Below are 87,774 nucleotides of genomic sequence, written 5' to 3'. Positions count from 1 at the left end.
GATAGGCGTCCTGCAGAAGAACCGGACCCCCAGGCCCAACGGTCAGCGAGTGTTCGTCGCTCTCCACCGGAGCGCCCGAATCAGTCGTGGTGGCGCTGTGGATCTCCGTCATGACACTCCTCTTTTTTCCGGGGTCCGCACTCGGCCCTTTCAGGACCCACCAAACGCGTGACCCCGAGCAGCCGTGTCAAACCTCCTCCGGGCAACGGTTCTCCCGGATACAGCCGCCCTCGACTGTCCGACCCGAATGGGCCCCGACACCCCCGGGCCGCCTCTCGAAAATTCTCTCGACGCTTTGGAATATTCGAAGCGGAACGGGTACCCGAGAAAATATGGATGAAATCGATCCGGTCCGCACCGCGGGGAGTCCACACCCGCGTCCTTCATCCCGCAAACCGCCAGCGGCCGACACTTCGGCCGGAGAGAGGAGAAGGCCGTGATAGTCCTCGGAGTCATCCTGCTCATCCTCGGATTCGCCTTCAGCATCGCGTTCCTGTGGACGATCGGGATCATCCTGCTCGTGATCGGGCTCATCCTGTTCCTCCTCGGCTCGGCCGGCCACGCCGTCGCAGGCCGGCGCCACTACTGGTAGCCCGCAGCCGGTCAGGCCGGCCACCGGATCCCCGGCCACTACCCGCCCCATTTCATGGACACGGACGGCATCCCTTCGCCGGAGGCCGAGCCAGCGATTTACAGTCGCGACGACGGCGCACCACGGCTCACATCACCGACGACCGGTCGCACCGAAACCGTCACCCGCTCTTCTTCAAGCCCCAGGTCAGCGACCCGGGGCTTGTTTCATAGGGGTGTCGTTGCTGCGGTTTGCGAGTACTCCCGCACCCCGAGATCGGGCCCCGCGCAACGGTCGTCGCGCCCAGAGGTAGAGATGCCCGGAAGCGCTGGCCGGCTTCGAGCAGCATCCCTCCGGACGGGGACTACCTCGTCACCACCACGTGGCGTGCCCTGTCGCCCTACCTGGTTCGCGACAGCGTGCAGACCGACCAAGGAGTACGGCCCGGACGGAAGGTGATCCCTGGTCAGTGCCGCCGAGCGCCATCCCGTCCTGGCCCAGGATGAGGACCTGGGGGCTCTCCTGCGACCTGTCATTCCTCGGCATCTCCAAGCCGCCATTTCTCTCGCACGCATGCTTTCCCACACGGTGTGCCCCTGGACGAGGGCGATCCACCCTCGTCCAGGGGCACGGTCCGGCAACGGAGGCTCAGTGCGCGGCGCGGCGGGCCAGCGCCCCGCGCGAGCGGGTCACCAGCGCGGCCAGCAGGGCGGCGCCGAGGGGCACGGCCACCAGGAGGGCGGCGAGTGTCTCCCAGGGGACGACGATCGGCACGTACGGCGGGGCGTCACCGGTGCCGCCCCAGCCATTGTCGAGAGCCTCCTGGTAGAAGCGCGTCTGCTCGCGCTCCTCGGTGAGCCGCAGCCCGACCGCGGGCAGGACACCGGCAGCCGAGCCGAGGACCACACCCATCGCGGCGACCACACCGCACTGGAAGCCGCTGAGCGTGCGGCGCACCCGGGGCGGGGCGCCGACCGCCGCGAGCGTCTTGAGATCGGCCTCCGCGTCGGCCTGGGCGAGACCGGTGGCGATGCCGGCCGCACCGATGGTGACCAGGCCGGCGAAGACGGTCAGCGCGAGCAGGACGAGCCCGTTCTCGTCGACCCAGCCCTGCTCCACGGTCAGCTCGACGTTGCTGCCGAGCTTGGCGATCTCGGCGTCGAGCTTCTGCCGCTCCTCGGTGTTGGGAATCCGGTCGGTGCTGAAGTAGGCGCCGAGGGGGACGGTGGTCAGTCCGGCGGCCTTGGCGGCGGCGGGGCTGAGCACGCTCTGCACTCCGTAGGAGTCGGGCGAGCCGGGCACCTGGTAGGCGGGGAAGGACTTCAGCTCGCCCGGGACCGGCTTGTTCTGCTCGGCGGCGCGGTCGGCGGCCTTCAGGTCGGTGATCAGCTTGATGCCGACGGTGCCGTTCCTGTCGACCTGGGGCTTGTGGAAGCTGAGGAGCTTTCCGTCGGCGAGGGCCTTGGCCGCGCCCGGGTCGTCGATGCCGAGGACCTTCAGGAGCGGGGCGTCGGCGATGAGGAGACCGCCCTCGACGTAGATGCCGTTGCCGTCGCCCGAGAGGCAGCGCCAGTCCTTGGCGAGCGCGCGCCGCTGCTCCTTGGTGTACTTCTCCGCCGGGTCGGAGCCGTCGGGGGTGCTGACCCACAGCGGGCACTCGTTGGCCGGCGGGGTGACGACCTCGAAGCGGCCACAGCCCTCGCCCTCGCCATACGGGGCGCAGCCGGGCTTGCCGACGGCGATCCGGAACACGTCGGCGCGGACGTCGACGGGCAGCGTCCGCTGCACGGCGTCGCGGACCTCGGGGACGTCCCGGCCGCCCTCCTCGGTGACGAGCGCGGCGACGGCCCCGTACGGCAGGCTGGCCCGGTACTCGGCCAGACTCTGGGCGTCGCGGCTCGCGGCGTACGTCGAGACGGCGACGGTGCCCGCGACGGCGGCCAGGACGGCGGCGACAGCGGGTGCCGTACGGCCCCGGTTGCGGACGGCGTCCCGCAGGGCGAGGCGCGGCGAGAGCGGCAGCCAGCGGCCGGCCCGGCCGAACAGGCCGACCAGGGCGGGCGTCATGGCGACCACACCCAGCTCGGCGATGGCCGAGCCACCCGCGACCAGGACGAACTGGTCGGAGACGACCGAGCCGTACAGGGCGATGGCCGCGCCGAGCAGGAAGGCGCCGAGGCCGATCAGCGGCAGCACGCGGTTGCTGCGGCGCACGCCGCGACGGCCGGTGAGGGAGGCCAGGACGGTCTGCCGGGAGGCGGTGACGGCCGGGACGATCGCGGAGAGCAGGCCGGTGAGGACGGCGAGCGCGGCGATGGCGAGCAGTTCCAGCGGCTTGACGGTGAAGCCGCCGAACCGCTGCCCCATGTAGTCCTCGAGGAGCGGCCGGAGGGCGAAGGTCAGGATCAGGGCGAGGACCGTGCCGACCAGGGCCGCCGCGACGCCGATGACGAGGCCGCCGCTCAGCATGATGGCCCGGATGTGGCTGCGGGCACCGCCGTTGGCGCCGACGAGGCCCAGCTGGCGGCGGGAACGACGGGCGCCGACGGCGAAGGCGGGACCGGCGAGCAGGCAGATCTCCAGCATCGCCAGACCGACGACCGTGCCCACGGCGGCGAGATCGGCGGCGTCGGCGGCCCCGCTGCTCTCGTAGTTGGCCCAGCCTTCCTTCTGGTAGAGCGGCACCTCGGAGTCGGCGGGCGGGTCGAGGGCCACGGCGCGCGAGGTGACCAGGACACCCTTGACGTTGATCGCCTGGACCGTGTTCCACGTGAAACCACCGGACTTCTTCACCAGGTAGGTGGTGGAGACGTCGGGCTTCGGCAGTCCGGCCTTCTCGACCGCCTTGGCGTACTGCGCGAGGAAGGCCCCCGGCAGGGCGTTGACCTGCTGTGCCGTGAGGTCGCTGGGCAGCTCGTACGAGCCGCTGATCACATAGGTGCGGTCGAAGCCGCGGGCGGTGAGGGTGGAGCCGACGGACAGCCCGCTGCTCTCCAGGAACCGGGTGGTCGCGGCGATCTCGTTGTTCTGCTCGGGGAAGCGGCCCTCCTGCAGCCGCATGATGCCCCGGGCGACGGGATCGGCGGCGGCCAGCTCACGGACCTCTGCCTGGAGCAGACCGTGCCTGGTGGTCAGCTTGGCGCTGCCCCCGCTGTCGGTCAGCACCGTCGAACCGGCCGGGATGGTCTTGGTGACATCGGTCGGGCCGTCGGGCCAGGACTTGCCCGGCGAGTCGTAGTCCCCGGCCGGGGTGTGCTGCTCGCCGTCGGGGTCCTGGAGGATGGCCACGCCGGCCGTCCCGGCGTCGGAGAAGCGAGCGTCGGCGGCACCCAGGGTGCGCTCCATCCGCTGCGCGGGGGTGAGTTCGGCGCTGCGCACGGTCAGGTCCAGGGCGCTCACGCCCAGGATCGGCAGCGCGATCATGGCGAGGACGAGGAAGCTGCGGCCCTTGGAGCGCCAGGCGTCACGGCGGGCGATGCGGACCGCGACCCGCCAGGAGTGGAACCAGGTCGTCACCGCTGGGCCGCCCGGCCGGTCAGGAGCGACTCGGCGTCGCTGCGTACGGTCTGGTCGACGACGGCGCCGTCCCGCAGGAAGACGACCCGGTCGGCCCATGCGGCGAACCGCGGCTCGTGGGTGACCATGACGCCGGCGGCTCCGGCGTCGCAGCGGGAGCGCAGCAGGGCCAGCACGGACTCGCCGGTCTCGGAGTCGAGGGCGCCGGTGGGCTCGTCGGCGAGGACGAGCCGGCGGTCGCCGACGAGGGCGCGGGCGATGGCCACGCGCTGCTGCTGGCCGCCGGACATCTCGTCGGGGAACCGGTCGGCGAGATGGCCGAGGTCCATCTCGGCGAGGGCGGCGAGGGCCTCGGTGCGGGCCTTGCGGGCCGATATGCCGTCAAGTTCGCGGGGCAGGGCCACGTTCTCGGCGGCGGTGAGGGCCGGGATGAGGTTGTAGTCCTGGAAGACGTAGCCGATGCTGCGGCGGCGCAGGGCTGCGAGCCCCTTGATGCCGAGGGCGGTGACGTCGGTGCCCTCGACGAAGACCTGCCCGGAGGTGGGGGTGTCGAGGCCGCCGGCAATGGTGAGCAGGGTGGACTTGCCGGAGCCCGACGGGCCCATGACGGCGACGAGTTCACCGGGGTGGACGTCGAGGTCGATGCCGCGCAGGGCGTGCACCTCGGTGGCGCCGGAGCCGTGGACGCGGGTCAGGTTCTGCAGACGCAGCACGGGCTGCTGCTGTGTGGACATGGTTCCCCCTCGGGCGTACGCCGGCGAACGGCCGGACGTCGGTGCGACGGACGGTCGTTAGCGGCGCCGTGCGTACGGTATGGGTCTGGTCGGGTGGTCGGAGTCTTCAGGTGCTACGGGTGGGTCGGGTGGAGCCGGTGGACTCGGTCGGCCCTGTGGATCCGGTCGTTCGGGTGCTCAAGGCCGGTCGTGAAGGGCGGAAATCACGGGCGGTGGCGTGCGGCCCCCTCTGCCCCGGCCCGCGTCCCCGTCCCCGCCGCTCCCGCTGCCGCTCCCGCTGCCGCCCCCGGCGAGGCCGGCTCCGGCCCCGCCGCCGGGGCGGTCGACGAGAGACGGATCAGCCGGGACTCGCAGTGGTCGAGCCAGCGCGCCTCGGCCTCGGTCTGGAAGATCAGCTGCTCCAGGACGAGGAGCCAGGCGATGTCGTCCCGCTCCCGGACCCCGTTCTTCTCCACGGCGGTGAGGGCCTGCGCCTTCAGCCGGGTGTAGTCCTGCATGGCCTTCACGGTGTGCCGGCGCTGGGACTGGATGACGTCACGAATGTCGACCCCGGGCGCCCCGACGGCCATGGCCAGCTTGATGGCCAGCTCGTCACGGGCCGGGCTGGTGCGGTCGACGGGGTTCTCGAACCAGCTGCGAAGTTCGACGCGACCGCTGTCGGTGATCGCGTAGAGCGGGTGGCCGGCCTCGTCCTCGCCGTCCTGCACGACCATGCCGTCGCGTTCGAGCCGGCTGAGCGTCGTGTAGACCTGACCCACGTTGAGCGGCCAGGTGGAGCCGGTGCGGGACTCGAACTCCGTACGGAGCTGTGAGCCGTAGCGCGGGCCGTGTTCGAGGAGGGCGAGAAGCCCGTGGCGGATGGACATACCGAGTATGTATACCGAGTAAGTCCGCGTGGACAACCCTCCTGAGGCGGACGCCGGAGGTCCGACTCAAGGGGGACCCGGGCCGTCGCGAGCCGCTCAGCGGCGGCGCATCCGCACCCCGAGGAAGCCGATGCCGAGGCCCACCAGAGCCAGCCCCACGCGCAGTGTGAACACGGGAATCCGCCGGTCGGAGAGGTCGAGGGGGGCCTCGGTGCCGGTCCGGTGAGCGGCCACCGACAGCTCCGCGGGCGAGCTCTCGGCGGCCGGGGCGTCCGTCTTGGGTGCCGCCTCGACCCCCTCGTCCGGCTCCTCGGCGGGCTCCTCCTCTGTTGCCGTTTTAGTACGAGCGGGCTTCACCGGGCTCGTGGAGGACGGCGAGCCGGAGGGGTCGGCCGGTCGGCCGGGCCGCTCCCGACCCTCCCCCGCCGGCGCCCCCGAGGGAGGCGAAGTCGCTGGGCGCGGGCGCGTCGGGCGGCCCCGACGGCTCGGGGGCCGCCGGACGGGCGGGTCCGGAGGGTCCGGAGGGTCCGGCGGGTCCGGCGGGTCCGGCGGGTCCGGCGGGTCCGGCGGGTCCGGCGGGTCCGGCGGGTCCGGCGGGTCCGGCGGGTCCGGAGGAAGGCGACGCCGACGGGGCGGACGGGCGATCGGGCGGGGTGGGTGCGGCGTTCGTGGCCGCGGAACCGTTCGGAGCGGGAGCGTGAGCGGGCAGTGCGGGGGAGACCGTCGCCGTGGCCGGGCGCGAGGGGGCCGGCGGGCGCGGGACGGACGGGATGGTGGGCGGCCCGGAGGGGTGCCTCACGGCAGCGGGCGGCCTCCGGCCCGAAGGCGCCGGCGCTCCGCACGGCGCGGGGCGCGCCCTCGCCCTCGTGCGCATCGGCCTCGTGCGCATCGGCCTCGTGCGCATCGAGGCCCAAGGAGTCCTCAACCCGCAGCAGGATGCTTGATGCGCGCCACTGCATCCGAAAGACGCCATGTGTGCAGTCGCGACGGCCTCACTCGGCTGCCGTTCGAGTCGGAGCCACTCCCGGTCTCTGGCAGCCAACCGGAGGCCCTGATCTCCCCCATCCCTGCGTCGTGCCCATAGCGTGCCCTTCAGAGCGGACAACCACGGTCAACAACGGTGCAACCAGTCCCTCACACCTGCCGCCTGACAACGAATCTGCCCAGTTCAGCTGCCCTATGGCCGCCCAAGCGCCGTCGCTTCCCAAGCTGAGACCGCGAGTTCGATTCTCGTCACCCGCTCCATAGCCAAGGCCCAGGTCAGCACCGACCGGGGCCTTTTTGCTGCGCTCTGCGATCGCTCCCCAGCGCGCCGGACTCGCGACTCGCGTCAGAACGTTGATCGTCGGGGGGTGCCTCCCGTTTGAGCCGCAGCCGCAGCTTCTCGCAACGGCCGGCGAGGCTCGACGCTGAGTCGGCACTAGCCCAGATCGTCACGCATCGAGCGCTGAAGATTCTTGAGCTCACGAAAGAATGTGCCTGCTGCATCTCCATACTCCGGAGAACCGACTATGACTTGCTCAGAAGTCAGGAGCTCTCGTATCGCACGTAGAGCTATGTAGACCTTCTCAGCTTCATCGAATATGTGATCTGGAGCAATGATTCCTAACTCACGTAGAGTTGACTTTGCGTCAGCTCCATTGGAGTCATCGCTGAAGGACCGATAGATCGTGAGTCGCCGACCCGAAAGGGAAGGGTCGTCCTGCGCAGCTGTGACCATCCGGCTGTGAGTCTGGGTAAGCGAAACGACAAAGCGGGCATAAGATGCCTGTTTCGCCTCAAGCCATCGATGGTTTTCCTCTCGCCGCGAGCGAAGTACGTCCGTGATCGACGTGGCCGCGATACCGAATATGGCTCCGATGGCCGCAACGGCCAGAGTCCCCCACTCCACAGAAGAACAGTAGAAGTTCCCGCTCTGGAGGTCCAGAGCGGGTGCGCGCCATGAGTCCGTATCGAGGGCGGCGGCCGCGGGGTGGTTGCCCAGGGCCGGTTCGGCCGGTCTTCGTGTGGGTTCAGCGACTGCGGAGCAGGTTCTCGGTGTAGGCGGCCAGGCGGGCGGCGGCGTCGGGGTCGAGCGTCTTCAGGGACTTCTCGACCGGTCTGCCCCGGTCGATCGCGCAGAGCGAGTCCGTCGGCGGTCGATCGATCCACTGGACGATCGGTTGGACCGCGTCGGCAACCGGGCGGGCGACGAACTTCGCCAGCAATCTGATCGATCCGCGGACCAATGGATTCGGGTGGCCGTCGGCCCCGCTACGGGTGAATCCAGGGTGATAGAGAACGTAGCGCGCCTTGCTCTCGGCCTGGCCGGCGAACGCGACGCCCAGCAGGTCGTTCGCCCGGCCCGCTTGAAGCTGGGCACGCACCTGGCCGTAGCGGCGCGTCAGTTGGGGATCGTCCCAGTAGATCCGGCCCGCGGTGTTTCCGACCCCGGCCACGTTGATGATCACCGGATCGGGACTGGCGTCTAGTAGCGGGCGCAATCGGTGACTGAGCAGATAGCGGCTCAGGTAATAGAGGGCGAAGGTGGACTCCAGGCCGTCCGCGGTCTCCTTGCGCTTCGGGCTTATCCGGTTGGCGAACAGCGCCAGCGCATCGACGGTGTCGTATTGCTCCCCAATGAGGGCGATCACTCGCTCGGTCTCGGCGATCGAGGACAAGTCCGCCTGCAAGAACCGCAGGTTCGGATGCGCGACCTCGTCGAGCAGGGCACGCCCCTTGGCCGCATTGCTGCCGATCACGTTGACGTGGTCACCCCTCGCGATCCGTTCCAGGGCGGTCGCGCGGCCCATACCGTCGGTGCCACCGCTGATGATCACGGTCTTCGGTGGTTGGCTCGGCACGGTGTCCTCCATAGGCTCGGCATCGACTGATCCATCGTGAGCCGCCCCGTCGCAGGCTGAAAGAAGGCAGTTTCATGTCCGGTACGAACACAGGTGTTCCCTCGGTACTCGCCCACGAGCTCCCTCGCCCTGTGCCGGCCGACGAGTTCGCCGCGTGCCCGGTCGGTGATGTGTTCCGGCGCGTGGGCGACAAGTGGAGCATGCTGCTGGTGGTCCTGCTCGGGGGGCGCTCGTACCGGTACAACGAGTTGCACCGGTCCATTGAAGGCATCAGTCAGCGCATGCTGACCCGCACGCTGCGCGGCCTGGAAACCGACGGGCTGGTGCGGCGCGAGGTGCTCCCGACTGTGCCGCCCAGCGTCGAGTACAGCCTGACCCCGCTGGGGCGCACTCTGCTCCAACCGTTGTCAGCACTGGCCGACTGGGCGGTGCGACACGAGGCAGAGATCAACGAGGCCCGATCCCGCCACCTCGGCGGCTCCTAGCTACTTGGCCTCAGGACGTCCGGGCTTCCGCGGTGGTGACCTGCGCGGAGTGCTGGTGTGAGTCGTCCGCGGCCGTCACGGTGGGGGGTGGGCCTCGGCAGCCGGGAGTGGTGGCGATGTTGCAACACCTCGACGCACATCGGCTCGACATCCTCTCGACCTCGAAATTGACCTGGAAGGCCAGGAGTTGAGTGCCCATCTGGACAAATGACCCATCGCACGGCTCAGGGGCACAGCGACACCGGTGTGTGACAGGCGCGGCCCCGTTTCCGGGGCGGCAGGCCCTACTCTGATCCCCGTGAGGCAGGCAGACGCTGGGAAGGACGATCGGCGATGACGCCCCTGAACACCGGGGACCCGGAGTCCATAGGCGGGTACACCCTTCTCGGTCGGCTCGGGGCGGGCGGCATGGGAGTCGTCTATCTGGGAGTCTCCGCCTCGGGACGGCAAGTCGCGGTCAAGCTCGTGCGCGAGCCGTACGCCCAGGAGGAAGAGTTCCGGACTCGCTTCCGGCAGGAGATCGGGGCGGCGCGCAGAGTGAGCGGCGCCTTCACCGCGCCTGTCGTGGACGCCGACCCGGACGCCGACCGGCCGTGGATGGCGACGCTCTACGTGCCGGGGCGCAACCTTGCCGAAGTCGTGGAGAAGGACGGCCCGCTGAGCCAGCGGGAACTGCGCGCGCTGGGGCTGGGGCTCACCGAGGCGCTGCGCGACATCCAGCGGGTGGGCCTGGTGCACCGGGACCTCAAACCGAGCAACGTCCTGATGACCGAGGACGGGCCGCGCGTCATCGACTTCGGCATATCGCGGGCTTCCGACCACCAAAGCCTCACCATGACCGGGCGGATGATCGGCACTCCGCCCTTCATGTCGCCGGAACAACTGGCCTCCCCCCGGGACGTCACCCCGGCCTCGGACGTGTTCTCGCTGGGGTCGCTGCTGGTGTTCGCGGCCGTCGGCACGGGACCGTTCGACGCCAAGAGCCCGTATATAACCGGCTATCAGGTGGTCTTCGGGACCCCGGACCTCGGCGGCGTGCCCGAAGCCCTCCTCGACATTGTCGAGCGCTGCCTGGACAAGGACCCCGCCGCACGGCCGGAACTGACGGACATACACCGCATGCTCCAGGCGCTGCCGGAATCCGACGTCATCGGGTCGCCGAAGACCGGGCAGTCCGCGAAACGCCGGCGCCGCCCCACCTCCCGGAGCGCGGCCGCCACCTCCGCGGGCGCCGCGACCGGCACAGCCACCGGCTCCGGCTCCGGCTCCGGCTCCGGCAAGCGACGCCGAGCCCGGATGCTGCTCACCGGCCTCGGCGCGGTGGTGGCCGTCACAGGGCTGTGTGTCGGCGTGGGCGTCTTCGTGTCCGATCCGGCCGCCACCACCACCGCCTCCGACGCCACAGCCACCGCCTCCGCCACGGGCGCCGCCCGTGCCGCGTCACTGCCCGACGGCTGGCGGTCGTGGCGCACGGATCTGCGGTACGACGTGAAGGGAATTCCTCTCGACTACGGCAGCCCCGGATGCGTGACGGAGGGAAGCGCCCTGTTCTGTGGCGGTACGGGCGTCACGGTCGCCAAGATCGACGCGGCCTCCGGCCGCACCCTGTGGCGGACCGGCACCCGCCCTCAGGGAGCGCAGCCGATCGGCGTTCGCGACGGGCTGGTCTATGCGTACGAGGATCCGGACGACAAGACCAGGCGCGTGGTGGCCCTCGACGCCGCTACCGGGCACCGGCGGTGGCAACGCGACATCAACAGGTCCGAGAACGCGGTCCTGTACGACGGCGGGTTGCTGACCCTGTCCCCCGACTACTCGTCGTTCGTGGCCTACGGGCCTAGCGGCAAGGAACTGTGGCAGGCGCCCTCGCTGGACGAGTACTGCACTCCGTCGGCGCTGGGAGGCGTCCCCTACGCCCTGTGCTCGCAGGGCAACGAGCCCGGCCAGGCCCCGGTCGAGCTGATGAAGCTCGGCCCCGGCAGCCTGACCGAAACGGCCACCCTGCCCAAGAAGGCGGAAGCGCTCGGCGCGGTCGGCGGGCAACTCGTGTTCCGCGCTCCTCAGACCGCGAAGGACGTGTACGACGCCGGGTACGAACGGCCGTACAACGCGCTGCTCCTGGTGGACTCGGACACCGGGCAGGTCAGACGGATACCGCTGGCTCGTCCGCTGACCGGCGCGGCCACCCTCGTGGACGGCGTCGTCTACTTCGTCCGGTCCGACGGGTCGGTCACCGCGGTGTCGGCGGACAGCGGCAGACAGCTCTGGCAGAAGGTGACGGACGTGGAGAGTCTGTCCGCGCCCGCGGTGTCGGCGACGTACAAGCGGGTCTATTTCTGCAACCGCTTCGGCCGTCTGCTGGCACTGGACAGTCGCACCGGAGCGGAGGTTTGGCGCACCTCCGCACTGGACGTCCTCGGGGAGAAAGTGCAGAGCTACCCGCCGCGAGTGCTGCTCGTCGAGGACGCGATCGTGGCGATGGCCGGAGACACGGCCTTCTCCCGGAGCCCTGACGGGCCCACCTGACCGGCCGAGGCAACCACCGCGCACCGTGCGGATCACCCCGGCGACCAGGAGTGTCGAGGCGGTCGGGCACTACCGTGGATCCATGACGGCTCCTTTGGACGTGCTCGTGGTCGGCGCAGGACCAACCGGGCTCGCCCTCGCCGCGCAGCTGCGGAGCTACGGCACCGCTCTCCGGATCGTCGACCGCTGCCTGGACCGGGTCCATGAGTCGCGCGCGCTGGTGATCCAGCCACGCACTCTCGAAGCGCTCGCTCCGTTCGGGGTGACCGGCGAACTGGTCGGACGCGGCAACCCCGCGATGCAGCTGAGGATGCATCTTCCACAGCGGGTGGTGCGGATTCCGTTGTTCGACATCGGGCTCGCCGACACCGCGTACCCGTTTCTGCTGTTCCTTTCGCAGGCGGAGACCGAGGGCGTCCTGTCGGAGCATCTGAGGGACCGGGGCGTGGACGTCGAGCGCGGCACGGAACTGATCCGTCTGGAGCGCACGGGCTCGTCCGTCGCCTGTCGGCTCCGGCGCGGCGACGGCACCGAGGAGACCGTGGTGGCGCGATACGTCGTGGGCTGCGACGGCGCTCACAGCACGGTGCGGGCACAGGCCGGCATCGGCTTCGAGGGGTACGCCTACCCACAGACCTTCGTGCTTGCCGACCTGGAGGTCGATGGGCTGGAGCCCGGGGCGGTGCACACGTACCTGATCGGGGCCGGGATGTTGTTCTTCTTCCCGCTCGGCTCGCCGGCCGGCTGGCGGATGCTGGCGATGCGCCCGCCGGGCTCCCCGGGCTCCCCGGACGCCGAGGTGAATCTCAGGCTTCTGCAGGAGATCACCGACCGATACGTCGACGACCGGCTGGCGTTGCGCGACCCGGTGTGGATGACCGACTTCCGTCTCCACAACCGGGGAGCCGCCAGCTACCGCTCGGGGCCCTTCTTCCTCGCCGGGGACGCGGCACACATCCACAGCCCGGCCGGCGGCCAGGGCATGAACACCGGTATCCAGGACGCACTCAACCTGGGCTGGAAACTCGCTCTCGTATGCCAGGGCAGGGCACCGGAGGAACTGCTGCAGACGTACGAGGCCGAGCGCGCCCCGGTCGGCCGCAGCGTGCTGCGCTTCACCGACCGAGCGTTCACCATCGCCACCAGCAGCAACCCCGTCATCCGCTTCGCCCGCACCCGGCTCGCGCCGCGCTTGGCTCCGTTGGCGCTGCGCGCGACAGGACCCCGCGGGCGGGTCTTCCGTACGGTTTCCGAGTTGGGCATCCACTACCGGCGAAGCCCCGCCTCCACGGCGGGCTCGCGGCCACCCAGGGTGGGGCCGAGGGCGGGAGACCGGCTGCCCGACCTGCCTCGTGGGCTCCAAGCGCGGTGTGCGCGGCCGGGCTGGCACCTGCTCCTGTCCGGGCCGCCCGCCCTCTGGCCCGACGAACGCTTCGCCGCAGTCCTGCGCGGACGGGACGACCTGATCGGCGTCCATCGGCTCGGCGGAGAGAGCCCGTGGCCGGACGTCGCCCTGGGGCTCGTACGCCCTGACGGCTATCTCGGCTACGTCGCGCGCGGTGCCCAGTTGGAAGGGCTCCGCGCCTACGTCGAGCGTTGGCTGCCCGCACCGCACGATTGATTCGTGCGGTGCGATGACGCCCCCAGGGAGCGGCGGCAGGCGAATCATATTTCTACTCAGGAGATTTGAGAAGACAATTCATTCGGCCCATAACGTGCAGAGCGGGGCGCGAATTACATTAATTACGAAACGCTCTCCTCAGTATTTCTCTCACGGCAGGGTCACTCATTTGCCGCGCATCCGGAGCAGGGGGGCGGCGTTAGCGGGACATGACGAAAGAAAGGCTCCAGGGCCTGCCTCGACGCAACCTGAGGACGGATAATCCGTCTGCGGCCCGTGATCTGACAGTGGGGAAATACACTTTCCCGCCTGATGCGACACACTCGGCGCTCGCGGTACAGGGCACCGTGATCGGGGACGGTGCCTGGGTCGAACGTCAGGTTGCCGAGCCGCTGCTTCGCGAGTTCCTTGCGCTGCTGGAGGAAATCCAGGAGGAACTCAACTCGCGGTGGAACGGCCAGGAGTACGCGGGCCGCCACATGGACCGCGCCCGACGGGCGCCTTCCTATGAATCATGAATATGCAGATCCTTCCTTTGAGCGGCGTGCCTGGTATTCCGACACATACTCCTATGGGTCGGACACCGGCTGGAACGAACCTGTCGACAGCGTGCACGCAGGGGTTCCCCTGACCCCACCCGACGCGGGCTGGGACCCGGTTGAGGAACTCGCCTATCTCATGCAGGAGGCGGTTCCGGCGGAGCAGCCGGCCAGGGTGCCGCCACCTCGCGTCGAGTCCTCAGCCGGCGTCGACTTCGCCGACCCGATGGAGGGCCTGGGGCAGCTCGCCTCTCAGTTGCCGCCCACCCGCCGCTCTTCCGCCGGGCATCGCAAGATCCCGGGTCGGAGAGTCCGACTCAAGTGGTTGCGGACCGGCAGCTTCGTCATCGTCGCACTCGTCGCCGTCATCGTGGCGATGGTCAGCGTCTTCGGCGGCATTGTGGCCTACAGGCCGCTGCAGAACATCACGTCCGGAACGGGAGGTGGAATGGTTCCTTCGTGGCCTCTTCTTGTGTACGGGCCTTGGACCGTGGCCTCTCTCTCCATTCTCCGAACCGCCCTGCATCAGCGCCGAGCTGTGCACTCATGGTTCATCGTTCTGCTCTTCTCCTCCGTCGCGATAATGCTGTGCGTAGCACAGGCAGACATGACCTTCACCGGTATCGCCGGGGCTTCCCTGCCCGCCCTCGCGTCCCTCGCATGCTTCCAGCAACTCGTCCGGCAGATCACGCTGACCCTGCCACCGCGCCAGGGAACACGCCGCCACCGCCAGTAGCGGCCGAGTCCGGCGGGTCCGTGTGGGCATCCGGCCACGGAGATCGCCGACGCGGATGAGGACATGGCCGCCGACGGACCGTCGCAGGGTGCGCCGGCGATCGGTGCGGGTCACCGTTGTCCGGCGTCGTCAGCCGTGCAGTGAGCGGTAGGCCGCAGCCGCGCCGGGGTGCAGGGCGATGCCGCCTGTGCCGATCAGGCTGCCGACGTCGAGGAACTGGGTGCCGACGGCGTTGTCGGGGACGAGGGCGGTGGCGTGGAGGGCCAGCAGGCGGGTCAGCGCGTCGGCGACGCCACGGGGAAGGTCGGGGCGGCACACCAGCAGGTTGGACACGCCGATGGTGGCGACTCCCCCCGCCGTCCGGTACGCGCTCTGCGGCAAGGACACCTCCTCCAGACCGGAGCCGGCCAGGCCGTCCGGGCCGCCGAGCCGGGGCAGCAGGCCGGCCAGGGGCAGGAACCGCAGGCCGGGACGGTCGTCGAGGCCGGAGAGGGTGGGCAGCGGGACCCCGCCCGCGACCAGCAGGGCGTCGACCGAACCCGCCCGCATCGCGTCGGCCGCGTCGGCCAACGGAAGGTGACGTACGACGACGTCGGCGCCGGGGGAAAGGCCCGCGGCGTGCAGGATCCGTTCGCCGAGTACCGCCGCGCCGGATCCGATGGCGCCCAGCGAGACGGTGCGACCGGTCAGGTCGGACACCGCGCGCACGGGCGAGTCGGCTCGGACCACGAACTGGAGGTAGGTCTCGTACACCCGGCCGATCGCCCGCAGCGGCACCGGGCGTCGGAAAAGGGCGGTGCCCTGGGCCGCCCGCGCGGTGTCGGTGAGGACGAGGGCGAGATCGGCACGACGGTCGCGCAGCAGCTCGATGTTGGCGACACTGCCCGCGGTGGTGCGGACGCGGCAGCGCAGGCGGGGATGCTCCGCTTCGAGTTCCCCTGCGAGCAGGCGGCCGAAAGCCTCGTAGAACGCCGTGGGTTCACCGGTCGCGAAGCGCAGGACGCCACTCGGTCCGGGGCGCTGCAGCGAGGCGTCGCCCGTGAGCGCGCCGCCGAGCACGGCGACGGCTGCCGAGCCGAGGGCGGCATGGAGAACGCTGCGGCGGTCGACAGAGCGGGGGCGGGGACCGGTCATCGCGCACCGCCGTGCGCGTTCACCACGCACCCCCGTCGGTCGCCGCTCGGGGTACAGCCGCCCTCGCTCGCAGCCCCCGTGGCCTCGCGGGTTCCAGTTGCAGTCGGCCGCCTCGCCCCGCCAGCAGTTGTTCGGCGATGGCCAGGCCCAGGCCCGTGCCCGTGGTGCCGTTCTGTCGCTGGTGGCCCGCGCGCCAGAATCTTGTGGTGGCCAGGGCCAGTTCCTCCGTGCCGAGGCCGGGGCCGTCGTCCGTCACCGTGAGGACGGCGAAGGGGCCTTCGGTGGTGCAGCGGAGCGTGATCTCGGCGCCCGGGCCCGCGTACTTGATCGCGTTGTCCAGGAGGATGTCCGTGATCTGGGCGAGTTCGCGGTCCGTGCAGGCTGCCGGGGACGGGGCGGGAGCCGTCCGGAGGAGCAGGCGGGCTCCGGCAGCGTGCGCCACCGGCTCCCACAGGCGGTACTGGGCCGCCGCCACCGCCGTCGCGTCGCAGTGGGCGTCCGAGTCGTCGGTCACCGTCAGTTCGCCGGCCCGGTGTTCGGCGGCGGCGAGGGCCAGCATGTCGTCGAGGAGGGTCTCCAGACGGTCCAGCTCGGTGGTGACGCCCGTGTACGTGCGGTCGGCGGACGCGGGGAGGTGGGTGTGCAGCGCGTCTACGCGCAGCCTGAGCGCCGCCATCGGGTTGCGCATCTGGTGGGACGTGTCGGCGACGAGCCTGCGCTGCTGCTCCAGGGCCGCCGTGACCGTACGGGCCATGCGGTTGAAGCCGGTCGCGAGCTGGCGCAGTTCGGGCGGGCCGCCGGCCCGGGTCTGTTCCGGCGGGAGACCGGCCGCGAGCTGCCCGACCGCCCGGTCGAGGCGGCGCAGCGGGCTGACCACCCATCCCGTCGCGGCCCGGGCCAGAACCGTGCAGGCGACGGCGACCAGGGCCGTACCGGCGAGGACGAGTGCCCAGCGGCGCGTGATGTCGTCCGCCGCGGTGCCCACCGAGGCCCGCAGGACGACCGCCCCGGAGACCCGGGTGCCCGTGCCGGCCGGCTCGGCGAACATCCGGGACCCCCGTGACCAGGGACGCAGCGCGCCCCCGGGATGCTCGGCCTGGTTGCGCAGCGCCGCGTCGAGCAGCCGGGCCACGGCGGGATCGGCGGCCCGCATGCCGCCGGTCTGGACGACCGGGCTGCGGTGGGTGTCGATGACGACGAGGGGTTCCCCGTACAGCTGGGTGTAGCGCCGCGCCTCGGCGGCTACGGCCGAGGTGTCGCCCGTCGCCGCGGCCTGGTCCATGAGGGACGCGAAGCGGTCGAGATCGGCGCTGCGGGCGAGGACCAGCTGCTGGGTGCGGTCGGACGCGGTGAACAGCAGCAGCGGCACGGCGAACGCGGCCACCGCGATCACGACGAACAGCAGGAGCGCGGCCTGGACCCTGGTGCGCACGCCTCGCCTCTCAGCTTCCGTCGTCCCCGAAGCGGTAGCCGAAGCCCCGGATCGTGGTGAGCAGCTCGGGGCGGCGCAGTTTGGCGCGCACCTGGGTGAGATGGACGTCCAGGGAGCGGGACACGGTGTGGGAGGCGTCGCCCCACACCTCGTCCAGGAGCTGCTCACGGCTGACCGCGGTGCCCGCGCGTCCGGCCAGCACGGCGAGGATGGCGAACTCCTTGGCGGTCAGCTCGACCTCGGCCCCGCCGACCCGGACCCGGCGGGCGTCGAGGTCCACCTCGACGTCGCCGGCGCGGATCGTCCGGACGGCGGAGGCTCCCTTGGCCGGGCGCCGCCGGGTGACGGCGTCGATCCGGGCGAGCAGCTCGGCGAGGCGTACCGGCTTGACGAGGTAGTCGTCGGCGCCGAGCCGCAGTCCGCGCACGACCGAGCGCTCGTCGCCGCGCGCGGTGAGGACCACCACCGACATGTCGCTCACGGCCCGCAGGGCGCGCAGCACGTCCAGACCGTCGGTGTCGGGCAGGCCCAGGTCGAGAAGGAGCAGGTCGGCGCTGCGGTGGTAGGTCAGCACATCCCTGCCGTGGCGGACGCGTCTGGTGATGTGACCGTGGTCGTACAAGACCTCGACGAGGGCCGCCGCCACGCCGTCGTCGTCCTCGGCCAGCAGTATCTGCACCCTTCCCACCTCCTTCTCGGCCACGGTTCGCAGCCGAATGTAGACCACGCCGTCCGTGTGCTCGCCGGAGTGTTAAGGGGAGGTTAGTTCTGCGTTCGGGCCGGTCGTCGGCGCGGGCGGGCGGGCCAGGCTGCACGGCATCCCGCAGCCCGCAGCCCGAGAAGGACGCCGTAATGATCATTGACTGTCACGGTCACTACACGACCGCCCCGCCGGCGTCGGAGGCGTGGCGCGATCGGCAGATCGCCTCCCTCACCGACCCGTCGGCCACCCCCGCCCCCGCCCGTGCGGATCTGCGCATCGGCGACGACGAACTGCGCGAGTCCATCGAGCCGAACCAGCTGCGGCTGATGGACGAGCGTGGCATCGACGTGACGGTCTTCTCGCCCCGCGCGTCGTTCATGGCGCACCACGTCGGGGATTTCGGCACCTCGGCCGCCTGGGCGGCGATCTGCAACGAACTCTGCTTCCGGGTGGCCCAGTTGTACCCGGAGCGCTTCGTGCCGGCCGCGATGCTTCCGCAGTCCCCCGGCGTCGACCCCGCCACCTGCGTCCCCGAACTCACCCGTTGTGTCGAGGAGTTCGGTGCCGTGGCGGTGAACCTGAACCCCGATCCCTCGGGCGGCCACTGGACCGCGCCGCCGCTCACCGACCGCTCGTGGTACCCCCTGTACGAGAAGATGGTGGAGTACGACATCCCGGCGATGGTCCACGTCAGTACGAGCGTCAACCCCGCCTTCCACACCACCGGCGCGCACTATCTCAACGCCGACACCACGGCGTTCATGCAGCTGGTCCAGGGCGACCTGTTCGCCGACTTCCCGACCCTGCGCTTCGTCATCCCGCACGGCGGCGGCGCGGTGCCGTACCACTGGGGCCGGTTCCGCGGGCTCGCGATGGCGCTCGGGAAGCCTTCGCTGGAGGAGCACGTCCTGGGGAACGTCTACTTCGACACCTGCGTGTACCACCAGCCCGGCTCGGACCTGCTGTACGAGGTCATCCCCGCCCGCAACATCCTGTTCGCCTCGGAGATGATCGGCGCGGTCCGTGACATCGACCCGTGCACCGGCCACCACTTCGACGACACCCGCCGCTACGCGGAGGCGGCGAAGCTGCCCCCGGGCGACCTGGCGGCGATCCAGGAGCACAACGCCCGCGCGGTGTACCCCCGCCTGGACGCCCTGCTGAAGCGCCAGGGCCGGTGAGCGGCATGAGCATCCTCTCCCCCAAGAGTCCAACGAGTCCCAAGACCCCCAACTGGCTGGACTGGTACGAGAATCCGTCCAAGCCGGCCTTCCAGCTCCCGCCCGGGACCGTCGACGCGCACTGTCATGTCTTCGGCCCGCAGGCCGAGTTCCCCTTCGCGCCCGAGCGGAAGTACACGCCGTGCGACGGCGGCAAGGACGAACTGTTCGCGCTCCGCGACCACTTGGGCGTCGCCCGCAACGTCATCGTGCAGGCCACCTGCCACGGCGCGGACAACAGCGCCATGGTCGACGCCGTCCGGGCGGCCGGCGGCAGGGCGCGCGGCATCGCGACCGTCCGCCCGGACGTCGGCGAGGCCGAGTTGCTCGCACTCGACGCGGCGGGCGTACGCGGAGTGCGGTTCAACTTCGTACGGCGGCTCGTCGACGCCTCGCCCGAGGACGACCTGCGCACGATCGCGCGGAAGGTCGCCCCGCTGGGCTGGCACGTCGTCCTGTACTTCGAGAGCGCCGACCTGCCCGAACTGGAGGGATTCTTCGGCTCGTTGCCCGTCCCCCTGGTCGTGGACCACATGGGCCGACCGGACGTCACCCAGCCGGTGGACGGGCCGGAGTTCACCCGCTTCCTGCGCTTTGTCGACGACAACGACGTCTGGGTGAAGGTGAGTTGCCCCGAGCGCCTCAGTGTGACCGGGCCCCCGGCCCTGGACGGCGAACGGCACGCCTACACCGACGTCGTCCCCTTCGCCCGCCGCATCGTCGAGGAGTTCCCCGACCGGGTGCTGTGGGGCACCGACTGGCCCCACCCCAACCTGACCAGCCATATGCCGGACGACGGTCTCCTCGTCGACCACCTGCCGCACATCGCGGTCACCGACGAGCAGCGGCACAAGCTTCTGGTCGCCAATCCGATGGGCCTGTACTGGCCCGGCGAGGACTTCTGACATGACTGAGCCCTTGGCCCACGCGAACGCGCTGAACCGGCTCGACCGGCTTCCGGTCTCCCGGTTCCACAAGGTCACCCTGCTCGCCGTCGCGTTCGCCTACTTCTTCGAGTTCGCGGACATCAACAGCTTCGCCACCACCGCCCCGAAACTGATCAAGCTGTGGGGCATCACGGTCGACCAGATCGCCTACGTCACCTCGCTCTCGTTCGTCGGCATGTTCGTCGGCGCGATCGTCGCAGGCTCCATCTCCGACCGGTGGGGCCGCAAGCGGGCGCTGCTCTGGACGACGATGTTCTTCGGCGTCTTCTCGTTCGCGGCGGCGTTCTCCTGGGACCTCGTGTCGCTCGGCGTGTTCCGCGTCCTGACCTCGGCGGGCCTGTCGGCGATGACCGTCGTCGGGGTCGTCTACATCAACGAGATGTATCCGTCGGCGATCCGCGGCAAGTTCCAGGCATACGCCATCGTCATCGGCATCTGCGGCACGCCCGTCACCAACCTCATCGCCAGCGCGGTCGTCCCGCTCAACGACTGGTCGTGGCGGCTGGTCTACATCTGGGGCGCGCTGGGCATCCTGCTCGTGCTGTTCACCCGGCACCTCAAGGAGTCACCGCGCTGGCTGGAGAGCAGGGGCGAGCACGCGAAGGCGGACGCGGTGCTGCGGGAGATCGAGGCGAGCGTGGCCGCGGAGCACGGCCCCCTCCCCGAACCCGCACCCCCGGTCCCGGAAACCCCGTCGACGAAGGCACCACTCCGCCTCCTCCTCCAGAAGAAGTACCTGTACCCGACGCTGCTGCTCACGGTGCTGTGGATGACGCAGACCATCGGCTTCTTCGGCTACTCCAGCTGGGCGCCCACCCTGCTGGCCAAGGAGGGCTTCAGCGTCGAGAAGTCCGTCTTCTACGTGGCCCTGACGACGGTCGGCGCACCGCTCGGCTGCTATCTGGCGTCCCTGGTCACCGACCGGTTCGAACGCAAGTGGTGCCTGGTCGCCTTCGGCACGGTGATCGCGGGCTGCGGCCTCCTGTACGGGCTCACCTTCAACCCGGTCCTCATCATCGTGTTCGGCTTCCTGGTGAATCTGTTCGAGCGCGGCTACACGGCCCTCGCCTACGCCTACTCCCCCGAGCTGTTCGACACGCGCAGCCGCTCCCTGGGGACGAGCGTCTCCTACGGCCTCGGCCGGCTGTCGAACGCCGCCGGTCCGCTGATCGTCGCGGCGCTCTACAACGGCCACGGCTACCGGAGCGTCTTCTACTTCATCGCCGGCACCTGGCTGGTCGGCGCGATCACCCTGGCCGTCTTCGGCACCCGGACCCGCTCGACCCGCCTCGCCGAGGCGGAACGGCAACGTGAGGGCGTCCCCGCCTGAGGCCGACGGCCGTGCGGGACTGCACGAACTCCGCCCTCAAGTCGATGAGCCGCGTGCGAGGATGTCGCCCGTGACCGGATCGTCATCCTCGCCCGTCGCCGAGGGCGCGCCTCGCGACCACGGCATGGGTCCCCGGGCCGCTGCCGCGCTGGTGTTCGGGGCCTCGGCCGCAGTCCTGGTCGTCGAGATCGTCGCCTTGCGGCTGCTGGCGCCCTACCTCGGCCTCACCCTTGAGACCAGCACCATGGTGATCGGCATCGCCCTCACCGCGATCGCCGTCGGCTCGTGGCTGGGTGGGGTCATCGCCGACCAGGTCGATCCGCGTCGGCTGACAGGCCCCGCGCTCGGGGTGTCGGGAGCCGTCGTCGCGCTCACCCCTGCCGTGCTGCGCACCACCGCGGAGTGGGCGCCGGCGATACTCCTGTTGATCGCGGCGCTGACCATCCTCGTGCCGGGCGCGCTGCTCTCCGCGGTGACGCCGATCGTGACCAAGCTGCGTCTCACCAGCCTCGCCGAGACCGGAACGGTGGTCGGCCGACTGTCCGGCGTCGGCACGGTCGGCGCCATCTTCGGCACGGTCCTCACCGGCTTCGTCCTCGTGTCGCGGTGGTCGGTGAGCGGCATTCTGATCGGCCTGGGCACACTGCTGGTGGCCGGCGGGGCGCTGATGGAGTGGCGGACACGCGGGTGGAGCGGCACTCCCGCGCTCACCCTCGTGGTCGTTGCCGGCGGCCTGGCCACCACGGTCGCGCCCGGCGCCTGCGACGCGGAGACCAAGTACCACTGCGCACGGGTCGTCGCAGACCCCGACCGGGACGGCGGTCGCACACTCGTTCTGGACGGCTTGCGGCACTCCTACGTCGACATCGACGACCCCACCTACCTGGAGTTCGCGTACGTGCGGGCCATCGCGTCGGTGGTCGACGCCGCCTTCCCCGCAGGTCAGCCGCTGGTCGCGCACCACGTGGGCGGCGGCGGGCTCACCTTTCCCCGGTACCTCGCGGCCACGCGGCCCGGGACGCGCAGCCTGGTGTCCGAGATCGACGGCGGGGTCGTACGCATCAACCGCGACCAGCTCGGTCTGGGACCGGAAGCCGGTGTCGACGGTATCGACGGTATCGACGTACGCACCGAGGACGGCAGACTCGGCCTGCGGCGGCTGGACGCCGACAGTCGTGACCTCGTCGTCGGCGACGCCTTCGGGGGCGTCAGCGTGCCATGGCACCTCACCACGGCAGAAGCGATGAAGGACGTACGGCGGGTGCTCGACGAGGACGGCCTGTACGTGGCCAACCTCATCGATCACGGCGGTATGGACTTCGCACGGGCCGAAGTGGCCACCCTCAGCGAGACCTTCGAGCACGTGGCCGTCGTCGGCGAACCCGCCGACATCGGCCTCGACCCGACCGCCACCGCCGAGGGCGGCAATCTGGTGGTGCTCGCCTCCGACCGGCCGGTCGACCTGCGCGCGACCCAGGAAGCGCTGAACTCCCGGCAGACCGGCTGGAAGACCGCCACCGGCGACGACCTCACCTCCTGGATCGGCAATGCCCGACCACTCACCGACGACTACGCACCCGTCGACCAACTCCTCCAGCCCTCCCGCACCCGGACCAAGCCGTGAGGCAGAGGTTCAGGGGTTAGCGGTTTCGCGGGTTCAGGAAAAGGTGCGGATTACGTCCCGGGACCGTTCCACCGTGTCGCCGTATGCCCCGAAGTGGCCCAGCACACTGAGGTGTTCACGCAGGTGCAGCAGCGGCATGCGGTCCCGCCAGCCGTCGGCCAGGGGGGAAATCTCCTCGTAGGCGCGGAAGAAGCGGTCCGGTGGAGGGTCGCAGCAGTAGATCATGCTGAGATCGGACTCGGCCCACATCCAGCACACCGCCGGGTCTATGAACACGGGTTCGCCGGCCGGGTCCGCGACGATGTTGCCGCGCCAGAGGTCACCGTGGTTGAGCACGCTCGGGGCCGCCGGGACGAGTTGGGGAAGGCGCTCGCAGATCCGCTCCAGGCCCGCCAGGTCGGCCGCGCCGAGGGCCTGGCGGACCTTGGGCTCGCGGAGGTAGCGGCGGATCCTGCGCTCGGCGAAGAACTCGTGTCCGTTGCCGGTCCAGCCGTTCTCCTGGGGAAGCAGGCCCAGCCATCCGTCGGCGTCCCAGCCGAACCGGTCGCCGCGCACAGCGTGCAGCGTGGCCAAGGTGCGGCCCGCCGCCTCCCAGAACTCGTCGGTGTCGGGCCGTGGTCGCAGCGCCTCCATGAGGACGTGGTGCGCACTCACCTCGAACACGCGGGGAATCCGGATGCCCGCCCGCTCCTGGAGCGCCCTGAGGCCGGCGACCTCCAGCGGGAACAGGTCGGCCGGGGCGTCGAGGGACCCCTTGAGGACGTAGGCCGTTCCGTCGTCGAGGGTCAGACGCCACACGTCGTTCACCGCGCCGCCGGAGAGCGGCTCGGCGTCGACCACGCGCGGGACGACCGCGCTGGGCAGGCTCTTCCAGAGTGCGTTCACCTGGTCAGCCCCGACACGGCATCCCGCAGGGTGCGGGAGGAATGCAACATCGCGTACATGATCCTGTCGTTCGGGAAGGTCACGTCGAACCGCTGCTCGACGTCGACCACTATGTCGAAAGCGATGAGCGGGTCCAGCCCATGGTCAGGCCGGCCGCGGCCCGTCGGCCGGCCGGGCAGTTGCTCACCACCGCGCGTCGCGAACGGAAGGTTCACGTCGCGTGCCCGGCCTCGCTTGTCGCCCGGCGCTTCGCGGCCTCCTTACTGATCGCCAGGTCCGGCGTCAGGTCGGCATGCCTCGGTCTGCGTGGTTTGTTTCGTAGGCGATGATGACCAGTTGGGCGCGGTCTCGGGCGTTCAGTTTGGCTAGGAGGCTGCTCACGTGGGTCTTCACGGTCGGCAGCCTGATCAGCAGGCGTTGGGAGATCTCGGCGTTCGACAAGCCGTTCGCTATCAGGGTCAGGATCTCTCGTTCTCGCTGAGTGAGGCCTACGAGACGGGAACGCGGGCCGGGCCGGTCGTCGGGGTGGGAGAAGTTCGCGATGAGGCGGCGGGTGACCGTCGGGGCCAGTACCGCCTCGCCGGAGGCGACCACGCGGATGCCGGTGACCAGGTCGGACGGGGACGCGTCCTTCAGCATGAAGCCGCTCGCGCCCGCCTGGAGGGCCGGGTAGACGTAGTCGTCCATGTCGAACATCGTCAGGGCCAGTACCCGTACGCCCGTCATCGTCTCGTCGGAGCAGATCTCCCGGGTGGCGGCGATGCCGTCCATGACGGGCATGCGCAGATCCATCAGGACGACGTCCGGTCGCAGCGCCCGCGCCAGTTCCACGGCGCTCGCGCCGTCACCCGCCTCGCCGATCGCCCGCATTCCCGGAGTCGCGTCGACGAGGACGCGGAAGCTTCCGCGCAGCAGCGCCTGATCGTCCGCGATCAGCACCCGGATCGCCTCCGCCACTCCGCGTTCCTCGACTTTCGACTCTCGACTCTGCTGTCTTTGCCTTGCGTGCTGTTGCTTCAGCCGTCCCAGCGGGTGTGCCGGATGTAGCCGACGGTCAGCGCCAGCGCCGTCCACGCGAGCAGCACCATAGCTCCGGTGCAGCCGTCCGGTGCGTCGACGGTGAGGAGTTGGGCGCCGGCCCGGTCGGGGAGGTACCGTGCCGCCTCCTTCGTCGCTCCGATGACGGACAGGATCTGCGATCCGGCGAGCACCGTAGGGAGCAGCACGGCCAGTGGGACGACGGCGCTGCGGGCGGTCGCGGCCACGCCTGCCGCGAACAGGGACATCAACGTCAGATAGACCACCGCGCCGGCCAGGGCGCGCGGGACGTCGTTCGCGTCGATCGAGGTGCCGTGGGGTCCCAGGGCGATCTGGGTGATCAGGTAGCCGACGATCGTGACGGGGATCGCGACGGCCGCGGCGGCGACACCGGTGGCTGTCATCTTCGCCGCGTAGAGGCGGCTTCTCCGGGGCACGGCGAGCAGCGAGACGCGCATCATGCCGGACGCGTACTCGCCGGAGACGATGAGAACTCCGAAGACGAGCAGGGCGAGCTGGCCGTAGAGAATGCCGTCCAGGCCGGCCTGTTCGGGGGTGAAGTCGGAGCGGAGCCCGGGGTGGTCGGAGTCCAGGGCCCCCTTCGCGGACCAGCCGCCCAGGGCGGCGATCAGGACGCTGACGGGGACGAACAGCAGCAGTGCGACGAAGGTGCCGCGGGTGCCGCGCAGCTTGGTGAACTCGGCCCGGACGGCCGCGGTCGTCTCAGACATGGGCGCTCGTGCTATCTCCGTTACCCGGGTGCTTGTTGCTCGTGAGCTTGAGGAAGGTGTCCTCCAGGGACGTCGTGTGGGTGCTCAGCTCTTCGAGCGGGAGCCCGCTCGCCGCGGCCAGTCGGCTGATCTCCGCCGCCGTCATGCCGTCGATCTCCAGGCTGCCGTCCGGGGCGAGTCTCGCTGAAACACCTCTCAGCTCCAACTCCCGGCCGAGCGACGCGGGTTCTGGCGTTCGCAGTCGCACGAAGGTCCGGCCGTGGGTTCGGATGAAGTCCGACGTGGTGGTGTGCGCGAGGAGTTGGCCTCGGTTGATGACGATCAGGTGGTCCGCGACCATCGACACCTCGGTCATCAGGTGGCTGGAGACCAGGACGGTGTGGCCTTCGGCGGCCAGGGAGCGCAGGAGTTCGCGCAGCCATCGGATTCCTTCCGCGTCAAGGCCGTTGGCCGGTTCGTCCAGCACCAGGACCGGTGGGTCGCCGAGCAGGGCCGCGGCCAGGCCCAGGCGTCGGCCCATGCCGAGGGAGAACGTTCCGATCCGCTGCCGGGCGGCCTCCGTGAGGCCGACCGTCTCCAGGACCTCGCCGACCCGGTGGCGGGCGATGCCGTTGCTCTGCGCCAGCCAGCGCAGATGGTGGGCCGCGGTCATGCCGCGATGCGGGGTGGACGTCTCCAGGAGGGCGCCGACATGTCGGAGCGGGTAGGTCAGTTGGTGATAGGCGTGACCGCCGATCGTCGCCGAGCCGGTGTCCGGGCGGGTGAGGCCGAGCAGCATCCGCAGCGTCGTGGACTTCCCGGCACCGTTGGGGCCCAGGAAGCCGGTGACGGCCCCTGACCGCACCGTGAAGGTGAAGCCGTCCACGACGGTGTGCCGCCCGTACCGCTTGGTCAAGTTCCGCACGTCGATCACATCGACCACATCAATCACATGGTGGAGTCTCGTCGAGCGCACCCGGCGGGCACATCGGTCCGGGGGCGGGCCGCATCGGACAGCTTTCGCGGGCCGACGTCATACCTGCGTATGAGTCTGCGTCTGAGTCATGGGTCATGGTCATGGGTCATGGGTCTCTATGAACGGCTCAGTACGGGAGCTTCGCCTGGATGCGGAAGCCCGCGGCCGGTTCCGGATCCGGTCCGGCGGTCAGCGTGCCGCCGTGGGCGGCGATCCGCTCCTTCATTCCGATGAGACCCAGTCCGCCGCCGGGCACGGCGGGGCCTCCTCGGGCCCCGGGCCGCGGACCCTCGTCGGCCACGTCGATCGTCAACGTGCCGCACTCCGCCGTGAGTTGTACCGTGCAGGCGGTGGGTGCGGCGTGCTTGACGACGTTGGTCAGCGCCTCCTGGACGATCCGGTACGCGGAGAGCGCGACGCCGTCGGGAGGTTCCTCCGAGTACCGCGTCCGCAGGTCCACGGTGACGCCGGCGGCTTCGGCGGTCCGGACGAGCGCGGGCAGGTCCGCCAGCCCGAGAACCGGCCGGAGGTCCTGAGCACCGCCCTCCTGGTCCCGGCGCAGCACGTTCAGTGTGGCCCGCATGTCGCGCAGCGCCTTGCGGCTGACGTCCTCTATCACCGTCAGGGCCTCCCGTGCCTCCTCCGGGTGCGTGGCGAACACATGGTTGGCGACGCCTGCCTTGACCGCGATCAGGCCCACGCTGTGCGTGACGACGTCGTGGATGTCGCGGGCGACGCGCAGGCGTTCCTCGGCCTTCGCCTGCTCGGCGGCGTGCTCGATGGCGCGTCTCACGGCTTCGCGCCGTTCCCCGACCGACGTCCCCCAGGCCCAGGTGGCGCCCAGGACGAGCAGTCCGAACACGGCCTGCGCGGCCTTCGTCCCGCCCTGGTGGCCCTGCCCTCCCGTGACCGTGAGCAGGACCGCTCCCGCCGTGCAGAGCCCGGCCAGGAACGCCGCGGACGGCCCCGGCGCCGGTTGCCGGGTCTTCGTCGCGGCCACCAGGTACAGGGCGTACGCCGCGGCGAGGAACGGAACCGGCCCGGCGCCGACGGCCACTGCCACGCAGGCGGCGAGCAGCACCGCCCCGAAGACCGGCACGGGCCACCGCCGCCGGGTCGCCAGCGGCAGCGCGCTGCTCAGCGACAGGAGCCATACGGTGGTGACGTCCACCTCGGCGCCGACGGCCGACCGCAGCACCGACACCTGTGGGAGCAGCGCGAAACCGACTGCGGCCAACACATCGAGCACGACCAGGCGTTGACGACGCACCTCACCCATAGGCCGTTCCGCGGGGTCTGACCAGGCCGCTCTCGTAGGCCAGGATCGTGGCCTGTACGCGGTCCCGCAGGCCCAGCTTGGTCAGGAGCGCGTTCACGTGGGTCTTCACCGTGCCGGTGGTCACGCCGAGGGCGGCGCCGATCTCGGCGTTCGTCAGGCCTGACGCTATGTGCAGCAGGACTTCCCGCTCGCGGGGTGTGAGGGCGGACAGCGCGCCCGTCACCGTCGGCGGCTGCGGGGCGCCCTGGGCGAAGGTGTCGATGAGGCGGCGGGTCACGGTCGGGGCCAGGATGCCCTCGCCGGTGGCGACCACGCGGATCGCGGCCAGCAGGTCCTCGGGCAGGGCGTCCTTGAGCAGGAACCCGGAGGCCCCGGCGCGCAGCGCCTCGTACACATAGGCGTCCAGGTCGAAGGTGGTCAGGACGAGGACGCGCGGCGGGTGCTCCTGCGCGGTGATGAGGCGGGTCGCGGTGAGGCCGTCCATGCCTGGCATGCGGATGTCCATCAGGACCAGGTCGGGGGCTTCGGTGGCGGCGAGTGACACCGCCGACGCGCCGTCGCCGGCCTCGGCAACCACCGTCAGGTCGGGTTCGGCGTCCACGATGGCGGCGAAGCCTGCGCGGACCACCGCCTGGTCGTCGACGACCATCACGCGGGTGGTGGTGACGGGAACACCTCCTGGACGGGCTCCCGCGGACTCGGGCGCGTCGACAGCAACACCCGTACGGTACCGGTCCGTTCGAGCGCGATGCTCCCCGTCCCCGGGCGCGTTCCCGTCCCCGTCCCTACCTGTACCTTCAGGCGTTCGGCGACCGGGCCGGTCACGGCCAGCGGTACGCCCGTCACCGTGACGCGCAGGGTGTCGCGCCGTCGGCGCAGGGTGACCCGGGCCGGGCCTCGGTCGCCCGCGCCGAGGGCCGCCTCGACGATCCGGTACGCCGACAGGGTCACGGAGGGCGGCAGGTTCCGCGCGGCCTCCGGCAGGCCCCGCAGGGTCACGTCCCGGCCGGCCGCGCGTACCGTCCGGCACAGTGTGTCGAGGTCCGCGGCGGTGGGCGCCGGGGCGAGTCCCGCGCCGGGCTCGTCCTCCGACCTGCCGAGGCTGTGCAGGAGTTCGCGCATGGCGGCGAGGGCGGACCGGGCCCCGGCGGCGACCTCGTCCAGCCGTCCCTGCCGGGCCTGTTCGACCAGGGTCGCCGTGGGGTGCAGGACGGCGTTGCGCAACTTCGTGGCCAGGCGGTGGCGTTCGGCGTCCGCGGCGCGTTCCGCGTGCCACAGTGCGCCGGCCAGGGCGAAGTCGTCCCAGGCGAGGATGCGCACGCGTCGGCGTCGTACGGCGAGCCCGGCGCCCCACAGGGCGGCGAACAGGGCGGCGAGTGTCACGGCCAGGGGGATGAACATCAGCACGGCGGTGGGCCATACCGGGTTCTCGCCCATCAACTCGCCGTCCGCGCCCGCCGTCGCGAGCAGGGTTCCGGAGAGCGAGGCGGCCGCCGCGCACCACGCGGGCCAGGTGCGGGCGGCTCCGCTGCCGTAGACCGCGACGGCGTACACCGCGAGCAGTTCCGCGAGGGCGCCGCCCGCGAAGAACTCCGACACCCGTGGCGGCAGGCCGGCCACGGCCACCGCCGGCGGCCACAGCCACGACGTGGCCAGCACGCCGAGGAGCGCCGGCCACGGAGCGCGCCGCCGCCACAGCAGCGGCACCGCGTGCGCGGTCAGCAGCGCGGCCACGAGGAGCAGGTCCGGGAGGGTGGCGCGCAGGCTCGTGCTCGTCCACTCCTCCACCGTGACCAGGGCGAACACCAAGGGGAAGAGGGTCGCCGCGAACACCAGGGCGGGGTCGGCCAGCCGCTGCTCCCGGAGCACGTCGCGTCGGCCCGTGCCCTCGGGCGGCCCCCACGGCCCGGTGACGTCGGGCAGCGTGGCGCGGACGCGCCAACCGCCGCCGGGTGCCGGGCCGGCCGTCAACTCCCCGCCGACGGCGGCCGCCCGCTCCCGCATCCCCGCGACGCCGCGTCCCGAGCCGAGGCCACGGATGCCGCTGTCGGTGCCGCGCGGGGGAGCGTTGTCGACGGTCAGTTCCAGGACGCCCTCGCCGCGTACGACGCTGACGTGTGCGGCGGAACCCGGGGCGTGCCGCAGGGCGTTCGTCAGGGCCTCGCGGACGATCCCGTGGACCGCCTCGGCCGCCGGACCGGCCAGGTCGGCGGGGAGCACGGCGTCGATCGGACGGCCCAACCGGCCGAATCCGGCGATGAGTTCCTCGATACGGGCGGTCATCGGACGTGGGTCGGGGCGGTCCGCGTCGTGCAGCAGGCCGACGAGGCGTTGCAGCGCCGTCAGGGTCTCGGTGCCGGTGCGTTCGGCGAACGTCAGCGCCTCGGCCGTCAACTCGGGTCGGCTGTCGCCGAGTCGGCGCGCGGCGTCGGCCGTGATGACGACGGAGGTGAGGTGGTGGGCGCTCACGTCGTGCAGTTCGCGCGCCAGTCGGCGCCGTTCGGTGTCACCCGCCCGGCGGCGGGTCTCCTCCGCGCCGGCCAGTCGGCGGGTCGCGAGCGACCGCCCCTTGAGCCACTGCCGTCGGGCCTCGCCGAGCCCCGCCACGACGGCGTACACGAGCGCGGCGAGCCCCCACTCCGAGGCGAGCCCGGGCCGTAACCCGAGGAGGATGAGAGACAGGAGCCACTCGACGCCGACGGCCGCGGCGAGCGCCCGTACGGTCACGGGCACCGGGCGGCGGACCGCCACCGAGTACAGCGCGATCGGCACGCCGACGCCGAAGTAGCCGTCCTCCCAGGCGAGTTGGCCCACGAGGAGGGCGCCGAGGGATCCGGCCAGCGCCTGGACCGGCGCGTGCCGTCGTCGGCCCAGCGCGGCCGTCTCGACGACCACCGCGCCCAGGACGGCGACCAGCGCCGCCGCCCCGGGCACCGCCTGGCCGGACAGACCGGCTCCGGGCCACAGCCAGCCGAGCTGTGCGGCCGCGAGCAGGGCGGGGAACAGCCAGTCACGCATCGCCGTCGTCGTCTCCGTCGTCGTCTTCGTCGTCTTCATGTCGGCACGAGCGTAGGACGGGGTACGAGGGCGCGGCACCGGTCCCAGGTACGAGGGCGTTCTCTACCTTCCGGCAGAGACGCGGGTCGTGCCCGGGGCCGATGTGGGGGCATGGGCCGGCGGCGAGGCTTGTCCCCATGACGAATCCGCTCGCCGCCCCGATGCCCGCGCTCCCGCCCGAAGCGTCCCCCGAACTGCTCCCCTACCACCGGATGGCCCGCGCCTCGGTACGCCATCGATGGTGGCGGGCGGTGCTGGGCACCGGGTTCGTGGCCGTCGCGGGTGTGATCGCGGCCGTACTGGTCTATGGGCTCGGCTCCATACTCGGAGCGGCCAGGGGTTATCCCGAAGCCCCGGACGGGACCGTCGAGTTCGGCCCGGTCACGGGCACCGCCCTCGATCTGCTGGCGATCGCCTCCGCCGTGCCCGTCGTGCTGCTCGCGGTGCGCTGGATCGGGCGCCGTCCGGCGGGCACGGTCTCGTCCGTGACGGGCGGACTGCGGTGGCGCTGGCTGGGGCTGTGCGTGCTGGCCGCCTTCCCGGTCCTCGCCCTGAGCACCGGGGCCATGCTCCTGCTGCCGCTGGACGACGGCCCGCCGGCGCGGTGGGCGGGCTGGGAGGTCTTCGGGCCGGCCCTCGCCATGCTGGTGGTCCTGGTGCCGTTGCAGGCGGCGGCCGAGGAGTACGTCTTCCGGGGCTGGCTCACGCAGGCGGTCGGCGGCTTCCTGCGCAATCCCTGGTGGGCGCTCGTGCCCCAGGCCGTCCTGTTCGCCGCCGCCCACGGCTGGGGCACCCCGTGGGGCTTCGCCGACCTGGTCGTGTTCGCGTTGGTCGCGGGCTGGCTCACCGTGCGCACGGGCGGGCTGGAGGCGGCGATCGGACTGCACGCCGTGAGCAACCTGCTGGCCTTCGGCGTCTCGGCGGCCGTCGTCGACGGCCTCAAGACCGACGACACCGCGGCGGACGCGCCCTGGCAGGTCGTGGTCGTCGACCTGGTCGGCATCGCCCTGTACGCGGCGGCCGTGCTGTGGCTGGCGCGTCGCCGCACACCGACCCGCGTCGTTCCCGCGCCGATACAGGTTCCGGCACCCGTGCCGGTCCCGGTGCCGTTTCCGATCCAGCCGCCGCTGCCCTACTACCCCGGCGGGTATCCCCACTTCGGGGCAGGCCCCTCCGCTGCTCGGGGGTCAGCGGATCGTCCAGCTCTGGTTGTCCCAGTTGTTGCACTCCCACAGGACCACGACCGTTCCGCTCGAACCGCCGAAAATGGTGACGCATTTCTGTGACGGATCACCCTGCAGTTCCGCGCCGGAGAAGTGGAATCGCTGACTGGAGCCGCCGCTGCACCCGGTCAGTTGGATCTCCGTCCGGTCGGCGGTCGCTCCTCCGGCCACGGTCATGCATTTCCCGCCGGACCGGAAGGTCCCGTCCGATCCGACGACCCAGCGCTGCGCGGCGGAGTCGTCGCACGTGGCCTGGGTCAGCTGGATCCCCTCGGTCCCCGCGCCGCGGCTCAGGCACTTCCCGGAGCCGGCGACCACCAGGGCGCGACCGGCCGAGGTGGCCGATGAGCCGGAGCCACCGTTCGTGGCCGGGCTCTCCTCGGGCGGGCTCGCCTCCGCTCCGGCTTCCGTGTCGGCATCTTCTCGTCCCCCGGCCTTGGGCGTCGACCCCTGAGACGAGTCTGTCGGCACTGTGGCGCCGGGACTTGCGGGGCTTGTCGGCGAGGCGGCGGCGGAGGGTCCCGTCGATGTGTCCGCGGGCCGCGAGGCCGTGGTGTCGCCGGTCGAGGTCGGGCCGGTCCGCACTGTGGCGCTGCCGGTGCTCTTCTCGGTCGTGTTGTCGACCAGGAACGCGGTCGTGACCAGTGCCGCCGTGGTGACCACCGCGGCCAGCACGACCAGCTTCCGCGCGTGGCGCCTGCGGCCAGGGGGCCGCGGTGCCTCCTGGACGGGAGCGGCCGAGCCCGGCTCCGACTTCGACTCCGACCTCGACGTCGGTTCCGACTCCGACTCCGACTCCGACTCCGGGTCCGGCTCCGGGTCCGGCTCCGGGTCCGGGTCCGGGCCCAACTCCGGCTCCGGCTCCGGCTCCGGTTCCGGGCCCAACTCCGGCTCCGGCTCCGGCTCCGGCTCCGGGTCCGGCTCCGGCTCCGGCTCCGGCTCCGGCTCCGGCTCCGGCTCCGGCTCCGAACTCGGCTCCGGTTCCCGCCCCGCGGGCGGCGCGGTGCCGTGGCCGACCCGGGCTGCCGGGCCGCGGCGCGGGTCGGCGTCCGCTGTCCGCAGGAGGCGCTCGGCGTCCTGGGCCGATAAGCGTTCGGCCGGGTTGCCCGCGAGCAGAGCATGGATCAGCGGGGCGAGCGGTCCGGCGCCCCGGACCTCGGGGGGCGGCTCCATGGCGATGGCGTACATCGTCTCCGTCACCGTGTCCCGGAGGAACGGTGAGCGCCCCTCCACCGCCTGGAACAGCGTGGCGCCCAGCGCCCACAGGTCGGCCTCCGGACCGGGCTTGGCGCCGACGAGACGCTCGGGGGCCATGAAGTCGACCGACCCCACCAACTGGCCGGTGCGGGTGAGCCCCGGGGTCTCGGCGGCCTGGGCGATGCCGAAGTCGGTGAGGACCACCCGGCCGTCCTCGGCGAGCAGCACATTCGCCGGTTTCACGTCCCGGTGCAGGATCCCGGCCCGGTGCGCCGCCCGTAACGCGGCGACCACGCCACGGCCGATTCTGGCGACCTCGGCAGTCGGGATCGGGCCGTGCTGCTTGATCAGGTCGGCGAGGGTGATGGAGGGCACGTACTCCATGACGATGATGGGCAGGCCCTCGTCGTCCACGACATCGTGGACGACGATGACATTGGGGTGGCTGATCCGGGCGGCGCTGCGGGCCTCGCGGCGGGTGCGTTCGAAGAGGGTGACGAGTTCGTCGTCGTCGAGGTGCGGCTGGGGATGGAGCTTCTTGACGGCGACCTCGCGGGCGAGGAGATCGTCGTGCGCGCGCCACACGGTGGCCATGCCGCCTCGGCCGATCCGGTCGAGGATGCGGTAACGGCCGGCGATCAGCCGTCCTTCGTCGGACACCGCGGTTTCCTTTCCACTGCTTCGAGGACGCCCAACGGGCCGTTGTCCAGGGCTCGTTGTGGAGCACCCTGTCAGCCGAAGCGGGCGCTCGCACCTTGTCCAGGTGACGCCTTCGCATCGATGTCCCCGACCGACGTCCTCGACGTGAGCCTTGACCCGCTGGGCGGGGAGGTGCAGTCTCCGTTAATGCGTATTATCTAATACGCATTAACGGATTGACGGAGGGGGGAGCCACCGTGGAACCGGAACCCAGGAAGCGGCCCGGTCGGACTCCCGCGCCGGCCGGTCGTACGGCGCGGCCACGGCAGGCCGAGGTCGCCCGGCTCGCGGGCGTGTCCCAGGCGACCGTGTCCCTGGTGCTCTCCCCGAAGCCCGACCGCAAGGGACGCATCATCTCCGACGAGACCCGCCGACGCGTCCTGGAAGCGGCCCGCAGCCTGGGTTACGTGCCCGACCCGGCCGCCCGGCGGCTGGCCGCGGCCCGCAACAACCTGCTCGGCGTCTTCAGTTTCACCGCCACCTTCCCCACCGATGTGCAGCACTCCTACTACCCGTTCCTGGTCGGCGTGGAGCGCGAGGCGGCGGCGCTCGGCTACGACCTGGTGCTGTTCACCGGGTCGAGCACCGGCGGCGCGGGGGCCTCGGTGCCCGACGCGCTGGGGCGGGTGCGGCTCGCCGACGGCTGTCTGTTCATGGGGCGGCACACGCCCCGGGCGGAGTTGAAGCGGCTGGTCGACGACGGTTTCCCGGTCGTGCACCTGGGCCGCCGCGAGGAGTTGGAGGGTGTGGCGTGGGTGGGCGCGGACTATGTCCAGGCCACCCGTGAAGTGGTGGGCCACCTGGCCGAGTCGGGGCATCGGCGGATCGTTCTCGTCCGCGAGGACGACGACGCGCCCGCCTCGGCGGATCGTCAACGCGGCTTCCTGGAGGGGCTGGAGGCGGCGGGTCTGCCCTCGGGGCCCGGGCCCGCGACCGTCTTCCGGTCCGCCGATCCACAGCGGGACCTCACGCCCGAACGGCTGCGCGCCTGGACCGACGACGGGGTGACGGCCTTCGTCGCCGAAGAGACCGACACCGGGGCGGCCTGGCGAGGCCTGCACTCCGCCGTGCGCGAGGCCGGCCTCGACTGCCCGGCGGACGTGTCCCTCGCCCTGCTCGGCAGTCCGCCGTCCGATCTCGCGGGCGAGCCCGTGCCGACCGGATTCGACATTCCCCGCCCGCAGTTGGGCGCGGCGGCCGTACGGCTGCTGGCCGCGCTCGTGGCCGGCGAGGAGGGGACCCGGGAGCCGCTCGTCAGGTGTGTCTTCCGGCCGGGCCCGACGACCGGGCCGCCACCGTCCCGCGCCCGTTCCTGAGCCCGGTCCGTGGACGTACGGACCTCACCCCCTGCAAGGAGCAGCGTGTTACCCGAAGCAGACATCCTCGTCGTGGGCGGCGGCCTCGGCGGTGTGGCCGCCGCGCTCGCCGCCTGCCGGGCCGGACGCAGCGTGGTCCTCACCGAGGAGACGGACTGGATCGGCGGCCAGCTCACCAGCCAGGCCGTGCCGCCCGACGAACACCCGTGGGTCGAGCGGTTCGGCACGACCGCCTCGTACCGGCGGCTGCGCGAGGAGATCCGGCGGTACTACCGGCACTGGTATCCGCTGCGGGCCGAGGCGCTGGCGCTCACCGACCTCAACCCGGGAGCGGGCCGGGTCAGCAAGCTCTGCCATGAGCCGAGGGTCGCGCTCGCCGTCCTGGAGGGCATGCTGGCGCCCCACCGGGCGGCGGGCCGGCTGACCGTGCTCACCGAGCACCGGCCGGTCGCCGCCGAGTCCGACGGCGACGTCCTGCGGACGGTGACCCTGCGGGACCTGCGGGACGGGACGCTGCGCACGCTCAGCGCGCGTTACGTCCTGGACGCCACGGAGACCGGCGAACTCCTCCACCTCGCGGGCGTCGAGCACGCGACCGGGGCCGAGGCGCGCGCCGAGTTCGACGAGCCGCACGCCCCGGACGAGGCCCAGCCGGACAACCAGCAGGGCATCACGGTCTGCTTCGCGCTCTCCCACCACGAGGGCCAGGACCACACGATCGACCGCCCGGACGACTTCGACTTCTGGCGCGCCTACCGGCCCGCCTTCTGGCCGGGCCCGCTGCTGGGCTTCGAGGCGCCCGACCCGCGCACGCTGGAGCCGGTGCCGCGGACCTTCGTGCCGAATCCCGAGCTCGACCCGCTCGGCGTCTCCGCCGACCAGAGCGCCGACGCCGGGGACAAGGAGTTGTGGGGCTTCCGCCGGATCCTGGCCCGCAAGCTGCACACGCCCGGCGCCTTCGACTCGGACATCACGCTCGTCAACTGGCCGCTCAACGACTACTGGCTCACGCCGTACATCGGGGCGCAGGAGACCGAAGCGCTGCGCGGGGCACGGCAGTTGTCGCTGTCGCTGCTGTACTGGCTGCAGACCGAGGCCCCGCGTCCGGACGGCGGCACCGGCTTCCCCGGCCTGCGGATCCGCCCGGACGTGACCGGCACGGCGGACGGGCTGGCCAAGGCGGCGTACGTGCGCGAGTCCCGCCGGATCAAGGCCGTCACCACGGTCACCGAGCACGACGTGGCGATCGACGTCGTCGGCCCGTACGGCGGGACCCGGCACCGGGACTCCGTCGGCGTGGGCGGGTACCGCATCGATCTGCATCCCTCCACCGGCGGCGACAACTACATCGACGTCGGGTCCGTGCCGTTCGAGATCCCGCTCGGCGCGCTCGTGCCGCGCCGGGTGCGCAATCTGCTGCCCGCCGGCAAGAACATCGGCACCACCCACATCACCAACGGCTGCTACCGGCTCCACCCGGTGGAGTGGAACGTCGGCGAGGTCGCCGGCGCGCTGGCCGCGCACTGCGTCGCCGAGGACGTCGAGCCGCACCAGGTGCAGGCCGATGACAAGCGGTTCGAGGACTTCGCGCGGCTGCTCGACCGCGACGGAGCGCAACGCCACTGGCCGGACGTACGCGGCTACTGAGGACGCCCGCGCGGCTGCTGATCACCCGCGCAACCAAACCGTAAGAGGAGGTGCCTGGACATGAGCTCTGCCGTCAACCCTGACATGGACACATCCCGCATCCGCGTCGGCATCGACGTGGGCGGAACCTTCACCGACGCCGTGGCCGTGGACGCCACGACCCTCGAACTCCTCGGGCAGGTCAAGGTCCCCACCAGCCACCGGCACGCAGACGGCGTCGCGCACGGCATCGTCGAGGCGCTCGACCGGCTCCTGGAGCAGACCGGCCGCGCCGCGAGCGACGTCGCCTTCCTCGCCCATGGCACGACCCAGGCCACCAACGCCCTCCTGGAGGGCGATGTCGCGACCGTCGGACTGATCGGCATCGGGACCGGCCCCTCGGCGCTGTTCACCCGCCGTCTCGCCTCCTTCGGCAAGCTCGAACTCGCCCCCGGCAAAAGGCTTCCGCTGCGCTACGCGCATGTCGCCGACCCCGACGACACGGCGGCCGTCCGCCGCGCCGTCGAGCAGCTCAAAGAGGACGGCGCTCACGTCCTCGTCGCCAGCCAGCCGTTCAGCGTCGACCGGCCCGAGGGCGAGCGGGCCGTGCTGGACGCGGCCCGGCCCTACGGGCTGCCGATGACCGCCGCGCACGAGATCACCTCGCTGTACGGGCTGCACAAACGCACCCGCACCGCCGTGGTCAACGCGGCGATCCTGCCGCGCATGCTGGCCACCGCCGACCTCGTCGACGCCTCCGTCACCAAGGCCGGCGTGACCGCGCCCCTGATGGTGATGCGCTGCGACGGCGGCGTCATGGCGCTCGACGAGATGCGCCGCCGACCGCTCCTGACGGTGCTGTCGGGACCGGCCGCCGGAGTCGCCGGCGCGCTGATGCGGGAGCGGGTGAGCGAGGGCGTGTTCCTGGAGACCGGGGGCACGTCGACCGACGTCAGCGTCGTGCGACGCGGCAAGGTCGCCGTCCGGCACGCCACCGTCCTCGGCAGGACCTCCTACCTGAACGCCCTCGACGTGCGCACGGTCGGCGTCGGCGGCGGGTCGATGGTGCGGATCGGCGGCGACGGCCGGATCACCGGCGTGGGGCCGCGCAGCGCCCATATCGCGGGACTGCCGTACGCCTGCTTCGCCGCCCCCGACGAGCTGCGCGACGCCACGGTGGACACCGTCCGGCCCATGGACGGCGACCCCGCCGACTACGCCGTGCTCGACGCGGCGGGCGGACGGTTCGCCCTGACGATGACCTGCGCCGCCAACGCCCTCGGCCGCGTCCCCGAGGGGGACTTCGCGCACTGCGACCCGGAGACCGCGCGCGCCGCGATAGCCCCGCTGGCCGCCGTGCTCGGCACCGACGTCGCGACGGCGGCCACCCGGATCCTCGACGCGGGCGTCGCCCAGGTGCGGACGGTGGTGGACGCCATGATCCGCGACTACCGGCTCGACAAGGACACGGCCGTTCTCGTCGGCGGGGGCGGCGGGGCCGCGTCCGTCACGCCGCACCTCGCCCTCAGCAGGGGGATGGAGGGGCGGATCGCCCGGCACAACGAGGTCATCAGCCCCATCGGCGTCGCCCTCGCGCTCGTCCGGGAACAGATCGAGCGGATCGTGCCCGGCGGAGCCTCGCAGGAGCAGATCCTCGCCGTGCGCGCCGAGGCGGAGCGGGCCGTCGTCGCCCAGGGGGCCGCCGCCGACGGCGTCGAGGTCGAGGTCACCGTCGATCCGCAGACCCACACCGTGCGCGCGGTCGCGACCGGCGCGACCGAGCTGCGCACCCAGGACCGGGCCCACCGCGCCGACGACACCGAGCGACTGCGGGCCGCCGCCCTCAGCCTCAAAGCCGACCCGACGGCGGTCGAGATCCTGGCCGGTACCGCCGCCCACACCGTCTACGGCACCCAGGTCGTCCGGCGTCGGCTGCGGCCGACCCGGCGGCCCGTGCGGATCGTCGACATGGACGGCGTCGTACGCCACCACGCCGCCGACGCCCGCGTGGAGACCACCACCGTGGCCGGCGCCCCCGAGGTGCTCGCCCGGCTGGTGGGCGAGTCCACCTCGTACGGCGACGGCGGGGTACGCGCTCCCGCCCTGCGGCTGCTGCTCGGCTCCCGCATCGCCGACCTGTCCGGGGTCCTCGATCCACAGCCGCTACTAGCCCTGGCGCAGAGCGAGTTGAGGGCGCGTGCGGGTGACGAGACGGTGGTCGCGGTACTGGAGGTGCGGTCATGACGGCCACCGAAATCACCACCGAACTCACCTCCTTGGACGACCTCACCGCCGTGGACGACGTCGAATGGGGCGTCCGGCTGCTGGCCGCCACGCCCACCCACGAGGGCCGCGATCCCGAGCTGCTGCGCCAATGGGCGCGTACGGCCGACGAGTTCGGGTCCCGTCTGACCCCGCTGGCGTCCACGGCACGCGTGGTCGAGCGGCGCGACGGCCTGGAGCGGATGCTGCTCGCCCGCTACACCTCACGGCCGCCGACGGTCGAGCTGTACACCGACACGCTCGCCCTCGCCGAGGAGTTGGTCGACGCCCACGGCTGGCGTGACTGGTATCCGGCGGGTTCCGTGCGGGCCGCCGCGCTCGCCCACGAGACCGTGCACGCGCACCTGCACCACGGCCCGGCGAAGGCCGCGCTGAAGCAGGCGCTCGGCCACACCGTGCTGCGGCTCGGACGGCACCGCGTCATCGGCCATGTCGCCGGCGCCGAAGAGGTCGCCGCCCATGCCTACGCCAGGACCGTCTGCGGGCTCGGACGCTCGCCCCTGCTCCTCACCGCCGCGCTGCGCGCCGCGCTCACCCGGCCCGGAAGACAGAGAAGAGAGAACTGACCCATGGGCGTCGTCATCCTCCTCGTCATGGCCGCCGGCGTAGGCCTCATGCTCACCCGCAGACTCCCCACCGCCTTCGCGCTGGTGCTGCTCGCCGTCGTGATCGCCTTCCTCGCCGGGGCCCCGCTCACCGGCAAGAACAGCGTGCTGGACACGGTTCTCCAGGAGGGCGCGCCGACCCTGGCCGCCACCATGATCGCGATCATTCTGGGCTCCTGGCTGGGCAGGCTCCTCGACGAGACCGGGATCGCGGGCACGCTCGTCCGCAAGATCGTCGAGTTCGGCGGCGACCGCCCGACCGTCGTCGCCCTCGGCGTCCTCGCCGTGTCCGCACTCGTCGGGACGGTGACGGGCTCGGCGCCCGCCGCCATGCTCGCCGGGATCATCGGCATCCCCGCGATGATCGCCGTCGGCGTGCCCAAGGTGACCGCGGCGGGCACGGTGCTGATGGGGATCGCCGTGGGCATCCCCTTCGAGCTGCCGCTGTGGCAGTTCTTCTCCACCGCGCTGGAACTTCCGGTCCCGACCGTGCGCGGCTTCATGGTGAAGCTGTTCCCGTTCGCGCTGGTCGCAGCCCTCGCGTTCGTCGTCGTCGAGACGCGGCGGCGGGGCACGGAGCACGCCTGGTCGCTCAAGTCACTTGATTCCAGGTCTCGTTCACGGCGTCAGGAGCTGGGCGACGCGCCCTGGTACGCGCTGCTCGCCCCCGCCGTCCCGCTCGTTCTCGCCCTCGGCTTCGAACTCGCCATCATCCCCTCCCTGTTGGCGGGCGTCCTGTACGCGCTGGTGACCACCACCCGGCCCGGCGAGATGAACAAGCGGCTGCTGCGCACCCTGTACGGCGGCTTCGAGGTGGCGGCCCCGCCGCTCGTCCTGTTCATCGCCATCGGCATCCTGCTCGCGGCCGTGAAACTGCCCGGCGCCGTGGAGGCACTCGAACCCCTCGTCAAGGCGGTCAGTCCGCAGCACCCCGTGCTGTTCGTCCTCGTCTTCACGCTGCTCGTGCCGCTGTGCCTCTACCGCGGCCCGCTCAATGTGTTCGGGCTCGGCGCGGGCATCGCCGGCGTCCTCATCGCCGCCGGGATCTACCCCGCGGTGGCCGTCCTCGGCATGGCCACCTCGTACAACCAGGTCTTCGGCGTCGCCGACCCCACCAGTACGCAGACCGTGTGGAGCGCCCAGTACGCGGGCGTCACTCCGCAACAGGTCATGGTGCGCACGCTGCCGTATGTGTGGGCGGTCGCCCTGGGCGGCCTGTGCGTCACGGCCGCCACCTATCTCTGACCCCACCCCATGTCCTTGGAGCCCCCCGTGCACGAGCACCCACACCACCTCGACCGGCGTCTCTTCCTGCGCGCCGGGGCCGCCACCGGAGCCGCTCTCACCGTCGGCACGACGCTGGGCGCGCAGCCCGCCGCCGCGGCACCCGCCGGATTCCCCGACTACTCGTTCGTGCGCACGCTTCTGACGCCGTCTCAGCTGAAGTACAACCCCACCAACGAGATCATCTTCCCGTGCATCCGGGGCGTCTACGACAAGCTCGGTTCGCCCCTCGGCCGCTACTACCTCTACTACGCGCCGCACGACCCGCCCGGCGGCATCTGCCTGGCGTACGGCGACTCGCTGGAGGGGCCGTTCACGGAGTACCCGGCGAACCCGATCGTCTCCAACAAGTGGGCGGGGCACTACTCCGTCAGCCATGTCTCGTCGCCCCACGTGCTGTGGAACGCGGACCTCAAGGAGTTCTGGCTGTACTTCCACGGCGAGAACCACACGACCCGCCTGGCCCGCTCGGCCGACGGGATCCACTTCACGTACGACAAGGTCGTGCTGTCGAAGTCCATGCTCCCGGCCGGCACCACGGAGACGTCGTACGCCCGGGTCTTCCGCCACGACCTGCCCGCGCGCGGCGCGCGCTACGTCATGGTCTTCATGCTCAACAACACCACCAACCACCGGGACATCCACTGGGGTTGGTCCGCGGACGGCCGTACCTGGACGTATGACCAGCAGCCGCTGATCCGGCACACCGACGTCGGGGCGGTCAACGTCGGCGGTCCGCACCTGCTGTACCGGAACAACAGCACGTACGTCGTCTACAACAAGGACAAGTCCAGCGGCGGCGACATCATGATCACCGAGGTCGGCAACGACTTCGGCAAGCGCGCCCACCTCGGCGTCTTCTACAACTCGCACAGCGCGGCACCGGAGAACGGGCGCGCCGCCGCGCCTTCCTTCGGCACCGACGGCGGCGTCCCGTACATGATCTACGAGGCGGGCGAGCGCCTCTCCGGAGCCATCGCCGTGGCCCGGGGCTGACCGACCCGGCCAACCGCCGTTCAGGATCAGCCTGTTGCCGTGTCACGGCTGTGCCACGGCGGTGTCCTGAACGGCTGACGGCCGTGACCTCAGGGGCCTGCGGCCCCTCATAACCGGTGACTCACCCAGTGAGCCCCACCCCTCGAAAGGAACCACCCCTGATGAACCGCCACCTGCGCAAGGCCGTTTTCGCCACCGTTGCGATCACTGCCGGGCTGCTGATGACGGCGTGCCAGAGCGGCACCGACGCCGACTCGTCCGGCAAGAGCGGAACGGGCGCGACGGCCGGCGCGGAGAACGCGTCGGACTCCAAGGACTCGAAGGGTGTCAGCGGTACGTTCAAGGACGGCAAGGTCACCTATCTCGCCGCTGGCAAGTACATCGTGACCGTGACCGGCAAGGACGCCCAGCAGTTCCTGGTGGCCGACGGCACCGAGGTCTACGGCGTCGGCACGATATGCGGCGTGTCGGGGTCCAAGGTGGACGCGCCGTGCACGCTGGAGGAGTTGGAGACGGCCGTCAAGAAGGGCGCCGTGAACGCCGACGTGGAGATGAAGGACGGTGTCGCCACCCTGGTGACGGAGCGGCGTGCCGCACAGCAGGACAGCGGCTCCGGGTCGTCGTCGGGCTCGTCGACCGGCTCATCCTCCGGCTCGTCCTCCGGTTCCTCCGGTTCCTCCGGTTCCTCCGGCTCGTCGTCCTCGTCCTCCGGTTCCGGCAGTGGTTCCGGCTCCGACTCCGGCTCCGACTCCTCCCGCGAGACCGTCGTCGAGGGCGTCAACGGGGGCAAGGGCGTCAACGGAACCTGGTTCGGCCAAGTGACCTTCGTGGCGCCGGGCAAGTACTCGGTCTCCGACCTGAAGGGCAGCGAGCAGCTGTTCCTCGTGGCCGACGACACCAAGATCATCGGTTACGACGACATCTGCGACGCCGTGAACACCGGGCCGGGCGGCGAGGGCGGCGTCGAGTGCACCGAGGCCCAGCTGGAGAAGGCGGCCAAGAAGGGCTTCAGCGCGGAGGTCGTGATCAGCAACGGCATCGCGACGACCATCCGCGACGACAACTGATCCACACGCCGACAGACTCCCGAGAGGGCTACGAGGTCGAGCCGAAGTCCTGGGTCCAGTAGTAACCCGGCTGGGCCAGGCCGATGCCGATCTCCTTGTAGCCGCAGTTGAGGATGTTCGCCCGGTGGCCGGAGCTGTTCATCCAGCCGTCCATGACGCTCTCGGGGGTGGTGTACCCGGCGGCGACGTTCTCGCCGGCCGACCGGTACTTGTACGCAACGCGCGAGAGCCGGTCGGTCAGGGACGAACCGTCGGAACCGGTGTGGGACATGTTCTGGTGATCGGCCATGTCCTGGCTGTGGTCCTGCGCGGCCTTGGTGAGCTTGGCGTTCTCGGTCAGCGGCGAGCAACCGGCCTTCGCGCGCTCGGCGTTGACGAGGACCAGCACCCGCTCCGTGGGGCCGGGATCCGCGGCGGCGGTGGCGCTGGGACTGCTGCTGGGCTCCGCCGCCGCCGGAGAACTCGGCGCCGACGTGGATTCGTCGGACGGGTCGGCGACGGGCGTGACGGTCGGGCTGCCGGATATCGAAGCCGACGGGGACGCGCTCGACGCGGCGCCGGAGGGAGACGCGCTCGGGGTGCCGGACGCGGCGGCAGGCGTGGCGGCGCCCGAAGCGGAGGCCGACGCGGAGGCGGAGACCGAGGCCGACGGCGAGGGGGTCGGGCCGGTTCCCGGGCGCGCCTTGCCCCATCCCCACCAGGAGAACGAGACGACGCTCCAGCCTTCTGAGTCGCCGCTGCTCGCCTGGGCGGCGGAAGGAATGGCGACGGCGCCGACAGCCATCACGACGGCTGCGGCGCCGGCTATCTTCCGGCGCTTCGATTTCTGGCGACGCTTGCTTGTACGAGTCGTACGGGTCATGCGGGTCATAGGTGGCCTCATTCGAACTCGCCGAATTCGCCCGATGTTTCGACATCAAAGGCGGCGGGCCGACCATCGGCCCCCTGGCGAGCCCGGTCATTATGTGGACCCCTCGGCGCGCGGGGCAATGAACACCCGCGCCGCCGTCGGACGCTCGCTCCGGGGTTTCCCCGGGCCGCGAGGGGCTGCGGATCCAGCCGTTCCCGCGCCTTCCCGGAGGCCCGGAACTCGGCCGTGACCAGGCCGAAATCGAAACTCCCCCGACCCCCGCCGTCGGCCCGATCGGCGATGTGAATTACCTGCCGATGACGGCAAGCTCCCGATTGGGGCTCAAAAGCGAAGAGTCATTGCCTTCGACAGTCAGGCATTCATCGCTATTGCCGACCATTCCGGGCGTGACACACATCACTGCAATTCGAGGTGTGCGGAGTTGTGCCCCGGCTGTGAATGCGGACCGCCCAATTTTTTCGACCTCAGGACGGCAACCTTCTGACGCCGGGCGGCGACCAGAGAGAGAACCGCTCCGCCTATTGGACAGCCTGACGGGCTTGCGGTTCCGCCGGTTCCGCCGGCTGCGGTGCATCGGCCTTCGGTTCCGGCCGGGCGAGCGCGGTCGTCCGTACGTAGGCGTAGATCACCGAGCTCATCGCCAGGACGAGGAGGGGACCATAGATCCACGGGTGTCGGGCCAGTTCCAGCGACAGATAGCGGTAGGACAGCAGGAGCGCGGCGAAGACGGTCGCGCCGTAGGCGACGAGCCGGATGCCCGCGCGGTCCCAGCCGCGGTCGTACGCGCGCAGGGCCGCCTCGATCGTCAGCGTGAACACCACGCCGGCCAGGAGGTCCGCGCCGTAGTGGTAGCCGAAGCCCAGCGTCGCGGCGAGCGTGGCGACCAGCCAGAAGGCGCCCGCGTAGCGCAGCGCCTTCGGGCCCTTCCGGGTATGGATGAAGATCGCGACGGCCCATGCCGTGTGCAGGCTGGGCATGCAGTTCCGTGGGGTGATGTCGTCGAACGGCATGGGGTGCGGGGTGTTGACCTGCGGCAGCGTGTGCGGCCACACATCGGCCACCGCCCACTGCGCGGTGGAGTGCGCTTCCGCCCACAGGCTGACGGACGCCCAGTGCTCGGTGCCGTTGCCGTAGGCGAAGATCGGACCGACCACCGGGAAGATCATGTAGAAGGCCGGCCCGATGAGGCCTATCGCCAGAAACGTGCGCACCAGGTGATGGACCGGGAAGCGGCGCTCGACCGCCACGTTGCGCAGTTGGTAGAGCGCGACGAGGACCGCGGCGACCGGGAGCTGGCCGTAGACGAAGTCCAGGGCGTTGAAGCCGATCGGTCCGCTCGCCGTGACGATCCGGCCCACCAGCCACGACGGGTCGCCCAGCGCGTGATCGGCGGTCGCCACGTACTGGTCGAACACCGTCGGGCGGGTCTCCGAGGTGATGAGCAGCCAGGTGTCGCCGGTCTTGCGGCCGGTCATCAGCAGCAGGCCCAGCGCGGCGCCCTTGAGCAGCAGAACGCGTTCGCGGCCGGTGCGGCGCGTGACGGCGAGGACCGCACAGCCGAGCGTCACCCACAGCGCCCCGTTGCCGAAGGGGTGCCCCTCGGTCACCTGGATGCCGGCCGCCCAGCGGACCGCCAGGAAGACGAGGTCGATGCCGATCGCGGCGCCGATCGCGACGAACCGCTGCGGCCAGGTGAACACCACCAGCATCAACGCCATGCTGGCGTACAGCAGACCACCCGATTTAGGGGGGAAGATCACCTCGCGCACCTGGCAGGTGATCGGCCCCGACAGGCCGTAGTGACGTGCGACGAACTCCAGCGCGACGAGGAATCCGAGGACCGCGACGCCCGCCACGGCCCAGAGTCTCGCCCGTGGTCGACGCCACACGGCGGACGCCGTCCTCCAGGTTATTCGCGCGCTCCGCGAAGAGCCCTCAGGTGTTGTCTGTATCAATTTCGGCCGCTTTGTTAGGTTTGGGTCATGTCGGGGGCGGGTTCCGTCCGTCACCAAGACGGAAGGACGGCCGTCCGGGTTCCGGCCGCGTTCCGGAGCCGTTCTGAAGCCGTTCCGGCGTCGTTCCGGCGTCGTTCCTGGTTTCGTTCCCGCCCGTCGGTCCGCCCGCGAGCGAAGCACAGCGCATCTGCGCAGGTCAATAGCCGTGTGACGGGGAACGCGCCGCGATGCGGAACCCAGGACCCGTCCTAGTCGTTGAGGCGCAGGATGAGCCGCAGGGTGTCGGTCAGTACGGCGGTGGGGACGGTCGGGTCGGCGATCCGCTGGACGCCGAGTCCGATGCCGAGACCGAGCAGGGTCCGTGCGGCCTGGTCGGCGGGCATGGCCGGTGAGACGCCCAACTCCTGGGCCAGCGCGTCGAGGAGTTGGGCCAGCATCTCGTGGATCATGGCGGCGCGGGCCGCGATCTCCCGCCGGAGCTCGTCGTCATGACGGGCGCTGGTGAGGAACTCGACCTCCAGCGTCGTCCAGGCCTCGTCCCCGATGTGCTCCTCGCCCCAGGCGGCGAAGGTCGCCAGGCGGTCGTCGATCCTCGCGTCGCGCATGACGGAATCCGTGAGCAGCGTCAGCTGTTCGGCGCGGATGTCGTCGAGGACGGCCAGGCACAGGTGGTCCTTGCTGCGGAAGTTGGAGTACACGGCGCCCTTGGAGTAGCCGGCCGCCTCCGCGACGTCGCTGAGCGAGGTGGCGCCGTAGCCGTCGCGGAGGAACAACTGCCGTGCGGTGGCGACGAGCCGCTCGCGAGTGCGTTCCTGACTCTCGGCGCGGCTGAGGCGGGCCATGTCTCGCTCCCTCTCCCGAGCTCCTGAAGCTCTCGGATCCTAACTCCGGTTCGGGCTGTCCAGCGCATTCGGATACCGCTAGTATCCCGATCTCGTCGGTATCCCGAATGGGCGGAGACCTCAGTGACCGCAACGGGCAAGCGAACGGCCCCCTTAACGACCCCTTTCACGTCCCCTTCTACGGCCCCGTCCAGAGGGCTCCCCACGCCCCCTTCCCGAGGGCTGGTGCTGGGCTGCGGCGGAACGCTCGGCGCGGCCTGGACGATCGGCGCCCTGCACTCGCTCCAGCAGGCCCTGCGATGGGACCCGCGCGAGGCCGAGGTCTTGGTGGGCACCTCCGCCGGGGCCGAGGTGGCGGCCCTGCTCGGCGGCGGCATCGGCGTGGCGGACCTGCTGGCCGCGCAACTGGCCGCCGGGCAGGCCGCCGGGCACAACGAGCGGTCGGACGTCCGGCGCAACGCCCGGTCGGACGCCCGGCGCGACGACCGGTCCGACGACCGGTCCGACGTCCGGTCCGACGTCCGGCGCGACGTCCGGTCCGACGCCGGGCACGACGTCCGGTCCGACGCCCGGCACGACGAGCGGCGCGAGGCCGGGCACGACGCCCGGCACGACGTCCCGTCCGACGCCCGGCACGACGCCGGGCGCGGCGACCGGCGCGACGTCCCGTCCGCGTTGGTGCGGCACTTCGCCGCTGCACCGCGGGCGGTGCCGCCGAGGCCTGCGGCGTTCCCCGGGTCGCCGGGGCTGGCGCGCCGGGCCCTGCGCCGCAGCGTTCCCGTGCTGGCCGGGCTGTCCGGCATGCTGCCGCAAGGGCGGGGCGACAACGGCCGGATGGCCGCCCTCGCGGACTTCCTGACGCCCGCCGGACAGTGGGTCCGGCATCCCGCGACCTGGCTGGTGGCCACCGACTTCGACACGGGCCGGCGCACGGTCTTCGGGCACCCCGACAGCCGACCGGTCGCCCTGCGGGACGCGCTCCGCGCATCCTGGGCGGTACCGGGCTGGTTCCCCCCGGTGCGCATCGACGGCCGGCGCTACGCGGACGGCGGCATCCTCTCCACCGCCTCCGCCGACCTCCTGGCGACCGGCGGGCTCGACGAGGTCTACGTCGTCGCGCCGATGAGCTCGCGCACACCCGGACCGCGCACCGGACCGGGCCGGGCGGAAGCGCTGCTGCGCCGCGTCATGACCCGCACCCTCGACGCGGAGTGCGCGGCCTTGCGGGCGGCGGGCGTCCGGGTCGTCCGGATCGAGCCCACCGCCGCCGACCTGGAGGTGATGGGCGGCAACTTCATGGACCCCCGCCGCCGTCTGACGGTGCTGGAGACGTCCCTGCGCACCACCCGCGCCGTCGTCCGCGACGCCGTGCACACCGCCGACGCCCGGACAGGAGCCTGAGATGCCGCACCCGGAGAGCCCCGACAGCCCCGACAGCCCCGCCGTGGCCGTCGTCCGCGAGACCCATGACGTCGAGGCGCTGATCATCGGCAGCGGGCTGTCCGGCATCGGAGCGGCGATCAAGCTGCGCGAGGCCGGAGTGCGCGACCTCGTCCTCGTCGAGAAGGCGGACGACCTCGGCGGCACCTGGCGGGACAACACCTACCCGGGCTGCGCCTGCGACGTCCCCTCCGCGCTGTACTCCTACTCCTTCGCGCCCAACCCGGAGTGGACGCGTGCCTTCGCCGGCCAGCCGGAGATCCGCGCCTACCTCCACGACACGGCCGCCGCGTACGGCATCACCCCGCTGGTGCGCTTCGGCACCGAGGTCACCCGGGCGCAGTGGAACCCGCGCGAGGCGCGCTGGGACGTCGAGACCACGCGCGACCGCTACCGGGCCCGCTTCCTGATCTCGGCGGCCGGCCCCTGGCACGAGCCGCTGCTCCCCGAGATACCGGGTCTGGACGATTTCCCCGGCGAGGTCTTCCACTCCTCGCGCTGGCGCCACGACCACGAGCTCGCCGGCGCACGCGTCGCCGTGATCGGCAGCGGGGCCTCGGCCGTGCAGTTCGTCCCGGCGATCCAGCCGCGGGTCGGCCGGCTGCACCTGTTCCAGCGCACCGCGCAATGGGTGCTGCCCAAGCCCGACCACCCGGTGCCGCGTGCCGAGCGATGGGTGCTGCGCAGCGTCCCGGGGGCTCAGCGCGCCCTGCGGAACGCGGAGTACGCGGCGCTGGAGGCGCTCGGCGTCGGCTTCCGCCGCCCGGGTCTGCTGCGGGCCGTGCAGAAGGTGGGCACCCTCCATCTCAGGGCCACCGTCAAGGACCCGCGGCTGCGGCGGGCGCTGACCCCCGACTACACCCTGGGCTGCAAACGGCTGCTGCTCTCCAACACCTACTATCCGGCCCTGACCCGGCCCAATGTCAGCGTGCACGCCACCGCGGTGGAGGCCGTCCACGGCAGCCGCGTCATCGGGGCCGACGGCAGCGGCGCGGACGTCGACACCATCATCCTGGGCACCGGCTTCCACATCCTGGACATGCCCATCGGCCGGCGGGTGTTCGACGCCGACGGCGCCAGTCTCGACGACCACTGGCAGGGCAGCCCGGACGCCTACCTCGGCACCACGGTCAGCGGCTTCCCCAACGCGTTCGTCCTGCTCGGGCCGCACCTCGGCACCGGGCACTCCTCCGCGTACATGGTCCTGGAAGCGCAACTGGGCTACATGGCGGGCGCGGTCCGGCACTTCCGCTCGGCTGGCTGGGCCGCCATGGACGTACGGCCGGAAGTGCAGGCGGCCTTCAACGCCGAGGTCCAGCAGGCGCTGCCGTCCACCGTCTACAACGCGGGCGGCTGCGCCAGCTACTACCTGGACGACAACGGCCGCAACAGCTTCAGCTGGCCGTGGTCGACGGGCCGGATGCGCCGACGCCTGGCGCGGTTCGACCCCGAGGCCTATACGGCCAGTACAGCCACCACAGCCACGTCGGACACCGATGGGCAATACACACTTGCATAGAAGCAACAGCTTCACCTGCACCACCAGTTTCATAGCATCGGACCTCAGCGTGACGACCGCACTCGCGAACGCCTCGGCGGCCATGCGGCCCTGCAACGGCGGCGTCCACGTGACCGACCGGACCGCCGGCGGGCGAGTGTTCGCGGCGATCGAGAACAGCTCAGTGGAGATCGACCTGTCGGCGAGCAGGTCCACGAGGCCTGGGAGCACCTGACGTCCTCCCTGCCGAACCGGCTCTGGGCTTGCCGGGGGAAGTCGGCCGCGGTGCGGCAGCGCCCTGAAGGGGCGCGGGGAACTGCGCGACCAGCCACGACGGCGCCGCAGCAGAACGACGGCACATCGCGGCACTTCCAGCGGAGCACTTGCCCACCGTCGGAGTGCCGAACTCGCGGTGTGCACACAGGTGTTGGGCGACGCGCCGACTGCCGACCCCCGTGCCGGATCGAGGCACGTCCGTGCGATTCTCGTTTGTCGGCCGGTGTACGGAACCGGTGCGGGGGGAACGGGAAGTCAGGCAGGACATGCAGAACAGATCAGGGGCCGCGCACGGCGGCGGGCGGGCGAGTCGACGACGGTTCCTCGGGCTGGTCACGGCGGGGGCGGCGGCCGTCGGCACGGCCGCCATCGGCCGGGCCGCCGTCGCCTCGGAACCGGCCGTGGCGGCACAGACGTTCACCTCGCAGGCCGACATCGACCTCCGCAAGGGGGTGATCGCGGGCATCCTGGAGGCCGCCGACCCGGCGGCCGTCGCCGCCTGGATCACCGGCACCGGTGCCGCCCCCGACGGCATCAAGCCCGAGACGGACGCCCAGGTCGGCGCGCTGGCCGACGCCGCGGCGGCCGAACTGGGCGTCGACCGCGGCGCGGTGGTCGTCTCCTTCGTGCGCAACGCGGCGACGCAGCGCCTGATATGGGACCGCAAGTACGAGTTCCTGCGCACCGGTTCGGGCGGCGCGGGCAGCTTCGGCATCATCACCGCCGAGGTGCGCGCCGCGTACCCCGACCAGCTGGGCGCGGCCCTGCAGTGGAACCCGGACAACGACGCGCACCGCTCGGTGTGGGAGTCCCTGACCTCCGAGGTCCGCCAGGTCGAGATCCTGCGCACGTCCACCGCGCCCGGCGTCTCGCGCCACCATCTGGGCACCGACGCGGACTTCTTCAACACCAGGCCCCAGGACTGGACGGACGACGGTCCGGAGGCCGCCAAGTACCGCTGGCTGCGGGCGAACGCGGCCCGCCACGGCTTCCTCCAGACGTACACGGCCCAGTCGGCCGCGACCCCGCCGGCGATCACCGAGGAACGCTGGCACTGGTCGTACGCGCCGGTCTCGGGGGCGGCCCTGGACTACATCCGCGCCCACCAGGACGTCATCGGCGCCTCGCTCGCCGGACAGTGGAGCTACGACCCGGCGCGGTTCACGTACATCGAGGCCCACTGGCGCGACTACATGTTCCATGTGAACGAGACGGCGTACTTCGGCTGAGACCGTCAGGCCCGTCGGTCAGGCCCACGGGGTCTGGGGGGCCGTCCGCTCCTGGACGGCCCCTGCCGCCTCCGCCCGCGCACGACGGCTCGCGACGAGCCCGCCCGCCGCGCCCAGGGAGACCAGGCCCATGCAGGCGGCGCCGACGATGCCCTTGACGCCGTCCATGGTGAAGTACATGGCCGCGGCCGTGCCGGCGTTGAAGAGGAACAGGAACCACAGCGTGCCGGGCCGGCCCAGGAACGCCTTGATCTTCGGCTTCTTCGCGATCCGCGAGCCGGCGACGAGCGCGACGACGCCTCCGGCCGCGGCGACGACGTTCTTGGCGTCGCCGTCCACGACGGCGCCCGCGGCGGCGCTCGCGACGAGCCCGACGGCGAAGGCGCCCCACAGGAGGACGTTCGCGACGAACCGCTGGACGGCGGCGAAGAAGGAGTTCGCGGACTGGGCGTGCTTCATGGCAGGGACCTTCCGGGACGACTGCGGGGACGGGACTCGGGGTGTTTCGGATCTCTCCGATCCGCTGTCCACGATCCCGACCGGCGCGCTCCGCAACGAGGGAGCGGCCTCCCGAACCCGGGGTGTAGCCCGCTACACCCTCAGCCGCCGAGCGAGAAGGACGTGCCGGTCGTCGCCACCGTGTGGAACCACTCGGCGTCGGACCTCTTGAGGTCGATCCAGCTGTGGCCGTCGCCGCCGGCGTCGTCCTTGTGCACGTCGAAGGCGAAGCTGAAGCCGACGTAGACCCGCTGGTCCCGGGCGTCGCGCAGCTCGACCGCGTAGGTGATGTCCAGCACGTGGCGGGAACCGTCGGACAGGTCGGTGACGGTCAGCGCCTTGGTGTCGTACTTCCGGTACACGGTGAGCGGGCCCGTGAGCCCGGCGGGGTCGATGTACTCCGAGGACAGCCCCAGGGTCCGGTCCTCGACGGTCAGCGTGCGCCGGTCGAGGTCCAGCGTGCCGACGGGCACGGGCACGGGTGCGGACGGGGACGGGGGCGGGCCGGCGGGCTTGGCGGACGGGGTCTCGCGCTGCTTTCCGACTGCGGCCCCGGTCCCGGTCCCGGTCCGCTTGCCGTCCTCGTCGGCCGTGAAGTCCGCGGTCAGGGCGAAGGCCACCAGGGCGAGGGCCGTCGCGGTCGCGCCCAGCGCGGCCGTCAGACGGCGACGGGCTCGGCGGACGGCACGGGCTCGGACCTCGGCGCCGGAGAGGACCGGCGCAGTCTCGGCCTGTGCGGCGAACTCACGCAGTGCGATGGAGAGTTCGGCGGAACGTTCGGTGGAGGGTTCATCCGACAAGGCCGCCCTCCTTCCGCACCGGGTCGACCGCTTCGGCCGCCTCGTCCGCCGTCAGATGTCTCGCCAGCGCCGCCCGGCCCCGCGACAGGCGGGCCTTGACCGTCCCCACGGGCGCGCCGGTCTCGGAGGCTACCTGCTCCACGCTCAGGTCGCACAGATGGTGCAGGACGATCGCCAACCGCTGTGCCGTGGGCAGTTGGCGCAGCGCGGCGACGAGCGCCGTGTGCTCGGGGCCGGGCCCGGGGGTGGACTCGGGCGGCGGGGTCCGGCCCACCAGTTCCAGCCAGCGCCTGGCCCGGCGCCAGCGGCTGACCGCCAGCCGGGTGGCCACCGTGCGGATCCACGCCTCGGGCGCCTCGTCGGCGAGGAAGTGCTGCCGCCGGTCCCAGGCCCGGACGAACGCCTCCTGGACGACGTCCTGCGCCTCCACGTGATCCCCGGTGAACGCGGCGAGCTGCCCGGTCAGACGGGGGAACGCGGCCGTGTAGAAGGCGTCGAACTCGTCTTCGGTCATGCCCCCCGCCGGAGTCTTGGAAATCCGTGCAACCTGGCCGCCCCGCCGTGCGTACAGGTCCCGTAGGTCGGGCCCATCGAAACACAACACAACCCACGGGAAAGACGATGAACACGAGTCCCAGGTTCAAGGGGCCGTCCCCCGGGGCCGGGCTGGACGCCCGGTCCCGGGGGACGGTCACGCGGAATGCGGCCGGGGGGTCAGCCCCAGGTCGCTTCGAGCTTGGCGTAGTAGCCGCCGATGTAGCCCCCCGCGGTGGGGTGGAACACCGAGGCCGGGTCGGTCAGGTCGTTGATCCACGGGTCGGAGCCGCACGCCCCGTGGTCCTTGAACTCGGCGCGCATGTCCAGGAAGTGGACCGGCTCCTTGTCCGCGGCGGCCTGGGCGCCCTCGGCCAGGGCGTCGGCGAACGCGTTCATGTAGGTGCGCTTGTCGGCGCTGAGGTCGATGACGGGGCAGGCCCCGGTGGTGGAGATCGCCTGCGGGTAGCCGAGGACGGTGACGGTGGCGTTCGGCGCCTTGTCCTTGACCTCCTTGTACAGCGCGGCGAGTTCGTCGACCAGCTGGTTCTTGGCGTAGTAAGACATCCAGTCGGTGGCCGTCTTGCAGTACGCGTCGTCCTGGAAGAGGCAGGCCTGGACCACGCTGCTGAACTGGGCGTCGTTGCCGCCGACCGTGAGGGTGACGAAGTCGGTGCCCTCGCTCAGCGCGGACAGCTGGTTGGCCCGCACGTCCGCGATGGTCGCGCCGCTGCACGAGACGTCCTTGAGCGTGTACTCGTCGTGCACGCCCGCCCACAGCGCCGGATAACCGAGCGCGCTGCGCTTGCAGTCACCGCTGTCGCTGTCGTAGTGACCGGCGCCGACCCCGGAGGCGTACGAATCCCCCAGAGCCACATATTCCAGTTCTCCCGCCGCATGGGCGGGGGCACCGGAGAGCGCCGCAATTCCGGCGCATGCCATCGCAGTGCTGACGACGGCAGACTTCAATTTACGCATGAGTTCCTTCAGACGGATTACGTGTCACAGCATCCCGAAGGTAACCGCGCCTCGTTGCTCAGGAATTGTCGGTCTGTTGTCCGGTCTGTTGTCCGCAATCGACTTTTATTCAGAAAGACGTGCGGCCGTCGGTTGACTCCTTTACGGGCGCGCCACGTAAGTAACTGCAGTAACCGCGTTCCTTTCAACGCCCAGGAGGTGGCCGACCGTTGACCTCACGACACCCACACGCACCCGCGATGCGGTTCGGCGTGCTCGGCCCCGTCGAAGTCCTGAAGGGCGGCGCCTCCCTCGACCTGGGCCCGCGGCAGCGCCGGTTGCTGCTGGTGCGGCTGCTCATCGAGGACGGCCGGCCCGTCTCGCAGGACACGCTCTGCCGTGATCTGTGGCCGGCCGACCGGCCGACGGGCGCCGCGTCCTCCGTGCGCGCCCACATCAGCCGGCTGCGCGCGGTCCTCGACCCGGTCCGCCAGGGCCGGTCCACCACCTTGGTCAGCGGCCCGGCCGGCTACGCGCTCAAGGCGCCCCGCGAGGCACGCGACACGGCGCTCTTCGAGGAGTCCGTCGGCAAGGCCCGGGACGCGCTGAAGAAACGTCAACTCACCACCGCCCGCCAGGAGATCGACACGGCGCTCGGGCTGTGGCGCGGCGAGGCGCTGGCCGAGGCGGCCGAGCACGCCTTCGCGACGCGCGAGCGCACCCGGCTCGACGGCGCGCACCAGGACGCCAAGGAGCTCCTGGCCACGATCCTCGTCCAGCAGGGCGAGACGGAGCCGGCGATCGACGTCGCCGAGGACCTCGTCCTCAAGGCCCCGCTGCGGGAGACGTCCTGGGCGCTGCTGATGCGCGCGCTGTACGCGGCCGGCCGGCCGGTGGAGGCGCTGCGGCAGTACGAGCGGTTCCGCGGCATGCTGGCCACGGAGCTGGGCCTGGACCCCAGCCCCCAGCTCCGGGAGCTGCACACCGCGATCCTGCGGCACGACGTCGTCGTCCTCGGCGGCGCGCTCGCGTCCGCGTCCGCCCGGTCCCTCTCCGCGCTGCCCCCCGGGCCGGGCTTCGCCACCGCGTGCGGGCACCCGGACCTCGGCCCCCGGCCCGCCGCCACCCCCTTCGTGGGCCGGGGCGAGGAGAGCGCGCAGTTGGCGGCCCTGCTGTCGGCGGCGGCCGCGGGGCGGCCCGGGTGGGCGGTGGTGAGCGGGGTGCAGGGGTCGGGCAAGACCCGGCTGCTGGCGGAGCTGGCCGCGCGGGCCGCGGCGGCCGGGTTCACCGTCGCCCGCACCCGGGCGGGTCAGGCGCTCAGCGGGAACCGCGGGATCGTCCCGACCTGCCCCACCGTCCAACTCCTGGACGCGCTGCGGCAGGACGGCTCCGACTCCGCCCAGGACGACGACGCCCAGCGGGACCCGCTCGGCACGGTCGTCCATGAGCTCACGCAGCGGCCCACGCTGTGCGTCGTCGACGACCTCGACCAGGCGCCGCCGGGCTTCCACCGGCTGCTGAGGCGGCTCGCCGAGGTGTTGCGGGAGGGCCCGGTCCTGTTCGTGTGCGCGCTGCGCGACGGCGACAGCCCGACGTCCAGCATGCTGCTCGCGGAGCTGGCCCTGCTCGGCGCGACCTGGCTGACCCTGGAGCCGCTGACCGTCGCCGACGTGGCCGAACTCCTAGCCGCGGACGCGGCGCCGGAGGCAGCGGTGGCGGTGGCGGAGGAGGCGGTGGCGCTGCACCGGCGCACCGAGGGGCAGCCGTTCGCCCTGGCCGAGCTGCTCAAGCTGCCGCCCGGCCGGCGCACCGGGCCGCGGGCTCAGGTGCCGGCCGCGGTGCGCAACGTCCTGCACGCGAGACTCGTCGAGCTGCCGAGCGCGGCGCGCTCCATGCTCACCTACGCCGCGGCCGACGGCGAGTGGCTGGACGTCTGTCTGCTCGCCGCGGTGCAGGGCCTGGCGCGGGACGAGCTGCTGCCGTTGGTCGACGCCGCCGTGACGGCCCGGATCCTCGTCTGGGACGCGGACCCTGACGTCGGCAGGGACCTCGGCGGGGACGTCGGCCGGGACCTCGGCGGGGGCGGTCGCTACCGGTTGCCCGAGCTGGCCCGCGATGTGATGCTGAGCACACAGACTCCTTCCTCCCGACAGCTTCGGCACGCGGCACTCGCCCGCGAACTGGCGGGCCGTGAGGACGCCGATCCGGCGCGTGTGGCGCGGCATCTGCGCGCGGCGGGCCCCATGGCGCCGAGCGCGCCGACGGCGGCGGCGTCCGCCCGCGCCCCAGGCCGCTGACGGCCGGGTCGCCCCTTTTTCCACCTCCCTTTCTTTCTCTCTCTCGTTGTCTACTCGTTCGCTTTTCTCCACGTAAGGAGTCTGTGATGAGCACCAAGACCGGACCTCAGCGATACCCCGGCGCGAGTCGGGCCAACTGGTACCAGGACGACTTCGGCGGCGACCCGATGCAGGTCAATGTCGTCGTCCTGCACACCACCGAGGGCCCCACCCTGCCCGGTTACGGCGGCGGCGGCTCCGCGCCGAATCTGACGGCGGTCCCCGACCTCGCCGCCAAGAAGCTGAAGTGGTACCAGCACTTCGACGTGGAGACCTCCTCGCGGGCGCTGGAAAATCTGAGCGGCGGCGTCGAGACGAACACCCTGAACGTGTGCCAGGTGGAACTCGTCGGCACCTGCGACCCGAAGACGCACAAGAAGTGGACGACCGCGGGCAAGGCGCACATCTACTGGCCGGACGCCCCCGACTGGGCACTGCAGGGCGTCGCCGCCTTCCTGAGCTGGATGCACGAGGAACACGGCGTGCCGCTGGTCGGCGCGAAGAGCTGGCCCGCGTACCCGACGTCGTACAAGAACGGCGGCGGTCAGCGGATGACGGCCGCGCAGTGGAAGGCGTTCAAGGGGGTCTGCGGGCATATGCACGTGCCCGAGAACCTGCACGGCGACCCCGGCGCGATCGACTTCGCCCGGATCATCAAGTACGCCAAGTCCGACCTGGACCTGGACGACGACACCCCGCCGGCGACCACCCCGCCCGCCAAGCCGACGGTCCCCGCGTTCCCGGGGCGCAAGTACTTCGTGCCCGGGGCCACGAACGCGCATGTCCTCAAGCTCGGCAAGCAGTTGGTCAAGCGCGGCTTCGGCGACCACTACAGGGTCGGCCCGAGCAAGTCCTGGGGCGAGGCGGACCGGCTGAACGTGCGGGACTTCCAGAAGTCCCGCCCGGAGCTGCGCGGCGACGCCGACGGCAACCCCGGCCCGCTGACCTGGCGGCTGCTGTTCTCCTGAGCGTGCCGAGGGCCGCTGAGCCCGAATGAGCCGAGCCTCCGTCGGGGATCACCCGACGGAGGCTCGGTCACGTCAACCGTCAGCCGTCAGCCCGATCGGCTGCCGCGTGTTCCGGCGCCCCCGCCGCCGTTGAGCAACTGGGCGCGCAGGGCGTTGAGTTGGTGGGAGTGCTCGACCGCCGAGGTCTCGTCGAGGGCGGTGAGGGCGAGCACGAGGACGTCGGCGATGACCAGGCCGGTGAGGGGCTCGTTGGTGTTGCCCGCGGGGGTGTTGGGGGCGAGCAGGACCGCCTCCACGCGGTCGGCGAAGGCCTCGCTCAGCTGGTCGGTGACGAAGACGACCCGGGCGCCGACCGCGCGGGCCCGTTCCACCAGCACGGTGAGTTCGGCGAGCGGCCGCCCCGGCTGGAAGATGACGACCGCGTCGCCCTGGGCCACGGACACCAGCGGGTCGGCGAGCGCGAAGCCGGTGTCGCCGACGAACCGGGCCCGGTGGCCGATCCGGCCCAGGGCGCGGGCGAGGTGCCGGGCCGCGAGCTCGCAGGCGGCCACGCCGTAACAGAACACGTCACGGGCCTCGGCGAGCACGGTCACCGCCCGCCCCAGCGCCTCCGTGTCGACGAGCCGCCGGCACTGCTCCAGGCGTTCCAGCGTCTCGTCGAAGACATCGCCGCAGATCTTGTCGAGGTCCTTGCCGACGTGCGCGATGCGCTGCGCCAGCCGGACGTCCGGCGCCTGCGCCGCGGTGAAGTCGGCGGCGAGTTCGCGCTTGAGGGCGGGCAGCCCCGCGTATCCGAGGCGTTGCAGCGCGCGGACGACCGTGGCGTTGCTGGTGCCGCTGGCCGCGCCGAGTTCCTGGGTGCTGGCGAACATCACCTGCTCGACCGGGGCGCTGACCACGTACTGCGCGACGGTCCGCTCGGAGGCGGACAGTTCGTCCCACAGGTCGCGGACGGTGGCGCGCAGCCGGGTGAGGCCGCCGGGAGCGGCGCTGCCCGCACCGCCGGGCTGTGAAATATCCATTACGCCTCTTGACTCCCCCGGTTCCGACGTTACGCTCTGAACAACTTGTTCCAGGAACATGAATTTCCGGAACAGATGTTACAGCGCCTGTGCCCCGCCGACCATGTCCACGCGACCGCGTCCCCGCGTCCGCGTCCGCGCGACCACGTCCCGCCGAGGAGCCTCTCCATGAAACACAGCCTTCCGGTCGTCGAGATCTCCGGGACCCCGTCCCAGAGGGGCCGACAGTACGGAGAGGCCGTCGCCCCGCAGATAGAGGCCGCTGTCGGCTACTACACGGAGGCGTTCGGCGCGTCCTCCGGCCTGACCTGGACCCAGGTCACCGCGCGTGCCGCCCGCTGGCTGGAGCCCGTCCGCGACCACGCGCCGCACCTGCTGGAAGAAATGCAGGGTATCGCCGACGGCGCCGGAGTGGACCTGCTCGACGTCCTCGCGCTCAACGCCCGCGGCGAGGTCATCTACGACGACTCCTTCACCCGGATGCGCACCCAGGCGGAACCCGAGGAGCCCGCGGAAGGGTGCACCTCCTTCGCCGCCTTCGGGCCCGCCAGCGGCGACGGGCATGTGTGGGCCGGGCAGAACTGGGACTGGCGGGCCGGCGTCGCCGACACCGTCGTCATGCTGCGGATCGTCCAGCCGCCGAAGCCCACCTTGATCATGCAGGTGGAGGCCGGGCAGATCGGCCGGCAGGGCGCCAACTCCGCCGGGATCGCCTTCAACGCCAACGGCCTCGGCGGCCGGTTCGACGACGCCGTCGGACTGCCGCAGACCGTGATCCGGCGCAGCGTCCTCGACCAGTCGAGCATCACCGACGCGCTGGACGTGCTGTGCCGCACCCGCGCCCACATCGCCAGCAACGCCCTGCTGACCTGCCGCGAAGGCTTCGCCGTCGATCTGGAGACCACACCGGCCGGCCACGGCTGGATGTATCCGACCGACGGGCTGCTCGTGCACGGCAACCACTACCAGGCCGGCGTCCCCGCAGCCCTCGCCGCCGGCTACCGGCCGCTCTCCCCCGACTCGCTCGTGCGGGTCCCGCGCGCGGAGGACGGCCTGCGGCTGCTGCGGGGCGCCACCGGGCCGGACGAGTCCCGCAAGCTGATCAAGCAGGCGATGTCGGACCACCTCGGCTTCCCGGAGTCGCTGTGCACCCACTCCGACCCGCGAAAGCCGCAGATCAAGCACTGGACGACGCTGGTCTCCTCCTGTGTGGACCTGACCGCCGGGGACTACTGCGTCACCGCCGGGACCCCCTGCGACCACGAGTACCAGCACCTCCCGTGGAACCTCTACGACGGTCCGCACGGACCCGCCTGATCCGCTGATCCCCCGATCGCCCTGTCCCCTCTCCACCCCCCACATGCCGAAGCTCCCCCTCTTACCTCCCTCCGCCCCGTCCAGGAGCCCGCCATGAAGCTCACTTCCCGTCTCGCGCCGCTCGGCATCGTCGGCGCGATGGCCCTCACCGCCGCCTGTGGCGGCGCCGACACCGGCTCGGCCAAGAACACCGCCGGCGTCGACGTGTCGAAGCTGAAACTCACGCCCACCACCGCGGCGGCCGCCGGCGCCGTCGACTCGGTGAACTGGCTGCTCGAGGACGAGCCCGAGTCCCTGGACCTCGACACCCAGGGCGGCAGCGCGGGCCGCACCGTCCTCAGCAACGTGTGCGAGCGGCTGTACCAGCTCCAGCCCGACATGTCCGTGCAGCCCTCCCTCGTCGAGAAGGAGACCCGACCGGACGCGAAGACCCTGGTGCTGACCCTGCGCGCCGGCGTCACCTTCCACGACGGCTCCGCGATGACCGCCGACGACGTCCTCTACAGCCTGCGTCGGCACGCCGAGCCGGAGATGGAGCAGTCCGACGAGTTCGGCTCCGTCGCCGCCATGACCAAGACCGGCGACCGTGAGATCACCATCGCCTTCAAGCAGCCCGACGCCCTGTTCACCAAGGCCCTCGCGGGCGACGCCGGGCTCGTCTACAACAAGGAGCAGGTGGACAAGGCGGGCGACGACTTCGGCACCCCCGGCCAGGGCGACGCCTGCTCCGGCCCGTACGAGCTGACCGGCTGGAAGTCCGGCGACTCCATCACCCTGACCCGCGCCGACGACTACTGGGGCAAGAAGCCGCTCACCCAGCAGGTCGTCTTCCGCTGGGCCGAGGACAGCGCGATGGTCAACGCGCTCAGCACCGGGGCCGCCGACGGCGCCTACCTCGACACCGTCACCACCGCCGCCGCCCTGCGCGGCAAGTCCGGCCTCGCCCAGTACTACGGCCCCAGCACCGCCACGCTCGATCTGATCCCCACCGAACGCGGCGGACTGGCCGACCCCGACATCCGCCGGGCGCTGTCCCTCGCGCTCGACCGCGCCGGCATCGCCAAGTCCGGCTACGGCAGCCTCGTCGAACCGTGGGCCACCCCCGTCGGCTCGGGCGCCTGGGGCTACGAGAAGCCCGCCTTCGAGGCCGCGCAGAAGCAGCTCGCTCAGGCCCCGGCCAAGCCCGACCTCGCCGCGGCCAAGGAACTGGTGAAGAAGGCCAAGGCCAAGCCCGACACCCCCATCGTGATCGGCACCGACTCCACCCAGGGCCGCCTCGTGATCGCCAACGCGGTCCGCGCCGCGCTCACCCAGCTCGGGCTCAAGGCGCAGATCAAGACCGTGCCGAGCGCGACGTACGGCGAGTTCTACGGCGACAAGGAGGCCCGCGCCGACATCGACGTGCTGGTCGCCGACTGGTACATCTCCAAGAGCGACCCGATCGGGTTCTACGACAACGGACTGTCCGACAGCTCCAACAACTGGGTGGGCTTCAACAGCCCCGAGTACGACACCAAGGTCGGCGAGGCGCTGCGCACCATCGACGACGCCAAGCGCGCCGCGCTCGTCGTCGACATCCAGCGGCAGTTCAGCGAGGCCGCGGTGTGGATCCCCGTCGCACAGATGCCGACCGTGCTCATCATGAACGACGAACTCACCGGTCCGCCCGCCTCGATGGCGTACCTCTACTCGCCGTGGGCCGCGCAGCTCGGCGCGAAGAAAGGCTGACCCGTGACGATCGTCGCCCTCGGACGGCAGACAGTACGGCAGGCCGGGCGGCGGCTCGCGGGGCTGGCGGCCACTCTGCTCGCCTCCTCCTTCGTGATCTTCGCCGCCGTGTACGCCGCGCCCGGCGACCCCGCCGTCTTCCTGGCGGGGGGCCGCGACAAGCTGACCCCGGAACGGCTGGCGAGCGTCCGGGAGCAGTACCACCTGGACGAACCGCTGGTCGTCCAGTACGGCCGCTGGCTCTGGGACTGCCTGCACTTCGACCTCGGCCGCTCCTTCCAGTACAGCGACGAGGTCTCCGACCTGCTGGCCGCCCGGTTCCCGACGACGCTCGCCCTCGTCGCGTACGCCACCGCCTTGTTCGTCGTCCTCGGCGTCGGCGCCGGCGTCCTCGCCGGGGTCCGGCGCGGGACCTGGGTCGACTCCGCGGTGGTCGGCGGCACCACCCTCGCCGCGTCCGTGCCGTCGTTCGTCGGAGGCATCGCGCTGGTCGCCCTGTTCGGCGTCGAGCTCGGCTGGTTCCCGGTGACCGGCAGCGGCGAGGGCTTCACCGGCACCCTGCACCACCTCACCCTGCCCGCCGTGGCCATGGCGCTCGGCTCGCTCGCCGTCATCAGCCGGGTCACCCGGCAGGCCATGGCGGACGCGGGCGCCGCCGAGCACGTCGCGGTGGCCCGCGCCGCGGGACTGCCCGAACGGGACATCATCCGCCGGCATGTGCTGCGCAACGCCCTCGGGCCGATCGTCACCATGTGCGGCCTGGTCACTGCGGGCATGCTCGCCGGGACCGTCGCCATCGAGACCGTCTTCGGGATCAGCGGCATCGGCTCGCTGCTCGTCGGCGCCATCAACAGCCACGACTTCCCCGTCGCCCAGGCGGTCCTGCTGCTGATGGTCACCTCGTACATCGTCGTCACCACCGTCGTGGACCTCGTGCACCCGCTGCTCGACCCGCGCCTGAAAGCCATGAGGAGCAGCGCATGACCGCCGTGCCCGTCGCTGTCGCGCCGGTACGCGAACGCGCCCGGCTCCCCTGGGGCGTGCTCGTCGCCGGGGCCCTCCTCGCCCTCGTGGTGCTCGCCGCCGTCCTGGCCCCGCTGCTCGCGCCGTACGCCCCGGACGCCGTCGATCTGTCGTCCTCCCTGGTCGGCACGAGCGGCGACCATCTGCTCGGCACCGACGCCTCCGGCCAGGACCTGCTCTCCCGGGTGCTGTACGGCGCCCGGACGAGCCTGGTCGCACCGCTCGTCCTGCTGCTGCTGGCCGCCGTCCTCGGCGTCACGCTCGGCACGCTCGCCGCCTGGCGCGGCGGCTGGGTGGACGCGCTGGTCTCCCGGATCACCGACGTCATGTACGCGTTCCCGGGGCTGCTGTTCGTCGTCCTGATCATCGCCGTGTTCGGCTCCGGCATGACGACGTCCGTGGTCGCCCTCGGCCTCGCGTTCGCGCCGACGATCGCCAAGTACACCCGCAGTGTGGCCCTGGCCGAGCGGTCCAAGTCCTATATCGACGCCTACCGCGTGCAGGGCATGGGCGGGTTCCGGATCTGCGTGGCCCACCTCGTGCCCAACCTCGGCCGGTCCATCGTCGGCTACCTGGTCGTGCTGTTCGGCGAGTCCCTGATGAGCCTCGCCACCCTCAGCTACCTCGGCTTCGGCGCCCAACCACCCAGCTCCGACTGGGGGTTGATGGTGCAGGAGGGCCAGGCCGCGATCGTCCAGGGGGCCCTGCTGCCCGCGCTCGTGCCGGGCACCGCCATCGCCGCCGTCGTGGTGGCCTTCAACGTGGTCGGCGTCTGGGCCGCGGACCGCCTCGGCGCCAGGAAGTAGAGACACCGTGACGCACGACAAGACGCACGACATGCTGCTCGACATCGAGAATCTGACCCTGACCCTGCCCGGCGCCGCCCGGCCGCTGCTCGCGGACGTGTCGCTCACGGTCGGCGCCGGGGAGGTCGTCGGCCTGGTCGGCGAGTCCGGCTCGGGGAAGTCCACGACCGCGAAGGCCGTGCTCAACATCGTCCCCGACGCCGCGCAGGCGACCGGGCGGGTCCGGGTGGACGGCGCGGACGTGCCCGCCATGACCGGCGCGCAACTGCGCGCACACCGGGCCCGCACGGTCGCCATGGTCCACCAGGACCCGCGCTCGGCGCTCAACCCCGTGCGCCGGATCGGCGACTTCCTCCTCGAACGCCTCGCCCTCACCAGCACCGGACGGACCGACAAGCGCGCCGCGCGGGCCAAGGCCGTCGAACTCCTCGACGCCGTGGGCCTGCCCGACCCGGCCCGCCATCTGCGCCAGCATCCCCACGAACTCTCCGGCGGCATGCTGCAGCGCGTCGTCATCGCCGGCGCCCTCGCCGCCGAGCCGAAGCTGCTCCTCGCCGACGAGGCCACCAGCGCCCTCGACGTCACCACGCAGGCCGACATCCTCGCCCTGCTGCGCACCCTGCGCGAAGAACGCGGCCTGGGCCTGCTGTTCATCACCCACGACCTGCACCTGGCGGCGGCGTACTGCGACCGCGTGTACGTGATGTACGCGGGCCGCGTGGTGGAGGAACAGCAGGGCAGCCTGCTCTTCTCCGGCGCCCGGCACCCCTACACCCGCGGTCTGCTGGCGTGCTCCCCGGAGCTGGGCGACACGTCCACCGCGCTGCGTCCGATCCCCGGGCGGCCGCCGTCCCTCGCGGACGCGTTCACCGGCTGCCCGTTCGCGGCGCGCTGCGAACACACCGAGCCCGACTGCGAGACCTGGCAGCCGGAGCACCTGTCCGTCGTCGGCGGCGGCTCGGCGGCCTGCCGACGCCCCTCCCTCCAGATCACCGGGAGCGCCCGATGACGACCCTCCCCGACGCGCCGCTGCTCGTCGTCGACTCCCTGCGCAAGACCTACCGGCTGCCCGGCGGGAACCGGCTGACCGCCGCCGACCAGGTGTCCTTCACCCTGTCCCCGGGCGGTTCGCTCGGCATCGTGGGCGAGTCCGGGTCGGGCAAGAGCACCGTGGCCCGCACCCTCGTCGGTCTGATCCGGCCCGACTCGGGCACCATCGCGGTGAACGGCGTGGACCGCACCCCCGGCCGCGGCCGGCACCACCGCCGCGACCGGCTGGCCCGCGCCCGGGAGATCCAGATGGTCTTCCAGGACCCCTACGTCTCGCTCGACCCGCGGCTGACGTCCCGCCAGTGCCTGCGGATCGCCTTGCGGCTGCACGGTCACTCCTCGACGGATGCGCACATCGAGGCGCTGCTCGACCAGGTGGGCCTCGGCAGCCGGGAGGCGGACGCGAAGCCCCACGAGCTGTCCGGCGGCCAACGCCAACGGCTCGCCATCGCACGGGCGCTGGCGGTCGAACCCCGGGTCCTGGTCCTCGACGAGGCGGTGGCCGCGCTCGACGTGTCGATCCAGGCGCAGATCCTCCAGCTCCTCGGCGAGATCAGGCGGGAGACCGGCGTCGCCCTCGTCTTCGTCAGCCACGACCTGTCCGTCGTGCAGCACATCACCGACGAGACCGTGGTGATGCGCCGGGGCACGGTGGTCGAACAGGGCCCGACCGCACGGGTGCTGAGCGCGCCCGAGCACGCGTACACCCGGCTGCTGCTCGACTCCGTGCCGCACGAGGGCTGGGACCCCGCGGAGGCCCGCGCCCGCGCCGGCGCCTGACCGATCCCAGTCCGGTCCCAGTCCGATCCCGCCCCCGATCCCCCTCCCGACCGCACGCCCCGACCGCCCGGGCACCCGACCGGAAGCACCGCTTCCGCACAGCGTATTCTTAGGCAAGCCTTTGCTAACCGCCAGGGAGGCGGATCAACCGGGAGAAGCAGGGAGAAGGGCGAATGTCAGGAGTCGCAGGCCGCCGCGCCGGTCGGCTGGTCGCCGCTCTTCTCCTGCTGGCGCTCGCCGTGACGCTCAGCCTCGCCGTCGGCAGCCGCGCGATGCCGCCCTCGGTCGTCTGGGACGCCCTGGTGCACGGCGGCGTCAGCGACGACGCCCAGGTCGTCCGGTCCCTGCGGGTCCCCCGGACGGTCATCGGCATCCTGGTCGGCGCCGCGCTCGCCGTCGCCGGCACGGTCCTCCAGGGCATCACCCGCAACCCGATCGCCGAGCCGGGCATCCTCGGCATCAGCCAGGGCGCCTCGCTGGGCGTCGTCTGCGCCATCGCCTTCCTCGACGTGCACACCCTGAACGGCTACGTCTGGTACGCCTTCGCGGGCGCGGGCATCGCCGCCGTCGCCATCTACGCCGTCGCGGGCGGCGGACGCGACGGGGCGTCACCGGTCAAGCTGGCGCTGGCGGGCGCCGCGATGAACGCGTTCCTCGCCTCGGTCATCTCGGCGATCCTCACCACCAACGCCCGCGCCCTGGACGAGTTCCGGTTCTGGGACGTCGGCTCGATCAGCGGCCGCGACGCCACGATCGTCGGCCAGGTCTGGCCCTTCCTCCTCGCCGGTCTGCTCCTCGTGCTCGCCATGGCCCGCGGCCTCGACGCCCTCGCGCTCGGCGACGACATCGCCCGCGGCCTCGGCCGCAACGTCGCCCTGCTGCGCGCGACCGGCGCCCTCGGCGCGACCCTGCTGACCGGCGCCGCGGTCGCCGCCGCCGGCCCCATCGCCTTCGTCGGCCTCGCCGTTCCGCACATGGCCCGCGCGCTCGTCGGCCCCGGACACCGGCTGCTGCTGCCCATGGCCGCGCTGCTCGGCCCGGTGCTGCTGCTCCTCGCCGACGTCCTCGGCCGGGCCGTCGTCCGCCCCTCGGAAGTGCCGGTGGCGGTCATGACCGCGCTGGCCGGGGTGCCGTTCCTGGTCGTGCTGGTGCGGCGGAAGAAGGCGGTGGCCACGGCATGACGTCCGACCTGACGACCCGCGTCGACAACGATGTCCCCGCCAGGGTGCTGCCCGCCGGGCACACCGTGCTGCGCCCCGGACGCGGCACCAGCTTCCTGATCCACCGCCGCAGCCTCACCGTGACCGGCGTCCTCGCCGTGCTGCTCGCGGCCGCGGTCGTGGCATCCCTGTGCATCGGCGAGTCGTTCGTCGCGCCGGACGAGGTGGTCCGGGTGCTGCTGGGCCTGCCCAGTCCCGACGAACTCGTCGTCGGCACGCTGCGGCTGCCCCGGCTGGTGACCGGGCTGCTGGTGGGCGTCGCCTTCGGACTGTCCGGCGCGCTGATCCAGACCATGGCCCGCAACCCGCTCGCCAGCCCCGACGTCATCGGCGTGACGCACGGCGCGGGCGCGGCGACGGTCGCCGCGATGACCTTCGGACTCACCTCGTACGCCGCCCTGCCCTATGTGTCCGTCGCGGGCGGGCTGCTGACCGCGCTGCTCGTCTATCTGCTCGCCTGGCGGGGCGGCCTGGCCGCGTCCCGGTTCGTGCTGGTCGGCATCGGCGTCTCGGTGGCGCTGGGCTCGCTGACCCGGCTGCTGGTGACCAAGGGCGACTATCTGGTGGCCCAGCAGGCGAAGACCTGGCTCACCGGATCGCTCAACGGCCGCGGCTACGACCAGGCCGCCCCGCTCGCGACCGTCCTGCTGCTGCTCGTGCCGTTCCTGCTGTGGGCGGCCCGCGCCCAGCGCAGCGCCGCGTTCGACGAGACGACGGCCACCGCGCTCGGCGTCAAGGTCGACCGGGTCCGGGTCGGTCTGAGCGTGCTCGGCGTGGTGCTCGCGTCCGTCGCGACCGGGGCCGCGGGGCCGGTCGACTTCGTGGCCCTGCTCGCCCCGCAGATCGCCCGCCGCCTCGCCCGCACCCCGCACGTCCCGCTGCTGTGCTCGGCGTTGACCGGCGCGCTGATCGTGGTCGTCGCCGACCTGCTGGCCCGCCGGCTGCTGTCACCGCTGGAGCTGCCGGTCGGCGTGTTCACCGCCCTGGTGGGCGCCCCCTACCTGATGTGGCTGATCGTCCGCACCCGCGGCCGCACCACATGAGGCCACGGCTTTCCATGTCCCGCCGTGGCATGTCGCACCCGCATCGCACCCGCAGCTCACCCGAACGACCTGAAGCGTTCCGTACGACGGGAGTCCTCCCCATGTCCCTGCCCGTGTCCCTCCGCCGCCGCGGCACCGCCGCCGCCGGCCTCGCCCTCGCCGCCGCGCTCACCCTGACCGCGTGCGGCGGCTCCTCCGACGACGGGGAGGACAAGGCCAAGGCCACGCCGGCCGCCGGCGCGGGCGACAAGAAGGCCGTCGCCCAGGGCGGGGACGGCTTCGCGGACGCGGCGAAGAAGACCGCCGCGATGGGGACCGACGCCAAGCCCGGCCAGTGGCCGCGCACCGTCACCCACGCCATGGGCAAGACGGTCATCGAGGCCCAGCCGGAGCGCGTGGTCGTCCTCGACGTCGGCGAGCTCGACAACGTCGTCTCCCTCGGCATCGAGCCGGTCGGCCTCGCGCCCACCGAGGGCTCCCCCGAGCTGCCGTCGTACCTGAAGAAGGACGCGGGCAGCCCGAAGAACATCGGCACGATCAACAACCTCAACCTGGAGGCGATCGCCGCGCTGAAGCCCGACCTGATCCTGGGCAGCCAGCTGCGCGCCGCCGACAAGTACGACGAGCTCTCGAAGATCGCGCCGACCGTGTTCTCCGTGCGCCCCGGCTTCACCTGGAAGGAGAACTACCTCCTGAACGCCGCCGCGCTCGACAAGACGGCGCAGGCGAAGGCGAAGCTCGCGCAGTACAGCACCGAGGCGGCGGCCGTCGGCGCGAAGATCGGCGCCGACAAGCCGACCGTGTCGATGGTCCGTTACATGCCGGACGGCGTCATCCGTCTGTACGCCAACTCCTCGTTCATCGGCACGATCCTCAAGGACATCGGCGTCCCGCGCCCGAAGAACCAGGACATCGAGGACCTCGCCGCCGAGATCAGCGCCGAGAACATCGACCAGGCCGACGCCGACTACATCTTCACCGGCGTCTACGGCGACCCCAAGGCCACCGGCAAGTCCGCCGCGCAGGCCAACCCGCTGTGGAAGAACCTCGGCGCGGTCAAGGCCGGGCACGCCTACGACGTCCCGGACGAGACCTGGTACCTCGGCCTCGGCGTGACGGCCGCCCACGAGGTGCTGGCCGACCTGGAGCAGCACCTCGCCAAGTAGTCCCGGACGGACTGACGAACGGACGAACTGACTACAGGTAGTCCTCCAGGCGGGCGACCGTGAAGCCCTGTTCCTGGATGTGACGGAGCATGTTCGCCGTCATCTCGGTCATCGTCGTGCCCTTGAGCTCGGCCGGTCCGCGGAAGTGGGCCAGGATGACGTCACCCGGGTGGAGTTTCCGGTCGCCGCGCTGGTACTGCATGTTCTTGATCTGCATGGACTCGCGCCACAGGACGATCGCCTCGGCGCCGCAGGACGCCGAGGCGGCCCGGGTGTTCTCGTCCCAGTTGCCGTAGGGCGGACGCAGCAGCCGGGGCGTGACGCCGTACTCGGCCTTCAGCCTGGTCTGCTGGCCGCAGATCTCCTGCTGCTGGGCCGCCACGCCCAGGGTGCGCAGATTCGGGTGGCTCAGCGTGTGGTTCTGGACGCCGGCGCCGAGCCCCTGCAGTTCCTTGAAGTAGCCGTAGTCGGAGCGTATGGCGGCGTCCGTCAGGAACATCGTGAAGGGGATCTTCAACTCCTTCATCATCGTCACGAACCGCGGGTCCTTCTCGGCCCCGTCGTCGAACGTGAGGAAGACGATCTTCTCCTCGGTCGGTATCTCGCTGATCACCGGAACCGTGCCGTCCGCCGCCGGAAGCTTCACCGGCTTGGTCACGGGCGGGGTGGGCGGCGCGGCCAGCGGTTCGAGGCCCCACTTGCGGTAGGCGGCTGCGGTGCCGGCCTGCGCGCCCGCCTTACCGCCGGGAATCCGGGCCCCCGGCGCGGAGGAGGTCGGCGCGGCGGACGGAGACTTCGCGGCGCCCGTCTTCCCGGAGTCGGCCTTCCCGGAGCCTGCTTCGGCGGAGCCTGCGGAGGACTTGTCCGCGCAGCCCGTCGCCAGGCTCGTCAAGAGAAGGAGACAGGCCAGGGCCGCCCTCCTGGACCGTGTGTTCAACTCGCGCCGCCCCTGTGCCGTCCCCGTGCCTGAGCCTGTTCACCCTCCTTGATGACGAACAGACGTCCGAGGTTGCACTCCCGCTCGCCGTCCCCGTGTTTGACCGCCCCGCGTTTGACATCCCCGCGTTTGACAACCCTGGGACCCTCCACCATGCTTGTATTAATTCATTAATGGAAGCATGCTTGAACCTGGAAGGTGATGTGGTCGAGTACCGGATCGACCGAGGCAGCGGCGTCCCCGCCTACGTGCAGATCGTCGAACAGACCGAACGGGCGCTCCGGATGGGCACGTTGAAGGTCGGGGACAAGCTGCCCACGGCCAGGGAAGTGGTGGCGGCGACCGCCATCAACCCCAACACCGTGCTCCGCGCCTACCGCGACATGGAACAGGCGGGCCTGGTCGAACTGCGTCGCGGGCTGGGGACGTTCGTGACCCGGTCGCTCGCCCGGCCCGGCGCGGAGGACGACTCCCCGCTGCGCGCCGACCTCGCCGCCTGGACGGCCCGCGCACGGACGGCCGGCCTGGAACGGGCCGACATCATCGCGCTGGTCACGGCGGCCCTGGACCACTACGACGCACAGCCGCACACCAGACGACGCGGGACATCGCACAGCGAAGCCGAACAGACAGCCGAAGACACAGCCGAACAGACAGAGGAGGACGCATGACCGGACCTGACGCCCCGGCTGCCGCACTGCGCGCCACGGGACTCGGATTCCGGTACCGGGCGCGCGGCGGCTGGGCCCTGCGGGACTGCGAGTTCACCGTGCCCGAAGGCCGGGTCACCGCCCTCGTCGGACGCAACGGCGCCGGCAAGAGCACCCTGCTGCACCTGGCCGGCGGCCTGCTGCGGGCCCGCACCGGGGAACTGCGGGTGTTCGGCGCCGAACCCGGCACGGCACGAACCCGCCCCCGGGTCGGCCTCCTCACCCAGGACAAGCCGCTCTACCCCCGCTTCACCGTGGCGGACACCCTGCTGATGGGCGAGAAGCTGAACTCCTCGTGGGACCGGGCGACCGCCGAGCGGACCGTCGACGAGGGCGGCATCGCACGCACCGCCCGGGTCGGCGAGCTGTCCCCCGGCCAGCGCACCCGCGTCGCCCTCGCCCTGGCCCTCGGCAAGCGCCCCGACCTGCTGCTGCTCGACGAGCCGATGGCCGACCTGGACCCCGTGGCACGCGGCGAGGTCATGGCGGCGCTGATGACCGACGCCGCCGAACACGGCACGAGCATCGTGCTCTCCTCGCACGTCCTGCCCGAGCTGGAGCAGACCTGCGACTGGGTGCTGCTGCTGCGCGACGGCCGGGTCGAGCTGAGCGAGGACGCCGAGGACCTGCGCGAGAGCCACGCCGTGCTGACCGGCCACGCCGACCAGGCCGACACCCTGGCCGAGGAGCACGAGATCGTGCACCGCCGGGTCAGCGGCCGACAGCTGACCGCCCTGGTCCGCCGGCGCGGTCCGGTGCGCGGCGACTGGCACGTCGAGCGGCCCAGCCTGGAGACCGTCCTGATCGGCCGCCTCCAGGCCGCCGCCGCCGACCGGCCGACGGAGGTGGCCGCGTGAAGGGCTCCCTCTGGCTCGCCTGGCGACAGCAGCGACTGCTGATCGGCGTCTGCGCGGCCCTCCTGCTCGCCACCGCGGCGATAGCCGCCTACTACCGCTCGGACCTGCTGGACGCACTGCACAGCGGAACGTTCGACGACTGCGACCCCGGTCCGCAGGACTGCCAGCCGGACGGCCTCAGCGCGGGCCTGGTGCTCAACGTCGAGCCGCTCCGGTACCTCGGCACGCTGAACCTCGTCCTGCCCGTCCTGATCGGCGTCTTCTGGGGCGCCCCGCTGCTGGGCCGCGACCGGGACCTGGGCACCCACCGCATGGTCCTCGCGCAGGGCGTGAGCCGCGGCCAGTGGTTCGCGTCCCGGTTCGCCCTCGCCGCGGTGGCCACGACGGCCGTCTCCGCCCTGCTCGCCTGGATCTTCGCCTGGTGGTGGCGACCCGCCGCCGACCGCAGCTACGGCGTGTTCTGGTACGAGAACGCGGCCCTGAGCGGCTCGGGCCCCCGGGTCGTCGCGGCCGCCCTGTTCGGCCTGGCGGCCGGCACCCTGATGGGTCTGCTGGCCCGCCGCGTCCTGGCCGCGATGAACCTGGCCCTGCTGGTGACCGGGGCGACGACCCTCCTGCTGGAGTGGACGCACTCGGCCCGGCTGTTGGTCGCGCCGCAGCGCTACCTCAGCACCGGCGGCCTCCCCAAGGTGCCCATGGGCGACAAGTGGTCGGCCGGCCAGTACGGCCTGCTCACCGCCTCCGGCGACCGTGCCGACCTGAAGAACTGCCCCTACAACGCAGGCGCCGAACTCCAGTCCTGCATGGACCGGCACGGCTACGTGGCCCGCTACTACGAGGCCAACCCGGCCGGCGACTACTGGGCCTTCCAGTGGATCGACACCGCCGTCCTCGGCGGACTCGCGGTCCTGCTCACGGTCGCCACCGTCCTGATCCTGCGCCGCCGCGTCTGACCCACGTCCGACGCCAGTCAGACCCTTCCTTTCCTTTCCTTTATTCCTTTCCTTCATCCCTTCATCCGGGGTACCCCCATGCCCGGGGTCCCGCTCTGCACGGAGGTCGATTCGTCATGCCTTCAGACGCCAACTCGCCACAGAAGCTGAACAACAACCGCGCCGCGCTCACCCACAAGATCGGGTACGCGCTGCGCAACCCCGGCCGGGTCTCCCCGTATCTGCGCCGGGCCGGGCGGGACGCGTGGCTGCGGCTGCGGCACCCCGACCACGTCGGCTACTACCGGGCCGTGATGGCCTCGGACACCCGCCGCAACCCCGAGGCCGCGGTCGGCAGCCAGACCCACGACCGCTGGCTGGCGCTCGGCCAGATGCAGTTCGAGTACCTCATGGAGCACGGGCTGCGCCCCGAGCACCGCATGCTCGACATCGGCTGCGGCAACCTGCGCGGCGGCTGGCGCTTCATCGACCACCTCGACGCCGGCAACTACTACGGCATCGACATCTCGCCCGACATCCTGATCGCCGCGAAGAAGACGCTCACCCAGCGCGGCCTCCAGGACAAGCTGCCGCACCTCACCATCAGCGGCGACCTCACCCTGGACTTCCTGCCCGACAACCACTTCGACGTCATCCACGCGCACAGCGTCTTCTCCCACTCGCCGCTGGACGTCATCGAAGAGTGCCTCGCGCACGTCGGCCGGGTGCTGACCGACACCGGGTTCTTCGACTTCACCTTCGACCGCACCGAGGGCGCCGAGCACCAGGTGCTGCGCGAGGACTTCTACTACCGCACCGAGACCCTGCTGGTCCTGGCGACCAAGCACGGCCTGTACGCGCGCTTCATGGACGACTGGGAGCAGCGCCCGCACGGCCAGTCGAAGATACGGGTGAGCCGCTCCCCGCTGCCCACCAACGGCTGAGCCGGCCGTCCCCCATGGCACCCACGACGGCACCCACCATGACGCCCCCCACGGGGTCCACCGGCACCCGGCCCCGGCCGCACGTCGTCACGCGGCCCCCCATGCCGCCGCGCGTCGCACGGCGGCGGGGGCCGGGGCCGGGTCTCGGCCGGGCGGTCACGGCGGCCGTGCCCGCGGGCCTCGTGCTCGTCCTGGGCCTGTGGGGGATCACCCGGCAGGACAGCATGTGGCGCGACGAGGCCGCCACCTGGCAGGTCACCCACCGCAGCCTGCCCGAGATCTGGCGCATGCTCGGCAACGTGGACGTCGTCCACGGCCTGTACTACACGGTCATGCACCTGCTGTTCGAGGTCTTCGGCGACAGCCTGCTGACGCTGCGGGCGCCCTCGGTCCTCGCGATGGCCGCGGCGGCGGCCCTCACCGCCGACCTCGGCGCCCGGCTCGCGGGCGGCTGGAGCGGGCTCGGGGCCGGTCTCGCCGTCGCCCTGCTGCCCATGAACCAGGCGTTCGCGCAGGAAGGCCGCCCGTACGCGATGGTCACCGCGACCGTCGCGTACGCGACCTGGCTGCTGGTGGCGGCGATGCGCCGCCCGCGCGCCCTGACCTGGGTCGGGTACGCGGTCGCCGTCCTGCTCGGGGCGCTGCTGAACTGGTTCTCACTGCTCGCGCTGCCCGCCCACGCCGTCACGGTCGCCGTCGCCCGGCCGCACCGCGCGGTCCGGGCGGGCTGGCTGCTCGCCGCGGTCGCCGCCGTGCTCGGCGCCCTCCCCCTGATCCTGGCCAGCCGAAGCCAGTCCCGGCAACTCTCCTGGATCCAGCCCGCCTCCCCCGGCACCCTCGCCATCGTCACGGCCACGGTGCTGACAGCCACCGCCTGCGCCCTCCTACGCGCCGCCCGCCGACCCGCCCCCACACACCCGGCCCCGGCCGGGAGACTGAGTCTGGCTGTGGTTGCCCTTCCGTTGTGTGTGCTGCCTACGGTGATGCTGCTTGTCGTCTCGCTCACCGTGCAGCCTGTCTATGTCGGGCGCTATGTGCTGTTCGCCCAGCTCGGTCTGGCCCTTCTGCTGGGGGTGGCGGCCACCGAGCTCATCGGACGCCTGTCCTACCGCCTGCGCCTGCGCCCGGCCGTCGCCCTCACGGCCGTGACCGCGCTCGCGTTCCTCGCCATGCTCCCCGTCGAACAGGACATCCGCGCCGCCGACAGCCGCGTCGACGACGTGCTGAGCGCGGCCGACGTGGTGGCGGCGGTCCGCGGGCCGGCCGACGCGGTCGTCTTCATCCCCTCCGCCCGGCGCGACACCGCCACGGTCACCCCGGACGCCTTCCACGGACTGCGCGACATCGCCCTCGTCGACACCCCGGCCGACGCCGGCACCCTGCACGGCGTCGAGGCGGACCCGGCGGCCATCGCCCGCGCGCTGCTGCGCGAGGACCGCGTCATCCTCGTCAGCGACGCGGCGCAGCGGCCCGCCGGCAACGCGCGCGACCGCGCGAAACAACGCGTCCTGCGCGAACACTTCATCGAGCGCTCCACGACGGTCACCCGCGGCCGCAGCGTCACCGTCTACGAACGGATCCGCTGAGCAGGTCGGGCGCGCCCTCAAGGGGCACAGCGAACTGCGCGACCAGCCACGACGGCGCCGCACTTCCAGCGGAGCGCTCGCCGGGGTTCCGTACCAGGTCAACGGTGTCGTCCGGGTGGTCGGACGGCCACAGACCGGCCCGCGGCGGTGATCGTTCGTCCGAGCCGGTGCCGAACAGTGATGCGGACGGCCGCAGCGAACGGCCCCAAGCGGGCGCATACTGGTGGCAATGACAAAGCCAGCTGCACCGAAGCGTTATTTGCCTTCCAGCCCGTTCAAGGCACCGGTCGCGCCGCCGCCCAAGCACTTCGAGGTCGGTGACCAGGTCACACACGACATGTACGGCCTCGGCCGGGTCATCGGTATCGAGGAGGGAATCGCGGCGCTCGTGGATTTCGGTTCGGCGCAACAGCGGATCCTGAGTCCTTACTCGAAGATGAGCAAGCTGTAGGACCGCTGTGCCCGGTCACGGCACGCCAGGCGCCCTCACGGCCCTGTAACGATAGGGAGACCTCTCATCGAATCGACCTCGCTGTTCTCCGCCCCGGAGGGGGCTATCCGCTCCGCCACGGCAGCGTCACCCCCTCCGACGACGAACCCCTTCCAGGCCCCGGACTTCGGAGAGATCGAGACGGAGTCCTTCCTTTCGGACTTGGACGAGGATCAGCTCAGGGCAAGCTAAGCGCTCCGCTGGAAGTGCCGCTATGCCCCTACAGGGCGCTGCCGACCCGCGGCCGACTTCCTCCGACCCGCTATAGCGCGACCAGCGACGTCCCCCGTCCGCCGCTTCCGTCCCCATCTCGATCATCCCCATCCCCGTACGAGCCCGTTCACCGCCGTACAGCCACCGCCCGGCGTACGGCGGTGAACGGTGTGTCGACCCTGTTCGGGCCGGGTCCTCAGGCTTCCTGCGCGGGCAGTCGGCCGGCGCTCACCGCGTCGAGGAGCGCCTGGTGGTCGCGCTCGTTCTGGTCGGCGTACAGCTCGGCGAACGTCACCAGCGCCCGGTCGAAGGAGTCGCCGCCGCCGAGATAGGCGGCGATGGCGATCCGGTCGCCGGAGCGGGCGTGCGCCCGGGCCAGCGTCGCACCGCACAGCTCGCCGAAGGTGCGCATGCCCCGCGGCACCATGTCCTCGGCCTCGGCGACGCCCTTCCAGTCGCGCAGCTGGCGCACATAGAAGTCGCGCCGTCGGCCGTCGATGCCCTCGACCCGTTCCCAGCCCAGGAAAATGTCGCTGGTCGCCTGCATCAGCCGCTGTCCGGCGACGACCCGCTCACCCTGCGTCCGGGCCTCGCTGGCGCCGATGTGCGGGGCCAGCACCGACTCGTCGGCCTCCTTGGCCTGGAGGAGCAGCGGATCCTGGTCGTCCCGGCCGAGCAGCAGCACGATCCAGCAGCGGGTGCCCACACTGCCGACCCCGACGACCTTGCGGGCCATGTCGGCGACCCGGTACTGCTCCAGCAGGAACCGCCGGTCCGACTGCACCGTCCGGCCGTAGCGCTCGAGCAGCCCGCGCAACGGCTGCTCCACATCCCGGTACCCGGTGCCCGGCAGCAGATCGCGGACCGGGACGATCAGCGGCGGATCGGGGACGATCTTCCGCTTGCCGTCCACGATCCGGGTGAGCTTCTCGAACGCCTGGAGCGTGTCGCGCGAACGCGCCTTGGTCACGGCGCGCGACCAGCGGTCACGGCCCCGCGCGGACAGGGCCGGCCCGAACCGCTGGCGCACCCACTCCACGTCGAACCGGGTGTACCAGACCGCCAGGTTGCCCTCGGCGGCGAAGGCGCGCATGTGCTCGCGGTAGGACCGCACGGTCGCCAGAACGATCGTCCTGCGCTCCTTGGTGCTGAAGCCGTTCAGCCGGCCCGCGATGACGAGGCTGGCCGCCAGCCGCTTGACGTCCCACTCCCAGGGGCCCGGCAGCGTCTCGTCGAAGTCGTTGATGTCGAACATCAGCCGCCGCTCGGGGGACGCCAGCAGCCGGAAGTTCAACATGTGGGCGTCGCCGCAGAGTTGGGTCCGAAACCCCGACCGCGGAGTGTCCGCGAGATCCGACGCCATGATGGCGGCGGCACCCCGGTAGAACCGGAACGGCGACTCGGACATCCGCCCGTAGCGGATCGGCACGAGGTCGGGCAGCCGGGTCGCCGACTGCTTCTCGATGATCTCCAGCGGGTCGGGCCGCTTCGGCCCGGGTGCGAACTCTGCGTGACTGGACCGAGGCACCGCGCTGCGCGCGGCCTTACCGAGAGCGGCCCGCTCCTGCGGGGTGCGGTGCCGTATCTCGTGCCCGTCCGGGTGACGGCTCTGGGTCATGACGGCGGCTCCGGGAAGCTCATAAAACACCTGATCAGCTGATCAAATGCACCCTTCAGCCTATCCTCGGGGCGGGTTTCGGGCGAGCGCAGACCTTCCGCTCCGCCCCGTAGGAGATCTCCCCGCAAGAAATCTCGCCGGTAAGAAATCTCCCCTGTAAGAAATCGCGGCTCCCGACCACTTCCAGGTGAGAGTCGAGACGAGGAGACGGTGCGTGACCGAAGTCCAACGCTTCCGTGACCTGTACGAGGAGTGCCAGCCCCGGGTGCTCGCCTATGCGTCGAGCCTGGTGGGCCGTCAGATCGGGGAGGACATCGCCAGCGAGACCTTCACGGTCGCCTGGCGGCGGATGCGGGACATACCGACGCCGCCGCTGCCGTGGCTGCTCGGCGTGGCCCGCAATCTGACCCATGAACTGCGCCGCCGCGACGGCAGACAGTACGCGGCGGCCGCCGAGGAGGCCCAGCGCATCATCACGTCTTCGGGCGGCCGGGTCGACGACGTGGCCGCCGATGTGACCGAGCGGGCGGCGGCGCTGCAGGCGCTGGCCGGGCTGTCGCCCGCCGACCGCGAGGTGCTGACGCTGGTCGCCTGGAACGGGCTCGCCCCGCGACAGGCCGCACGCGTCCTCGGCATTTCCACCGCCACCTTCCAGGTGCGGCTGCACCGGGCGAGACGGCGGCTGGAAAGAGCCGTCGACGAGGTCGCGCGGCCGGCCGGACGCTCCCGTGACTCCCGCCCCAAGGTGACTGCGACTGTGAATGTGAAGGAGCACTGACATGGCACGCAAGCGGCCCGATGTCATGAAGACGCTGGCCCAGGCGCGGCCCGCGGAGTTCGACCCGGCCCGGCTGGCCGGTTCCGAGCGCGCCCGGGACGACCTGATCGCCATCCTGGCGAGCACCCAGGACGAGCCCGAGACCCGAAAGGCGGTCCGCCCGGCCCGGCCCGTGCGCCCGTTCAGCTGGAGCTGGGCCCTGCCCGCCGCCGCGACGGCGGTGGTCGCGGCCGTGGTCGTCGGCACGCTGGCCGACAGCGGCGCGGGCACCGGCGTGGAGACCGGCGGCTCCCGGACGAGTGCCGGGGCATCGACGGACGGCGCCGGATCCGGGCAGACCCCGGCGAACGGCCGCCTCGCGCTGCTGAACGTCGCAGCCCAGCTGGACCGCACCGCGCAGGACGGCACGTACTGGCAGCTGACCACCCGCTCGGCCTGGATCGGTGTGATAGCCGAACCCGCGTCCGGCTTCTCCGTGCTCTCCACCGAGACGCAGGAGTGGTCCTACGGCGTGAAGTCGGGCGCGGAGAGCCGGTGGGTGTCGGGGATCGACGCCTCCACCCAGCCCCGCACCGCACGCGACAAGCAGCGCTGGCAGGCGGCCGGTTCGCCGAAGGAGCTGACCCTCGCCACCGGCGACGGCAAGAGCGGCAGGCTCGGGCTGCGCATCGAGTCGGCGTCCGAGGGCCGGCCGACGACGACCCGGATCAACGTCGGCGACAAGATCGCCGCGCTGGGCGCGGACAACGTCACCTATGCGGACCTGCAGAAACTCCCCGGCGACAGCGCCGAGTTGAAGGCCTACCTCGCCGACCTCTACGAGGCGGACGGCGACGGCGAGATCTCCGACCGCACCGAGTGGATGTGGCAGCAGGCGGCCGGGCTGATCAGGCTGCCGGTCAAGGCCGAGGTCAGGGCCGCCGCGTACCGTGTCATCGCTGACCTGCCCGGCATCCGCTCGCTCGGCGAGGTGACCGACCCGCTGGGCCGCAAGGGCGTCGGCTTCGCCCTGCCGGCCTACGACTCGCCCGAGTACGGGGCCGTCCGGTCCGAGCTGATCGTCGACCCGGACACCGGCGCCCTGCTCAGCGAGCAGCAGACGGTGACCGAGCCGAACGCCGTGGCCGCCGAGGCGGGCGTCACCGCGGGAACGCTGGTGAACTACACCGCCACGGAAAAGGCGGAGTGGAGCGACCGGCAGCTGTAGCCGGCGCGCGGCCAGGTCGCATCGCCGACATCAGCGATGCGACCGCCGCCGCCGCCGTCGTCGTCAGCCGGACTGGGACGGTGTCTGCTTGATGCCGTCGACGATGGCCCGGGTGATGACGGCGCTGGTGGAGGTGACCGTGCCGGGCTTGATCAGGACTCCTTCCTCCGTATAGCCCTTGACCTGGACCGAGCGGTCGCCGAGGAAGACATGGGTCTTCTCGTCGAAGATCCACTCCTCGCGCTGCCCGCTCGTCTCGTCCAGCCGGGCCACCGCCACGCCGTGCCGGCCGATCGCGTCCACCGCGTCGTTCACGATCACCACACCGGGGATCTTCGCGGCGGTCTTGAACAGCGCCGCGTACAGCTCCGCCGGCGGGTAGCTCTCGTTCAGCAGGTCGCCGATGGTGCTGAACGCCTGCTGGTCGGGGGTGTTGCCCTGCCCCTTCGTCTCCTTGTAGATCTTGGCGAGGAGCGCGTCGGGGTCGGTGGGCAGCTTGGTCAGGTAGTCGTAGGACGGCGCGCCCAGGTGCGCGGTGGGGGTGTTGCCCTGCTCGTCGGGGAGGCTCAGGGTCTCGCCCTCGGGGCTGTCGTTGACGGCGGGGTCGATCAGCCAGCCCTTGGTGCCGTCCGCGGAGTCCCACACCTGACGGCGGTGCAGCTCGTGGCCGGCCAGGAAGGACTTGTCGTCGACCGTCTTCACGAAGGTGTCGGCCGTCTTCGACTCGATGTAGATGAACTGGCCGGGCCCGACGGTCGGGTGGGGCGCCTCGGCCGCAGCGAGCGAGATCTGGTCGAGCAGCTGCGGCACGCCCTCGGTGACGGGGGTGCCGAGGGTCGTGGTCAGGGCGGGTCCGGTGGCGACACCGCCGTCCCTGACCCCGGAGCCGCCGTCGGTCACCACTCCGGCGACGACCGCCGCGGCGACGGCGGCGGCCATCGCGGGCAGCGCGATCGCCAGCCGCGGCATCCGAAACCGCCGGACCTTGCCGGGGGCCTGGGCCTGGGCCGAGGCCGAAGCCTCGGACTCTTCTGCCTGCCGCATGTCGTGGATCTGGGCCATCAGACGCTCCTTGTGGAACTGGTGACGGCCCGTCGGCAGATCACGCGCCGTCGAGGCGAAGAGCTCTGCGCCGTCGTCCGTGTTCGCGTTCATCGGTTTCCTCCCTGCACGGGCCGGACCACGTTGGTGTGATCGCCTCTTGTCTGTCGGGCGGGACGCCCGCCTTCCCACATTCCGCCAACTTTTCCGAACTGCCTGCCGTCTTCTCGCGTGGGCGGCGGGTCGGCGGCGAGCGCGCGCAGCTTCTTGCGGGCCCGGGACAGCCGGGAGGCGACGGTGCCGACCGGGATCCCCAGCGCTTCGGCCGCGGCCTCGTAGTCGAGCCCCTCCCCCAGACAGAGCGCGACGACCTCGCGCTCCGGTCTGCGCAGGGTGGCGAGGGCGGTGAGCGCCTTCGCCAGCCGCTGCCGGTCGTCGATCCGGTCGGCGACCTCGTCGGCGTGGTCGGGCACGGCCGACTCGGCGGCCGCGGCGGCGCCGGCCGCGGCCCGGTAACGCCGGTTGCTCCGGAACTGGTTGCGCGCGGTGTTGGTGGCGATGCCCAGCAGCCAGGGCCGCAGGGAACCACCCTCCCGCTCGACCCGGTCGCGCAGCCGCCACGCCTCCAGGAAGGTCGCGGCCATCACGTCCTCGGCCGTCGACCAGTCCGCCGTCAGCCGGAAGGCATGGTTGTAGACCGCGCGGGAGTAGCTGTCGAACAGCTCCGCGAACGCGCCCGACTCCCCGGCCCGTACCCGGGTACGCATATGTGTGCTCACCTCCATGAGCTGTCCGCCACCCCACCCCAACTTCCCGTGACCTGCGTCACACGACACTGACGCTTGGGCGCGGGTGCCGCCAAGGGCAGAGAGAAGGCCACCGGGTCGATCCAGGGGCAGAAGAAGCCGCCGCGTCGCGGTCAAAGTGCCGGCGAATGAGCAAGCGTCCGGCCGAGGAAGGCATTCTTCCTATACTTGCAGCATGGACCACGAGCTGGAGCGAGCCGCCCTCGTCGCACTTCTGCGGCGCGGTGATCGCCCCTGGCCCGAGCTCACCGACCAGATCGAAACCGTCGGAAGTGCCCGCGACGTCCTTGAGAACGCCCTCGACGCCTCGGGCCAGAGCGCCCTCTTCGACACCGGTCCGGCCGTGGACCTGGACGCCATCGCCGCTGAGATCACCGCCTGGGAACACGAGGGTATGCGGCTGGTGACGATCCTCGACGAGGACTACCCGCTCTATCTGCGGCTGGTCCACCAACGTCCGCCGTTCCTGTTCCTGCGCGGAACGTCCGTCGACGCCGATCTGCGGGTCGCCGTCGTCGGCACGCGAAAGCCCACGCCCGAAGGCATCGCCCACGCGCAGGCCATCGCCGGCGGACTCGCCGAGCGTGGCGTCACCGTGGTCAGCGGCCTCGCCGCGGGTATCGACACCGCCGCACACGGCACGGCTCTCGCCGTCGGCGGACGCACGGTCGCCGTCATCGGCACCGGCCTACGGCAGACCTACCCGGCGCAGAACGCCGCCCTGCAGCGGGAAATCATCGAGCGTGGTCTGGTGATCTCCCAGTTCTGGCCGGATGCACCGCCTTCGAAGACGTCATTTCCTATGCGCAATGCCGTAATGAGCGGCTACAGCCTGGCCACCGTCGTCGTGGAGGCCGCCTACCGAAGCGGCGCTCGTATGCAGGCCCGCCTGGCTCTGGAACACGGCCGCCGGGTGTTCCTCATGCGCTCTCTCATGACCCATGAATGGGCCCGGGAGTACGCGAGCCGCCCCAACACCACCGTCATCGACGGCCCGGACGATGTCTTCGGCCATCTCGACTCTCTCGTCCCGTCCACGGGCGAGCTCACCTGGGCCTGAGCGGCGGAGCGCGTGGCAACTGTCGGTGAACTGTCCGCCCGCTACGCCAACTTCCTCGTCCACCCGCTGCTACCGGGGCCCGGCGTCTGCCAGGTCTGCCGCGGTACGGCGAAACCCGGCTACCCCACCTGCTGGCAATGCCAGGAAGCCAGAAAGATCTTAGGCTCCAAGGTCGCCGACGCCGTGGTTCCGGTGAGCCTTGCGCTCAAGAACGAGCAGTACGCCAACGAACTGTGGCGCTACAAGAACACCGCAGGAGCGCAACAGCGGTATTTCCGCACGGGCCTGGCTGCCGTCCTGTGGCGTTTCCTCGAGCAGCACGAAGCCTGCATCGCAGCCCACTGCGCCGTACCGGGCTTCGACATCGTCACCACAGTGCCCAGCACCAGCGGCCGTGAGGACCACCCGTTGCGCACCATGGTGGCCGACGTGGTCGGCGCCACCCGCAACCGGTACCGCGACCTGCTCGCACCGTCACCCGACGCCGCCGCCCTCGGACGTACCGCCTCTTCTTGGCGATACTCCTCCTCGGCTCTCTGGGGCGGGAACGTCCTGCTGGTCGACGACACCTGGGTCACGGGCCACCACGCCCAGTCCGCGGCGGCAGCCCTGAAGACGGCGGGCGTGGCCAGTGTGGCCGTCATCGTCCTCGGTCGGCACCTCAACCTCACCTACGGTGACACCGCCACCCTCGTCGAACAGGCCCGCCTGCGCAGTTTCTCCTGGAACGTCTGCGGACTACGGCCCTGGCGCCATGGCTGAGTCGAGAACCGTTCGCCCTACGGATTGAGGACGACCTTCCCGACGACCGTGCCGGACTCGGCGAGCCGTACCGCTTCGGCGACGTCGGCGAGCGGCAGTCGGCCGGCGATTCGGGGGGTGACGTCGCCGCGTTGCAGGGCGGCGAAGACCTGTGTGAGGTCGGCGCGCAGCCGGGCCCGGAACCGGTTCTTGGCCAGGGCGCGGCCCGCCCAGACGTTGTAGAAGTAGGCGCGTCGGCGGTTGGGCAGGGCGTTCCACAGCCACAGCCGGCCGAGCAGCTTGAGCACGGGCCACTGCTTGGACCCTTCGTCGTCCCGGGTCGAGGCGGTGCCGTAGGACACCAGCGTGCCGCCGGGCGCGAGGAGCCGCCAGGAGTCCACGATGCCGCGCCCGCCGACATGGTCGAAGACGGCGTCCACACCGGCGGCCGGGGCGAGTTCACGGATCCGCGCGACGAGGTCCGGGGCGCGGTAGTCGACCGGGACGACCCCCTGCTCGCGCAGGGCGTCGTGATGGCGGGCCGAGGCGGTGCCGATCACCGTCGCACCGGCCGCCCGTGCCAGCTGGACGAGCACCGTGCCGACGCCGCCGTTGGCGCCGTGGACCACGATCGTGCCGCCCGCGCGGAAACGGGCCTTGCGGTGCAGCATCTGCCAGGCGGTGATGCCGTTGAGGATCAGGGTCTCCGCCTCCGCCGCGTCGATCCCGTCGGGCACCGGCACCGCGTCGGCGGCGTCGACGAGCACATGGCTGGCCCAGCCGCCGACCTTGACCAGCGCGGCCACCCGGGTGCCGGCCAGGCCGGGGTCGACGCCCTCGCCGGTCGTCAGCACGGTGCCGACCAGGTCGTAGCCGGGGACGAAGGGGAAGGGCGGCTGGTCGTAGTAGCGGCCGCGACGCATCTGCTGCTCGGCGAAGGAGACTCCGGTCGCCTCCATCCGGACCAGCACCTGCCCGGGCCCCGGGACGGGCACGACCCCGTGCCGGATCCGCAGCCCCTCGGGCTCGACCTTCCCCGGCAGGACGACCTCGACGAGTTCGACGAGTTCGGCGGTTCCTTCGGCGTTCATGACGACCTCCAGCGAGCGTTAGGTGCACTTGGGTTCGTTAGAAGTTGTAACGCACTCACAGAAGGGGTGTCAATAACAATCGTGATAGCCTCTAACTAAATCTTGGAGCTATAGGCGGGCATGCGGAGAGGTGGCGGCAGGCCATGGCGGAGACGGGCACCACGGCGGAGACGGGCACGACGACCCCGCGGGAGCGCTACCGCGCGCAGGTACGGGCGGAGGTCAAGCAACGAGCGTGGGAGCAGATCGCCACGGCGGGGGCCTCGGCGCTCTCCCTCAACGCGATCGCCAAACAGATGGGCATGAGCGGACCCGCCCTGTACCGGTACTTCGCCGGCCGCGACGAGCTGATCACCGAGCTGGTCCGGGACGCCTACCGAAGCCTCGCCGACACCTTCCACGCAGCCTCGGCCACGGGCGGCGGCCTGCCCGCACTGGCCCACGCGCTACGCGCCTGGGCCCTCGCCGACCCCCACCGCTACTTCCTCGTGTACGGCACGCCCGTCCCCGGCTACCACGCGCCCGACGACGTCACCACGATCGCGTCCGAGATCATGACGTCCCTGCTCGACGCCTGCGCCGACCTGCCCACGGACACCCCCGCCACCCCCCTCACCGCCCACCTGGAGGGCCTCGGCGACCAGTGGACGCCCGGCCACCCCGCCCCACCCGCCGCCCTCCACCGAGCCCTGACCTGCTGGACCCGCCTCCACGGCGTCCTCTCCCTCGAACTGGCAGGCCACTTCACCACCATGGGCTTCGACCCAGCCCTCCTCTACACAGCCGAACTGACCACCCTGACGACCCCTGTCCCTGACCCCGACCCTGCCCCTGTCCCTGGACTCGGCCGCTCTACAGCTGACGGGGATCGGCGTTGAGCAGAACGGGATCCTCGGAGCGCAGCCGGAACTTCGCCTGCACGCCGAGGCTTCCACGAGCGGCGATGTAGAACTCGTCCCGCTTCTCCTGGAATTCACGGAACGCGTTCATCCAGTCGTCCGGGGTGCCCGGACGCATGTCGCGGACGAACTGTTCCAGAACCCAGGCATGGCGCTGAAGCGCCCTGGCCGCGGAGATGGTCTCCGCGTCTCCCATGAGGAGAAGGGCCTCGAAGGCGTAGCCGCGCTCCAGTTCGGCTTCGGCCAACAACTCCAGGCCGGCCTCCTCGGCGAGTGGCTGAGGAAGCCGGAAGAGGCCTTTCCCCGCAGCCAGCCGACCCGCCACCGACGAGAACCGCTTCACCGCGTCGGCATAACGCAGGTAGCACTCCAAGCGGTGCTCGTCCCATCGCGTGGAGAGCTGCCGCCGCCACCGGGCCCGTTCCATCAACGCCCCGCCGACGTACGAGGCCGCCGCGCCCACCAGCACACCGATCAACGTGAACAACTGCCCCGACATCCCCGCCCCCGCCGCTCACAAGACCATCGCCAGGGACCCTACTTGCGCCACCCCACACACGTGAGTCCATCGCGGCAACCGCCGTACACACGCCCGAGTTCCGTTGTCTGGTTCGGGCGGTGATCGATTTCTTCGTTGCGGGACCGCCTCGGCCGTTAGCCTTCCCCCATGTTCTTACCCCGGAGTCAGGAAGACGGTCTTTCGGGCCTGCCCCGTGACCCGCGAGCGGATGCGTATCCGATGCCGGTCGTTCCGTTCGGGTGGTACGCCGTGCTGCGGAGTGCCGAGCTGCGGCGCGGCAAGGTCGTCAGCCTGCACTACTTCGGGCGCGCGCTCATCGCCTTCCGCGGGGCCGACGGGCAGGCGGCCGTGCGGGACGCGCACTGCCCGCACTACGGCGCGCACCTCGGCGCCGGCGGGAAGGTCGTGGACGGGACGGTGGAGTGCCCGTTCCACGGGTGGCGGTTCGGGGTCGACGGGAGGTGCGTGGCGGCTCCCTTCGCGGTCCGCACCCCCAAGGCGGCCCTCGGCGGCTTCCCGGTCCGCGAGCACAGCGACCTCGTCTTCGTGTACGTGGGTCCCGACGAACCCTCCTGGGAAGTCCCCGCCATCCCGGAGGCCACGTCCCGGGACTTCGCCACCCCGGTCGACGACACCTGCCGGGCCCGGATCCACATCCAGGAGATGCGCGAGAACATCGTCGACGAGTCCCACTTCCACTTCATCCACGGCCAGAGCGAACCCCCCGTCCAGGACTGGCGGGTGGACGGTCCCTTCGCCGAGGTGCGCGGGCGGATCCGGCGGCGCGTCCTCGGCCGGGACATCGACAACACCTTCGACGCGTTCATGTACGGCCCGGGAGTCATGGTGGTCCGCACCCATGGCCCGGTGCTCTCCGTGACCGCCGTCGCCCTCTCCACCCCGGTCGACGACCGCACCAGCGAACTGCGGATGCTCTACTACCTGCGCAAACCGTCCCGGGCCCGCTTCCTGACCCCCACGCTCAAACTCGTCTTCCGCGCGGAGGCGCTGGGCGAGGTGCGCGAAGAGGTCCGGATCTGGGACCACAAGATCCATCGGGCCCGGCCGGTCCTGCTCCCGCACGAGAAGGGGATCAGGGCACTGCGCCGCTGGTACGCACAGTTCTATCCCCCAGCGTTCACGCCGGGTTGATTCATATTCACGCGGGTGGACGTGGCGGCCTCGCCGCAACGCCCACCCACACCCCTCAGGGGATCCACGACGGATCCCCGACAGATCCGCGACGGATCCGCGCAGGAGCATCACACAGGCTGCACACAGTCGTTCGAAGGACTCGTTAGCGTGCCGCAGATGGACTACTGCTCCTCGTGTCGTCGGCATCTCAACGGGGCCCTGGTGTGTCCCGGGTGCGGCGCCTACGCCCCGGACATCGCCCCGGTCACGCTCCGGCCCGCGCAGACGACGACGTACGCCACCGTGGACAACACCGTGGACGCCGTCGCGCACGCCGAGTCGCGCGAGCGGCCGGCACGGCCCGTGCGGCCCGTGCTGCCCGTGCTGCCCGAGCCCGAGGTGCCGCCCGTGGCGTCCGCGCCGCCGGGGCGGGCCGCGCGGCGGCGGCAGTTGGCGCGCTGGAAGAAGAACCAGCGCCGGGCCGTGGTCGCGACGGCCGTCGCCCTCGTCGGCGGCGGACTGACCGTCAGCGCGCTGGACCGGCAGGGCGGCGACCGCGCCCAGGCCGCCACCGCACCGGAGAACCCCACCACGTACGGGGGCGAGGTACCGACCTCGGAGCACACCCGCCCGACGGTCGACCGGTCCGACGCGCACCGGCCCTCGACCGCCCCCACCGCGCCGACCCGGCCGCCGTCCACGGCGACCGAACTCGGGGGCGAGCGCTACACCCCGTCGAACGCCGGACCGGACGGCGCCGCCGCGCCCGCCGCGCCCCGGACGGCCGCCTCGCCCAGCGCCGCGCAGCAGGGGACCGGCGCCTCCTCGTACGGGGGAGCCGTCACCACGCCCACCGGCACGTCCGGCACGTCGTCCGGGCAGCAGGCGGCCACGCCCGCCGCGGGCGACAGCGCCGCCGACTCGTCGGGTTCGACGTCCACGTCGCCGTCGACGTCGGCTCCGACATCCGGAAGCAGCTCCGCGCCCGCGGCGACCTCACCGTCGGACATCTGTCTGCTGGGCCTGATCTGCCTCGGCTGAGCGGAGTTCCAGGAACTCAAACGGAACGGGAACGGGAACCGGAACCGAAAACGGAGTCGGAACGGGCGGGAACCGGAACGGCGGGAACCAATCCAGGCGATCGTTAGTTCAAGTTCTGATCCGTATCGACCGTCTGGAGTTCTCATGGCCCTGTGGGATCGCATCAAGGAGTCCGCGTCGACGATGCAGACCCAACTCGAGGCGAAGAAGAACGACCTCAAGAGCGGTGCCTTCCGCGACGCGAGCATGGCCATGTGCGCCCTGGTCGCCGCCGCGGACGGCAGCATCGACCCGGCCGAACGGCAGCGGGTGGCGCAGTTGATCGCCACCAACGAGGTGCTCAAGAACTTCGACGCCATGGATCTGCAACGGCGTTTCGACGCCAACCTCGACAAGCTGACGACCGACTTCGCGTTCGGCAAGGTCAGCGTGTTGCAGGAGGTCGCCAAGGCGAAGAAGAAGCCGGCCGAGGCGCGCGCCGTCATCCAGATCGGCATCGTCATCGGCGGCGCGGACGGCGACTTCGACAAGACCGAGCAGGCCGTGGTCCGGGAAGCCTGCTTCACCCTCGAACTGCCCCCGCACGAGTTCGACCTCTGACGAGCCCGAGCTGCTGAGTGGAGGGGGCGCACCGCCGATGCGGTGCGCGTCGTCCGTGATGGACGCGCCGATGCGGGAGAACCCGCTCGCCGTCCAGGCCGCGTCCGCGCTCTCCGCGTTGTCGGAGAACAGCGTCGCGCCG

General features: G+C 71.5%; 79 protein-coding genes and 1 pseudogene. 48 read left to right on the top strand and 32 right to left on the bottom strand.

The annotated features are described in order from the left end of the window. Positions 1-436: 436 nt before the first annotated feature. The gene (locus tag ACWCPF_RS36715) at positions 437-592 is read left to right on the top strand and encodes a DUF6131 family protein (protein ID WP_451049456.1); all 156 of its coding nucleotides are present in this window, start codon (positions 437-439) and stop codon (positions 590-592) included. A gap of 417 nt (positions 593-1,009) precedes the next feature. Here the strand turns inward: ACWCPF_RS36715 and ACWCPF_RS36710 are convergent. The 5 genes and pseudogenes from ACWCPF_RS36710 to ACWCPF_RS36690 all read right to left on the bottom strand — a co-directional run. Next, positions 1,010-1,123, bottom strand: a pseudogene (locus ACWCPF_RS36710) (DUF2587 domain-containing protein); the annotation flags it as partial. Positions 1,124-1,219: 96 nt separating this feature from the next. After that, positions 1,220-4,087, bottom strand: coding sequence for an FtsX-like permease family protein (locus ACWCPF_RS36705; protein ID WP_451049455.1), 2,868 nt, complete (start codon positions 4,085-4,087; stop codon positions 1,220-1,222). Next, positions 4,084-4,821, bottom strand: a complete 738-nt coding sequence (locus ACWCPF_RS36700) for an ABC transporter ATP-binding protein (RefSeq protein WP_086748115.1) — start codon at positions 4,819-4,821, stop codon at positions 4,084-4,086. Before ACWCPF_RS36700 ends, ACWCPF_RS36705 begins: the two co-directional genes overlap by 4 nt. 203 nt (positions 4,822-5,024) lie before the next feature. Then, positions 5,025-5,687, bottom strand: coding sequence for a PadR family transcriptional regulator (locus tag ACWCPF_RS36695; RefSeq protein WP_451049454.1), 663 nt, complete (start codon positions 5,685-5,687; stop codon positions 5,025-5,027). A 96-nt stretch (positions 5,688-5,783) separates the two neighbouring features. Continuing rightward, entirely contained in the window at positions 5,784-6,044 is a 261-nt protein-coding gene (locus ACWCPF_RS36690) for a hypothetical protein (RefSeq protein ID WP_451049453.1), read from the bottom strand. A gap of 371 nt (positions 6,045-6,415) precedes the next feature. On the opposite strand from ACWCPF_RS36690, the gene ACWCPF_RS36685 reads away from it, so the two are divergent. After that, positions 6,416-6,631, top strand: a complete 216-nt coding sequence (locus ACWCPF_RS36685) for a hypothetical protein (protein WP_451049452.1) — start codon at positions 6,416-6,418, stop codon at positions 6,629-6,631. 1,068 nt (positions 6,632-7,699) lie between these two features. On the opposite strand, the gene ACWCPF_RS36680 is transcribed toward ACWCPF_RS36685, so the two are convergent. After that, positions 7,700-8,542 (bottom strand): SDR family NAD(P)-dependent oxidoreductase, encoded by an 843-nt coding sequence (locus tag ACWCPF_RS36680; protein WP_451049451.1) that lies wholly within the window; start codon positions 8,540-8,542, stop codon positions 7,700-7,702. Positions 8,543-8,604: 62 nt separating this feature from the next. On the opposite strand from ACWCPF_RS36680, the gene ACWCPF_RS36675 reads away from it, so the two are divergent. The 5 genes from ACWCPF_RS36675 to ACWCPF_RS36655 all read left to right on the top strand — a co-directional run bounded on the left by ACWCPF_RS36675 (position 8,605) and on the right by ACWCPF_RS36655 (position 14,437). After that, positions 8,605-9,015, top strand: coding sequence for a winged helix-turn-helix transcriptional regulator (locus ACWCPF_RS36675; RefSeq protein ID WP_451049450.1), 411 nt, complete (start codon positions 8,605-8,607; stop codon positions 9,013-9,015). A gap of 333 nt (positions 9,016-9,348) precedes the next feature. Further along, entirely contained in the window at positions 9,349-11,541 is a 2,193-nt protein-coding gene (locus ACWCPF_RS36670) for a protein kinase domain-containing protein (RefSeq protein ID WP_451049449.1), read from the top strand. A gap of 82 nt (positions 11,542-11,623) precedes the next feature. Then, entirely contained in the window at positions 11,624-13,162 is a 1,539-nt protein-coding gene (locus ACWCPF_RS36665; RefSeq protein ID WP_451049448.1) for an FAD-dependent monooxygenase, read from the top strand. A 287-nt stretch (positions 13,163-13,449) separates the two neighbouring features. Then, a complete protein-coding gene (locus tag ACWCPF_RS36660; protein ID WP_451049447.1) occupies positions 13,450-13,680 on the top strand; it encodes a hypothetical protein in 231 nt (76 codons plus the stop codon). Continuing rightward, a complete protein-coding gene (locus ACWCPF_RS36655; RefSeq protein ID WP_451049446.1) occupies positions 13,670-14,437 on the top strand; it encodes a DUF2637 domain-containing protein in 768 nt (255 codons plus the stop codon). Before ACWCPF_RS36660 ends, ACWCPF_RS36655 begins: the two co-directional genes overlap by 11 nt. Before the next feature lie 129 nt (positions 14,438-14,566). Here ACWCPF_RS36655 and ACWCPF_RS36650 read toward each other — a convergent pair whose 3' ends face one another. Genes ACWCPF_RS36650 through ACWCPF_RS36640 form a run of 3 tightly spaced genes read right to left on the bottom strand, consistent with a single transcriptional unit; the run spans position 14,567 to position 17,682 of the window. Further along, on the bottom strand, positions 14,567-15,571 hold the full coding sequence (locus ACWCPF_RS36650) for a TAXI family TRAP transporter solute-binding subunit (RefSeq protein WP_451049445.1): 1,005 nt from the start codon (positions 15,569-15,571) through the stop codon (positions 14,567-14,569). Between the two features lie 19 nt (positions 15,572-15,590). Further along, positions 15,591-17,003 (bottom strand): sensor histidine kinase, encoded by a 1,413-nt coding sequence (locus tag ACWCPF_RS36645; RefSeq protein WP_451049444.1) that lies wholly within the window; start codon positions 17,001-17,003, stop codon positions 15,591-15,593. Positions 17,004-17,013: 10 nt separating this feature from the next. Then, positions 17,014-17,682, bottom strand: coding sequence for a response regulator transcription factor (locus tag ACWCPF_RS36640; protein WP_451049443.1), 669 nt, complete (start codon positions 17,680-17,682; stop codon positions 17,014-17,016). Between the two features lie 173 nt (positions 17,683-17,855). Here ACWCPF_RS36640 and ACWCPF_RS36635 point away from each other — a divergent pair, with 173 nt between their 5' ends. The 4 genes from ACWCPF_RS36635 (at position 17,856) to ACWCPF_RS36620 (ending at position 22,827) form a co-directional block, all read left to right on the top strand. Next, on the top strand, positions 17,856-18,887 hold the full coding sequence (locus tag ACWCPF_RS36635; RefSeq protein ID WP_451049442.1) for an amidohydrolase family protein: 1,032 nt from the start codon (positions 17,856-17,858) through the stop codon (positions 18,885-18,887). 5 nt (positions 18,888-18,892) lie between these two features. Beyond that, a complete protein-coding gene (locus ACWCPF_RS36630; RefSeq protein WP_451049441.1) occupies positions 18,893-19,831 on the top strand; it encodes an amidohydrolase family protein in 939 nt (312 codons plus the stop codon). A gap of 13 nt (positions 19,832-19,844) precedes the next feature. Continuing rightward, a complete protein-coding gene (locus ACWCPF_RS36625; RefSeq protein ID WP_451049461.1) occupies positions 19,845-21,203 on the top strand; it encodes an MFS transporter in 1,359 nt (452 codons plus the stop codon). A 61-nt stretch (positions 21,204-21,264) separates the two neighbouring features. Beyond that, the gene (locus ACWCPF_RS36620; protein WP_451049440.1) at positions 21,265-22,827 is read left to right on the top strand and encodes a fused MFS/spermidine synthase; all 1,563 of its coding nucleotides are present in this window, start codon (positions 21,265-21,267) and stop codon (positions 22,825-22,827) included. Positions 22,828-22,860: 33 nt separating this feature from the next. Here ACWCPF_RS36620 and ACWCPF_RS36615 read toward each other — a convergent pair whose 3' ends face one another. The 8 genes from ACWCPF_RS36615 to ACWCPF_RS36580 form a co-directional block, all read right to left on the bottom strand. Beyond that, positions 22,861-23,712, bottom strand: a complete 852-nt coding sequence (locus tag ACWCPF_RS36615; RefSeq protein WP_451049439.1) for a fructosamine kinase family protein — start codon at positions 23,710-23,712, stop codon at positions 22,861-22,863. Then, on the bottom strand, positions 23,709-23,927 hold the full coding sequence (locus ACWCPF_RS36610; protein WP_451049438.1) for a hypothetical protein: 219 nt from the start codon (positions 23,925-23,927) through the stop codon (positions 23,709-23,711). Before ACWCPF_RS36610 ends, ACWCPF_RS36615 begins: the two co-directional genes overlap by 4 nt. A gap of 67 nt (positions 23,928-23,994) precedes the next feature. Next, the gene (locus ACWCPF_RS36605; protein ID WP_451049437.1) at positions 23,995-24,669 is read right to left on the bottom strand and encodes a response regulator; all 675 of its coding nucleotides are present in this window, start codon (positions 24,667-24,669) and stop codon (positions 23,995-23,997) included. 59 nt (positions 24,670-24,728) lie between these two features. Then, positions 24,729-25,481 carry an ABC transporter permease subunit gene (locus ACWCPF_RS36600; protein ID WP_451049436.1) on the bottom strand — a complete coding sequence of 251 codons (753 nt, stop codon included), beginning with the start codon at positions 25,479-25,481 and terminating at the stop codon, positions 24,729-24,731. Continuing rightward, complete coding sequence (locus ACWCPF_RS36595; protein ID WP_451049435.1) at positions 25,474-26,412, bottom strand: ABC transporter ATP-binding protein; 939 nt, start codon at positions 26,410-26,412, stop codon at positions 25,474-25,476. Before ACWCPF_RS36595 ends, ACWCPF_RS36600 begins: the two co-directional genes overlap by 8 nt. 151 nt (positions 26,413-26,563) lie before the next feature. After that, positions 26,564-27,715 (bottom strand): sensor histidine kinase, encoded by a 1,152-nt coding sequence (locus ACWCPF_RS36590; protein WP_451049434.1) that lies wholly within the window; start codon positions 27,713-27,715, stop codon positions 26,564-26,566. Beyond that, positions 27,708-28,364, bottom strand: coding sequence for a response regulator (locus ACWCPF_RS36585; RefSeq protein WP_451049433.1), 657 nt, complete (start codon positions 28,362-28,364; stop codon positions 27,708-27,710). The genes ACWCPF_RS36590 and ACWCPF_RS36585 overlap by 8 nt, the downstream gene beginning before the upstream one ends. Continuing rightward, positions 28,364-30,772 carry a histidine kinase gene (locus ACWCPF_RS36580; RefSeq protein WP_451049432.1) on the bottom strand — a complete coding sequence of 803 codons (2,409 nt, stop codon included), beginning with the start codon at positions 30,770-30,772 and terminating at the stop codon, positions 28,364-28,366. The genes ACWCPF_RS36585 and ACWCPF_RS36580 overlap by 1 nt, the downstream gene beginning before the upstream one ends. A gap of 137 nt (positions 30,773-30,909) precedes the next feature. Between ACWCPF_RS36580 and ACWCPF_RS36575 the strand changes: the two genes are divergently transcribed. Beyond that, the gene (locus ACWCPF_RS36575) at positions 30,910-32,058 is read left to right on the top strand and encodes a CPBP family intramembrane glutamic endopeptidase (protein ID WP_451049431.1); all 1,149 of its coding nucleotides are present in this window, start codon (positions 30,910-30,912) and stop codon (positions 32,056-32,058) included. On the opposite strand, the gene ACWCPF_RS36570 is transcribed toward ACWCPF_RS36575, so the two are convergent. Beyond that, positions 31,960-33,852, bottom strand: a complete 1,893-nt coding sequence (locus ACWCPF_RS36570) for a protein kinase domain-containing protein (RefSeq protein ID WP_451049430.1) — start codon at positions 33,850-33,852, stop codon at positions 31,960-31,962. The genes ACWCPF_RS36575 and ACWCPF_RS36570 overlap by 99 nt on opposite strands. Before the next feature lie 236 nt (positions 33,853-34,088). On the opposite strand from ACWCPF_RS36570, the gene ACWCPF_RS36565 reads away from it, so the two are divergent. The 7 genes from ACWCPF_RS36565 to ACWCPF_RS36535 all read left to right on the top strand — a co-directional run bounded on the left by ACWCPF_RS36565 (position 34,089) and on the right by ACWCPF_RS36535 (position 43,068). Further along, positions 34,089-35,207, top strand: coding sequence for a LacI family DNA-binding transcriptional regulator (locus ACWCPF_RS36565; protein WP_451049429.1), 1,119 nt, complete (start codon positions 34,089-34,091; stop codon positions 35,205-35,207). 45 nt (positions 35,208-35,252) lie between these two features. Continuing rightward, on the top strand, positions 35,253-36,854 hold the full coding sequence (locus ACWCPF_RS36560) for an FAD-dependent oxidoreductase (protein WP_451049428.1): 1,602 nt from the start codon (positions 35,253-35,255) through the stop codon (positions 36,852-36,854). Between the two features lie 84 nt (positions 36,855-36,938). Next, positions 36,939-39,077, top strand: coding sequence for a hydantoinase/oxoprolinase family protein (locus ACWCPF_RS36555; RefSeq protein WP_451049460.1), 2,139 nt, complete (start codon positions 36,939-36,941; stop codon positions 39,075-39,077). After that, a complete protein-coding gene (locus ACWCPF_RS36550; RefSeq protein ID WP_451049427.1) occupies positions 39,074-39,682 on the top strand; it encodes a hypothetical protein in 609 nt (202 codons plus the stop codon). Before ACWCPF_RS36555 ends, ACWCPF_RS36550 begins: the two co-directional genes overlap by 4 nt. A 3-nt stretch (positions 39,683-39,685) precedes the next feature. After that, positions 39,686-40,966: a transporter gene (locus tag ACWCPF_RS36545; RefSeq protein WP_451049426.1), complete on the top strand. Its 1,281-nt coding sequence runs from the start codon at positions 39,686-39,688 to the stop codon at positions 40,964-40,966. Positions 40,967-40,993: 27 nt separating this feature from the next. Then, the gene (locus tag ACWCPF_RS36540) at positions 40,994-42,001 is read left to right on the top strand and encodes a hypothetical protein (protein ID WP_451049425.1); all 1,008 of its coding nucleotides are present in this window, start codon (positions 40,994-40,996) and stop codon (positions 41,999-42,001) included. 161 nt (positions 42,002-42,162) lie between these two features. Beyond that, positions 42,163-43,068 (top strand): hypothetical protein, encoded by a 906-nt coding sequence (locus ACWCPF_RS36535; RefSeq protein WP_451049424.1) that lies wholly within the window; start codon positions 42,163-42,165, stop codon positions 43,066-43,068. Between the two features lie 28 nt (positions 43,069-43,096). Here the strand turns inward: ACWCPF_RS36535 and ACWCPF_RS36530 are convergent, their stop codons facing one another. The 3 genes from ACWCPF_RS36530 to ACWCPF_RS36520 all read right to left on the bottom strand — a co-directional run bounded on the left by ACWCPF_RS36530 (position 43,097) and on the right by ACWCPF_RS36520 (position 46,736). Continuing rightward, a complete protein-coding gene (locus ACWCPF_RS36530) occupies positions 43,097-43,939 on the bottom strand; it encodes a CAP domain-containing protein (protein WP_451049423.1) in 843 nt (280 codons plus the stop codon). A gap of 518 nt (positions 43,940-44,457) precedes the next feature. Next, positions 44,458-45,795 carry a phosphatase PAP2 family protein gene (locus ACWCPF_RS36525; RefSeq protein WP_451049422.1) on the bottom strand — a complete coding sequence of 446 codons (1,338 nt, stop codon included), beginning with the start codon at positions 45,793-45,795 and terminating at the stop codon, positions 44,458-44,460. A 347-nt stretch (positions 45,796-46,142) separates the two neighbouring features. Next, positions 46,143-46,736 (bottom strand): TetR/AcrR family transcriptional regulator, encoded by a 594-nt coding sequence (locus tag ACWCPF_RS36520; protein ID WP_451049421.1) that lies wholly within the window; start codon positions 46,734-46,736, stop codon positions 46,143-46,145. Positions 46,737-46,961: 225 nt separating this feature from the next. Here ACWCPF_RS36520 and ACWCPF_RS36515 point away from each other — a divergent pair, with 225 nt between their 5' ends. The 4 genes from ACWCPF_RS36515 (at position 46,962) to ACWCPF_RS36500 (ending at position 51,179) form a co-directional block, all read left to right on the top strand. After that, on the top strand, positions 46,962-48,137 hold the full coding sequence (locus ACWCPF_RS36515; RefSeq protein ID WP_451049420.1) for a patatin-like phospholipase family protein: 1,176 nt from the start codon (positions 46,962-46,964) through the stop codon (positions 48,135-48,137). A 1-nt stretch (position 48,138) separates the two neighbouring features. Next, the gene (locus tag ACWCPF_RS36510; RefSeq protein ID WP_451049419.1) at positions 48,139-49,695 is read left to right on the top strand and encodes a flavin-containing monooxygenase; all 1,557 of its coding nucleotides are present in this window, start codon (positions 48,139-48,141) and stop codon (positions 49,693-49,695) included. A gap of 49 nt (positions 49,696-49,744) precedes the next feature. Then, positions 49,745-49,909 (top strand): hypothetical protein, encoded by a 165-nt coding sequence (locus ACWCPF_RS36505; RefSeq protein ID WP_451049418.1) that lies wholly within the window; start codon positions 49,745-49,747, stop codon positions 49,907-49,909. Between the two features lie 307 nt (positions 49,910-50,216). Next, positions 50,217-51,179 carry a D-alanyl-D-alanine carboxypeptidase family protein gene (locus ACWCPF_RS36500; protein ID WP_451049417.1) on the top strand — a complete coding sequence of 321 codons (963 nt, stop codon included), beginning with the start codon at positions 50,217-50,219 and terminating at the stop codon, positions 51,177-51,179. 18 nt (positions 51,180-51,197) lie between these two features. Here ACWCPF_RS36500 and ACWCPF_RS36495 read toward each other — a convergent pair whose 3' ends face one another. The 4 genes from ACWCPF_RS36495 to ACWCPF_RS36480 form a co-directional block, all read right to left on the bottom strand. Further along, complete coding sequence (locus tag ACWCPF_RS36495; protein ID WP_451049416.1) at positions 51,198-51,638, bottom strand: hypothetical protein; 441 nt, start codon at positions 51,636-51,638, stop codon at positions 51,198-51,200. A 140-nt stretch (positions 51,639-51,778) separates the two neighbouring features. Then, positions 51,779-52,477, bottom strand: a complete 699-nt coding sequence (locus ACWCPF_RS36490) for a hypothetical protein (RefSeq protein WP_451049415.1) — start codon at positions 52,475-52,477, stop codon at positions 51,779-51,781. Next, complete coding sequence (locus ACWCPF_RS36485) at positions 52,467-52,991, bottom strand: SigE family RNA polymerase sigma factor (RefSeq protein ID WP_451049414.1); 525 nt, start codon at positions 52,989-52,991, stop codon at positions 52,467-52,469. The genes ACWCPF_RS36490 and ACWCPF_RS36485 overlap by 11 nt, the downstream gene beginning before the upstream one ends. 200 nt (positions 52,992-53,191) lie before the next feature. Further along, positions 53,192-53,887: an SGNH/GDSL hydrolase family protein gene (locus tag ACWCPF_RS36480; RefSeq protein WP_451049413.1), complete on the bottom strand. Its 696-nt coding sequence runs from the start codon at positions 53,885-53,887 to the stop codon at positions 53,192-53,194. 341 nt (positions 53,888-54,228) lie between these two features. On the opposite strand from ACWCPF_RS36480, the gene ACWCPF_RS36475 reads away from it, so the two are divergent. Beyond that, a complete protein-coding gene (locus tag ACWCPF_RS36475) occupies positions 54,229-56,265 on the top strand; it encodes a BTAD domain-containing putative transcriptional regulator (protein WP_451049412.1) in 2,037 nt (678 codons plus the stop codon). Positions 56,266-56,351: 86 nt separating this feature from the next. After that, positions 56,352-57,272, top strand: coding sequence for a peptidoglycan-binding protein (locus ACWCPF_RS36470; protein WP_451049411.1), 921 nt, complete (start codon positions 56,352-56,354; stop codon positions 57,270-57,272). 86 nt (positions 57,273-57,358) lie between these two features. Here the strand turns inward: ACWCPF_RS36470 and ACWCPF_RS36465 are convergent, their stop codons facing one another. Further along, on the bottom strand, positions 57,359-58,294 hold the full coding sequence (locus tag ACWCPF_RS36465) for a MurR/RpiR family transcriptional regulator (protein ID WP_451049410.1): 936 nt from the start codon (positions 58,292-58,294) through the stop codon (positions 57,359-57,361). Positions 58,295-58,462: 168 nt separating this feature from the next. Here ACWCPF_RS36465 and ACWCPF_RS36460 point away from each other — a divergent pair, with 168 nt between their 5' ends. The 9 genes from ACWCPF_RS36460 (at position 58,463) to ACWCPF_RS36420 (ending at position 68,427) form a co-directional block, all read left to right on the top strand. Next, positions 58,463-59,611, top strand: a complete 1,149-nt coding sequence (locus tag ACWCPF_RS36460) for a C45 family autoproteolytic acyltransferase/hydolase (protein ID WP_451049409.1) — start codon at positions 58,463-58,465, stop codon at positions 59,609-59,611. Positions 59,612-59,704: 93 nt separating this feature from the next. Further along, positions 59,705-61,339 (top strand): ABC transporter substrate-binding protein, encoded by a 1,635-nt coding sequence (locus tag ACWCPF_RS36455; RefSeq protein ID WP_451049408.1) that lies wholly within the window; start codon positions 59,705-59,707, stop codon positions 61,337-61,339. A gap of 3 nt (positions 61,340-61,342) precedes the next feature. Continuing rightward, a complete protein-coding gene (locus ACWCPF_RS36450) occupies positions 61,343-62,323 on the top strand; it encodes an ABC transporter permease (protein WP_451049407.1) in 981 nt (326 codons plus the stop codon). Then, positions 62,320-63,168: an ABC transporter permease gene (locus tag ACWCPF_RS36445; RefSeq protein ID WP_451049406.1), complete on the top strand. Its 849-nt coding sequence runs from the start codon at positions 62,320-62,322 to the stop codon at positions 63,166-63,168. Before ACWCPF_RS36450 ends, ACWCPF_RS36445 begins: the two co-directional genes overlap by 4 nt. A gap of 31 nt (positions 63,169-63,199) precedes the next feature. Then, the gene (locus ACWCPF_RS36440) at positions 63,200-64,177 is read left to right on the top strand and encodes an ABC transporter ATP-binding protein (protein ID WP_451049459.1); all 978 of its coding nucleotides are present in this window, start codon (positions 63,200-63,202) and stop codon (positions 64,175-64,177) included. Next, the gene (locus tag ACWCPF_RS36435) at positions 64,174-64,998 is read left to right on the top strand and encodes an ABC transporter ATP-binding protein (RefSeq protein WP_451049405.1); all 825 of its coding nucleotides are present in this window, start codon (positions 64,174-64,176) and stop codon (positions 64,996-64,998) included. The genes ACWCPF_RS36440 and ACWCPF_RS36435 overlap by 4 nt, the downstream gene beginning before the upstream one ends. Positions 64,999-65,171: 173 nt before the next feature. Next, entirely contained in the window at positions 65,172-66,179 is a 1,008-nt protein-coding gene (locus ACWCPF_RS36430; RefSeq protein WP_451049404.1) for a FecCD family ABC transporter permease, read from the top strand. Further along, entirely contained in the window at positions 66,176-67,261 is a 1,086-nt protein-coding gene (locus ACWCPF_RS36425) for a FecCD family ABC transporter permease (RefSeq protein WP_451049403.1), read from the top strand. The genes ACWCPF_RS36430 and ACWCPF_RS36425 overlap by 4 nt, the downstream gene beginning before the upstream one ends. Before the next feature lie 113 nt (positions 67,262-67,374). Continuing rightward, positions 67,375-68,427, top strand: coding sequence for an ABC transporter substrate-binding protein (locus tag ACWCPF_RS36420; RefSeq protein WP_451049458.1), 1,053 nt, complete (start codon positions 67,375-67,377; stop codon positions 68,425-68,427). Between the two features lie 31 nt (positions 68,428-68,458). On the opposite strand, the gene ACWCPF_RS36415 is transcribed toward ACWCPF_RS36420, so the two are convergent. After that, entirely contained in the window at positions 68,459-69,319 is an 861-nt protein-coding gene (locus ACWCPF_RS36415; protein WP_451049402.1) for a polysaccharide deacetylase family protein, read from the bottom strand. Between the two features lie 218 nt (positions 69,320-69,537). Here ACWCPF_RS36415 and ACWCPF_RS36410 point away from each other — a divergent pair, with 218 nt between their 5' ends. From ACWCPF_RS36410 to ACWCPF_RS36385, 6 genes are all read left to right on the top strand, one after another. Then, a complete protein-coding gene (locus tag ACWCPF_RS36410) occupies positions 69,538-70,035 on the top strand; it encodes a GntR family transcriptional regulator (RefSeq protein ID WP_451049401.1) in 498 nt (165 codons plus the stop codon). After that, the gene (locus ACWCPF_RS36405) at positions 70,032-70,931 is read left to right on the top strand and encodes an ABC transporter ATP-binding protein (protein ID WP_451049400.1); all 900 of its coding nucleotides are present in this window, start codon (positions 70,032-70,034) and stop codon (positions 70,929-70,931) included. The genes ACWCPF_RS36410 and ACWCPF_RS36405 overlap by 4 nt, the downstream gene beginning before the upstream one ends. After that, a complete protein-coding gene (locus tag ACWCPF_RS36400; RefSeq protein WP_451049399.1) occupies positions 70,928-71,884 on the top strand; it encodes a transporter in 957 nt (318 codons plus the stop codon). Before ACWCPF_RS36405 ends, ACWCPF_RS36400 begins: the two co-directional genes overlap by 4 nt. A 116-nt stretch (positions 71,885-72,000) precedes the next feature. Continuing rightward, the gene (locus ACWCPF_RS36395; RefSeq protein WP_451049398.1) at positions 72,001-72,807 is read left to right on the top strand and encodes a class I SAM-dependent methyltransferase; all 807 of its coding nucleotides are present in this window, start codon (positions 72,001-72,003) and stop codon (positions 72,805-72,807) included. Between the two features lie 38 nt (positions 72,808-72,845). Beyond that, positions 72,846-74,393: a glycosyltransferase family 39 protein gene (locus ACWCPF_RS36390; RefSeq protein ID WP_451049397.1), complete on the top strand. Its 1,548-nt coding sequence runs from the start codon at positions 72,846-72,848 to the stop codon at positions 74,391-74,393. A 229-nt stretch (positions 74,394-74,622) separates the two neighbouring features. Next, positions 74,623-74,844 (top strand): CarD family transcriptional regulator, encoded by a 222-nt coding sequence (locus ACWCPF_RS36385; protein WP_351906099.1) that lies wholly within the window; start codon positions 74,623-74,625, stop codon positions 74,842-74,844. 448 nt (positions 74,845-75,292) lie between these two features. Here the strand turns inward: ACWCPF_RS36385 and ACWCPF_RS36380 are convergent, their stop codons facing one another. Next, a complete protein-coding gene (locus tag ACWCPF_RS36380) occupies positions 75,293-76,714 on the bottom strand; it encodes a DUF2252 domain-containing protein (protein WP_451049396.1) in 1,422 nt (473 codons plus the stop codon). Between the two features lie 214 nt (positions 76,715-76,928). On the opposite strand from ACWCPF_RS36380, the gene ACWCPF_RS36375 reads away from it, so the two are divergent. Then, positions 76,929-77,492, top strand: coding sequence for an RNA polymerase sigma factor (locus ACWCPF_RS36375; protein WP_451049395.1), 564 nt, complete (start codon positions 76,929-76,931; stop codon positions 77,490-77,492). Between the two features lies 1 nt (position 77,493). Then, a complete protein-coding gene (locus ACWCPF_RS36370) occupies positions 77,494-78,699 on the top strand; it encodes a CU044_5270 family protein (RefSeq protein ID WP_451049394.1) in 1,206 nt (401 codons plus the stop codon). Between the two features lie 63 nt (positions 78,700-78,762). On the opposite strand, the gene ACWCPF_RS36365 is transcribed toward ACWCPF_RS36370, so the two are convergent. Together ACWCPF_RS36365 and ACWCPF_RS36360 are read right to left on the bottom strand one after the other, a co-directional pair. Then, the gene (locus tag ACWCPF_RS36365) at positions 78,763-79,854 is read right to left on the bottom strand and encodes a CU044_5270 family protein (RefSeq protein WP_451049393.1); all 1,092 of its coding nucleotides are present in this window, start codon (positions 79,852-79,854) and stop codon (positions 78,763-78,765) included. Next, positions 79,851-80,507, bottom strand: coding sequence for an RNA polymerase sigma factor (locus ACWCPF_RS36360; RefSeq protein WP_451049392.1), 657 nt, complete (start codon positions 80,505-80,507; stop codon positions 79,851-79,853). The genes ACWCPF_RS36365 and ACWCPF_RS36360 overlap by 4 nt, the downstream gene beginning before the upstream one ends. A gap of 214 nt (positions 80,508-80,721) precedes the next feature. Between ACWCPF_RS36360 and ACWCPF_RS36355 the strand changes: the two genes are divergently transcribed. Next, on the top strand, positions 80,722-81,606 hold the full coding sequence (locus ACWCPF_RS36355; protein ID WP_451049391.1) for a DNA-processing protein DprA: 885 nt from the start codon (positions 80,722-80,724) through the stop codon (positions 81,604-81,606). A gap of 12 nt (positions 81,607-81,618) precedes the next feature. Further along, a complete protein-coding gene (locus ACWCPF_RS36350; RefSeq protein WP_451049390.1) occupies positions 81,619-82,368 on the top strand; it encodes a hypothetical protein in 750 nt (249 codons plus the stop codon). Between the two features lie 17 nt (positions 82,369-82,385). Here the strand turns inward: ACWCPF_RS36350 and ACWCPF_RS36345 are convergent, their stop codons facing one another. Then, on the bottom strand, positions 82,386-83,438 hold the full coding sequence (locus ACWCPF_RS36345) for a medium chain dehydrogenase/reductase family protein (protein ID WP_451049389.1): 1,053 nt from the start codon (positions 83,436-83,438) through the stop codon (positions 82,386-82,388). A 143-nt stretch (positions 83,439-83,581) separates the two neighbouring features. Here ACWCPF_RS36345 and ACWCPF_RS36340 point away from each other — a divergent pair, with 143 nt between their 5' ends. After that, positions 83,582-84,316 carry a TetR/AcrR family transcriptional regulator gene (locus tag ACWCPF_RS36340; RefSeq protein ID WP_451049388.1) on the top strand — a complete coding sequence of 245 codons (735 nt, stop codon included), beginning with the start codon at positions 83,582-83,584 and terminating at the stop codon, positions 84,314-84,316. Here the strand turns inward: ACWCPF_RS36340 and ACWCPF_RS36335 are convergent. Beyond that, entirely contained in the window at positions 84,291-84,824 is a 534-nt protein-coding gene (locus ACWCPF_RS36335; protein WP_451049387.1) for a hypothetical protein, read from the bottom strand. The genes ACWCPF_RS36340 and ACWCPF_RS36335 overlap by 26 nt on opposite strands. Positions 84,825-85,076: 252 nt before the next feature. Between ACWCPF_RS36335 and ACWCPF_RS36330 the strand changes: the two genes are divergently transcribed. The 3 genes from ACWCPF_RS36330 (at position 85,077) to ACWCPF_RS36320 (ending at position 87,632) form a co-directional block, all read left to right on the top strand. Then, complete coding sequence (locus ACWCPF_RS36330) at positions 85,077-86,009, top strand: Rieske 2Fe-2S domain-containing protein (protein WP_451049386.1); 933 nt, start codon at positions 85,077-85,079, stop codon at positions 86,007-86,009. A 159-nt stretch (positions 86,010-86,168) separates the two neighbouring features. Beyond that, complete coding sequence (locus tag ACWCPF_RS36325) at positions 86,169-87,032, top strand: SCO2400 family protein (protein ID WP_451049457.1); 864 nt, start codon at positions 86,169-86,171, stop codon at positions 87,030-87,032. 144 nt (positions 87,033-87,176) lie between these two features. Continuing rightward, positions 87,177-87,632 carry a tellurite resistance TerB family protein gene (locus ACWCPF_RS36320; protein WP_451049385.1) on the top strand — a complete coding sequence of 152 codons (456 nt, stop codon included), beginning with the start codon at positions 87,177-87,179 and terminating at the stop codon, positions 87,630-87,632. The last annotated feature ends 142 nt before the right edge of the window (positions 87,633-87,774 follow it).

This window comes from Streptomyces sp. NPDC001858, from assembly GCF_053594615.1.
Note: the sequence above shows the minus strand (reverse complement) of the source record. Positions and strands in the feature narration are given on the sequence as shown.

Coding starts and splice junctions, on each gene's coding strand:
- ACWCPF_RS36380 (WP_451049396.1), bottom strand. CDS start 76,714: ATGACCCAGAGCCGTCACCCGGACGGGCACGAGATACGGCACCGCACC.
- ACWCPF_RS36700 (WP_086748115.1), bottom strand. CDS start 4,821: ATGTCCACACAGCAGCAGCCCGTGCTGCGTCTGCAGAACCTGACCCGC.
- ACWCPF_RS36405 (WP_451049400.1), top strand. CDS start 70,032: ATGACCGGACCTGACGCCCCGGCTGCCGCACTGCGCGCCACGGGACTC.
- ACWCPF_RS36665 (WP_451049448.1), top strand. CDS start 11,624: ATGACGGCTCCTTTGGACGTGCTCGTGGTCGGCGCAGGACCAACCGGG.
- ACWCPF_RS36485 (WP_451049414.1), bottom strand. CDS start 52,991: ATGACCGAAGACGAGTTCGACGCCTTCTACACGGCCGCGTTCCCCCGT.
- ACWCPF_RS36545 (WP_451049426.1), top strand. CDS start 39,686: ATGGGCGTCGTCATCCTCCTCGTCATGGCCGCCGGCGTAGGCCTCATG.
- ACWCPF_RS36430 (WP_451049404.1), top strand. CDS start 65,172: ATGTCAGGAGTCGCAGGCCGCCGCGCCGGTCGGCTGGTCGCCGCTCTT.
- ACWCPF_RS36465 (WP_451049410.1), bottom strand. CDS start 58,294: ATGGATATTTCACAGCCCGGCGGTGCGGGCAGCGCCGCTCCCGGCGGC.
- ACWCPF_RS36680 (WP_451049451.1), bottom strand. CDS start 8,542: ATGGAGGACACCGTGCCGAGCCAACCACCGAAGACCGTGATCATCAGC.
- ACWCPF_RS36395 (WP_451049398.1), top strand. CDS start 72,001: ATGCCTTCAGACGCCAACTCGCCACAGAAGCTGAACAACAACCGCGCC.
- ACWCPF_RS36410 (WP_451049401.1), top strand. CDS start 69,538: ATGGAAGCATGCTTGAACCTGGAAGGTGATGTGGTCGAGTACCGGATC.
- ACWCPF_RS36360 (WP_451049392.1), bottom strand. CDS start 80,507: ATGCGTACCCGGGTACGGGCCGGGGAGTCGGGCGCGTTCGCGGAGCTG.
- ACWCPF_RS36670 (WP_451049449.1), top strand. CDS start 9,349: ATGACGCCCCTGAACACCGGGGACCCGGAGTCCATAGGCGGGTACACC.
- ACWCPF_RS36630 (WP_451049441.1), top strand. CDS start 18,893: ATGAGCATCCTCTCCCCCAAGAGTCCAACGAGTCCCAAGACCCCCAAC.
- ACWCPF_RS36600 (WP_451049436.1), bottom strand. CDS start 25,481: ATGTCTGAGACGACCGCGGCCGTCCGGGCCGAGTTCACCAAGCTGCGC.
- ACWCPF_RS36695 (WP_451049454.1), bottom strand. CDS start 5,687: ATGTCCATCCGCCACGGGCTTCTCGCCCTCCTCGAACACGGCCCGCGC.
- ACWCPF_RS36590 (WP_451049434.1), bottom strand. CDS start 27,715: ATGGGTGAGGTGCGTCGTCAACGCCTGGTCGTGCTCGATGTGTTGGCC.
- ACWCPF_RS36320 (WP_451049385.1), top strand. CDS start 87,177: ATGGCCCTGTGGGATCGCATCAAGGAGTCCGCGTCGACGATGCAGACC.
- ACWCPF_RS36330 (WP_451049386.1), top strand. CDS start 85,077: ATGCCGGTCGTTCCGTTCGGGTGGTACGCCGTGCTGCGGAGTGCCGAG.
- ACWCPF_RS36455 (WP_451049408.1), top strand. CDS start 59,705: ATGAAGCTCACTTCCCGTCTCGCGCCGCTCGGCATCGTCGGCGCGATG.
- ACWCPF_RS36585 (WP_451049433.1), bottom strand. CDS start 28,364: ATGGTCGTCGACGACCAGGCGGTGGTCCGCGCAGGCTTCGCCGCCATC.
- ACWCPF_RS36555 (WP_451049460.1), top strand. CDS start 36,939: ATGGACACATCCCGCATCCGCGTCGGCATCGACGTGGGCGGAACCTTC.
- ACWCPF_RS36325 (WP_451049457.1), top strand. CDS start 86,169: ATGGACTACTGCTCCTCGTGTCGTCGGCATCTCAACGGGGCCCTGGTG.
- ACWCPF_RS36550 (WP_451049427.1), top strand. CDS start 39,074: ATGACGGCCACCGAAATCACCACCGAACTCACCTCCTTGGACGACCTC.
- ACWCPF_RS36620 (WP_451049440.1), top strand. CDS start 21,265: ATGTCGCCCGTGACCGGATCGTCATCCTCGCCCGTCGCCGAGGGCGCG.
- ACWCPF_RS36535 (WP_451049424.1), top strand. CDS start 42,163: ATGAACCGCCACCTGCGCAAGGCCGTTTTCGCCACCGTTGCGATCACT.
- ACWCPF_RS36445 (WP_451049406.1), top strand. CDS start 62,320: ATGACCGCCGTGCCCGTCGCTGTCGCGCCGGTACGCGAACGCGCCCGG.
- ACWCPF_RS36500 (WP_451049417.1), top strand. CDS start 50,217: ATGCAGAACAGATCAGGGGCCGCGCACGGCGGCGGGCGGGCGAGTCGA.
- ACWCPF_RS36390 (WP_451049397.1), top strand. CDS start 72,846: ATGACGCCCCCCACGGGGTCCACCGGCACCCGGCCCCGGCCGCACGTC.
- ACWCPF_RS36355 (WP_451049391.1), top strand. CDS start 80,722: ATGGACCACGAGCTGGAGCGAGCCGCCCTCGTCGCACTTCTGCGGCGC.
- ACWCPF_RS36475 (WP_451049412.1), top strand. CDS start 54,229: ATGCGGTTCGGCGTGCTCGGCCCCGTCGAAGTCCTGAAGGGCGGCGCC.
- ACWCPF_RS36675 (WP_451049450.1), top strand. CDS start 8,605: ATGTCCGGTACGAACACAGGTGTTCCCTCGGTACTCGCCCACGAGCTC.
- ACWCPF_RS36650 (WP_451049445.1), bottom strand. CDS start 15,571: ATGACCGGTCCCCGCCCCCGCTCTGTCGACCGCCGCAGCGTTCTCCAT.
- ACWCPF_RS36440 (WP_451049459.1), top strand. CDS start 63,200: ATGCTGCTCGACATCGAGAATCTGACCCTGACCCTGCCCGGCGCCGCC.
- ACWCPF_RS36580 (WP_451049432.1), bottom strand. CDS start 30,772: ATGAAGACGACGAAGACGACGACGGAGACGACGACGGCGATGCGTGAC.
- ACWCPF_RS36385 (WP_351906099.1), top strand. CDS start 74,623: ATGACAAAGCCAGCTGCACCGAAGCGTTATTTGCCTTCCAGCCCGTTC.
- ACWCPF_RS36340 (WP_451049388.1), top strand. CDS start 83,582: ATGGCGGAGACGGGCACCACGGCGGAGACGGGCACGACGACCCCGCGG.
- ACWCPF_RS36435 (WP_451049405.1), top strand. CDS start 64,174: ATGACGACCCTCCCCGACGCGCCGCTGCTCGTCGTCGACTCCCTGCGC.
- ACWCPF_RS36575 (WP_451049431.1), top strand. CDS start 30,910: ATGACGAATCCGCTCGCCGCCCCGATGCCCGCGCTCCCGCCCGAAGCG.
- ACWCPF_RS36470 (WP_451049411.1), top strand. CDS start 56,352: ATGAGCACCAAGACCGGACCTCAGCGATACCCCGGCGCGAGTCGGGCC.
- ACWCPF_RS36365 (WP_451049393.1), bottom strand. CDS start 79,854: ATGAACGCGAACACGGACGACGGCGCAGAGCTCTTCGCCTCGACGGCG.
- ACWCPF_RS36655 (WP_451049446.1), top strand. CDS start 13,670: ATGAATCATGAATATGCAGATCCTTCCTTTGAGCGGCGTGCCTGGTAT.
- ACWCPF_RS36520 (WP_451049421.1), bottom strand. CDS start 46,736: ATGGCCCGCCTCAGCCGCGCCGAGAGTCAGGAACGCACTCGCGAGCGG.
- ACWCPF_RS36460 (WP_451049409.1), top strand. CDS start 58,463: ATGAAACACAGCCTTCCGGTCGTCGAGATCTCCGGGACCCCGTCCCAG.
- ACWCPF_RS36495 (WP_451049416.1), bottom strand. CDS start 51,638: ATGAAGCACGCCCAGTCCGCGAACTCCTTCTTCGCCGCCGTCCAGCGG.
- ACWCPF_RS36345 (WP_451049389.1), bottom strand. CDS start 83,438: ATGAACGCCGAAGGAACCGCCGAACTCGTCGAACTCGTCGAGGTCGTC.
- ACWCPF_RS36530 (WP_451049423.1), bottom strand. CDS start 43,939: ATGACCCGCATGACCCGTACGACTCGTACAAGCAAGCGTCGCCAGAAA.
- ACWCPF_RS36370 (WP_451049394.1), top strand. CDS start 77,494: ATGGCACGCAAGCGGCCCGATGTCATGAAGACGCTGGCCCAGGCGCGG.
- ACWCPF_RS36425 (WP_451049403.1), top strand. CDS start 66,176: ATGACGTCCGACCTGACGACCCGCGTCGACAACGATGTCCCCGCCAGG.
- ACWCPF_RS36635 (WP_451049442.1), top strand. CDS start 17,856: ATGATCATTGACTGTCACGGTCACTACACGACCGCCCCGCCGGCGTCG.
- ACWCPF_RS36510 (WP_451049419.1), top strand. CDS start 48,139: ATGCCGCACCCGGAGAGCCCCGACAGCCCCGACAGCCCCGCCGTGGCC.